The sequence below is a fragment of the Mycobacterium sp. NGS24 genome (genome assembly GCF_059813065.1).
This window is the reverse complement of the sequence record NZ_JCALDW010000005.1, coordinates 1-115343: the sequence shown is the minus strand read 5'-3', so window position 1 is coordinate 115343 and position 115343 is coordinate 1. Positions and strand designations below refer to the sequence as shown.

The window sequence follows — 115343 nt, the reverse complement described above, 5'->3', positions numbered from 1 at the left end:
AGGTCTCGACGGTGCCGACGCCGTCGGCGTTCTCGGTCACCGGCACGCGGGGCGCACCATCGATCTGCGCCTGTAGCTCGGAGCTGCGATCCGCACGCCAGGGTCCCGGCGCGGTGGAATAGATCCCGACCGAATACTTGCTCTGAATGCCACCGTTGGCGCCGACGAACCCGAATTGTCCTGGCGCGCTTCGCATCCGCGCGACCGTCTCGGCCACGCCGTGCATCGAGTAGTTGTTGCCGGCGCCGCCGAAGAACGGCAGTCCACCGGTCAGCGTCAGGCCACGCGGGTCGTCGGGGGCGATGCCCAGTCCGTCGCAGATGTTGAAGACCGGCACCGCAAAGCAGCTGTACAGGTCGAAGGTCGCGACCTCGTCGACGCCGATGCCGGCCACGTCCAGCGCCTCGCGGGCGGCCAGCACCGCCGACGGCGCGTGCCCGAGGTCCGGACGGTCGAGAAACGGCGGCGCTTCCAGGTCCGCGTGACCACGCAGGTACACCCACTTGTCTTCCGGCACACCCAGCCTGCGTGCCGCCCCGACCGACATGAGCAGCGCCGCCGCGCCCTGGTTCACCTGATCGCGGGCCACCAGCAACCGCCGATACGGCTCGGTGATCATCCGGTTGCTGTCGGTGACGGTGATCAATTCGTCGACGGTCCGCTCCACCGGCGATGCTGAAAACGGGTTCGCGGCAGCAACTTTGGTGAAGGGGGCGAACAACTCGCCCATGCGGCGCAGGTAATCGGCGGGATTCAGGCCGGTGGCGGCGCGGCGGGCGTTTTCCATCAGGGCGTACTGGGTCGGCGCATCGACCAGACCGTGGATCACCATGTAGCGGTTGATCAGCTTCTCGATGCCCGACCCGCGGTCCTCCAGGTCCCCGTCGATGGTCTCGCTGAAGTCCGGCTTGTCCTCGCGGTCCGCGAAATACCGCAGGGTCGACGTCGCGTCCGACCCGAAGATGAGCGCGACCTCCGAGCGGCCGCCGGCGATGTCACCGGCCAGCTCGGTGATCAGGTGCTGAGGCCCCTGCCCGCCGATGATCTCCAGGATCGCCCGCCGCGGTTCGGCGCCGACCCGCTTGGCCACCGACCGGGGGTAGTTGTTCGATCGGCCCAGCGGGGCGGTGGCCACCGGTCCGGAGATCTCGAATTGCCGGATGGCCGCGATCGTGTCGATCTCGGCGGCGACAGCCTTCGCGTCGCAGTCGTCCAGCGCAGCCTGCGCCGCGGCGGCGGCCAATTCCACCGGCGACATCGCCCGGTAATCCGGATCGTCGATACGCTCGGCAGCCTGCCCGACGCCGACGACGACGGGCGTCCGCGGATCAAGATTCATAGATCTACTATCTACCGCAGTGCCGAGCAGACGCAAAATCGCCCCGGAGCACATGTTCCAGGGCGACTTTGCGTCTGCTCGCCGGCAGTTCTCGCGCCAGCACGGGCGCCAGCGGGTGCTACAGGCTCTGCAGGATCTCCCGGGCCAGCGCCGCCGTCTCCGACGGTGTCTTACCGACCTTGACCCCGGCCGCTTCCAGCGCTTCCTTCTTCGCCGACGCGGTACCCGAGGAGCCGGAAACGATCGCTCCCGCGTGACCCATCGTCTTGCCCTCCGGGGCGGTGAATCCCGCGACATAGCCGACGACCGGCTTGGTCACGTTGGCCTTGATGAAGTCGGCTGCCCGCTCCTCGGCGTCGCCGCCGATCTCACCGATCATCACGATGAGCTTGGTGTCGGGATCTTTCTCGAACGCCTCGATGGCGTCGATGTGGGTGGTGCCGATCACCGGGTCACCGCCGATGCCGATCGAGGTGGTGAAGCCGAAATCGCGCAGCTCGTACATCATCTGGTAGGTCAGCGTGCCCGACTTGGACACCAGCCCGACCGGCCCCGGCCCGGTGATGTTGGCCGGGGTGATGCCGACCAGCGACTGTCCGGGGCTGATGATGCCCGGGCAGTTGGGGCCGATGATGCGGGTCTTCTGACCCTTCGCGACGTTGTACGCCCACGCATAGGCGCTGTCCTGCACCGGGATTCCCTCGGTGATGACCACCAGCAGCGGGATCTCGGCGTCGATGGCCTCGGTGATCGCGTCCTTGGCGAACTTCGGCGGCACGAAGATGATCGAGACGTCCGCGCCGGTCTTCTCGATGGCCTCGACGACGGTGCCGAACACCGGCAGTTCGACGTCGTTGTCGTCGGCGTCCTTGTGCGCGACGGTGGTGCCGGCTTTACGGGCGTTGACGCCGCCGACGATCTGGGTACCCGCCTTGAGCATCCGCGCAGTGTGTGTGGTGGCCTCGGCTCCGGTGATGCCCTGGACGATGACCTTGTTGTCCTTGTTCAGGAAAATAGCCATGGGTCGGTTCTCCTCTGCTCAGGCGTTCGCCAGCTGGGCGGCTTTGTCGGCACCGGCGTCCATCGTCTCGGCCTGGATCACCAACGGGTGATTGGCCTCGGCCAGGATGCGCCGACCCTCCTCGACGTTGTTGCCGTCCAACCGCACCACCAGCGGCTTGTTGGCCTCGTCGCCCAGGATCTCCAGCGCCTTGACGATGCCGGTGGCCACCGCGTCGCAGGCGGTGATGCCGCCGAAGACGTTGACGAAAACGCTCTTGACTTCGGGGTCGCCCAGGATCACGTCCAGTCCGGCTGCCATCACCTCGGCCGAGGCGCCACCACCGATGTCCAGGAAGTTGGCCGGCTTGACGCCACCGTGCTTCTCTCCGGCGTAGGCAACGACATCCAGCGTCGACATCACCAGGCCGGCACCGTTACCGATGATCCCGACCTCGCCGCTGAGCTTGACGTAGTTGAGGTCGTGCTGCTTGGCCTTGAGCTCCAGCGGGTCGGTGGCCTCGCGGTCCTCGAACTCGGCGTGACCGGGTTGGCGGAAGTCGGCGTTGGCGTCCAGCGTCACCTTGCCGTCCAGCGCCAGGATCTTGTCGTCGGGAGTGCGTACCAGCGGGTTCACCTCTACCAGCGTCGCGTCCTCGCCCACGAACACGGCCCACAGCTTCTCGATCGTGACGGCCGCGGCGTCGAGCACCTCAGCGGGCAGGTGCCCCTGCTCGGCAATGGACCGCGCGAAGTCCCGGTCGACGCCCTTGACTGCGTCGACCGCCACCTTGGCGAGTCGGTCGGGCTTGGTCGCGGCGACCTCTTCGATCTCCATACCACCTTCCACCGAGCACATGGCCAGGTAGCTGCGGTTGGCCCGGTCGAGCAGGAAGGACAGGTAGTACTCCTCGGCGATGTCGCTGGCCTCGGCGACCAGCAACTTCTTCACGATGTGGCCTTTGATGTCCAGGCCGAGGATGTTCTTGGCGTGCTCGTAGGCCTCGTCCGGGGTGGCTGCGTACTTCACACCCCCGGCCTTGCCGCGGCCGCCGGTCTTGACCTGCGCTTTGACCATGACGGGCTTGCCGACTTCCTCGGCGATGGCGCGCGCGCCCTCGGCGGTGTCGGTCACCCGGCCTTGCGTACCGGGCACCCCGTGCTTGAGGAACAATTCCTTGGCTTGATACTCGAACAGATCCATGGGCGTCACTGCCTTTGCTCGGCTAACTTGCTAGTCCACTAGGGCGGCGGTGGCCCCAAATCGGCACCGCGCCCGGAGGAACTGTATCGACACCCGAAATGGTCTCCGCCGCCGCATCCACCGCTGTGGCGCAGGTCACCGAATGTATCCTCGCCCGAAACCGTGATCCAAGTCACAATTTCGACGGGATTCCATACCGAGGTTGCTAGTTTTACCCCTCAGCCGTTACCGTCTCATGGTCCAGATAACGTTATGGTCACGATCCGAGGACATCCCAGCTTTGTCCCAGCACCGAATTTCCCGCGCTGCCAGCGCAGTAGCGGCTCGCCCGTCCCGGGACCGCTGGCTGCGTCACCACCCCAACGAAGTCACCGAGATCATCCCGTTAGATGGCTTTGATGAACTCGACGACATGGAACTCGCCGATCTCGACGAGCTCGACTTCGGGGAATCCGAGTTCGACGTGTCAGAGCAGCTGCTGCACGCGCCCGAGCTCGACGATCTGGATGACACCGACGATCTGACGCCGCTGTGGCTGGCCGCTCCCGTCACCGAGGTGCTCGCCCGGGTCATCATCCCCGCGCCGGAGCCGGTCTCGGTCCGGTCGCTCACGACGGACGTCACGTCGGTTCCGCGCCGGGGCGGCAGTCACCGCAAGCAGCCGACCAGCGCGGCCAAGGGTCGGCTACTGATCGGCGCGATGGCCGCCGGTGCGGCCGCTGCTGCCACGCACACCGCACTCACCCAATCCGAGACGCCCAACATCGAGACGGTGCTGACCGCGAATGCGTCGTCGATGTCCGGCGGGTCCGGGGCGACCGCGCCGCGGGGCGCCCAGGTGATCGCCGCTCAGCCCGGCAACGTCAGCGTGCACAACGAGGAATTCGCCCGCGGCGTGGCCTTCGCACAGGAACGCGCCCAGCGTGAGGCACGGCTGCAGCAGCCGCTCTACGTCATGCCGACCAAGGGAATCTTCACCTCCAATTTCGGCTACCGCTGGGGTGTGTTGCACGCCGGCATCGACCTGGCCAATTCGATCGGCACCCCGATCTACGCGGTGTCCGACGGTGTCGTCATCGACGCCGGACCGACCGCGGGCTACGGCATGTGGGTCAAGCTGCTGCACGCCGACGGCACCGTCACCCTGTACGGCCACGTCAACACCACGTTGGTCAGCGTCGGGCAGCGGGTGATGGCGGGTGACCAGATCGCAACGATGGGCAACCGGGGGTTCTCCACCGGTCCGCACCTGCACTTCGAGGTTCACCTGAACGGCTCTGAGCGCATCGACCCGGTACCGTGGCTGGCCAAGCGCGGGCTGTCGGTCGGTAATTACGCCGGCTGACCGGTGAGCGCGCCGACCGACCCTGCCGGACGCGAACCTCCCGAACAGCCACGAACCCGGATCATTCGCCGCGCGCCCACCGAGCCGCTGCCGGTGGTGCCCGACTCAGCGCAGCCCACGCAGATCATCCGGCGTGCGCCATCCTCCGGTGCCGCCGCGGCCCCGGTGGACCCCATTGCCGCGCTGCCCGGTCTCCCGCAGCCCAGCCCCCGTACTGCGGTCGCGGCCGGCGCCGTGAGCATCGTCAGCGGATGGGCCACCTCGGTGGTGGCCACCGACCTGATCGCCGGCTGGTGGCGCACCGACCGGCTGTTCTGCATCGCGGTCGGGTTCCTTGCCCTGGTCTTTGCGATCACCACCGTCTCCGGGGTGATCGCGCTGCTGTTGCGCCGGCCGGTCGGGCGTCACCTGATCACGGCCGGAGCGGTGGTCGCGCTGCTCACTTACCTCGGCGTGTTCATCGCGGGCGCCCGGGTGGCGTGGTTGGTGCACGCGCTGCCGCTGCTGCCGGTCGCCAGCGCGGTCCTGGCGGCACTGCCGGAGACCAAACGGTGGACCGACTGAGCTTCAGCAGCGACGAACGTCTGGCCCGCCGGTGGCCACCGGCGGCAGCCGTCACCTGAATCCGGTCTGTTCCCCGGGGTGGGTCAGAGCTTAGCGATCGGGGCGTGGTTATGCATCAGCTTGACCCGCCCGGCACTGCCGAAATCGATCAACGACATCGCCGATTCGCCGGTGCCGGTCACCTCTTCGACCCGGCCCAGGCCGTACTTGTCGTGCGTCACCCGGTCGCCGGGCTCGAGCACGATGAGCGGGCGCTTGCTCGCACCCGAGCGGGTCGGCGCGGCACGCGGCGTGCCGAACCGGCCCGCACCGCTAACCGGCGCGCTGAACGACGGCTTAGGCGCGGTTCGTCGCCAGTCGATGAGCTGCTGGGGAATCTCGCGCAGGAAGCGCGATTCCGGATTGAGCATCGGCTGCCCCCAGGACGAGCGGACGATGGCCCTGCTCAGGTAGAGCCGCTGCCGGGCCCTGGTGATCCCGACGTAGGCCAGCCGGCGTTCCTCGGACAGCTCGCCCGGGTCATCCAGCGCCCGCATGTGCGGGAACATGCCGTCCTCCCAGCCCGTGACGAACACCACCGGGAACTCCAGCCCCTTGGCGGTGTGCAGCGTCATCAACGTGACCAGACCCGCGCCGTGCTCGGGAATCTCGTCAGTGTCGGCGACCAGGGAGACCCGTTCCAGAAAAGCCGCCAGGATTCCGGTGTCCGGCACGTCCTCGTCGTCGGTGTCGCCTTCGGCTGCCAGTGCCGCCGCGTTTGCCCGATCGATGCTGAATTCGTGTGCGACGCTGACGAGTTCGTTGAGGTTGTCCAACCTCGCGAGCTCCTGCGGATCGGTCGACGACTCCAGCTCGCGGCGGTACCCGGTGCGTTCGAGCACCGCCTCGACCAAGTCGCCGAGATCGTCGTCGAGGTGCCCCCGCAGCTCGTCGAGCAACTCCACGAAGCCGGCGATGCACTTCTCCGCGCGGCTGTTGAGCATCGGCACTTTGCCCGCGGCCGCCGCCTGCAGTGCGTCGGCGAAGCTCGCGCCGGTGTTCTCGGCGTACACCGCCACACACGCCTCGGCGCGGTCACCGATGCCGCGGCGCGGGGTGTTCAGGATGCGCCGCATGCTGACGGCATCGCCGGGATTGTCCAGTACCCGCAGGTAAGCGACGATGTCGCGAATCTCCTTGCGTTCGTAAAAACGAACTCCCCCAACGACTTTGTACGGAATCCCGGCGCGGATGAACACCTCTTCCAGGGATCGCGACGAGTTGTTGGTGCGGTAGAAGACCGCGACGTCGTTGTAGGTGATGTCGCCGCGGTCGGCCAATGCGTCGATTTCGTCGGCGACGAACCTGGCCTCGTCGTGCTCGTTGTCGGCGACGTAACCGACGATCAGTTCACCCTCGCCGGCGTCGGTCCACAGCCGCTTCTCGCGGCGCCCCGTGTTGCGGGCGATCACCGAGTTCGCCGCGGACAGGATGTTCTGCGTCGAGCGGTAATTCTGTTCCAGCAGAATCGTTCTCGCGTCCGGGTAGTCACGTTCGAAGTCTTCGATGTTGCGGATGGTGGCACCGCGGAACGCATAGATCGACTGGTCGGCATCCCCGACGACGCACAACTCCCCGGGTGGCACACCATCCTCGGTGTCGCGACCGACCAGTTCCCGCACCAACATGTACTGCGCGTGGTTGGTGTCCTGGTACTCGTCGACCAGAACGTGGCGGAACCGGCGTCGGTAGTACTGCGCGATGTCGGGGAATGTCTGCAGCACCGCGACGGTCTCGCCGATCAGGTCGTCGAAGTCCAATGCGTTGGCCGCCCGCAGCCGTCGCTGATACTCCCCGAAAACCGATGCCACGGTGCGGGACAGGTCGTCGGACTCGTCGGTGAGGTTGGACACCGCCTGGTGCGGATCGATCAGCTCGTTCTTGAGGTTGGAGATGGCGTTGGCCAGCAGCCGGGGCGAATACCGCTTGATGTCCAGGCCCATGTCGCGGCCGATCATCTGCAGCAGCCGGCGGGAATCATCGGCGTCGTAGATGGAGAAGTTGGAGTTGAGCCCGTCGATCAGCGATGCCTGGTTACGCAAGATCCGCACACACGACGAGTGGAACGTCGACACCCACATGTAGCGGGCCCGCGGACCGACCAGGTTGACCACACGTTCACGCATCTCGGCGGCCGCTTTGTTGGTGAACGTGATCGCCAGGATCTGACCGACGCTCACGCCGCGCTCAGCGACCAGGTAGGCGATGCGGCGGGTGAGCACCGCCGTCTTGCCCGAGCCGGCACCCGCGACGATCAGCAGCGGCGAGCCCTCATGGACCACCGCCTGGCGCTGTTGCTGATTGAGACCGTCGAGCAGTTGCTCGGCTTCGGATTTTGCGTCAGTCGCGTGCACACTCATGTCCGTCCAAACTTACCGCCGCTGCCCGACACCCACGCCCTTCCCGCCACTAATTACCGAGTTTTTGCGTGCGTGCGGCCATTGGTGGCACACTCGGTTGGTGCTCAACGTGCAGCCCCGATTTTTCTACGGGTACCCGTCAGCGGTGCCCGTGGCGTAGCTGCTTTCGCAGAGCCCCGTGGTCCGCTTCGGCGATCGGGGCTCGTCTTTCGTGTGAGGCCCGAACCGGATGAGACCAGACCCACCACCTCACGAAAATGCGGAGATAGCAGAAATGAACACCGAGACCATCGATACCGCAGAGCTCGATATCGACGAATTGCGCGAAGAGATCGACCGGCTCGACGCTGAGATCCTTGCCGCCGTCAAGAGACGCGCCGAGGTGTCCCAGGCGATCGGCAAAGCCCGGATGGCATCCGGCGGCACTCGGCTGGTGCACACCCGGGAGATGAAAGTCATCGAACGCTACAGCGAGTTGGGTCCGGAAGGAAAAGACCTCGCGATGCTGCTGCTGCGTCTGGGCCGGGGACGACTCGGCCACTAATCGGTTACTCCTGCCGTTACATTCGGCAGTTTGCTGATTTGCCCCGGTAAGCTCCGCCGGACATGGCTGCGTCGTCAAGAGCTGCACTTTCACCGTTACGTCGGCTGATGTCGCTATCAGCCGCAGCGTTGCTCGCCGTCACGGGTGGGTTCTCGGCCAGCACGGCGATCGGTTCCGCCTGGTCCCGCCAGGGTCAACCGATCGAGTACCTGATGGTCCCCTCGCCGTCGATGAATCGCCAAGTCAAGGTGGAGTACCAGGGCCGGGCAACCGGCGCGAGCTCGCACGCGGTGTATCTGCTCGACGGGATGCTGGCCCGCGACGACTTCAACGGGTGGGACATCCACCTGCCGGTATTCGAGTGGTTCGGCCAGTCCGGCCTGTCGTTGGTACTGCCCACCGGTGGCATGGCGAGTTTCTATTCCGACTGGTACCGGCCGGCGGTCGGCAACAAGGGCACGTGGACCTACAAATGGGAGACTTTCCTGACCCAGGAGTTGCCGGCCTGGTTAGCGACGAACAAGGGCACCAGCCCCACCGGAAACGCCGTGGTAGGAGCCTCGATGAGCGGCTCAGCGGCATTGATCCTGGCCGCTGATCACCCGCAGAACTTCGTCTATGCCGCGTCGATGTCCGGTTTCCTCAACCTGTCCGCCGGCAATTGGCCCACCTTGCTCACCGCCGCGCAGCTGGGTGCCGGCGGCTTTCGCTCCGACGCCATGTGGGGGCCCGCCGGTGACCCCGCGTGGGCCGATCACGACCCCACGGTCAACGCCGCCAAGCTGGCCGCCAACAACACCCGCATCTGGATCTACACCGGCAACGGTGGCGAGTCAGACCTGGGCACCAAGCTGGACGCCAGCCTGCTGGAAAGCGCTACCCGCATCAGCAACAAGGTCTTCGCGGCCCGCTACAAACTCAAGGGCGGCCACAACGGCGTATTCAATTTCCCCGCCAACGGCACGCACACCTGGCAGTACTGGGGAGAGCAGTTGCAGGCGATGCTGCCGGATCTGCAGCAGGTGCTAGGCAGCACGCCCGCACGCTGAGAGGTCTCTGGCTGCAGATCGCCGGATGAGTCTCGGGCCCTGACCGTCCCGGCACTAGGGTCGACTTATGACCTCCGCGCCATCAGACATCACCGCCACCCCGGCCTGGGACGCCCTGCGCAAGCACCATGATCAGATCGGAGAAACCCACTTACGGCAGTTCTTCGACGACGATCCGGACCGCGGTCGCGAGCTCACCCTGACGGTGGGAGACCTCTACATCGACTACAGCAAGCATCGGATCACCGGCGAGACGGTCGGACTGCTGATCGACCTCGCGCGCACAGCCAAGCTCGAGGAGCGCCGGGACGCCATGTTCGCCGGTGAGCGCATCAACACCTCGGAGGATCGGGCGGTGCTGCACACCGCGCTGCGGTTGCCGCGTAATGCCGACCTGATCGTCGGGGACCAGAACGTGGTCAGGGATGTCCGCGAAGTGCTGGACGCGATGGGCGACTTCACCGACCGGCTGCGTACCGGGGACTGGAAAGGTGCCACCGGCGAGCGGATCCGCACCGTGGTCAACATCGGCATCGGCGGTTCCGACCTGGGCCCGGTGATGGTGTACCAGGCACTGCGCCACTACGCCGACGCGGGCATCTCGGCCCGCTTCGTCTCCAACGTGGATCCCGCCGACCTGGTCGGTGTACTGGCCGACTTAGACCCTGCCACAACACTTTTCATCGTCGCGTCGAAGACCTTTTCCACTCTCGAAACGCTGACCAACGCGACGGCGGCCCGCCGCTGGCTCACCGACAAACTCGGGGATGCCGCGGTGGCAAAGCATTTCGTGGCCGTGTCCACCAACAAGCGTCTCGTCGACGAATTCGGGATCAACACCGACAACATGTTCGGTTTCTGGGACTGGGTGGGTGGCCGCTACTCGGTGGATTCCGCGATCGGGTTGTCGGTGATGGCGGTGATCGGCCGAGAAGCGTTCGCGGACTTCCTGTCCGGATTTCACATCGTCGACGAACATTTCCGGACGGCACCGCTGGACGCCAATGCGCCTGCGCTGCTTGGGCTTATCGGGCTGTGGTACAACAACTTCTTCGGCGCCCAGTCGCGGGTGGTACTGCCCTACGCCGACGATCTGGCGCGGTTCGCGGCCTATCTGCAGCAGCTGACCATGGAGTCGAACGGCAAGTCGACGCGCGCCGACGGCACTCCGGTCACCACCGACACCGGCGAAATCTATTGGGGCGAGCCGGGAACCAACGGCCAGCACGCGTTCTACCAGTTGCTGCACCAGGGCACCCGACTCATACCTGCCGACTTCATCGGCTTCAGTCAGCCCCTCGACGACCTGCCGACAGCAGAAGGCGACGGCAGCATGCACGATCTGTTGATGAGCAACTTCTTCGCCCAGACCCAGGTTCTGGCATTCGGCAAGACGGCTGAGGAGATCGCTCAGGAGGGCGCCCCGGCCGAGGTGGTGCCGCACAAGGTGATGCCCGGCAACCGGCCGTCGACCTCGATCCTGGGCACCCGGTTGACACCGTCGGTGCTGGGCCAGCTGATCGCGCTCTACGAGCACCAAGTCTTCACCGAGGGTGTCATCTGGGGCATCGATTCCTTCGACCAGTGGGGTGTGGAACTGGGTAAGACGCAGGCCAAGGCGCTGATCCCGGTACTCACCAGCAACGAATCCCCGGCCAAGCAGTCGGACAGCTCCACCGACGCGTTGGTGCGCCGCTACCGCGCCGAGCGGGGCCGCGCGGAATAGCGATTCGCCTGCTGTTGCGCCGAGTGTGCATCCCACGACGCGACACGCCGCTCAGGTGTCGTGGCTTGCACAGTGGGCCTCAGGAGGGTCAGGCGAAGCGCTTGGTCAGCGGTGGTGGCATCACCCGCAGCAGCTGGACCAGCGGTGCCCACGGCCAGCGCGGCACCACGGCGCGACCCGGCTCGCGTTCGATGGCGGCGACGAGTGCCTTGACGCCGGTTTCGTTGTCCACCATCAACATTGTGCTGTTGGATTTGGCCGTCATCTCCGACTCGATGTAGCCCGGCTCGATGGAGGTCACCCTGATGGGACCTTTGGCGTACTCGGCGCGCAGCGACTCGCCCAGCGACGTCAGCCCAGCCTTGCTGGCGCAGTAGGCGGCTTTGACGCCCGGCACACCGCGGTTGCCCAGCACCGAGGAGATGAGCACCAGGTGACCGGATCCGCTCTTGTTGAAGATCTCCAGCGCGGTCTCGATCTGCACCAGCGCAGCGATCAAATTGGTCTCCAGCGTCGCCTTGTTCGCCCACACCTTGCCCGAGCCCAGCTTGGCGCCCTTGCCGATACCGGCATTGACGATTACCCGGTCGATACCGCCCAGCGCGTCGCTGAGTTCGGCGAACACCTTCGGCACCTGTTCGTGGTCGTTGACATCCAGCGCCGCCAGCGCGATCTTGACCGACGGATACTGCTGCGACAGTTCGGCTTTCAATTCCTCGAGCCGGTCGGTGCGGCGGGCACACAAGGCCAGGTCGCGGCCTTTGGCGGCGAAGGCGCGGGCCATGCCGGCGCCCAGGCCGGAGCTGGCTCCGGTGATCAGGATTCTCTGGCGAGTCACCCGGGCAGCATATCGGGGCTATTTGAGCAGCCGGGACATGCGCCGGTCGGCCAGCACTTTGCCGCCGGTCTGACAGGTCGCACAGTATTGAAAAGACTTGTCCGCGAACGACACTTCGCGCACGGTGTCGCCGCAGACCGGGCAGGGCAGTCCGGTGCGGGCGTGTACCCGCAGCCCAGAGCGCTTCTCTCCTTTGAGCATGGCAGCGCCCTGCCCGACGGACCGGCTCACCGCGTCGGTGAGGACGGAAATCATCGCGTCGTGCAGGACGGTGAGCTGCTCGTCGGACAGTTTCGCCGCGGTCGCGAACGGTGAGATCCGCGCGACGTGCAGGATCTCGTCGCTGTAGGCGTTGCCGATGCCGGCGATCACCTTCTGGTCGGTGATGACGGTCTTGATCCGCCCGGTGTTGCCGGCCAGGATGCGGGCCAGGTCATCGGGGCCGAGTTCGAGCGCATCGGGTCCGAGTGCGGCGATCTGCGGCACCTGCCGGGGATCGTTGACCAGCCAGACCGCGAGCCGTTTCTGGGTGCCGGCTTCGGTGAGGTCGAAGCCTGGCGCCGTACCGGGGGTGCCCAGATGCACCCGCAGCGCGATCGGCCCCTTGCCCGGCCGTAACGGAGCCGCGGCCAGTTTGTCCGACCAGCGCAGCCAGCCGGCCCGCGACAAATGCGTGATCAGCCAGAGGTCGCCGGCCTGCAGGCCCAGGTACTTGCCCCACCGGCCGGCGGTGACGACGGCGCGGCCGTGCAGCGCGTTGACGGGCGGATCGAAGGTCTTGAGCACACTCAGCGCGGCGACGTCGACCCGGCCGACGGTCAAGCCGACGGCATGCCGGCGCAGATGATCAGCCAGCGCTTCGATCTCGGGGAGTTCGGGCACCGGTCCAGTGTGCCCCTACAGGGGCGCGCCCGGTGTTCCGGCGGTCCCCGAAATCAAACCCATATTGCCGCCGGCAGCCGGCGGGTTGCCGTGACCGCCACGGCCGCCGTTGCCGTACAAGCTGGCGTTGCCACCCTGGCCGCCGCTGCCGTTGGCGCCGGTGTTGCCGATATACGTCGTGCCATTCACCGTTCGCTGGCCCGGGACCCCTCCCTTGCCGCCATCGCCGCCATCGCCGCCGTTGCCGATCAACCCTGACGCCCCACCCGCGGCTCCGGAGCCGGCGAGGCCACCATTGCCGGGCACGGGAGTGATGGCGGCGCCGCCCGGGTTGCCCCCTTGTCCACCGCCTCCACCGAATCCGCCGGCACCGCCGTCGCCGAGGAAGTAGCCACCCCGGCCGCCAAGTCCGCCGTTGCCACCGGCACCGCCGTCGCCTCCGTCGTAAGACGTCGCACCGACACTGACACCGGCCGCACCGAGGCCCCCATTACCGCCGGCACCTCCCCTGCCAAACAACCCGGCGTTGCCTCCGGCTCCGGCCCTCAGACCGGCCGATCCACCATTGGCACCGTCAACTGCCGGAATCCCGCTGGTGTTGGCGCCGCCACCAGCACCGCTGTCCCCGCCTCGACCGCCGTTGCCGGATAGCCATCCGCTTTGACCACCGTCGCCGCCCAGGCCGCCGGTCCCGCCGGTGCCCGCCACCGCGGAAGGACTGTGACTTGTCGCGCCGGTTGCCTGCCCGCCGGCACCGCCGGCCGCCCCGCGGCCACCGTCGCCGAAGAACAAGCCACCGCGACCACCGGCCCCGCCGTTGCCGCCGACTCCGCCGTTGGCTCCAGATCCCCCACTGCCGCTGCTGAATTCAGTCGCGTTTCCCCCGACGCCGCCGAGTCCGCCGCTGCCGCCGTTGCCCCACAGCCAACCGCCGGCACCTCCGACGCCACCGTTGCCACCGGCCAGGCCCGCCGAACCCGCAGTGGCACCGTTGGCACCCGCTCCACCGGCTCCGCCTGACCCGCCGCTGCCGAAGAAGCCAGCTGAGCCGCCGTTGCCACCGCTTTGGCCGGCCGCGCCGATCGCACCGTTCCCGCCGTTGCCCCAGAGGATGCCGCCGTCCTGACCGTTGGCTCCGGGGGTGGCGCCGTTGGCGCCATTGCCGATCAGCGGACGGTTCAGCAACGCCATCGTGGGCGCGTTGACAGCGCCGAGCACTTCCTGCTCCGCCGTCTGCAACACATTGGCCGCCTCAGCGGCCGCGTACTGCGCCGCACCACCGCTCATCAACTGGACAAACTGCTGGTGAAACTGCGCCGCCTGGGCACTCAGGGCCTGGTAAGCCTGGGCGTGGGCACCGAACATCGCGGCGATGGCCACCGACACCTCGTCCGCGCCGGCGGCGAGCACGCTCGACGTGGGGAACGCGGCAGCCAGATTCGCCTGGCTGATTGTCGATCCCGCACCGGCCAGATCGGACGCGGCTGCCGCGACCAGTTCCGTGGCAGCGTTCACAAACGACACAAGCGGACCTCCTCAACCGATCCGCATGCTACGGCGATCAAGGATGATGTGTGGGCCGATTCGCCTGAATTCGTTCGCGCTTAACAGAATTCGGCGCCACATCGTTCGCTTTGCGAACTAGGTCTGACCCGGCTGTCCGTTCTGGCCGAACAGCGCGCCACCAGTGCCAGCCCGGCCACCCGGCTGCCCATTGGCGCCGTCGCCGCCGTCACCGCCGTTGCCGATCAGCTGTGCATTACCGCCGCTGCCGCCGCGTCCGTCCGGACCGATGCCCACCGGGCCGGCGTTGCCCCCGGCACCCCCGTCGCCGTAGAACAGACCGCCGTCGCCACCGTTTCCGCCGTTACTGCTCGAAGCCAGGACGCTGCCGCTGCCCGTGGTACCGCCGGCGCCCCCCGCGCCGCCGCGACCGACCAACGCGGCGTCTCCACCGTCACCGCCGTTGCCGCCGGGCGCCGCGAAGCTGGGACCGGTACCGAAGAAGTTTCCGCCGTTGCCGCCGCCGCCGCCGTTCCCGGCGCTGCCGAACAGGCCGGCCGAGCCACCGTCACCGCCGAAGCCGCCGCGGGCACCGGAACCGGAAAGCGACGGATTCGTAGCCAGCCCGCCGGTACCGCCGGTCCCGCCGCGGCCGCCGTCGGCGCCGTTTCCGTAGAGCCAACCACCCCTGCCACCTTGACCACCGAGCGCGCCCTCGCCGCCGTCACCACCGGTGTTCGTGCCGAGTGCGCCGTTGCCGCCCAGCCCGCCGTTGCCGCCGGCACCACCGTTACCGAAGAAGCCGGCGTCGCCACCCCTGCCGCCCAGCACGCCGGTGTTCGAACCGCCATGCGCGCCAACAAGTACCGCGGGGCTGTTGTCCAGGCCGTTGCCGGCGTCGCCGCTGTTGCCACCCGCGCCCCCGTCACCGGAGAACAGGCCGGCCCGCGCGCCGTCGCCACCGGAACCACCGGCTCCGGCTTCGCCCCCGAATGAGCTGGACGTCAGAGCGCCGGTGCTGGCGCCGCCCTTGCCACCATCTCCTCCGGCGCCGCCATTGCCGACCAGCAGTCCCGCGCGACCGCCGACTCCACCGTCACCGCCCTGTCCCCCGTTGTTGCCTGCGCCGGACGGGCCGGCATCGCTGGCTTGGCCGCCGACACCACCGGCACCACCGGCTCCGCCGGCGCCGGTGAAGAACCCGCCGGCACCACCGGCGCCACCGTCACCTGCCGCACCACCGGCTTGACCAGGGGCGCCGATTCCGCCGTTGCCGCCGAAACCGCCACTACCGCCCGCGCCGTAGAGCCAGCCGCCGGTACCGCCGGTGCCGCCGGTGCCGCCAGCCACGCTGGCGACTCCGGTCATTCCGATCCCACCGGCTCCGCCGCGGCCGCCGTTACCCAACAAGCCCGCGTTTCCGCCATTGCCACCGCTCTGGCCGACGCCACCGGTTGCACCGTTGCCGCCATTCCCCCAAAGGATGCCGCCGTCCCTGCCATCGGCTCCGGCGGTCGCGCCGTCCGCGCCGTTACCCACCAGTGGACGGTTGAACAGCGCCATAGCCGGTGCGTTAACAGCACCGAGGACGTTTTCTTCGAGGGACTGCGTGCTCACGTTAAGGGCTTCAGCAGCGGCGTATTGCGTCGCTCCGCCGCTCATCAGTTGCACGAACTGCTCGTGAAAGAGCGCCGCCTGGGCACTGAGTTGCTGGTAGGCCTGGGCGTGCGCGCCGAAGAGCGCGGCGATCGCCGTGGACACGTCATCGGCGCCGGCAGCCAGCACCGACGCTGTGGGCGCGGCCGCGGCCGAGGTGGCGGCGTTGATCGACGAACCGATGCTCGCCAAGTCCGTTGCCGCAGCAGTGACCCACTCCGGCTGAGCGAACACGTAGGACATACGCCGACCCTTCTCAACCCTACGACGAGCCCGCGATTAGGCACGTGTTTAGCACACTAGAGGGGATCGTAACCCGTCACCCGGAATCCGGAGCACGTGTTCTTGCCGACACGTCAAATTCGCGGCAGGAAATCCGCGACGCACCAGCCGGCGCAGCTGTACAGAAGTGTCGACGGGGCCTTGCACGCCAACGGCTAAGCCGGTTGGCCGGGGGGCCGCAACAGATAGGTATCCATGATCCAGCCGTGCCGCGCTCGGGCCTGCGTGCGCTGCTCGAGGATGCGCGCGCCCACCTCGCCGACGGGTCCCGCCATCAGCATCTCGTCCGCGGTCCCCAGGTACGCGCCCCACCAGATCCAGGTGTCGGGCGCACAGGTCTGGAACGAGCAGTCCGCGTCGAGCATCACCACGGCCGCACCGGTCAGCCCGTGGGCACGCAACTGCCGACCGGTGGTGACGAGCACCGGTTCGCCGACGTCGTTGAGCGGAATGCGGTGACGCGCGGTGAGTGCCTGTATCGCGGTGATGCCGGGTATCACGTCGTAGCTGATCTGCACCTCGGCGGCGACGAGATCCAGGATGCGCAGTGTGCTGTCGTAGAGCGACGGATCACCCCAGGCCAGGAAGGCTCCGACGCCGTCGGGCTCCAGTTCTTCGGCGATGGCAGCCGCCCAGAGCCGGGCGCGCGCCGCGTGCCAGTCCGACACGGCGGCCCGGTAGTCGGTGGCGGTGGATCGCCGCGGATCCGGCAGCTGGACGAACCGATACCCGGGCTCGCGGATGAACCGCGCGCAGATCTGCTGGCGCAGCGCGACCAGGTCGCTCTTGGCCTCTCCCTTGTCCATCGCGAAGAACACCTGGGTGTCGTTGAGCGCCTCGATTGCCTGGACGGTCACGTAGTCGGGGTCGCCGGCACCGATCCCGATCACATGGATGTGCCGACTCATGCAGCTCAACCTAATTGAGACCGCGCGCCATCTACCGGGGACCGTCGGTACCCGGTACCGTGGGTATTGACTAGAGAATGTGATCTGCCTAACGTCTGAATCAGCCCCCGGCCACCGGGACACGAAGGGACGCCAACGATGACCACTGCGGTGCGACCAAGCGGACCGAGTCGCGAAGAATTCTCCGAGCGTCTGCTCAAAGGGTCGGTCAAGAAGTCTTACGAACCGGTCGTCGACATCGACTGGGACGCTCCCCTGGACCCGGACAAGTTCTTTCTGCCCGCCAAGCTGGTGTCGCTGTACGGCACACCGATGTGGGAGGAGATGTCCCGCCAGCAGCAGATCGAACTGTCCCGTCAGGAACTGGTCAACACGCTATCGGCCGGTATCTGGTTCGAGAACATGCTCAACCAGTCGCTGCTGCGCACCATCCTGCACGAGGACCCCACCAGCCGGTCCACGCATTACAAGCTGACCGAACTGGGCGACGAAACCCGCCACATGGTGATGTTCGGCAAGGCCATCGAGCGTATCGGCGCAAAACCGGTGCGGCCCACCCGGTTTCATCGCTACATCATCAATCTGCTGCCGCTGGCGTTTCAGCGCGGCTCGATGCTGTGGGTGGCCGCGCTGATCGGTGAGGAGATCTTCGACTCGCTGCAGCGGCAGATGATGGACGACCCCGAACTGCAACCGATCATCCAGCGGCTGATGCGGATTCACGTCACCGAAGAGGCCCGCCACATTCAGTTCGCGCGCGACGGTGCCCGCAAACGGGTTGCCGAGATGCCGCGGCGCAACCGGTGGTTCATGGCCAACATCAACGGTCTCGGCGGATATTTCTTCAACTACCTGTTCAGCAACCGCGTGCAGTACGCGCGCGCCGGCCTGGACGTCAAACGGGCACGACACCTCGCCCGCACCAGCGCACACCGCCGAGAGGTTCAACAGGCCGGATTCGCGCCGCTGGCAGCGTTTTTGACCGAGGTAGGCCTGATGGGCCCGATCGCGCGCCGCGGCTGGAAACGCAGCAGGTTTCTGTGACACTGGTCGTCGGAGCGGGCGCCGCCGACCTCGCCTCCACGCTGCACACCGCCGGTCTCACCGAGGTCGCGACGCTCGAGGCCGAGATCTCGCATTCTGAGTTTCACGACGACGCGTGGGTGCTGCACACCGCGGCCGGCGAGCACGTCCGAGCTGATGTGGTCATTGCCACGAACCCCCGTTTGTTCGTCCCGTGGGTGCCGGACATCAATGGCCGCAACGACTTTCAAGGCGAGTCTTTCCATGCGGCAGCCTGGGACCCCCGGTTCCGCCCGGCCGGCAAGTCCATTGCACTGGTGGGCACCGACTCCTGGGCCGCGCACCGCCTCAGCCAACTTGTCCGAGCCGCGGGAACGGTGACCGTGTTCGCGCACGCGCCCCGGCGCATGGTCTCCAGCGCCCGGCCCTGGACGCCGCCCTGGCGCCGCCGCCCACAGCCCGGACCACCAGTGGTGACGTCGGCGATCGACGCCATCACGGCGACAACCATCCGGACCCGCGACGGCGTCGAGCACCCGGTCGACGCGATCATCTACGGCACCGGATTCGCAATCGGTGACCAGGCGGCGGTCGGTGAGTCCGTCCGCGACAACTGGGTCGACGGGATGGAACCCTTCCACGGCGTGGCCGTGCGCGGTCTGCCCAACTACTTCTTCCTCACCGGGCCGGACACCGCGGCGCAGGCGCGCTACGTCGCTTCCTGCCTCGACGTCATGAAGCGCACCGGCAGCCGTCGTATCGAGGTGCGCCGTTCCAGCCAGCAGGTGTTCAACGAGCGGGTCCAACTCGCTCCGGCCCAGCCCCCCGCGGTGCTCGGAGCGTTCGACACATTCGACTTGTCGTCGAGCGCACCCGACTACGAGGACACCTACGACGGCGCCGCGACGCTGGAGATCGGCGGCGCCCGCTATCCGGTGCGCGTCCGCCTGGTCGGTCACCTCGACCCACTCGACGGCAACTACCACTGGCAAGGGACCGTGCTGGACGCGGTGCCCGACTCCCTCACACGGGCGCGGGCGGTCACGCTGAGCGTTGGCCAGCACAGCGTGCCCGCCCGCATCGTCGAACAGACACCCTGGGGCACCCACTCGGTCGCCGGCGTGGGCACACCCCCGTACGCACTGGCCTGAGACTCTGGGCGTCCTACCGGCGATTCGTGGGCCGGGGATTGACTGTCGGCGACGCTGGGTAATTAGCCATAGGTGTGCGCGCTGGGCAGCAACGATGAGTTCGGCGCAGCAGCGTTCGGGCGCCAGGCACGACATAGCGAGGCGGACCGGTTTCGCACCGGATACTGCTTCGCGGTCTTCGATGTCCGACCCGTTCCCCTTTCGCAATGGGGGATGTTTACCCGAAGATGGAGCTCTCAATGTCGCGGCAAGGCCGGTGACGTGGGGGACCAGTAGACGGCGGGGAAGGTGTTCAAGGAGCGGGACATGGAACCGGATGACATGGCGCAATCGGCACGCGACCTGAGGGTCCGCTGCCAGGGAGGGACCATATGAGTTCGGTGGCGAAATCGTCCAACTCCCTCGCGGTGGTATCTCGGGCCGAGGAATCAGTGGTGTTGTTGACCGCCGACGGCGTGCTCGACGCCAAGAACACCGCCGAGCTGCGTGACGCGGTCACCAGAGCCACCCTTGACGTGCCCACCGCGGTCATCGTCGACGTCAACGCCCTGCAAGTTCCCGACGAGGCAGGCTGGTCGGTGTTCACCAGCGCGCGCTGGAATATGGACGCCCGCCCCGACGTGCCGATCGTGCTGGTCGCCGCGAACCGCGCCACCCGCGAGGCGATCGAGCGCAGCGGAGCGGCCCGCTTCATGCCGGTCTATCCGACGGAGAAGGGAGCCACTAAGGCCGTCACCCGACTTGGGCGCCGCAAGCTGCACCACGCGCAGGCCAAGCTGCCGGCCAATCTGACCAGCCTTCGCGAGTCTCGCCAGCTGGTCCGCGAGTGGCTCACCAACTGGTCGAAACCGGGACTGATCCCCGTCGCACTCGTGGTGGTCAACGTGTTCATCGAAAACGTGCTGGAACACACCGGCAGCGAACCGATGATGAGGATCGAGTGCGACGGCCAGGCGGCGACCATCGCGGTGTCCGACACCAGCACCGCGCCCGCGCTTCGCCTGGCAGCCCCGCCCAAAGGTATCGATGTGTCCGGTCTGGCCATTGTCGACGCGTTGTCGCGTGCCTGGAGCAGCACGCCGACATCGACGGGCAAGACGGTCTGGGCGATCATCGGTCCCGAAAACCAGCTCTGAGATGCGGTTCAGTTACGCGGAGTCGTTGACCGACCCGCAGTTTTACATTCCCCTGGCCAAAGCAGCGGAAGCAGCCGGCTACCACAGCATGACCATTGCCGACAGCCTCGCCTACCCCTTCGAGTCGGACTCGAAGTATCCGTACACGCCCGACGGCAGCCGCGAGTTCCTGGACGGCAAGGAAATCGTCGAAACCTTCGTGTTGACAGCTGCTTTGAGTGCGGTGACGACGACGCTGCGGTTCAACTTCTTCGTCCTGAAGTTGCCGGTGCGGCACCCGGCGCTCACCGCCAAGCAGGCCGGTTCACTGGCGGTGTTGAACGGCAACCGGCTCGGTCTGGGCGTGGGCACCAGCCCGTGGCCCGAAGACTACGAGCTGATGGGTATTCCATTTGCCAAGCGCGGCAAACGAATCGATGAATGTATCGAGATCGTCCAAGGCCTGACCACCGGCGACTATTTCGAGTTCCACGGCGAGTTCTACGACATCCCCAAGACCAAGATGAGTCCCGCACCCACTCAACCGATCCCGATCCTGGTGGGCGGACATGCCGACGCCGCGCTGCGCCGGGCTGCCCGCCTGGACGGCTGGATGCACGGCGGCGGCAGCGATCCCGACGAACTGGACCGACTCATTGCCCGGGTCAAACAGTTTCGTGACGAAGCAGGACAGACTGGACCGTTCGAAATTCACGTCATCTCGGCGGACGCCTACACCGTCGACGGCATCAAACGACTGGAAGACAAGGGCGTCACCGATGTGATCGTCGGGTTCCGCTGGCCCTACGTTGAGGGACCCGACCCCGAACCGTTGCAGACCAAGATCAAGAACCTGGAGAAGTACGCCGAGAAAGTGATGTCGAAAGTCTAAGTTTCACAACGTATCCCAATTTGGCGCCCGCTTCTCGCGATGCGCCTTGGCCGCTTCGGCAGGGTTGTTGGTAAAGCCGGTCAGGATCTGGGTGCGGTTCTCGATCTCGATCGCATGCCGCAGGCTCGGTGCATCCAGTGCCGCGTTCAGGCCGATCTTGGTCTGCCACACACCGAATGCGTTGTTGCCGGCGATCTCGCGGGCTTTGTTCACAGCGGCGGCCATCAGATCCTCGGCGGGCACCACCTCGTGCACCAGCTTGATGCGGTACGCCTCGTCGGCGTCGATCATCCGCCCGGTCAGCATCAGTTCCCGCGCCACCCCGGCACCGACGATCTTCGGCAACAGGTAACTGGTGCCCATGTCCATCGAGGAAAAGCCGGCCTTGATGAAGGCGGAACCGAATTGCGCTGTCTCCGAAGCGATCCGGATGTCGGAGTGCAACGCGAACGCCAGCCCACCGCCCACCGCGACGCCGTTGACCGCGGCGATCACCGGGATCGGCAGCTCGTAGAGACGGGTGAACAGGTCCGCCAGTCGCACCTGCGCGTCGTAGCTGACCTTGAAACCCGGAGTCGACGGTTTGACCTCGGTCCACGCTTCGCCGGTACCGCTCAGGTCGGCGCCGGCGCAGAAACCGCGCCCGGCCCCGGTCAGGATCGCCACCCGGTGCTCACCGCTGCTCAGGACATCCAGGGCGTGGTCGGTGGCGTTGATCAACGACCCGTCGATCGCATTCAGCAGCCTGGGCCGGTTGAGGGTGACACAGGCGATGCCGTCGTCGATGGTTTCCAGCAGCACTGCGGGTTCGGATGCCATACCGGAACGGTAGGCGACTGCTGAGGAGTCCCGGAACCGGGCCTGTTTTCCTGGATGCCGCTAATTCTGCCGCTTGGCCAACCACTCCGCCTGCATCGCGAACAGCCCCAGCAACTCGGGCTGCGGGGTGTCGGGATCGAGTTCGCAGTACCGCCGGAACATGTTGACCACGATGCGTTCGGAGTCCAGCCACGACGCATACTCGCCGAGGTCGACGGTGTCGATCGCTTCGGCCAGCGACAGGCCTTTCCCGTGAGCCGCGTCGGCCTGCTCGATGAGGTGCACGAAATAGCCTCGCACGCCGCGGATTCCGTCCGGGTCCGTGATCGGACCGTGCCCCGGCACCACCACCGGCGCATCCAGCGCAATCATCGCGTCACATGCCGCGATCCAGTTGGCGATCGGCCCGGCCCACACGATCGGTGTGCAACCGATGAACAGCAGGTCCCCGCCGAACAGCACACCGGCGTCGGGCACGTGCACCACCGAGTCGGCGGCGGTATGCGCGGGCCCCAGGTTCAACAGATCGACCCGGCGGCCACCGACGTCGATGCTCATCGAACGGTCGAAGGTCTCGTCGGCGTTGCGCACAGCGATGCCACTGAAATCGAAGTGGCCGAATCGGTCTCGGGCAAACGACGTTGCGACCGGTCCGAGGTCTGCCAGCTGGATACCCCGGAGCCGGTCGGTGCCTGTTTCCTGCGCGATCTCCTCGGCGGTGCCGCGCGCCGCGATGATCCGGACCGCGGCGTCCAGCAGCTGATTGCCGTGCGTGTGGTCCCCGTTGGAATGTGTGATCAGCGCATCGGTGATCGGCGCACCGTCGGTGATGGGCCGCATCGCCGCGAGCATCTCCCGGGTCAGACTCAGGTCGAACAGTGTGTCCACCAACAGCGACGCGCCGTCGCCGGCCACCAAACCCGCGTTGCTCCAACCGTATCCGCCGTCGGGCAGGGTCCAGGCCCACACCCGGTCGCCCACCTGGTGCAACCCGCGCACGTAGGGCACCTTCGCCGGTGCCGGGTTGACCCGTTGCGGGCCGGGGGCCGTCGCCGGATTGAGCCGCGGCGCCAGCGGATACGGCGCCGGCGAAGCCCGCACCGTCTGCCGGGTCTCCCCCAGCGCCTGCACCTGCAGCCGCACCTCATCCCCGTCGCGCAGCCAGCCCGGGAAACTCGGCTTGGTCAAGTGCTCGACGAGTGTGCACGTCGGCACCGTGCCCGAGCCGATCACATCACCCGGGCGCAACGGCACACCGCGCGAGATGTAGGAGATGACCTCGCCGAAGGTCCAGTCCATGGTGCCGGTCGATCCGGACCCGACGACGGTGTCGTTGACCAGCGCCGTCACCTCCAGGTTCAGTCTGCCGTCCCGGCTGAAAGGGGCCAGCTCATCGGCGGTGACCAGGTACGGCCCCAACGTGACACCGCTGTCCTTCCCCTTCGCCTGCCCGATCCGCAGTTGCCCCTCGAACGTCTGCAGGTCGCGTGCGGACCAGTCGTTGAAGATCAGGTAGCCGACGATGGCCTGTTCGGCCTGCTCGACGGTTAGGTCCTTACCGGCGGTCCCGATCACCGCGGCAATCTCCAACTCGAAGTCCTGCCACACGCTCCCGGGAGCCATCGGTGCGTCGTCATATGGGCCCAGTACCGTTGCCGGACAGGCGAAGTAGAACGCCGGGATGCGATACCAGGTGTCCATCAACACCCGGCCGCCGCCGGTGGCCTCCTGGCAGTTGCGCATGTGGTCCAGAAAGCACAGCGTGTCGCGGATCGACGGTGGGCGCGGGATCGGGGCTGCCAGCGACACATCGGCCAGAGCCACGACATCCGTCGGCGAACGCAGCGCCGTCTCACCGGCCGCATGCAGACTACCGCTCTCGAGCAATGCCAAAAGCGTTGCCCCCGAGGGCAGTGCGTGAATATCTGTCCCGGAGAGCACCCCGACGCGTTCGTCATCTCCGTCCCGGTAGGTCACCCACTTCATTCGCGCACCACCTCACTTGGTTTCTTGTCCGGTCGCAACCCACGCCAGCTCGATTGCCGCAACCGGTTGTCCGGAGTCCACTCGCTGTAGCGCACTTCGCCCACCAGCACGGGTTCGACATAGGTCACCCCGCGTGCCTCCCGGGCCGGAAGCTTCGGGTGGAACGGTGATTCGTCGGTCTGCAGGGGCGCCAGCGTCTTCTTCAAACTTGCCAGCTCGAGATCGGTGAATCCGGTGCCCACCCGTCCGGCGAACTGCAGTCCGTCCGGACCGGGAATTCCCAGCACCAGCGCCCCGATCCCGCTGCTGCGTCCCCCCTCCCCGACCCGCCAGCCACCGATCACCACTTCCTGGGTGTTCCAATGCTTGTCCTTGATCCAGGACGCCGAACGGCGGCCCGGCTGATAGCTCGAGTCGCGCCTCTTGGCGACCACACCTTCCCACCCGTGCCGGCGGGAATAGTCCAGCGCCTCGGCGCCGTCACCGGGCAACAACGCCGGAACGATGAGATCCCCTGCACTGCCCAGGGTTTCCAGCAGCTTGCGCCGGTCGGCGTACTTGGCGCGCAGCAATGAACGCCCGTCCAGGTAGAGCAGATCGAAGGCCCAGAATTCGATTCTGGTGGCGCGCACCCGGTTCTGCATCTCGTTGAAGCTGGGCACTCCCGCATCGTTGAGTGCCACCACTTCGCCGTCCAGCACCACGTGGTGGTCAGCGAGATCTGCTGCCAGTGCGTGTAATTGGGGGTACTCGTGCGTCATGTCCCGACCGCTGCGCGAGCGTAGCCGCAGCGCACCGTGCTCGGCGTCGACCAATAACCGGTAGCCGTCCCACTTACCTTCGAATGCCCACTGGCTCGGTTTGAGACCTGCCACCGACCCGTGGGTGGCGAACATCGGTGCCAGCCCGTCGAAATCGAAGACTTTCTGGTCCTTCATCCGGTGCGCCAGCCACTGGTCACCGTTGGTCTGGATCAGTGCGTACCGGCCGGAGATCTTGCTGCCATGCAGGTTGACGATGACTTCGTCGTCCAGGAACTTCTCCGCCTCATAGGTGCCGGAGTCCCAGATGACCACCTTGCCCGCGCCGTATTCCCCTTTCGGGATGGAGCCCTCGAAGCTGCCGTACTCCAGCGGATGGTCTTCGGTGTGCACCGCCAGATGGTTCACCGACGTGGTCTCGGGCAGGTTCTTCGGCACCGCCCACGACACCAGGACGCCGTCTCGTTCCAGCCGGAAGTCGTAGTGCAGCCGCCGGGCATGGTGCTCCTGGATGACGAACGTATTGTCCTGTCCGATAGCCGGTTTGGCGCGCGGCACCGGCTCCGGGGTCTTTGTGGCGTCGCGCATGCTGCGGTACTTGCTCAACCGGTCCGGCAACGGGACATCGGCATCCAACTCGGCGAGCAGGTCGCCGTCGCGGGCGACGCGTTCCAACACCTCGTCGTACCGCAGCTGCCGCAGTTCGGGGTCGTCCAGTTCGTCCCAACTGCGGGGCGCGGCGACGGTGGGCTGTTCGCGGCCACGCAGTGAGTAGGGCGCGATGGTGGTTTTCGAGCCGCTGTTCTGACTCCAGTCCAGAAAGACCTTGCCCGCCCGCACGTTCTTGGCCATCACCGAGGTGACCAGCTTCGGCATCGACTTTTCCAATTGCTGCGCAACACGTTTGGCCAGAACCGTGGCCCCACGACTGCTCACCGGCTCGGCCAGCGGCGCGTACAGGTGCAGGCCTTTGCTGCCGCTGGTCAGCGGGTGGACGGTGAGCCCGATGTCAGTCATCAGCTCCCGCACCGCGCGAGCCACCTCGGACAGTTGGGTCATCGTCACCCCCGGGCCGGGGTCCAGATCGAACACCAGGCGGGTGGCCGGCCCGGGTTTGAATTCTTCAGCGCCCTTCCGCGTCCATTCGGCGACGAACCGCCACTGCGGCACGTGCACTTCCAGCGCCGCCTGCTGCGCGATCCAGGCCAGCCCGTCCGCGCTGTCGATGATCGGGTATGTCGTGGTACCGGACCGGTGGGTGACACTGGCGCGCGGCAGCCACGCGGGCGCCGACGACGCCAGTTGCTTTTCGAAGAACGCCGGCTCGTCGACGCCGTTGGGCCAGCGCTTGCGGGTCGCCGCTCGCCCGGCGATGTGCGGCACCATCACCTCGGCGATGCTGGTGTAGTACTCGAAGATGTCCTGCTTGGTGGTCCCCGTTGCCGGATAGAGGACCTTGTCGGCATTGGTCAGCTTCACCTGCTGCGCCGGTGCCGAACCCATAGAGTCAACGTAACCTGTCCGACATGGGGCACGGCACGTGAAGGGCCTCGTGATCGGCGAAGCACTCATCGACATCGTCGCGGGGGCGAATCGCACCGAGCACGTCGGCGGCAGTCCACTCAATGTCGCCGTCGGATTGGCCAGGCTGGGACGCGGTGTCGACTTCCTGACCCACATCGGCGATGACCCGCCCGGCCGTCGAATCGCGGACTACGTCAAAGCTGCTGGGGTGCAGCTGGTTTCGGGCAGCGTCGACGCGGCCAGGACGTCCACCGCGGTGGCCACGATCGGCGCGGACGGGTCGGCGACGTATTCGTTCGACCTGGATTGGCAACTGTCGGGCACCCCACCGGTCCCGCCGCCGCTGTTCGTGCACACCGGCTCCATTGCCGCCGTGCGCGAGCCGGGCTGCCTGGCGGTGGCCGCGCTGCTGGATGCCTACCGGGTCTCGGCCACCATCACCTTCGACCCGAATGTTCGGCCGTCGTTGATCGTCGACCGCGAGCAGGCCAGAGACCGCGTCGCCAAGTTCGTGCAGCGCAGTGACCTCGTCAAGGTCAGCGACGAGGACCTGCATTGGCTCGCACCCGACCGTTTACCGCGGGACACCGCGCGCGGCTGGCTGGCCTCCGGACCCGCGGTGGTGGTGGTGACCATGGGCGCGCAGGGCGCGCTGGCGCTGTGTGCCGCCGGCGAGGTCGCGGTGCCGGCGCGTCCGGTGCAGGTGGTGGACACCGTCGGCGCCGGCGACGCGTTCATGGTCGGCCTGCTCGACTCACTCTGGGAGCACGGGTTGCTGGGCGGGGACCGGCGAAATGCCCTACACCAGATCGGACTCGACGCGCTGACATCGGCTCTCGATGCGGCGGCCCTGAGGTCGGCGCTGGCCATCGGGCACGCAGGCGCGCACTGAGCAGGCATGCCCACCTGACGCGGGTGGCCGTCAAGTAGCGGCATACTGGCCAAATGCGCTCCATTTGGAAGGGCTCGATCGCGTTCGGGCTCGTCAACGTCCCGGTCAAGGTGTACAGCGCCACCCAGGACCACGACATCAAGTTCCACCAGGTGCACGCCAAGGACAACGGCCGCATCCGCTACAAGCGGGTCTGCGAGGTGTGTGGCGAGGTCGTCGAATACGGCGACATCGCGCGTGCCTTCGAATCCGACGACGGTCGGTCGGTGGTGATCACCGACGATGACATCGCCACCCTGCCCGAGGAGCGCAGCCGCGAGATCGAGGTACTGGAATTCGTGCCGGCCAGCGAAGTCGACCCGATGTTGTTCGACCGCAGCTATTTTCTGGAGCCGGACTCCAAGTCATCCAAATCGTATGTGCTGCTGGCGAAAACGCTCGCCGACAGCGACCGGATGGCGATCGTGCACTTCTCGCTGCGCAACAAGACCCGACTGGCCGCGTTGCGCGTCAAAGACTTCGGTAAGCGCAACGTCATGGTGATCCACACCCTGCTGTGGCCCGACGAGATCCGCGACCCCGACTTTCCGGTGCTGGACAAGGAAGTGGAGGTCAAGCCGGCCGAGCTGAAGATGGCCGGTCAGGTGGTGGAGTCCATGGCCGACGAGTTCGACCCCGATCGCTACCACGACGATTACCAACAGCAGTTGCAAGAATTGGTCGACGCCAAACTCGAAGGGGGGGAAGCGTTTACCGTCGACGAAAAGCCCACCGAGCTGGACGAGACCGAGGACGTCTCCGATCTGCTCGCCAAGCTGGAAGCCAGCGTCAAGGCGCGCTCGGGTGACAGCACGGCTACGACCAAGAAGTCGGCAGCCAAGAAGACGCCCGCGAAAAAGACGGCGGCCAAGAAAACACCGGCCAAGAAAGCCCCCGCCAAGAAGGCGGGTTCCAAAGCGGCTTCGAAATCCTGATAGACCTTGACCGGCACGGGGTCACCAGTGACATCCTGAGTTCACCTTCAGAGGGTCGGCTGTTCACATAAGCCCGTCGCGTGCTGCCGGCCCTGAGTCTGCAGAGGAGTTGCCGTGAAGTTCACCCGATCTGGCGTCGCACTCAGCTTGCTGGTGGTCAGCGCACTGCTGCTCGCCGGTTGTGGCGGCAGTTCCAACAAGGCGACGTCGTCGGGTTCGGCAACTCCCGTCGTACCGGTGGACTGCGGCGGCAAGAAGAAGATTCTGGCAGCAGGATCCACGGCACAGAAGAACGCGATGGAACAGTTCGTCTATGCGTTCATTCACGCGTGTCCGGGTCACACCCTGGACTACAACGCCAACGGGTCGGGCGCCGGGATGGCATCGTTCATCGGCGGCCAGACCGATTTGGCCGGTTCCGACTCCCCGATGAACGCCGACAAAGGTGAGCCCGACCGCGCGCGGGAACGCTGCGGTTCGCCGGCCTGGGACATTCCCGTCGTGTTCGGCCCGATCGCGGTCACCTACAACATCAACGGCGTCAGTTCGCTCAGCCTGGACGGTCCGACCATCGCCAAGATCTTCAACGGCGCCATCACCAAGTGGGACGACCCCGCGATCAAGGCGCTGAACACCAACACCGCCCTACCCGCGACGCCCATCCACGTCGTCTTCCGTGCCGACAAGTCCGGCACCACGGACAATTTCCAGAAGTACCTGGACGCGGCGTCCAACGGCGCCTGGGGCAAAGGCGCCGGTCAGGTGTTCAACGGCGGCGTCGGCGAAGGCGCCAACGGTAACGACGGCACCTCGCAGGCCATGAAGCAGACCGACGGTTCGATCACGTACAACGAGTGGTCCTTCGCCGAGGGCCACCAGCTCAGGAAGGCCCAGATCATCACCTCGGCCGGCCCCCAGCCGGTGTCGATCAGCGCGGAGACGGTCGGCAAGACGATCAGTGGAGTCAAGTTCAAGCCCGGCAGCGACGAGCGCGACCTGATCGTGGATACCTCGTCGTTCTATCTGCCGACGACACCCGGTGCCTATCCGATCGTGTTGGTCACCTACGAGGTCGTGTGCTCGAAGTACCCCGACACCCCCACCGGGCAAGCGGTAAAGGCGTTCATGCAGGCCACAATTGGCGACGGCCAAGTCGGTCTGGACGAATACGGCTACATCCCGCTGCCGGAATCGTTCCGCTCGAAACTGGTGCCGGTCGTCAACGCGATCGCGTGATCGGCCACCGCGGCGACGGGCCCCGGCTTACGACGTTGCATCCGAACGGCTTTGGCCATCTGCCGCGTATGTCGGCCACGGTCGGCGCCATGCCCCGCCGCCGGCATTGTCCGGGTCCGTTACGCACTCGTGATTGGAAATTCACGTCGAGTCCCGAGATTGTGTTGTGTGCCTGCTCTCCTAGGATTTACCGTGTGTTAACCATCAGTTTGGGTGCGACCTGCGCTGACCGCGTCCGAATGTCGTAGCTGCCGTAGCGGTCACGCCGCCGGGTGGCCGGGGAAGGGAGCAGCGAACGGTGACCAGTACCGGGTCGGAATCGCGGGTGGGGTCGCAGTTTGGGCCCTACCAGTTGGTGCGTCTCATCGGTCGCGGCGGCATGGGCGAGGTGTACGAGGCCGAGGACACCCGCAAACACCGCGTCGTCGCGCTCAAGTTGATCTCGACGGCTTACTCCGACAACCCGGTCTTCACCGCCCGGATGCAGCGCGAGGCCGACACCGCCGGCCGGCTGACCGAGCCGCACATCGTGCCGATCCACGACTACGGCGAGATCAACGGTCAGTTCTATGTGGAGATGCGCCTGATCGACGGGGTGTCGCTGCGCTCAATGCTGACCCAGTACGGCCCGCTGACCCCGGCGCGGGCGGTGGCCATCGTCAAGCAGATTGCCGCCGCGCTGGACGCCGCCCACACCAGCGGCATCACCCACCGCGATGTCAAACCCGAGAACATCCTGATCGCCAACAACGACTTCGCCTACCTGGTGGACTTCGGCATCGCCCGCGCCGCCCACGACCCGGGCCTGACGCAGAGCGGGATGGCGGTGGGGACCTACAACTACATGGCCCCGGAACGGTTCACCAGCGACGAGGTCACCTACCGGGCTGACATTTATGCGCTGGCCTGTGTGCTGGGCGAGTGTCTGACGGGTGCACCCCCCTACCGGGCGGACAGCGTCGAACGACTGATCGCCTCGCATCTCATGGAGCCGGTGCCACGGCCCAGCGTGCTGCGGCCGGGTCGCGTGCCGGAGGCGTTGGACCAGGTGATCGCCAAGGGCATGGCCAAGAACCCCAACGAGCGCTACTTGACCGCCGGGGATCTGGCCAGCGCCGCCCACGACGCGCTCACCACGCCCGAGCAGCGCCAGGAAGCCACCATCCTGCGGCAGGGCGACAACCAGACGCTGATCGCGCCGGTCGTGGACCCGAGTTTGAACGGCGGCTGGAACAGCCAGAGCGGCGCAGGTCCGCAGTCGTCGGGTGCGCAGACCATGCACTCACCTGCCCCCGGCTACCACACCGGAGGAGAAACCCAGCGCACCCCGGTTCCGCCGTTCCCCACCGGCGATCAGACACTGCGGACCCCGGTTCCGCCGTTCCAAAGCGGCGATCACACCCAGCGGTTGCCGGCCGCCCAGTATCACAGCGGGGACCAGACCATGGCCCAGCCGTTGCCGTCGAATGCCGGCGGCTGGCCTCCCGCCCCGGCCGGCAACTCCGAGCAGTTCACGCAGGCCGCCCCGGTGGGAGCGGGCTGGGCAAGCCAGCCCGGAGCCGCCGCCGGACGCGGCGAGAGCGGCCCGCCGGCGTACCACCAACCGTCCGGCCCCCATGCCACCACGACGCCACCCCCGGCCGGCAAGTCGCGCAAGCCGCTGATCATCGGCGCGGCGGCGGCCGCGGTCCTGTTGGTGGTGGCGGCCGTCACCGGGTTCCTGCTGTTCGGAAAGGACGACGGCGGGGCGGGCGGCGACTCGGGGCAGGCCAAAGGCCAGGTCGTGATGCCGTTCAACGGCCTGAATTTCCGGTTCGCGCCGGGCGGGGTTGCCGTCGACCCGAGCGGCGCCGTCTACGTCACCAACCAGACCATGTACGGCAAGGTGGTGACGTTGCCCGAAGGCTCGTCCTCACCGACGGTCAAACCGTTCAACGGGCTCTACGAACCCCAGGGCATCGCGGTGGATGCCTCCGGGAAGGTCTACGTCAGCGACTTCAACAACCGGGTGGTGTCGTTGTCGGCCGGCTCCAACAACCAGGTGGTGGTGCCGTTCAAGGGCCTGAGCTACCCCGAAGGTGTGGCGATCGATGCTCAGGGCAACGTCTACGTCGCCGACCGCGGCAGCAGCAAGGTGTGGAAGATGCCGGCCGGTGCCACTGAGCAGGTCGAGGTGCCGTTCAACGGGTTGAAGAGCCCCGACGGGGTGGCGGTGGACAGCGACGGCAACATCTACGTCACCGACACCGACAACCATCGAGTGCTGAGGTTGGATGCGGGGACCACCAACCAGGTGGAGTTGCCCTTCACCGGGTTGACCGCGCCGTGGGGGATCGCGGTCGACGGTGCCGCCAACGTCTACGTCACCGACCACGACAACAACACGGTGCTGAAACTCCCCGCCGGCGCCACCACATCGGTGGAGTTGCCGTTCACCGGTTTGAACACGCCGTTGTCGGTCGCGGTGGACAAGAAGGGCAACGTCTACGTCGCCGACCGCGGCAACGGCAGGGTGCTGCGCATCGCGCAGTGACCGATCAGGCTCGCCTGGTGGAAAGGAACCGCACCACCGCGGCTACCACGTTGATCACCGCAACGATGATGATCAGGGTGAGCGCGGCTCCCCAGACCCGCAGAAATCCGGCGCGCTGGGGATTGGTGAGCTCGGTATAGATCAGCAGCGGCAGCGAGGCCATGTTGCCGCTGAAGATGTCGGTGTTGATCGATCGGGCGTACCCGACCAGCACCAGCACCGGCGCGGTCTCCCCGATCACCCGGGCGACCGCCAGCAGCACGCCCGACACGATGCCGGGCATGGCGATGGGAGTCACGATCCGCACGATCGTCTTCCACTTCGGAACGCCCAGCGCGTAGCTGGCTTCGCGCAGTTCGTCGGGGACCAGCCGCAGCATCTCCTCGGTGGAGCGCACCACCACCGGCAACATCAGCAGCACCAGCGCCAACGACACGGCGAATGCGCTCTGCTGAAATCCCAGGGTCGCGATCCAGAGGCTGAAGATGAACAGGGCCGCCACGATCGAGGGCACCCCGGCGAGCACGTCGACCATGAAGGTGGTTACCCGCGCCAGCCGGCTGGTGCCGTACTCCACCAGGTAGACGGCCGTCATCAGCCCGAGCGGCACCGCGATGACGGCGGCCATCCCGGCCTGCACCAAGGTGCCGTACAGGGCGTGGTAGACGCCCCCGGTGAACTCCTCGGGCAGCACACCGCGCAGCGAATGGGTCCACCATTGCGGACGGATGACTGCGTAGTAGCCGCGGATGACCACTACCCCGAGCAACCAGATCAACGGCACCAGGGCGATCAGGAAGGAGGCAAAGAAGAAGACCGTCGCCGCAGAGTTCTTGACCCGACGCGCGGTGCTCAACGGGCGGAAGACGACGGCCTTGACCGGCCGCTCGAGCGCGTCGGCGCTGAGCTGGCTCATCCGTTGACCTTTCCGCCGGCGATGGCGCGAGCGGCGGCGTTGACCAGGAAGGTCAGCACGAACAGCGCAAAACCCGCGGAGATGTAAGCACCGGTAGGCAGCGGCCGGCTGAATTCGGCTGCCGCCGAGGCGATCTTGGAGGCAAACGTGTGGCCGCCGTCGAACAGCGACCAGTTGCCCGGGCGGGCGCCGGCACGCAGGATGACCAACACCGCGACGGTTTCTCCCAAGGCGCGGCCCAGCCCCAGCATCGAGGCCGCCACCACGCCGCTTCGACCGAACGGCAGCACGGTCATCCGCACCACCTCCCACTTCGTGGCACCGAGCGCCTGCGCGGCTTCGATCTGCATCAGCGGTGTCTGCCGGAACACCTCGCGCGACACCGACGTCACGATCGGCAGGATCATCACGGCAAGCACGATGCTCGCGGTGAAGATCGTGCCACCGCCGGCCAGCGACACATTGCCCTGCTTGAACAGGAAGAGCCACCCCAGATTCCGGTTCAGGAACCTCGCGATCGGCTCCAAATAGGGCGCCAGTACGGCGATGCCCCACAACCCGAAGATGATCGACGGAACCGCCGCCAGCAGATCCACGATGGCGCTGAACGGGCGGGAGAGCCGGTTCGGCGCGTACTGGGTGACGAACACCGCGATGCCGACGGCGATCGGCACCGCCAACGCCAGCGCGGTGACCGAACTGAGCACGGTGACCATGAACAGGTCCCGGATACCGAACGCCAGTTTGCGGTCGCTGGCGGTGTCGAACTGCGCGCTGGTGAAGAAGTTCACCGTGTTCACCCGCAGCGACGGAATCGCCTTGATCAACAGAAATACCGCGATCAGCACGATCGCCACCACGATGGTGGACCCGGCGGCCGCGGCGGCCGACTTGAACAGACGGTCGGCCCGCCGCGCCGCGCGAGCGTTCACCTCCGCTAGCGCTTCTTTTGCCAGCGGGGCTGTGGTCATGTCAACTCAGCTCAGGAGATGGCGTTGACGGCGGTCGACAACCTCGGCTTGAACGAGTCCGGGATCGGGACATACCCGTTGTCCGCCAAGCCATTCTGGCCGGCACCGATGGTCGATTGCAGGAAGGCCTTCACCGCCATCCCGACCTGAGCATCGGGGTACTTCGAGCAGACGATCTCGTAGGTGGCCAGCACGATCGGGTACGAACCCGGCTGGGTCGGCCGGTAGAACGAGATCGTGTCCAGCACCAAGTCGTTACCCTGGCCCGCGATCGTGGCTCCGGCGATCGTCTTGCCGACCGATTCGGTGCCGATGGTGACCGGATCCGGACCCGCCGACGTGATGATCTTGGCGATGCTCAGCTGCTGGGCCTGAGCAAACGACCACTCGACGTAGGAGATCGAACCGTTGGTGGTCTTGACCGCCTGTGCGGTGCCGTCGTTCTTGGCCGCACCCTCACCGACGCCACCCTTGAATGCCTTGCCGGCGCCCTTGCCCCAGGCACCGTTGGAAGCAGCGTCCAGGTAACGCTGGAAGTTGTCCGTCGTTCCCGACTCGTCACTGCGGAAGACGACGTGGATCTCGGTGGCCGGCAGGTTGGTCCCCGAGTTGAGCGCAGCGATCGCGGGGTCGTTCCAGGTCTTGACCTCGCCGCTGAAGATCTTGGCCAGGGTGGGCCCGTCCACGTTCAGCGAACTCACGCCGTCGAGGTGGTACGTGACTGCGATGGGCCCGAAAACCACCGGCAGGTTCCACGCCGGGGATCCGCACCGCTGCTGCGCCGCGGCCGCTTCATCCTTACTCAGCGGCGAGTCCGAACCGCCGAAATCGGTTTGGTTGCCGTTGAATTCACTGATGCCGGCGCCCGAGCCGTTGGATGTGTAATTCAGGGTCTGGCCGGGACATGCCGTTTCGAAGGCTTTACCGAAGCGGGTCATCGCGTTGTTCTGCGCGGAGGAACCGCTGGCCTTCAGCGCCTTTTTCCCGCCGCAACTGACGTTGCCCGAGGACGAGCTCTGGCCTCCCCCGCCTGCGTTGTTATTGTCGCTGCCGCACGCCGACAACACGAGTGAGCCTGCGGCCAGGACACTCAGCGCGGCACCAAATCGGTTGAGTTTCAATCCAGTTCCTAACGGTAGTGATGAAACATATCAGATGCCGCCCACCCGTCGCGGCTCGCAATAACCCCTTTCATTGCAGCCTTTCAGCTACATTAACAACAGGTTACGCAGGGTGAAAGAGTCGATGATTCCCGATCCTCGGTATCCGGCCACGTCATCTTCACCTGTGACGCCGGTTGTTCTGGGCCGCAACGGTATTGGCAGCCCGAACGCCCGATACCGCGCCACCGGCCGCCGGTCCGAGCCGCTGTGCGAAACTAGAACCTGTTACAGAACTCCGCCGACGTGGTGGCGAGCCCGCCGTGGCGGCCGACAGTGAAACGAGACCGCAGTGATCCTCGACAGCTTCCGCCTCGACGACAAGGTCGCCGTCATCACCGGCGCCGGACGCGGTCTGGGTGCGGCCATCGCACTGGCGTTCGCCGAAGCCGGAGCCGATGTCGTCATCGCCTCACGGACTCAGTCCCAACTCGACGAGGTCGCCGAGCAGGTCCGCGCCGTGGGTCGCCGCGCGCATGTCGTCGCCGCCGACCTCGCCCACCCCGAGGACACCGCGCAGTTGGCGGCACAGGCGATCGACGCGTTCGGGAAACTGGACATCGTCGTCAACAACGTCGGCGGCAGCATGCCCAACACGCTGCTGACCACCTCGACAAAGGACCTCCGGGACGCCTTCACGTTCAACGTAGCCACCGCGCATGCGCTCACCGTTGCCGCGGCGCCATTGATGCTCGAGCACTCCGGTGGCGGCAGCATCATCAACATCACCTCAGCCATCGGCAGGCTGGCCGGCCGCGGTTTCGCGGCCTACGGCACCGCCAAGGCCGCGCTGTCGCACTACACCCGGTTGTCGGCATTGGACCTGTGCCCGCGCATCCGGGTCAACGCGATCGCGCCCGGGTCGATCCTGACTTCAGCGCTCGACGTGGTGGCCGGAAACGACGAGCTACGTACGCCGATGGAGCAGGCCACACCGTTGCGCCGGCTCGGCGATCCTCTCGACATCGCCGCTGCCGCAGTCTATTTGGCCGCACCAGCCGGCAGCTTCCTGACCGGCAAGACGCTGGAGGTGGACGGCGGTCTGACCTTCCCCAACCTGGAGATCCCAGTCCCGGACCTGTGACGGGTAACCCGGGGCAGCCCGGCCGCTGGCTACGCCCGGCTGGTTTCGGATACCCTCACTTTTTTATTCGGTCATGTGGATCAAGAAGGGGTGGTGAGTTGGCGCAGGTAACAACCACCCCGGGCAAGGCGAGCTGGTACCTGCTGGGTCCGGCGTTCGTTGCCGCGATCGCCTACGTCGACCCGGGTAACGTCGCCGCCAATGTCAGTTCGGGCAGCCAGTTCGGCTACCTGCTGCTGTGGGTCATCGTCGCGGCCAACGTGATGGCCGGGCTGGTCCAGTACCTTTCGGCCAAACTCGGCCTGGTGACCGGGCACTCGCTGCCCGAGGCGATCGGCCAGCGGATGGGGCGGCCGGCCCGACTGGTGTTCTGGGCACAGGCTGAGATCGTGGCCATGTCCACCGATGTCGCCGAGGTGATCGGCGGGGCCATCGCGTTGCGCATTCTGTTCGGTCTGCCGTTGCCGCTCGGTGGGCTAATCACCGGCGTGATCTCCCTGCTGTTGCTGATGATCAAAGACCGACGGGGCCAGCGCCTTTTCGAGGTGGTCATCACCGGGTTGTTGCTGGTGATCGCGCTGGGCTTCACCGCCAGTTTCTTCGTCGCCACCCCGCCGGCCGCCGACGTGCTGTCCGGGTTGGTGCCGCGCTTCCAGGGCACCGAAAGCGTGTTGCTGGCCGCAGCCATCCTGGGCGCCACCGTGATGCCGCACGCGGTGTACCTGCACTCCGGACTGGCGCGCGACCGGCACGGCCAACCCGACCCCGGCCCGCCCCGGCGCCGGATTCTGCGCATCACCCGCTGGGACGTGGGTGTGGCGATGGTGATCGCCGGCGGGGTGAATGCCGCAATGCTGCTGGTGGCCGCGTTGAACATGCGCGGCCACGGTGACGTCGGGTCTATCGACGCCGCCTACGCCGCGGTCCGCGACACCTTGGGCCCGAGCATCGCCGTGCTGTTCGCCCTCGGGCTGCTGGCCTCCGGTCTGGCTTCCTCGTCGGTGGGCGCCTACGCCGGGGCGATGATCATGCAGGGTTTGCTGAACTGGTCGGTCCCGATGCTGGTGCGCCGCCTCGTCACGGTGACTCCCGCGGTCGCACTGCTCGCGCTGCACGTCGACCCCACCCGCACCCTGGTGCTTTCCCAGGTGGTGCTGTCCTTCGGCATCCCGTTCGCGGTGCTGCCCCTGGTCAGGCTCACCGCCGACCGTGGGCTGATGGGTGTCGACGTCAACCACCGGGTCACCACCGTCATTGGCTGGGTGGTCGCAACGATGATTAGTCTGCTCAACGTGGTGCTGATCTATCTGACGGTGACCGGCTGAATGCCGGTCCGCCGGCACCCCTACTTCGCATACGGATCCAACCTGTGCGTACAGCAGATGGCGGCACGCTGTCCCGACGCAGGCCGCGCACAGCCGGCAGTGCTGTGCGACCACAACTGGTTGATCAACGAACGCGGAGTGGCCACCGTCGAGCCGCGGGCCGGCGGCGAAGTACACGGCGTGCTGTGGTGGCTGTCCGACTACGACCTGGCGCGCCTGGACAGCGCCGAAGGAGTGCCGGTGCGCTACCGGCGGGACCAGCTGACCGTGCAGACCCGCGGCGGACCGGCACCGGCCTGGGTGTACATCGACCCGCGGGTGACGACCGGCCCGCCGCGGCAGGGCTACCTGCCGCGCATCCTCGACGGCGCCGTCCACCACGGCCTGCCGCAACATTGGATCGACTTCCTGCGCCAGGTTTCTTCGGACTAGATGGAGGTTATTGGTGGCCAAGGATTTTCGCTTCGGGTTGAGCATGCGTTTCTTCAAGTCCCGCGATGCGCTGGTGGACACCGCCCGGCGTGCCGAAGATAACGGATTCGACATCCTCTGTGTGCCAGACCACCTCGGCGCCGCAGCACCCTTCCCGACGTTGACCGCGGTCGCCATGGTCACCGCCAGGCTGCGGCTGAGTATGTACGTGCTCAATGCCGCCTTCTACAAGCCGGCCCTGTTGTCGCGCGACCTGGGTGGGCTCGATCTGATCAGCGGGGGGCGGCTCGAGGTGGGCCTCGGAACCGGTTATGTGCGAGAGGAATTCGAGGCCGCCGAGTTGCCGTATCCCAGTGCCGGGGCACGGGTCGATTACCTCGGGCACATGACGAGGTATCTGAGCGAGCACCACCCGCAGATGCCTATCCTGATCGCCGGCAACGGAGACCGGGTGTTGACGTTGGCCGCGCGGCACGCGCACATCATCGGGCTGACCGGAGCCCGGGTGCGCGATGTCGAGGACCCGTTGGCCGAACGGGTCGAGTTCGTCCGTGCCGCAGCCGGCGACCGCTTCGACTCGCTGGAATTGAATCTGGCGGTCACGTCGATGCCTCGGGACGGCGAAACTCAACCCGACTTGGCGATGACGCGCCGGTACACACCGGGCCTGTCCGACGAAGAACTGCTGGCGTTGCCCTCAGTGCTCAGCGGGTCGCCACGCGAGATCGCCGACACGTTGCGGCAATACCGCGATATCTACGGAATCACGTCTATTACCGTGCAGGACAACAACATTGAGAACTTCTCCAAGGTGATCGCCGAATTGCGCTGAACGCTGCACGGCCATGACCGCCGTCCCCGACCGTGGATATCGCGGCACGACACGCCGAGTCGGCGGCGCGCCGTTCACGCTGGGCGCCGCCGCGGCACGAAGTTGCCGTGGAATCCCTGCGGGATGTGCTGGGTGAGTTGGGCGCTGGCGATCGGGCCACGGCCGGGGTCCCTGGCGTCGAAGATGACCAGCCGGGACACGTGTTGGCCGGCCTGGTACTCCACGGTCAACAACCAGCCGTCGTCCTCGCTGTCCGCCTGCGGACGGGGCACGAAAACCGGTTCGCAGAAACTGTTTCCGGGCCCGGCGGCGGTGAACGTCGTCTCAGTACCGTCGTCGAGGTCGAGTTTGGTGACGGAGTCGTACAGCGACGACAGCTCCCGGCGGGTGTTGAGATATGCGTAGCGGTACGGGCGGCCCTCGCGGTCCGGATGGTGACGCGGAAACTCACAGACGCTGTTGCTCAACCTATCTCGGATGACGCGGCCCGACCTGGTGAGACGGAACCGGGTGAATTCCGACGGCGACCCACGCAGCGGCGTGGTCTGGAACCGCGCGATGCTACGCAATAGGCGCGGGTTCTCGTAGGTGATGACGTCGACGACGACGTCGTCGCCGTCGTCGTAGGCGTTGCTGAGGTGAAATTGCAGCACCGCCGGTGTGTCGATGTGACGGATCCGGCCGCCGTCGCGCGGCACCAGGATGAAGGCGCTTCCCCGTTCCGGCCGGTAACACAACGCATCGCCGATCGGCTTGCGGCCCAGCCCGATGTCCAGCAGATTGGCGACTATCGGCGAAACCAGGAAGACCAGGTAGCGCTGCGTGATGGCGAAATCGTGCACCATCGCCAGATAGGGCAACCGGGCCGATCGCTCATGTCGCAGGGCGCCTCGCGGATCGGCGCGGTAGATGCGCAGGTGCGGCCGCGGCAGGAATTCGACACCGAAGTTGAACATGTCACCGCTGTCCGGACAGACGCTGGGATGCGCCGAAAACGTCGCCATCGGGCGTAGTTGCCCGTCGAATCGGCATACCCCGACCGTCTCCAACGATTCGGGATCGATCTCGTAGGGAGCGCCGCCTTCCCAGAGCGCATAGATGTGCCCGGCATGCTCGATCACGTTGGTATTGGCCAGGTTTGGTGGCGTCTTCGCAATATTCGCTCGCCAACCGCCCGGCGCTGCGGTGCCGAGATGGGTGGTTCCGGACCTGCCCCGGTAGTGGCGGGTACGCACGTAGCGGTTTCGATAGTGGACACCGCCGTCGCCAATGGTGAAGGCGGAGAGCATGCCGTCGCCGTCGAAGAGGTGGTGAAGTGGTCGGCCGGCGTGGTCCTCCCAGCGTCCGGGACCGTTGCGGTACAGGGTGCCACGTAGGTCCGGAGGGATGGTCCCCTCGACGTCCTCCACCTGGTAGTCGTATTCGGTGTACTGCGGTTCGCTGACGCCGAGACTGAGCAGGTCTGCGCTGGACAGCGCTGCGAGTCGGTCGGTGGCCTGCGCCTTTTCACCTGGTGACAGCGACGCCAGGTAGCGGCGCAGCGCCGGCAAGTCCGTCAGGTCGAGGTCGGGCGTCTGCGTCGAGTTGACCACCAGGCAGACTCCTCGCTGCTAGTTACTGAGACTGATGTCGACGCTAGTCTCAGCAGGAGTGGCCGTCAACAGTCCGCCACCGGTGTCCTGCGGTACAAATACCGGTGATGGCCTCAACCCGTTCGTCCGAATCCCTGCGACAGGCGACGCTGGTATTGATCGCCGAAAGCGGCATCGATTCCCTGACCCTGAGCCAGGTGGCTGCGCGCGCGGGCGTCTCCCGCGCCACCGCTTATCGCGAATTCGGCGACAAAGACGGATTGATCTCCGCGGTGGCCCAGCACGAAATTCAGCACATGGCCGTCGATGTGATGACCAGGGTCGGTACGGACGCGGATCCGATGACGATAGTCTCGTCGACCGTCCTTGCGGCGCTGCGGTACCTGCGAGACCACGCCGCCTTCAGCTATGTGCGCGACCACGAACCGCACTGGTTGCTGCAGGCAGTGCTTCGGATCGGCGACGCGAGGCTGAACGTCGTCCAGACCGTAGCTGCCACCGTGGCCCCGGCGATTGCCGCCACCGAATACCCGCGTCCCTTATTGCCGGCCATGCAGGCGGCCGAAATCATCGTTCGCACAGTGCTTTCACACACGCTGATCGAACGCAGCACGCTGACCGACGACGAGGTCGCCGCCGCGGTGACACGCGCGATCACCGTCGGTTGAACCGGCCCGGTTCGTCGCCGGCGGTGTCTGAGGTGCGGACGGGCTGCGCCGACCCGGCAGCGCTACGACGCCCGCTGGCGGTACGCTGAGGCCGCACGCCGCGATGCGAACGTCGCGGAGTGCCGCAACGCAAATCGATCAGTCGGGCGTTTGCCGCCAGTCCGACGGTCGCCCCGCCCTCGTAGCTCAGGGGATAGAGCACGGCTCTCCTAAAGCCGGTGTCGCAGGTTCGAATCCTGCCGGGGGCACCAAATGTCGGTATCGCGTTGCGCGACAGGCGCTAACGTGTCGAGGTCCGCGCCTCACCGGGCTTGTTGCGGACGCACCGCCCGACGCCGCCGAGCGCCCTGACGGCTGACCGCCTCGGTACTCACCGTCCCCTGGACACGATGCGGCGACCTGCGCTGCTGCGGAGTCGCGGACCGCCGCCTGCGGGACCCACCACTCTTGGGAGCCTGCACTGCCACCGGTGCCGCCGGAACGAACGGCCGTAACGGGGCAACCTCACCCACCAGGGCATGCACCGGCGCGGAATCAACGGTGACTTGTTGCGGCCGTACGTCGATACCCGCCTTACGCATCAACAACTGGTGTTCTCTGCGCTGTTCAGGAAGCACCACGGTGACCACGTCGCCGGCGTTGCCGGCGCGCGCGGTACGACCGGAGCGGTGCAGATAGGCCTTGTGGTCGGCGGGCGGATCCACATGCACGACGAGTTCCACCGCGTCCACGTGCACGCCCCGCGCTGCGATGTCGGTGGCCACCAGGACGCGCGCCGCGCCGGTGGTGAAAGCTGCCAGGTTGCGGTCCCGCGCAGGCTGAGACAGGTTGCCGTGCAGGTCAACTGAAGGCACGCCGGCCTCCGTGAGCTGCTTGGCCAGTTTCCGGGCCTGATGCTTGGTCCGCATGAACAACACCCTGCGGCCGTTGCCGGAGGCAAGTCGATGCACGAGCTCTCTTTTGGCTGTCACGCCATCGACGTGGAACACGTGATGGGTCATGGCTGGTACCGGCGAGTCGGCAGCATCGACACTGTGTGTCACCGGGTTGCGGAGGAATCGCCGGACGAGTTTGTCGACGTCGTTGTCCAGCGTCGCCGAGAACAACATCCGGTGGCCGTCCGCCGGCGTCGCGGCCAGAATGCGCGTGACGGCCGGCAGGAAACCCAGGTCGGCCATGTGGTCGGCCTCGTCGAGCACCGTGACCGCGACCGCATCGAGACTGACCAGCCGTTGCTTCATCAGGTCTTCGAGTCGGCCCGGGCACGCGACGACGATGTCGATGCCGCCCCGTAGGGCTGCCACCTGCCGGCCTTGGGGCACCCCACCGAAGATCGTGGTGACCTTCAGTCGGTGTGCGGCTGCCAACGGTTCGAGGACCGCGGCGATCTGGGAGGCCAATTCCCGGGTGGGCGCGAGCACCAGTCCTCGTGGTCCGCGGGACGGGCGCTGCTGGGCCACTCGCTCCACCAGCGGAATGGAGAAGGCCAGTGTCTTACCGCTTCCGGTCTTGCCGCGACCGAGCGCGTCCCGACCGGCCAGCGTATCGGGAAGCGTCGCAACCTGAATGGGAAACGCAGTGGTGATGCCGCCGGCCGCGAGCGCGCGGACAATCGGCTCGCCGACACCGAGGTCGGCGAAGGATGGAGTTGTCGTCATAGGAGAGTGCTTTCAGAGTCTTCGGTTCGGACCGAGGTGGCGAGATTGCCGGTGGGCAAAATCGATCGCCGCAATAGCGCCGAAGCGGTTGCCCGGCAACTACGTTCAAAGCTTCGAGGGCTGGATGATTGGATAAACCCAGTTTCGCCAGCGAGAGAACGGTCTACGACGCGCAGGCGATTGGCACGTCAGACGGTTAACTGCACGCTATCACGATGCCCACGCCCGGCCTGCGGTAGGTAAGCATTGTCACAGCCGGTCCGCTCAGTTGGCCGGGACCGATTCGACGGCGTCGTCGCGCTGGTCATCGCGATAACTGCGGCTGTACAGCACGCTGGCGACCGCTACCGCGACGCAGGAGGCCGCCGGTATCAGCAGGGCGTGCACGCCTATCCGGGCGCCGAACAGCAGCCCGATCACGCCACCGGCGAGAAACAGCAACAGCGTGGTGGACAGGATCGCCGCCTTCCACTTGTCGATTCCGTGCTCGCGACTGCGGCCGAGCAGCAGCCCGAGGTCGGTCACGGTTCCGGTGAAATGGGTGGTGCGCACCGACATTCCGCGGATGCTCGATGTCAAACCGTTCTGCAGGCCGAGTGCCGCGGCCGCCAGCATCGCCTGCACGGACGCGGGCTCGATGGGGGTCGCGGCAATGAAATCTTTGATCGGGCGCAACTCCACCCCCACCACGGCGAGCACCAGCAGCACCGCCTCGAGAATGAGCAACACGGCATGCCGTCGACCGGTGAGAGCCTGGGTGGGCGCCAGCAGCACCCCCGCGAGCGTGGCGCCGCCCAGGAATCCGACCAGAATGGCGACCAGGATGTAGCCCTCATAGAGCCACGGGTTGGCGGTTTTCATGCCCAGCTGGGTCGTTACTGCTGTGAGATTGCCCACCGGGAAGGCCAGGATCAGCAACGCCACCGCGTTGACGAAGCCAGCGATCAGCGCCAGAACCGCGGTGTAGCCCAGCGTCAGCCCACGCGGCGGCGACCCGGACTCCCGGGTTTTGGACTGCGGCATTACTGATGCATACCCGGTGGTGCCGTCCGGTGAAACACCGCCGCCTGGCGAACTCGCTAGCCCAGGGACGAAACCATAAGCCACCCTTGTGTTTTCGTCGCAGGTATTTCCTCGAGCTCAGGGTCGACCTAGGCGGCCCGACCGACCGGACGCGGACTGCCGACATTCAACTCGCCGGCGATGGTCCGCACTGCTCGGCGCGGGAAATCGTTGGGCAACGAGAGCTTGAAGACCTTCTTCCACGCCGACGCCACCTGACGCGGCAGGCTACCGGTGGTGTAGGTGAGCCCGTAACGCTCGAACAACTCCTGCACCTTCGGTGCGATCTCCTGGTAGCGATTGCTGGGCAGGTCGGGGTACAGGTGGTGCTCGATCTGAAAGGACAGGTTGCCGGTCATGAAGTGCAGGAAGGCATTCCCGCTGATGTTCGCCGAACCCAGCATCTGGCGCAGGTACCACTGACCGTGGGTTTCGCCGTCGATGGACGACTTTTCGTAGGTCTGCACGCCGTCCGGGAAGTGCCCGCACATGATCACCGAATGGGTCCACCAGTTGCGGATCAGGTTGGCGGTCAGGTTTGCGGTCAACGTCGTCACCGCTGCGGGTCCGGACAACAGCGGGTGCAATACATAGTCGCGGGTCAGGTGCTTGCGCACTTTGGCCAGCACCTGCCTGCCCTGGCGGCGGAACTCGTCCTTGTCGCTGCGGCCTTGCAGATACTTGCCGATCTCCAGATCGTAAGCGGCGATCCCGTATTGGAACAGGCAGGCGTTGATGAAGTTCCACAACGGCTGGGCCAAGTAGAACGGCTTCCACCGCTGATTCTCGTCGACCCGCATGATGCCGTAACCGAGGTCGTGGTCCTTGCCCAGCACGTTGGTGTAGGTGTGGTGCACCTCGTTGTGCGAGTGCTTCCACATGGACGCCGGCGATGCGTTGTCCCATTCCCAGGTGGTGGAATGAATCTTGGGATCACGCATCCAATCCCACTGTCCGTGCATCACGTTGTGTCCGATTTCCATGTTCTCCACGATCTTGGAAATCGCCAGGCCGGCCGTGCCGATCACCCAGGCCGGCGTAAACAGCGAGAACAACAGTATTGCGCGACTGGCGAGTTCGAGTCTGCGCTGACCGGTGATGACCCGGCGGATATAGGCGGCGTCCCGTTCGCCGCGGCTGGCCAGGATGTGTTCGCGGATCGCGTCGAGTTCGCGGCCCAGCTCCTCGATGTCGCGGTCGGACAGGTGAGCGGTCGGGTCGGTCTGGGACACAGTCATATTGGCTCCTCTAAAGTTCGAGCTCGCAAGCGCCGGCGGCAGCTGACACGCAGGTCTGGACCTGCACCCGGGATCCGGGGTCGCCGCCGTCGTCGGTGGCCATGGTGATCGCGCCGTTACGCAGATCGCGTACGGCACCCTTGTTGAGGGGGACGACGCAGCCGAAGCAGATGCCCATCCGGCACCCGGAAGGCATCAGCTCTCCGGCCCGCTCCCCGGCGTCGAGCAACGTCTGGGAACCGTCGGCCTGCACGACCCTGCCGCTCTTGGCGAATGTGACGGTGCCACCTTCTCCGGTGGCGACGACGGCCGGGCGGAATCGTTCGATGTGCAGCCGGTCGGGGATCCCGTCAGCGGCCCAACGCTGCTGGATCGCGTCGAGCAACCCGGCTGGACCGCACGCCCAGGTGTGGCGCTCGGATAAGTCCGGGACCACCTCGGCCAAGCGCGCCACGTCCAGCTTTCCGTCGGTGTCGGTGTGCCTCTCCACCAAGCGAATTCGGCCCTGCCGCGCCAGCATCCGCAGATCCCAGCCGAAGATGACGTCGTCGGCCGTGGGTACCGAATGCACCACCACGATGTCGGGGCTGCCGTCACCGACGTCGGCCATGTTGCGCAACATCCCCATCACCGGTGTGATGCCGCTGCCCGCGGTCAGGAACAGAATCTTGGCGGGCGGCCGATCGCCGAGGGTGAAATCACCGGCAGCCCGGTCGAGGTGGATGACGGTGCCGACGGTGGTGCGCCGCACCAGATGGTTGCTGACGACGCCACCCGGGATGGCCTTCACGGTGATCGCGAAGCAGCCGTCCCGCCGGTGAATCGTGGAGGTCAGCGAGTAGGCCCGCCACTGTCGCACGCCGTCGACATCGACCCCGACCCGCACGTACTGACCGGGCAGGTGCGAGCGCCAGCCCCGACCGGGCTTGATCACCAGGCTGGCGGCGTCGCGCGTTTCTGGGTTGATCGCGACGATCCGACCCCGCAGCGTCGTAGCCGAGCGGAGCGGGTCGATGACGTCGAGGTAATCGGCCGGGACCAGCGGCGTGGCGAGCGGCATCGCGATCCGCTCGGCAAACTTCATCACCCGCGAACGCAATGCACCGCCGACGTTGGGTCGAAGCGCCGTGATTGTCATGACTCCATCGTCGTTGTGCCTAGATGTAAAGTCTTGACTCACCTGAGTGAATATTCAGGACATATTTGTTCGAAAGGAACAATCTTGCCGGATCTGTCCCCCCGCCTGACCGGGCTGCACCTGGACGAGCCCGTGGTCAGAGCGTTGGAAGCGACGTTGCCGGCCATGGCCGAGCGAACAGTGACAGCGATCACCATTGAAGTGCCCAGTTATGCCCGCGCGTTCAGCGGGCGGATGGGCCAGAACATCGAGGACGCGGTGCAGACCTCGCTGGGCGTCTTCCTGCGCCTGGTGACCCGGGCAGACGACGCCGATCCCGGTCCGCCGCTGTCGCCCGCGCTCGATGGTGCCTATGAGCTCGGTCGCGGGGAGGCGCGCCAAGGCCGCTCGATCGATGCCCTGCTGTCAGCTTTCCGGGTGGGTGCGCGGGTGGCCTGGCGCGAGTTGTCCACGACCGCAGTGGCAGCCGGTGTGCCCGCAGACACTATCGCCAGATTCGCCGAATTGGTGTTCGCCTACATCGACGAACTGTCCGCGTCCAGCGTGTCCGGCCACGCCGACGAATTGGCGACATCGGGACGCGTTCGACAGCGCTACCTCGAACGGCTGGCCCAGGATCTGCTGGTCGGCCAACCCGAGTCGACTCTGCTCGCCGATGCAGAGATGGCGGGCTGGCAGCCGGCCGACACGCTGACAGCCGTGCTGCTGCCGCAGACCCAGACGCGCGGTCTGGCCGCGCAGTTCGGCCAGTCGACGCTGCAATTGTCCGAGGACCTGCCCGGGGTGGACAGGTCAGAAGCCCTGGCAGTGTTGCTGGTGCCAGACATGGCGGGAATCCAGCGACGTCACCTGCTGTCGGCAGTGACGAACCGCAGGGCCGTGGTGGGGCCGGCGCGACCGTGGCATCGCGTCCAGGTGTCCTACCAGCGCACGCTGCAGGCCCGCACGCTGGTGAGCACCCACACCGCGGTCGACACCGACGACCACCTGGTGGAAATCGTGCTCGGCGCCGACCCGGAAGCTGCTGACGATCTCAGCGTCCGCGTCCTGGCACCGCTGTCCGGGCTGTCGCCGAACACCGCCGCACGGCTCACCGAGACGCTCCGTTCTTGGGTGCTGAACCAGGGTCGGCGCGAGGCGATGGCCGCCGATCTGTTCGTCCACGCCCAGACCGTTCGCTATCGGATGACCCAACTTCGCGAACTGTACGGCGACCGGCTCAGCGACCCCCGCACCGTGCTGGAGCTGACCGTCGCCCTCGGCGGACACGCGTAATCCCTTGCCATAGCAGCAGATACCAGCGTTCCGCCTTGAAGGTCGGCAGACCAACTGCACCGGCACCCCGATGCGAGTTCGTTAGCCAGAGAAATCACCCAACATGTTTGTCAATCGACATTGCTGGCAATGACCCAAAAGAGGTGGGCATATCGGCCGGCCAATATGCCCACCGAGGTCCCGTCGGTTCAGCCCGAGAGCCGACGGGACCGCTTTAATTTTCGGCCCCTTCGTCGGGTCGGGCGAAGCCCCGATCAGGTTCTGCACGCGGGAGTACCGTGCCGGTATGGACGGTGTCACCGGCGTGTGGGTTCTGGGCGGCTACCAGAGCGACTTCGCTCGCAACCTCACCCGGGAGCGGCGTGACTTCGCCGCCCTGACCGCCGAGGTGGTGCGCGCCACGCTGGCTGCGGCGCGGTTGACGGCGGCCGACATTGGCGTCGTGCACGTCGGGAACGCATTCGGCGAGATGTTCGCCGCCCAGGGCCACCTGGGTGCCATGCCGGCCACGGTGTGCGACGGGCTGTGGGACACACCCGCCTCCCGGCACGAGGCCGCGTGCGCCTCAGGCAGCATCGCCGCCCTAGCGGCGATCGCCGACCTGCGATCCGGGGCCTACGACACCGCGCTCGTGGTCGGGCTGGAATTGGAAAAGACCGTTCCGGGCGATACCGCCGCGCAGTACCTCGGCGCGGCAGCCTGGACCGGGCATGAAGGGGCCGAGGCGCGCTACCTGTGGCCCTCGATGTTCGCGCAGGTCGCCGATGAATACGACCGGCGGTACGGGTTGGACGACACGCATCTGCGGGCACTCGCCCAACTCAACTTCGCCAATGCGCGTCGCAATCCGAACGCCCAGACCCGCGACTGGGCCGTCCCGAACCCGATCACCGACGACGACGAATCCAACCCGGTGACCGAGGGCCGGTTACGCAGGTTCGACTGCAGCCAGTTGACCGACGGTGGCGCGGGTGTGGTGCTGGTCAACGATGCCTACCTGCGCAAGCACCCGGCGGCCCGGCCGATCGGGCGAATCGACGGCTGGGGGCATCGCACCGTCGGCCTGGGACTGCGGCAGAAACTGGACCGTGCGGCCGAGGATCCCTACGTGCTGCCGCACGTGCGGTCGGCGGTGCTCGACGCGCTGCGCCGCGCACAGGTGAGCCTCGACGAGGTCGACGGGTTCGAGGTGCACGACTGCTTCACACCTAGCGAATACCTGGCCATCGACCACATCGGGCTGACGGGGCCGGGTGAATCGTGGAAGGCGATCGAGAACGGCGACATCGAGATCGGTGGCCGGCTGCCGATCAACCCCAGTGGCGGCTTGATCGGTGGGGGGCACCCGGTCGGGGCGTCCGGGGTGCGGATGTTGCTGGACGCCGCCAAACAGGTCAGCGACGCAGCCGGCGACTACCAGGTGGAAGGCGCGCGGAGATTCGGCACCCTCAACTTCGGGGGCAGCACCGCTACCACGGTCAGTTTCGTTGTCAGCAAAGGCGTTTGACGATGGATGTGGACATCGTCGGGAAATATCTGTCGACGCTGCCCGAGGACGATGACCACCCGTACCGCACGGGTCCGTGGCGACCGCAGACCACCGAATGGGATGCCGACGACCTGACTGTGGTCGAAGGTGCGATTCCCCGCGACTTGGACGGCATCTATCTGCGTAACACCGAGAATCCGTTGCACCCGACGTTCAAGACCTATCACCCGTTCGACGGCGACGGCATGCTGCACGTCGTGGGGTTCCGCGACGGCACCGCCTTCTACCGCAACCGGTTCATCAAGACAACCGGATTCCTCGCAGAAAATGAAGCGGGTGAACCGCTTTGGCCCGGACTGGCAGAGCCGGTGCAGTTCGCCAAGCGGGAAACGGGTTGGGGTGCACGGGGGTTGATGAAAGACGCGTCCAGCACCGATGTGATCGTGCACCGCGGCGTCGCGTTGACCAGCTTCTACCAGTGCGGTGACCTGTACCGGGTGGACCCCCGCTCGGGAAACACGCTGGGCAAAGAGAACTGGAACGGCGCCTTTCCGTCCGACTGGGGGGTGTCGGCACATCCCAAGGTGGACAGCACCACCGGCGAACTGCTGTTCTTCAACTACAGCAAGCAGGATCCGTATCTGCGATACGGCGTGGTCGACGCGAACAACGATCTGGCTCACTACGTCGACATCCCGCTGCCCGGCCCGCGGCTCCCGCACGACATGGCGTTCACCGAAAACTACGCCATCCTCAACGATTTCCCGCTGTTCTGGGATCCCCGGTTGCTCGAGCATCAGGTCCACCTGCCGCGCTTCTACCCGGACATGCCGTCGCGGTTCGCCGTGATACCACGCCGCGGCGACACTGCCGACATCCGCTGGTTCGAGGCCGACCCGACGTTCGTGTTGCATTTCACCAATGCCTACGAGGACGGCGACGAGATCGTGCTGGACGGCTTCTTCGAAGGGGCTCCGCAACCGCTGGAGAGCGGTGCCGGGCCAAGCGGCAAGTGGGAGAAACTGTTTCGCTTCCTCGCTCTGGATCGCATGGAGGCCCGCCTACACCGGTGGCGGTTGAATCTGGTCACCGGCCAGGTGCGGGAAGGTCCGCTGTCCGAGTCGATCACCGAGTTCGGGATGATCAACGCCGACTACCTGACCCGCGACTACCGCTACGTGTATGCGGCCAGCGGCAAACCCGGTTGGTTCCTGTTCGACGGGCTGGTCAAACACGATCTGCGTACCGGCAATGAGGAGCGGTTCGACTTCGGCGACGGTGTGTACGGCAGCGAAACCGCCATGGCACCACGGGTGGGCGGTGCCGGTGAGGACGACGGGTACCTGGTGACGTTGACAACCGACATGAACGCCGACGCATCGTATTGCCTGGTGTTCGACGCGGCCCGGGTCAGCGCCGGACCCGTCTGCAAACTCGCACTGCCCGAACGTGTTTCCAGCGGCACGCATTCGACGTGGGTGGCCGGTGCGGAGCTCCGCCGGTGGGACGATGTGGAGTCGGCAGCATCAGCGATCGGGCTGTGAGCCTCGTCGGGTTCTCCTGCGAATCGGTGATGTCACCGCCGGACTACCGTTCGGACCGACCCCCCAACGTCGCCGCGACCACCGCCCACAGTGCGCACACCACCGCGCCGGCAGCAGCGCCCGCTGCGACGTAGAGCCCGTACTCGGCCGATACCTGCGCGCTGACATTGCGCTGGTAGTAAAGCACCAGCGAGCCACTGATGAGCAATGAAATCACAAGTGCTGCAACCGAAGCCGCCCGCGCCGACAAATCCCGGCCAACCATCGCACCGGCCACCAACAGCGCCGAGGCCAGCAACACGATGAGCTGGCCGGCGCCGAATCCGCGCGGCAGCTCCAGGCTGCCGTGGGTGCCGCCGATCGCGTTCGCCCAGCCGCCGCCGTTGACCTTCGTCGTCAACCACGGCATCCAGGTGCTGGCCGAGAGCACCACGGCACACAAGGCCACCATCCAGCCGGGGCGCGGGCGGCGACTCATGGGTGCGAGGTTATCCGACGCGATCCGCGCCGCCGGGTGTCAGCCCTGCAGCGACGACAAGTTGAACCCTGCACCGGTGTGGTCGGTGACAGCGGCGAGTCGCCCGTAGGGGGTGTCCTCGGCCGGCCGCACCACCGCCCCACCCTGGTCGACGACCATCTGCAGGGTTTTGTCGACATCCTCCGCGCCGAAGAAAATGCTCCACTGCGACGGCGTGCCCGCGGGCAGGACCGCAGCGCCGTCCATCACACCGAGCAGCTGTTGATCACCGAACCACGCGGTGGTGTAACGGAATTCGTCGGTGTCGCTTTCCTGCTGAGTGTGCCAGCCGAAGACCTCGCGGTAGAAGTCGACGGCGGCGCGATAGTCGCGGGTGGTCAACTGATGCCAGACCGGAGCGCCGGCCTCGCCGATCACCTCGAAACCGCGGTGCTCGAGGGGTTGCCACAAACCCAGGGTCGCCCCCGACGGGTCAGTGCCCACGGCCATGAAGCCCTGGTCGGGCACCTCCATCGGTTCCAGGCATCCCTGGCCACCGGCGGCCTTCAGCGCCGCGACGCCGGCCTGGATATCGGCGGTGTGGAAGTACGTGGCCCAGGTGTCGGGCATCTGCCATTCCGGGTTGTTGGCCATCATGCCCGCGACCGGGCGACCGTCCTTGGCGGCGTTGATGTAACCGCCGTAGTCGGGTCCGGCGGACTCGAAGGTCCAGCCGAACACGGTGCCGTAGAAGTCCTGGGCGCGGTCGACGTCCGATGTCGTCAGGTCGATCCAGCAGGGGGCGCCCAGCGGGGCGTCGGTACGGGTTGGCACGAGTTTCCTCCTCGGTCGGTTGGGGGTCGCAAGTAGTGACTCGGCCCGACCCGGAAACTCATCGACAGCTCAGCGCTGCGCGACTCGATCGCCGTTCATACCTGGGTCGGGACGGGTGAACACCCGGACGAAATTCTGCAACGAGTCCCGGATGTCGCTGCGCAGTGCCGCAGCCACCACCATGCCGATCGGTCCGAACAGAGCCGGGCCGCCGAGGTGCACGTCGAAGCTGACCACGGAGGTCCCGTCGTCTTTGGGTGCGACCTTGGCGATCAGCTTGACCTTCACACCGCCCACGCCGTCACCGTTGAGCGTCATGCCTTCCGGCGGCTTGTAGCGCACGATCGTCCATTTGATCCGGTTGGTCATCCCCTTGACCTCGACGTATGACTCGAGGACCGTGCCCTTCTCGATCACCTCGGGCAGCTTGCTGCGCCAGACCTTGTGGATGGTCAGCCAGTCCTTGTACCGCGTCAGGTCCGAGGCGTGCCGCCACGCCTCGTCGGGCGAAAGCGGGACGTCGATGGCCCCGGAAAGTTTCGCCATCTGCCGCTAGCCCTGCCGGCCGCCGGGGCCGGCCGCCTTCTTGGCCCCCTCCTGCACCTTGTGGATGGTGTCGGAGTATTTGTGCTGCGTCTTTTCGTTCACGAAATCGCCGGCCTTGTCGATCACGGTCTCGACCTTGTCGGCGTTCTGCGACAGCAGGTCCTTGGCTTTGTCGATGAATCCCATGCCATTTCCCTTTCCCAGGGTCTCCTCCCCGGGGAAACCCTGATTCGCCGGTCCACCCTACTTGCCGCCGCTATCGATGCCACACCTGCGGTTTGACGCCGAGGATCCGGGCCCGCAGCCACCAGATCGCCTCGATTGCCGCCGCCCCCAGCGCACCGATGCCCAGCGCTCTGGTCGTCGCCCACAGATTCGAGGGATCGAGGAAGAACTTCTGCTGCGCCCACGGCAGGCTGAAGATCAGCACGTAGGCCAACGCCGAAACGATCACCAGCGCCAACCGCCACCATTTATAGGGTCGCGCCGCCACCGCGAGCACCCACACCGCGGTGACCAGCAAGGTGATCAACGCCGTGGTCGACGCTTGGTCCTGCTGTACCCCGGTCGCGTGGCGGCCGTGATAGGCGGTCAGATACGAGGTGAAGGTCGCGATTCCGACCACCAGGCCGGACGGCAACGCCGACGTCACCACCCGCCGAACGAAACCCGGGTAGGCACGCTCGTCGTTGGGCGCCAGCGACAAGATGAACGACGGAATGCCGATGGTGAACCAGGCCGCGATCGTGACGTGAATCGGTTGGAACGGAAACAGCAGCGGATCGGCCCCCAGCGGCTTGGCGAGCAGGCACTCGATCCCCACGAGCAAGGCCAGCAGCGCCGAGTACACCGTTTTGGTCAGGAACAGACTGGCCACCCGCTCGATGTTGCCGATCACCCGGCGGCCTTCGGCCACCACATACGGCAACGTCGCGAACCTGTTGTCCAGCAACACCAATTGGGCCACCGCGCGTGCCGCGGGACTGCCCGCTCCCATCGCTACGCCGATGTCGGCGTCCTTGAGGGCGAGCACGTCGTTGACCCCGTCGCCGGTCATTGCCACGGTGTGCCCGCGTGTCTGCAGGGCGTGCACCATGGTGCGCTTCTGGTCGGGCCGGACCCGGCCGAAGGTGGTGTGGGAATCCAGCGCGTCGGCCAGTTCGGCGGGTTCGGAGGGCAGGCGACGGGCATCCATCGTCTCGCCGTGCAAGCCGAGTGCGCCGGCCACCGCGCCCACCGACACGGCATTGTCGCCGGACATCACTTTGACCGTGACACCCTGGGCGGCAAAGTATTCCAAGGTCTCGCAGGCATCCGGACGTACCTTCTGTTCCAGCACCACCAGCGCAGCCGGGGTGACGGCGCCCGGCGCGTCAGGATCGTTCACTGCGGTGGCGCTCGCCCCCAGCAGCAGCACCCGCAAGCCCTGCCCGCCGATCTCCTCGGCCCGCGCGGCGGCAGCCGAATCCGGTTCGAGCAACACATCGGGCGCACCGATCACCCAGTCACCGTGGTCGCGGTAGGACACCCCGCTCCATTTCGTCGCGGACTTGAAAGGCGCTGTGGCCGTGGCGGTCCAATTCGGTGCGGTGGGATACGCCTCGGCGATCGCCTGCATGCTGGCGTTGGGGCGGGGGTCGGCCGCGGCCAGGGCGGCCAACACCTCGTCGAGGCTCTCCCCGGCGGGGTCCAGCTCTTCGACGTCGGCGACCCGCATGCCGTTTTCGGTCAGCGTTCCGGTCTTGTCGGCGCAGACGACGTCGACCCGGGCCAGCCCCTCGATGGCGGGCAATTCCTGGACCAGGCACTGCCGCCGGCCGAGTCGGACGACGCCGACCGCGAACGCGATCGAGGTCATCAGCACCAGACCTTCCGGCACCATCGGCACCAGCGCTCCCACGGTCGCCAGCACGGACTGGCGCCAACCCACGTTCGTGGTGAACATCTGCGTGTAAATGGTGAGCAGGCCTGCCGGTATCAGCAGGTAGGTGATGAACTGCAGAATTCGGTTGATGCCATTGCGCAGTTCGGATTTGACCAGGGTGAACTTGCTGGCCTCGGCGGCCAGGCGGGCAGCGTAGGCATCGCGGCCGACCTTGGTGGCGCGGTAGGCTCCGGTGCCGGCGACGACGAAACTGCCCGACATCGCCAGGTCTGCGGGTTCCTTGACGATCGGGTCCGCCTCGCCGGTCAACAGCGATTCGTCGACCTCCAGGTTGTCGGCTTCGAGGATTTCGCCGTCGACCACGATCTGGTCGCCCGGGCCGACCTCGATGACGTCGTCGAGCACCACCTGGTCGGGAGGGATCTCGCCAGTCCCAGACTGCCTGCGCACCAACGGCTTTGCCAGACCCACGATGGCCAGCTTGTCCAACGTCTGCTTGGCGCGGATCTCCTGGAACATCCCGATGACGCTGTTGGCGACGATGAGCAGCCCGAACAGCCCGTTGATCACCGAGCCGGTCACCAGCACGATGGCGAACAGCACACCCAGGATGGCGTTGATCCGGGTGAAGACGTTGGCCCGCACGATGTGCGCGATGCTGCGGGTGGCGCGTTCCGGGATGTCGTTGCTGCGGCCGTCGTTAATCCGTTGTGCCACTTCGGCATCGGTGAGTCCGGCGACGGACGGCGGGGCGGTCATCTGTGGAAGGTTCCGAGTTTGTCGGAGTCGTAATACTCCAGGTTCAGTTCGCCGCCGGTAAAGGTGGCCTTGGAAATCGTTCCGGGCAATGCGTTTTCGTTCGAGAGCCCGAAGGTGAAGATGTCGCCGTCCCAGTGCGACAGGTCGTATGTCTGGTTCTTCGGCCCCAGCATCAGCTGCAATCGGCCGTCGTGATCGGTCACGGTGGCGGGCCCCCAATAGTCGCTCGCGTACACCCCAACGTACTCGCTCAGCGGCCGGGCCGGGGCAGGGCTGACCGGTGGTTGCTTACCGACCAGGGAACCGTCCGGATTGTTCATCGGGGCGAGTTGCTGACGGTACAACGTGGCCCAATCCTCCCGTACCTGGCCATACTGCACGAGATCCATGAACTCGGCGGTGAGCGCCTCCGGCACGCCGTACGGGGCCGCGTTGGTCAGGGCGACGATGGCGATGTCCTCGGCCGGCAGCGCTACGAAATTCGTTGCGGCGCCGAGTCCGAAAGCGCCGGAATGGCTGTACTCGGTGCGCCCCGACGAGGTCACCGACACGTTGAATCCGTATCCGTAGGTGCCGGACCGTGCCTTCGGGTTCCGCGCCTTGGTCGAGATCACCTGAGGGGTGTACGCGGAGAGCAACGCTTCGGGCGAGGCGATCCGTTGCCCGTTGTAGGTGCCGCCGGCCAGCAGCATGGTCAGCCAGCGCGCCATGTCGTTGACCGAGGAACTCACCCCGCCCGCCGGGGTCTGGGCATCGGGGTCGCGCTGGAAGCGGGCCTCCCATTTGTCACCGACCTTGAGGTGGCCGACCGCCCGGTTGGGGCGGGCCAGGAAATCGGCGAACCGCGAACTGGTCGACTCCATGCCCAGGGGCCGGTAGAGCACCTCGCGGGACAGGTCTTCCCAGGACTCACCGGCCGCAGCGGCTACCGCGCTGGCGGCGGCGGTGACACCGAAATTGGTGTAGGCGTAGCTGTTTCGAAACGACGCCAGGGGCAGGTACTTCAGTCGTTCCAGCACCTGCCGACGGTCGTAACCCAAGTCCTCCAACGCATCGCCGGCGTGATCGGGCAGCCCGGAGCGATGCGAGTACAGGTCAGCGACGCTCACGTGCTCGGTGACGTAGGGGTCGCTGAGCGCGAACCACGGCAGCTTCGAAACCACCGGGGTGTCCCAGGTGATCGAACCGGTGGTGACTTCGTGCGCCACCACCGTCGCACCGACCGACTTCGAGATCGAGGCCAGCTGGAACACCGTGTCGGCGTCCACCCTGTTCTCCGGGCTGTCCGGTCTGCCGGCATCTCTGATACCGAAGCCCCTGGCGTACAACGTCTTTCCGCCGTGCACGATGGCCACCGCCAACCCCGGGATACCGCTGTTCTTCATCAGCTCGGCCACCAGGCCGTCCACCCGGGCGACGGCTTCGTCGATGCGGCTGGCCGGGATCTGCAGGCCCGAGAATTCGTTGGGGGGCACCTGGGGCAGCGGAGACGAGGGGTTGGCTGCCGGCTGCCCGGGCCCGCATCCGACGAGAGCCGCCATCAGCAGTACGACTGCGGCTGCCGCCGCGCGATTCGTCATGGCCGCACACTAGCCCGACGACGATGCGCGCCGGCCACGGCGCACATCACTTACCGACTCAGAGCCGCCACCACGGGTTGAACCGCACCGGCGAGACCGTGTCGATCCGCTGTCCCGGGTTGGGTACCGCAACCTGAACCCCATCGGGCTCGGCCGCTTTGAGTACCCGCTCGACCGGCTCGGACCACGGATGCGGCGCCAACCGGAACGTCCCCCAGTGAATCGGCACCAGCAGGCCCGACCCGGAGTCGGTGACATCCAGATGGGCCCGCACTGCCTCTTCGGGGTTCATGTGGATGTCCGGCCACGCGGTGTTGTAGGCACCGATCGGCATCAGAGTCAGGTCGAACGGTCCATGCTCGGCGCCTATTTCGGCGAAGCTCTTGGTGTAGCCGGTGTCGCCACCGAAGTAGGCACGACGTGATGGCCCGACGAACGCCCACGACGCCCACAGGGTGTTGTTGCGGCTGAGGAAACGCCCGGAGAAGTGCCGCGCCGGCACGCAGACGATGGTGAGCTCGTCGACCTGGGCACTCTGATTCCAGTCGAGTTCGACGATGCGCTGCTCGGGGATGCCCCAGGAGCGCAGGTGTGCGCCGACACCGAGCGGTACGAAGAACGGCGCCCGCTGCATGCGGGCCAGCGCGAGCACGGTGTCGATGTCGAGGTGGTCGTAGTGGTCGTGGCTGATCACCACGGCGTCGACCGCGGGCAGGCCTTCCACCTGCACCGGCGGCGGATGCAGCCGTTGCGGGCCCACCAGATCCGACGGTGAACACCGGTCGCTCCACACCGGGTCGGTGAGCACGCGGTAACCGTCGATTTCCAGCAGCGCCGTCGAGTGACCGAACCAGCTGACCGCCAGCTGCGCCGGCTCACCCTGATAGATGGCGGGCGAGGCCAGCGGGATGGGACGCGCGGGGCGGCTGTGCACGCGCGCTCCCACCAGCTCCCAGGCGATCTGACGCAGCTGTTCACGGTTCATGACGTACAGCGAGCCGGGGTCGATGTTGACGAAGGCCCCGTCGCGGTAGTTCGGTGACCCCGCTGCGGCGGCTTCGAGGGCCGCGGGGTCGGCGCCCAACGCCGAGGGTGCACCGTGCAGGGCCCGCATCAACCAGCCACCTGCCGCCAGCGAGGCGGTGCCGGCGGCCAGTCGCAGCGCCCGGTTCGTCATGTCCGTCAAGCTCCCTGGAATTTCGGTGGCCGCTTCTCGATCCTGGCCACCTGCGCCTCGATCACATCCTGGCTGGCCCAGGCCTTGTCGAAGAGTTCCTTGTGCTCCGGTGAGGGTTGCTCGATGGAGCCGTCGTCGTTGAGTACCCGCTTGGCATGCTGGATAGCCAGCGGTGCCAGTCCGGCGATTTCGGCGCCCCACGCCTGCGCGTCGGCCACCGTGCCGATCCGGTTGGCCATTCCGGTCTGCAACGCGGTGTCGGCGGTCAGCTTCTCCGCGGTCAGCAGCATCGACCGGGCCCGTCCGTGGCCGACCAGCGACGACAGCCGTCGGATGCTCCAGTTGTCCAGCGCCAGACCGTATTTCGAGGTCGGAAATTGAAAGAAGGCATCCGGCGCGACCACTCGCAGGTCGCATTGCATGGCCAGCTGCAGCCCGGCGCCGATCGCGGGGCCGTTGATGGCGCCGATCACCGGGATCAATGTGGCGTCCATGACCCTGTGCAGCTCGACGAGCCGGTCGGGATAGTCGGCGGCGAAAGCGTCGCCGGACAGGTCGGCGCCCGCGCAGAAGGCGGACCCCTGGCCGGTCAGCACGATCGCCCGTACCGACCCGTCGCCCGCCTTGAGCAGCGCCTCGCGCAGCTCCTCGACGAGCTGGGAGTTCAGCGCGTTACGCCGGTCCGGCCGCTGCAGCTCAATGGTCAGGACGGCTTCGGTCCGGGTGATACCGATCATGGGCACCACGATATATAGCCTCATCTGTGTGAGCCGTATCACGACCGATCAACTGCGTGATGCGGTCCTTGACCAGGGTTCGTTCCTGAGCTGGGACAGCGCTCCGCCTGCATTGCCGATTCCGCCGGCCTATGCGCGTGAACTGGCCGAAGCCCGGTCGAAGTCCGGCCGCGACGAGTCGGTGTCCACCGGCGAGGGACGGGTGTTCGGACGCCGGGTGGCGGTGGTGGTCTGTGACTTCGACTTTCTGGCCGGCTCGATCGGGGTGGCCGCGGCCGAACGGATCACCTCGGCGGTAGAGCGGGCGACCGCTGAGGGGCTGCCGTTGCTGGCGTCGCCGTGCTCTGGTGGCACGCGCATGCAGGAGGGCACGGTCGCGTTCCTGCAGATGGTGAAGATTGCCGCCGCCGTCCGCCTGCACCGGCAGGCGCGGTTGCCGTATCTGGTCTATCTGCGCAATCCGACGACGGGTGGGGTCTTCGCGTCGTGGGGCTCGCTGGGCCATGTCACGTTCGCCGAACCGGGTGCCCTGATCGGGTTTCTCGGCCCGCGGGTGTACGAGTTGCTGTACGGCGAACCGTTCCCGCCGGGCGTCCAGACCGCGGAGAACTTGCAGCGCCACGGCGTGATCGACGACGTCGTTGCGATCGAGGACTTGCGCGCCACCCTGGACAGGGCGCTGACGGTGATCGCCGATCCAGCCCAGCCGCCGCCGGCGCGCGAACCCTGCGAACCGTTGCCCGATGTGCCCGCCTGGGATTCGGTGCTGGCCTCCCGCCGCCCGGACCGCCCCGACGTGCGGGATTTGCTGCGACACGGCGCCACCGATGTGGTGCCGCTGTCCGGAACCGGCCGGGGTGTGGCGACACTGTTGGCATTGGCGCGGTTCGCCGGCCAACCGGTGGTGGTGCTTGGTCAGCAACGAACTCAGGGCGGCAGTGGCAACGCCGTCGGACCGGCATCGCTGCGGGAGGCCCGGCGCGGTATGGCGGTAGCCGCCGAACTGCGTCTGCCGCTGGTGCTGGTGATCGACACTGCCGGGCCCGCGTTGTCCGCCGCGGCCGAGCAAGGTGGACTGGCTGGCCAAATTGCGCAATGTTTGGCCGAGCTGGTGACGCTGGACACCCCGACGGTGTCGGTGTTGATGGGCCAGGGCAGCGGCGGGCCGGCGCTGGCGATGGTGCCCGCCGACCGGGTGCTGGCCGCGCTGCACGGCTGGCTGGCACCGCTGCCGCCGGAGGGTGGCAGTGCGATCGTCTTCCGCGACGTCTGCCATGCGCCGGAACTCGCGGCAGCGCAGGGAATCCGGTCAACTGACCTGCTAGCGGCCGGGATCGTCGATGCCGTCGTACCCGAGCACCCCGATGCCGCCGACGAGCCGGTGGAGTTCGCGAAGCGGCTCTCGCGCGCCATCGCCGTCGAAGTGCACGCGCTGCGCGCGGTTCCCGACGCCGAGCGGCTGCGCGGGCGGTTGCGGCGTTACCGGCGCATCGGTCTGCCCGAAACGCGCTGACGCCAGCGGGTTGGCGGTCCGCTCATCACCGCGAGTGGCACAGGGATAATACAGATCACGTGTGGCACCGTATTCGTCAAGTAAGCAGATCGAGGAGAGGTTGAGTTGCCGACGTCAACCACCGCCGCCAAGACGCCGCGGGTAACCAAACGGCGTGCCGAGACCCGTGCCCGGCTGATGGACGCGGCATTCCGGGTGTTCGCCGATAAGGGCTACGGCCACGTGACCATCGAGGACGTGTGCGAAGCGGCCGGTTACACCAGGGGTGCCTTCTACTCGCAGTTCGACAGCCTCGAGGAATTGTTCTTCCTGCTCTATGACCAGTGGGCGGTCCGCACCGCCGACCAGGTCAGCGCCGCCATGGAAGGTACCGATCCCGTCAACGACCTGCCCGGAGCCGTCGAACGCATCGTGGACACCCTGCTCTTCGAACGTGACTGGCTGCTCATCAAGTTCGATTTCCTGCTGTATGCGGCCCGCAAGCCTGAGCTCGCGCACCGCTGGGAGAAGCATCGGGCGCAGTTGCGCCACGTCATCGAGGAGCGGATGGTCGCCAATGGCATCCCATTCCACACATCGATCGACAGCGTTGCCGACGCCGCACGCGCCATCGTCGCCGCCTACGACGGTGTCACTGTCCAGCTGCTGCTCGACAGCGACCCGTCGGCCGCACGCGCCTGGCTCACCCAGCTGATGAACGTCGTCCTGACGCGGTAGCCGACAGCGCGATGACCGGTCCGACCAACGACAGCGTCATCATGAGAAACGCGACCAGGGTGCCCATGGTGATCAGGCCGTGGCGCACCGCGTACGCCCCATGCCCCAGCAGCACCACCCCGGCAAGGTTGGGGATGACCTCCAGCACGGCCCGCCACGGCGCCGCCAGCGATTCGCTGCGGCGAATGGATTCATGTAGGTAGTACAGCATTATCGTGGCCGAGACCACCAACCCCAACGGCCAATACAGTGCCAACAGGCACCCCGTCACCACGGCGGTTTGCAGAACGTCGGCGGTGACCCGCGCGTGCCCGTCGAGCCGACGACGAACGGCGAACATCACCGTTTCGGACACCGCCAATGCGGTCGCCGCCGTGCCCAGAACCCACAGCCCACGGTGGTCGAGGTATCGCACCGGTCCGTCGACCGAGGATTGCGCTATCAACGGAATCCCCACCGCCGCAACCAGAATGGTGATCACACCGGGCAGGGTCGGCCGCCACGGTGCGCGGTTCCGAAGGTGGCCGGCGATCCGGCGCCACCCGTCGGACACGGTGCGCTGGCCGACCGGCGACGGAGGCGGTGAGGCATTCAGCACGTCAGTCACGACGAATTCGTCTCCAGATCCCGTTTGCGCAGCGTTGACCGAAAAGCCAAGCGGATAATCGAGTTTCGGTCGCAACGCTGGATGTCGAGACCTGCCAACAGGATTCGATGATGGCATGTCGGTTGACGAACGGCGGTCGCTGCGCGGCGTCGAATCCGTAACAGTTGCCTGCCGAGTAGCTGCAACACCGGCGCGTGATGCGGGCTGTTGCGCCCGATCCCGCGATAAACTCGCGCCTCCCACCGCGGTCACCGACAATCAGGCAAGATAAACCCATGGACACTGGTGTCAACTCACCGCGGGTCTTGGTCGTCGACGACGATTCCGATGTGCTCGCCTCCCTGGAGCGCGGTCTGCGGCTGTCCGGGTTCGAGGTGTCGACGGCGGTCGACGGCGCCGAGGCCCTGCGCAGCGCCACCGAAACCCGGCCGGATGCGATCGTGCTCGACATCAACATGCCGGTGCTCGACGGCGTCAGCGTCGTCACGGCCCTGCGCGCCATGGACAACGACGTGCCGGTCTGCGTGCTGAGCGCGCGCAGTTCGGTCGACGACCGCGTCGCCGGCCTGGAAGCCGGCGCGGACGACTACCTGGTCAAGCCGTTCGTGCTGGCCGAGCTGGTGGCACGGGTGCGCGCGCTGTTGCGTCGCCGCGGCGCCACCGCGACGTCCTCGTCGGAAACCATCACCGTGGGCCCGCTGGAGGTGGACATCCCCGGCCGGCGGGCCCGGGTCAACGGGGTCGACGTCGATCTGACCAAGCGGGAGTTCGACCTGTTGGCGGTGCTGGCCGAACACAAGACCGCGGTGTTGTCCCGCGCGCAGCTGCTGGAGCTGGTGTGGGGTTACGACTTCGCTGCCGACACCAATGTCGTCGACGTCTTCATCGGTTACCTGCGGCGCAAGTTAGAGGCCAATGGCGGCCCGCGTCTCCTGCACACCGTCCGGGGAGTCGGGTTCGTCCTCCGGATGCAGTAGGGCCCTGCCGTTGTTGATGAACATCCTGTCGCGGATTTTCGCCCGCACACCGTCGCTTCGGACCCGGGTGGTGGTTGCGACAGTGATCGGCGCCGCGATCCCGGTGCTCATCGTCGGCGCCGTGGTGTGGGTGGGCATCACCAAGGACCGCAAGGAACGGCTGGACCGCCGGCTGGACGAGGCCGCCGGTTTCGCAATCCCCTTCGTGCCGCGCGGACTCAACGAAATTCCGCCCTCCCCCGACGACCGGGATGCCCTGATCACGCTGCGTCGCGGCGACGTGGTCAAGTCGAACTCCGACATCGAACTGCCCAAGCTGCAGTCCGACTACGCCGACACCTACATCCACGGGGTGCGTTACCGGGTACGCACCGTCGAGATCCCCGGTCCGGAACCGACGTCGATGGCCGTCGGCGCCACCTACGACACCACCTACGCCGAGACCAACAACCTGCACCGCAGAGTGCTGCTGATCTGCAGTTTCGCGATCGGTGCGGCGGCGGTGTTCGCCTGGCTGCTGGCGGCCTTCGCGGTGCGACCGTTCAAGCAACTCGCCGAACAGACCCGCTCGATCGACGCGGGCGACGAAGCGCCGCGGGTCGAAGTGCACGGCGCCAGCGAGGCCGTCGAGATCGCCGAGGCCATGCGCGGCATGCTGCAACGGATCTGGAACGAACAAAACCGGACGCAGGAAGCACTGGCGTCGGCCCGTGACTTCGCCGCGGTCTCCTCACATGAACTGCGCACCCCCCTGACGGCGATGCGGACCAACCTCGAAGTGCTGGCCACCCTGGACATGCCCGACGACCAGCGCAAGGAGGTACTGGGCGATGTCATCCGTACCCAGTCGCGGATCGAAGCCACCTTGAGCGCACTGGAGCGGCTGGCTCAGGGCGAATTGTCCACCTCCGATGACCACGTGCCGGTGGACATCACCGATCTGCTCGACCGCGCCGCGCACGACGCCACCCGCAGCTATCCCGACCTCGAGGTGTCCCTGGTGCCGTCGCCCACCTGCATCATCGTCGGCATGCCGGCCGGACTGCGGCTGGCGGTGGACAACGCGATTGCCAACGCCGTCAAGCACGGGGGCGCTACCCACGTGCGGGTGTCGGCGGTCAGCTCGCGGGCCGGTGTGGAGATCGCCATCGACGACGACGGCAGCGGCGTGCCGGAAGAGGAGCGCCAAGTGGTGTTCGAACGCTTCTCCCGCGGCTCGACAGCATCGCATTCGGGCTCCGGGCTGGGCCTGGCCCTGGTGGCGCAGCAGGCCCATCTGCACGGCGGGACAGCGTCTTTGGAGAGCAGCGCGATGGGCGGTGCCCGCCTGGTGCTGCGACTGCCCGGGCCGAGCTAGTCTTTTCGCGCGCTGTTGCGACCCGGCAGGAAAAACGCGCGCTTGGCGAAATCTTCGTTCTCGAACCAGACTTGGGCGACGAGTTCGTCGTAACCCGGATCATCGGGTCCGTAGAACAATCGAGAATCGGTGCGGCCCTTCACCAACCAACCCTGCGGCCCGGACCCGTCGGGTTCGGCGCGCATCGATCCGGGACCGTAGGGCGCGTAGGGCACCAACGGCGTCTCTACCGTCGCCGCATCACTGACCGGAATCTTCTCCGTCGCAACATCTTTCGCGACTGAGACCCGTCGCGTCGGATCTTTGGGCCTGACCTTCTTCGGCGGCAGCTTCTTGCCCGGGACCTTCGCGCCGGGAACCTTTTTCGCCGCAGCCTTTTTGGCGGGCAGTTTCTTCGCCGGCCTGTTCGCGGCGATCGGTATCCGTTCGGTCACCGCATCGGCGGAAACCGGCCTGCGCTTCTTCGGCGGCGCTTTGGCGGCAGCCTTTCTCACCGGCCGCGGCCCGGCGACCGGAATGCGCTGTGTCGGGGCATCACTGGCCGAGACCTTGGCCGCCGGCTTGCGCCCTGGCCCCGACGTCGGGTCGGCGAACACCCACGCCGGCATCTGAATCCTGGCCGGTCGCAACAACAACGCCAGGGTCAGCATCATGCCGAGCCCGAATGAGGCGGCGGCCGGCCACCAGTGCAGCTGGCCGCTCACCTTTTCGCCCCGATCTCCGACGACTCGGGCTCGGCGCGCTGCGCGGACTCGGCCGGCCGGACCGGCTCCGGTTGGATGGCCGGCTCAGCAACGGTCTCGTCCGGCCCTTCGGACTTGAACAGCAACGCGATCCCATAGGCAACGGCCGAACCGGCCACAAAGGCGACCAGGCAGACCAACCACTGGATCACGAAACCCATGCCCGATGCCCCCTAGCCGACCACGATCTCGGCGCGGCGGTTCTTGGCCCGCCCCTCGGGAGTGTCATTGCCCGCGATCGGATTGGCCGAACCCAGGCCCTTGACGGTGACGCGGGCGCGGGCGACGCCGTTGGCGATGATGTATTCAGCGACGGCGGTGGCGCGCTGCGTGCTGAGCGGGATATTGATGGCCTCGCTGCCGGCGTTGTCGGTGTAACCGTTGACGGTCACCTTGGCGTCCGGACACGCTTTGAGCTTGTCGGCCACCCGGATCAGGATGTCGTTGTCCTCCGGTGTCAGACTCACGCCGTCGTTACCGAAGGCCAGCGGGCCCCCGGTGATGGCGTTGATGGCCGCCTGCACGTCATTGCAGGACGCGGCCGGAGGGGGCGCGGGAGCAGGTGTGGCGGCACCCGGGGCGGTCGGCGTGATCTGTCCCCTGGTCACAATCCTGTTGGCGACGTTGACATCCGGCCAGGTACCGGCCGCCGCGCGCGCGACCGCCTCCTTCTGCGCGGGCGATGCGGCCGTACCGGTCAGCGTGACGGTGTCCCTTTCCACCTTGAAGGTGAGATCGGGGATGGGCGCCCCCGCGGTGAAAACCGGCTCTGCGCCGCCGAAGTCGAGTGCGTGCGTCAGCGGGTCGATGCGGATCTGATCGACCACGTTGACTCCCGGTGTCAACAATGCCTTGAGTGCCCTCATCAGGGCAGCTTTGGACGCGTCGTCGGGGCAATCGCCGATCAGCGTGATGCTGTTGCCGCTGCGACTGATCGTGAGCAGCGACAACTGCAGGCTCGGGGCCATCGTGATGCTCCCCGACGGCTTGGTGATCGTGGGCAGATCGCCGGCGGGGCCGTTGACGGCCATCGGTCGCTCGTATGCCCCGTAGCTGATCAGGGCGAGCAGAAACGGCAGCAGCGCCAGCGCGATCAGCCAGGGCCGCAGCAGTTGTTGTCGGCTGAACGGCCGGGTCGGCTGGGCCTGCTGCTCGGGCTCGACGGCCGTGGGCGATTCGTCGACCCCCACCTCTGAACCGGCCATCGCTCCTCACTCGTTCGCGCTCTTCCAGGCGATATGCAGCCTACCGAGTCCGAGGCCGTTCCCGAGGCAACGTCGGGCAGACTGTAGCAATGGCCACCGGAAGCACACCGCCGAACGCGCACATCGGTGACCGGGGTTGCGCCAACCGGTAGCCCGATGGCTGAGGCAACCGAACACGATGTCGTCATCGTCGGCGGCGGGCACAACGGCCTGGTCGCCGCCGGATACCTGGCCCGGGCAGGCTTACGGGTGCAGGTCCTGGAAAAGCGTGCACACGTCGGTGGCGCCGCCATATCGGCCCGGCCCTTCGACGGTGTCGACGTCCACCTGTCGCGCTACTCGTATCTGGTCAGCCTGCTGCCGCCGCGCATCCTCGAAGATTTGGGCGCACGGGTACGGCTGACTCGACGCGCGTACTCCTCCTATACCCCCGACCCCGCCAGCGGCGGTCGAACCGGCCTGCTCGTCGGGGCACCCGGCGGCTTCGACGCGATCGGCGCCGGGCGCGACGAGCAGGGGTTCGACGCGTTCTATCGGCAGTGCCGACTGCTGACCCAGCGGCTCTGGCCGTCGTTGCTCGAACCGCTGCGCACCCGCGCCGAGGCGCGCCGGCTGGTGCTGGACGGGGGTGATCGGGACGCCGCGACCGCGTGGCGGGCCATGGTCGACGAGCCCATCGGGCGGGCGATCGCCGACGCCGTCGACCACGACGTCGTCCGCGGAGTGGTAGCCACCGACGCTTTGATCGGCACTTTCGCCCGCCTGGACGAGTCCTCACTGCAACAGAACGTCTGCTTGCTGTATCACGTGCTGGGCGGCGGCACCGGAGACTGGGATGTCCCGGTCGGCGGCATGGGCGCGGTGTCCTCGGCGCTGGCTGCTGCCGCCACCAGTCACGGAGCTGAAATACTCACCGGCGCAGATGTTTTCGCTGTCGACCCGGACGGCGAGGTGCGCTACCGGAGCCGCGGGGACCAGTGCGTGGCTCGGGGCCGGTTCGTGCTCAGCGGGGTGGGTCCGGCGGTGCTGGCCGACCTGCTGGGTGAACCGCGACCGATGCTGGCGCCCGGTTCCCAGGTCAAGGTCAACATGGTGCTGCGCCGGATGCCGCGGTTGCGCGACGAGCGCGTCACCCCGCAGCAGGCTTTCGCCGGCACGTTCCACGTCAACGAAACCTGGTCCCAACTCGACGCCGCCTACCTGCGGGCGTCGAGCGGCGAGTTACCCGACCCGCTGCCGTGCGAGGCCTACTGCCATTCGCTGGCCGATCCGAGCATCGTGTCGCCGGCACTCCCGGGGGTGCAGACCATGACGGTATTCGGTGTGCACACCCCGCATTCACTGACCGCCGATGTCGGCGCGCTCACCGAAGCCGTGCTGGCGTCACTGAATTCCGTTCTGGCCGAACCGATTCAGGATGTTCTGCTGCCGGATGCGCAGGGCCGACCGTGCCTGGAGACCACGACCACCGGCGACTTGGAGCGGACACTGGGAATGACGGCGGGCAACATCTTCCACGGCGGATTGTCCTGGCCGTTCGCCGACGACGATGATCCGCTGGACACCCCGGCGCGCCGGTGGGGGGTCGCCACCGGGCACGCGCGGATCATGCGGTGCGGGTCCAGCGCGCGCCGCGGCGGGGCGGTCTCGGGCATCGGCGGGCACAACGCCGCGATGGCGGTGCTCACCGAGTGGGCGGGCGGCTAGCGGCCGTCGATGGCGGTGTAGTCGCGCTCGGTGTAACCGGTGTAGATCTGGCGCGGACGGCCGATCTTGCTGTCGCCCTCGTCGTGCATCTCGCGCCAGTGCGCGATCCAGCCGGGCAGCCGGCCCAGGGCGAACAACACGGTGAACATGCGGACCGGGAAGCCCAGTGCCCGGTAGATCAGGCCGGTGTAGAAGTCCACGTTCGGGTACAGCTTGCGCTCGATGAAGTAGTCGTCGGTCAGCGCCGCCTCTTCCAGCTGGATGGCGATGTCGAGCAACGGGTCCCCGCCGAGCTTGGCCAGGATCTTGTCGGCCTGGTCCTTGACGATGCGGGCGCGCGGGTCGTAGTTCTTGTACACGCGGTGGCCGAAGCCCATCAGCTTGACGCCCGCCTCGCGGTTCTTGACCTTGCGGACGAACTCGCCGACGTCGTCGCCGCTCTCCTTGATCTGTTCGAGCATCTCCAGGACGGCCTGGTTGGCGCCGCCGTGCAGCGGGCCCCACAGGGCGTTGATGCCGCCCGAGATCGACGTGAACAGGTTGGCCTGCGACGACCCCACCAGGCGCACCGTCGACGTCGAGCAATTCTGCTCGTGATCGGCGTGCAGGATCAGCAGCATGTCCAGCGCCCGCACCACTTCGGGGTCTGCTTCGTAGGGTTCGGCGGGCAGCCCGAACGTCATCCGCAGGAAGTTCTCCACCAGCGTGAGCGAGTTGTCCGGATAGAGGAAAGGCTGCCCCACCGACTTCTTGTACGCGTAGGCGGCGATGGTGGGCAGCTTGGCCAGCAACCGGATCGTCGACAGTTCGACCTGGGTGTTGTCCGTGGGGTCCAGCGAGTCCGGGTAGTACGCGGAGAGCGCGTTGACCGTGCTGGACAACACCGGCATGGGGTGCGCGTTGCGCGGGAAGCCATCGAAGAACCGCTTGAGGTCCTCGTGCAGCATCGTGTGCAGCTGGATCTTCCGGGTGAACTCGGCAAGCTGGTCGCTGGTGGGCAGCTCACCGTAGATCAGCAGGTAGGAGACCTCGATAAAGGTCGACTTCTCCGCCAGCTGGTCGATCGGGTAACCGCGGTAGCGCAGGATCCCGGCGTCCCCGTCGATATAGGTGATGGAACTCTTGCAGGCGGCGGTGTTGACAAAGCCGTTGTCGAAGGTGGTGTGACCGGTCTTGGAGAGCAGTGAACCGAGCGCAATGCCGTCGGCACCTTCAGTGGCGTGGACGACCTTCAGGTCGATATCGCCACCCGGGTACTTCAGAGTTGCGGTGTCGTCGGTGTCGCCCACGAGAACCCCTTTGCGCTCAGGCTGATATGGCTGCCCGCCCTAGGTGCGTGCAGGTGCACTAGGTGCGTATAGGTGAAGGTAGTCGTTCTCGCGATGGCGTGCCTGCCCGGGGTCGGGTCTGCAGGTCTGGCGGCGGGCCGCGCCCGGATGCCGCCGTCGCCGTCCCCGCCTTTGACGCCGAACGTCACGCCAGCGTGGCACTCGGCGTCGAGCGTCACCCCAGCGTGGCGCCCGGTTGGCCTCCCGGCGTCCGGTACCTGATGAACGCCGGCGCGATCAGGGCTGCGATGACGACCCCCACCACCACCAGTGCCCCACCCCCGGCTGCGGCCGCGGTGGTGCCGACGGCCGCCGCAGCGGCGCCGTGCAGCGTGTCGGCCAACCGGGGCCCACCGCCGACCACCACGGCGAACACCCCCTGCAGCCGGCCCACCACATCGTCGGAGGCCGCCTGTTGCAGCATCGTCGAGCGGAACGCGGCCGATACCATGTCAGCCGCACCGCCAAAGGCCAGGAACGCCAACGCGATCCACAGCATCGGGCCGGCCCGCCCGTGCGCCATGCCACTGGTGAGGCCGAAACCCACCATGGCAAGACCCCAGGCGACGATCGCGACGACGATGGTCAGGCCCTGGCGCCGGACCCGGGGGAACCAGCCGGAGAACACCCCACCGGCCACCGCGCCGACGGCGATGGCCGCCGACAGCAGCGCCATCGCCGAGCCCCCCTCGATGGGACCGCCGAAGCTCTCGTGGGCCAGCTGCGGGAACAGTGCCCGTGGCATGCCGAAGATCATCGCGATCAGGTCCACGACGAAGGACATCAGCACCACGGTGTTGCCGGCCAGGTAGCGAAAACCGTCCAGCACCGCACCGAGACCCCAGCGTCGGGTCTCGTCGACCGCCACCGCGGGCATGGGCGCCAACCGGACGGTCGCCCAGATCGGCAACAGACAGGTGATCGCATCGATCAGATACAGCGCGGACAGGTCCACCCAGTTCAGCAGCACCCCGGCCAGCATCGGACCGGCGATCGCGCCGAACTGGCTCACCGTCATGTTCAGTGCATTGGCGGCAGGCAGCTGCTCCCCCGCCACCATCCGCGGAATCGCCGCCGAGCGTGCCGGCGAGTTCACCGCGAAGAACGCCTGCTGCACCGCCAGCAGGCACAACACCACCCAGACGTCGTTGACTGCCAGCGCGGCCTGCAGCCACAGCAGCAGCGACGCCACCGCCAGCCCGCAGGAGGCGACGATCAACAACACCCGGCGATCCATGGCATCGGCCCAGGCACCCCCCAGCAGCCCGAACACCACCAGCGGTACCAACGAGAACAGCCCGGCCAGTCCCACGTACGCGGAGTTCTGCGTCAGCGCGTAGATCTGAACCGGGACCGCGAAGATCGTCAGGTTGGCCCCGATGACGGTGGGGATGCCCGCCACCCAGAGCCGGCGGAAATCGCGGGTGCGCAGCGGCGCGGTGTCCGCGAAGAGGGGCATCGCCGACGAGGGTATCCCGCCCCAAATTGAGGTAGTCGACTACCTAAGCAGTCCCCGCTGTGCCGAGCCAGTCTGGGACTACGCGATATCCACTCACTTCGACGCAGGGGTACCGACATGTCGTTTGTAATCACGTCAACCGAGCTAATGTCATCGGCTGCAACGGATTTGGCCAGGATCAATGACGTGCTGCGCATCGCCAGCACGGGTGCGACGGCCCAGACGACGGCGCTGCTGTCCGCGGGCGCCGATGAGGTGTCAGCGGCCGTCGCCGCGCTGTTTTCCACCCACGGCCGGCAATACCAGGCGATCAGCGCTCGCGCAGCAGCCTTTCACGACCAGTTCGTGCAACTGATGAACGTGGGGGCGGGGCAGTACGCGGCGGCCGAAGCCGCGGCCGCCCAACAGCTACCGGCGGCGAGCGTGCAGGAGACCCTGCAACAGTTGCTGGCCAATCTAGGCCTGGGCAACAAGGGCACCGGCAACCTCGGCAACGGAAACAGCGGCGACGGCAACTTCGGGATCGGGAACAAGGGCAGCCAGAACATCGGCAGCGGAAACAACGGCAACACCAACTTCGGCAGCGGCAACCTCGGCAGCCGAAACGTCGGCATGGGAAATCTCGGTGACGACAATTTCGGTTTCGGCAATATAGGGTCCTCGAGCTATGGGCCGGGCAGTCACAACGTCGGGATGGGCAACACCGGCCACGAGAACGTCGGCATCGGCAACACCGGCACCGGAAACCGGGGCGGCGGCAATACCGGGAATTTCAATATCGGCGGTGGGAACACGGGAAACAACAATCTCGGCTTCGGCAACTCCGGCAACAACAACATCGGCATCGGGCTGCGGGGCGACAACCAGGTCGGAATCAACCTCGCCGGACTGCTGAACTCGGGCAGCGGCAATATAGGTTTCGGAAACTCCGGGACCAACAACATCGGATTCTTCAATTCGGGTAGCGGCAACGTCGGCATCTTCAACTCCGGTACCAACATGGGGGAACTTCCGGGTCCGCACAGCAATTTCGGCATCGGGAACTCCGGCGGGGGCAATTTCGGCATCGGCAACTCGGGTGCCCTCAACACAGGCATTGGCCAATCGGGACTCATCAACACCGGGATCGGAAACTCCGGCGGCTACAACACCGGTGCCGGTAACTCGGGTTACGCCGACACCGGTTTCTGGAATGCGGGCAGCTACAACACCGGTAACGGGAATTCGGGTGACACTAATACCGGCTTCTGGAATTCGGGAAACGTCAACACCGGCGTCGGATCCGCGATCAATACCGGTCTGATCAATTCGGGCTTCAACAACACGGGCACGAATGTCTCGGGCATCGGTAACACCGGCGACCAGATGTCGGGCCTGCTCAACACCGCTAGGGGCAGCGCCACCGCGAACAACGGCGTGTCGGGCATCTCCAACCTGGCCACCGGCGGGTCGGACGTCGACGGCCGGATGTCCGGATTCTTCAACACCGCCTTCACTGCCGCAATTTCCGGCAAGCCCGCCGGCTACTACAGCGGCTTCACCTCGGGCCTGTTGAACTTCGGCACCGGGCTGGCGGGACTGTTCAACCTGGCCCGCCTCTAGATTGGCGATCCTTTACCCGACCTTGACCGCGCGTTGAATCGTCTTACCGACGATGGTCAACATGACTACCCTTCAAGGCGTGGAACTGGGGGTTCTGGGGCCTCTGCAGGTCCGGCAGGGCGGTACTCCCGTCATGATCCCGGGCGCCAAGCCGCGCGCCCTGCTCACCATGCTGGGCCTGCGCAACGGCTCGGTCGTTCCTGCGGACACGCTGATCGAGTTGCTCTGGGGCACCGCTCCGCCCCGCACCGCCGCCAAGGCTCTGCAGACCCACATCTCTGCCCTGCGCCGCGCCTTGGGCGACGGTTTCGTGCTCACCGAAGGGGCTGGCTGGAAGCTCGCCGAAGCGGCGGTCGACGCCGCGACTTACACATCGGCTGCCCGACGAGGTCGCGACGCCGCGGCCGCCGGCGACAGCCGCCAAGCGGTGGTCCTGTTCGAAGAAGCGCTGGGCCTGTGGCGCGGTGTCCCCGAGCTGCCCGACGGCCGGCGCGGCTTGTCGGAAAAGACGCGGTGGCTGGAGGGTCACTCCGCGTTGGTCGAGGATCGGGCGGACGCGCTGCTCGCGACCGGTCGCGCCGCGGAGGTGGTCGGCGACCTGGAGGCGGCAGTCGCCGAGGCACCGCTGCGGGAAAAGCGATGGTGCCAGCTGATGCTCGCCCTCTACCGTGCCGGCCGTCAGGGAGAGGCCCTAGGCGCGTATCAACGCGCCCGGTCGTTGCTGGCCGACGAACTGGGCGTCGACCCCGGCCCGGAGCTGCGCCGACTCGAAGCGGCCATCGTCGCTCAGGACTCATCGCTGGATATTCCAGCCGCCCAACAGGTTTCGTCGGTGATGCGAGCTGTGACCTTTCTGCTCACCGACATCGAGGGATCGACCGCAGCCTGGGAAGCAGATGCCGCCGCCATGGCGACAGCGCTGGCCCGCCACGACGAGTTGATCGAACAGGTCGTCACATCACGCGGTGGACGGCTGATCAAGACCCGTGGCGAGGGTGACGCAACCTTTTCGGTCTTCGACCGGCCGTCAGCAGCCGCCGCCGCTGCCATCGAGATGCAAGAGGCGATCGCGCGGGAGCCCTGGGCGCTGGCTGAGCCGATGCGCATCCGGATCGCGCTGCACACCGGCGAGGTCGAGCTTCGCGACGGCGACTACTTCGGCAGGGCGGTCAACCGAGCAGCGCGACTGCGGTCGTTGGCCGCGGGCGGGCAGATCCTGTGTTCGGGTGCGGTCGCCGAGCTCGTCATAGACACACTGGCCGACGACGTGTCGCTCGCCGACCTGGGCATGCGGCAACTGAAGAACCTGGCGCGTCCCGAGCATGTTTTCGAGTTGCGGTTCGACGCCGATACCAGCACTCCCGAACCTGCGGTGACGCCGCTCCAGCGTCCCGCTCTGCCTGCAGTGTTGATCGGGCCCGGACCGTTCGTGGGCCGTGGCCCGGAATTCGAGCAACTCGTCTCCGCGTGGCCGACCCACGCCACGCATGCGGTGTTGATCGCCGGTGAACCGGGTGTCGGCAAGACCCGCCTGGCCGGCGAATGGTCCCAACGCGCATATGCCGAAGGTGCGGTCGTGCTCTACGGGCGGTGCGACGAGGACCTCGGCGCGCCCTACCAGCCGTTCGCCGAAGCACTACGCGCACTGGTGCCGTGCGTCGGCGCGCAGCGGCTGCGCGGTTTGCGCGGTGTTGAGGCACTGCTGCCGTTGGTACCCGGACTGCCCGACGTGATGGCCGATCTGGCTGCCCCGCCCCGGGCGGACCCGGACACCGAACGCTACGCACTGTTCGACGCCGTTGTCGCGCTACTCGAAATCGCTTCCGCCGCGGCGCCGGTCGTCCTGATTCTCGACGATCTGCATTGGGCGGCCAAACCGACATTGCTGCTGCTGCGGCACCTGCTGCGCTTCGGCGACCACGCCCGCGTCCAGATCGTGGGAACCTACCGCAGCACCGACCTGGACCGCTCGCATCCGTTGGCGGCCATGCTGGCCGATCTGCACCGCGATGGCACCGCCAGCCGGCTGAATCTCGCCGGGCTCGACGAGAACGACGTGACCGCCTACGTCGCGGAAGCCGGCTACGACGACGAGGAACTCGCCCATGCGCTGGCCTCCGTCACCGGCGGCAACCCGTTCTTTCTGATCGAGGCGCTGCGGCACGTCGACGAGAGCGGTGGCCTGTGGGATCAGAGCACGCTGCCTCAGGGAGTGCGAGAAGCTGTGAGCCGCAGGCTTTCCCGGCTCTCGATGGAAACGAATAAGGCGCTGTCGGCGGCGGCGGTCGTCGGCAGCCGGTTCGCGTTGGATCTGGTGGAACACGTGGTCGGCGACGATCTCATCGACGCGTTCGACGAAGCATCTAAGGCCGGCATCGTCATCGAGGAAACCGGCGGCCACTACCGGTTCAACCATGCCCTGGTCCGGCAGTCGTTGCTGGCCGAGCTGGCGTCGGTACGACGCATGCGGCTGCACCAGCGCATCGCGGTGACCTTGGAAAGCCAGGCCGGGGGTGACGATGAACTGCTGGCGGAGTTGGCGCACCACTACTTCGAATGCGCCTGGGCGGGAAACGCAGCCAAGGCGGTCGAGTACTGCCGGCGGGCCGCGGACCAGGCGATGACCCGGCTGGCCTACGAAGGTGCGGCCGACCTGTACGACCATGCGCTACACGCGCTCGAGGAGATTGACGACGAACTTCCCGACCGAGACGACCAGGTTGCCACGCTGCTGGTGGCGCGGTGTGAGGCCCTGCTGGCTGCCGGCGATGTCACATCGGCGGCGGGTGCGGTATCTCAATTGCAATCGGCGACAACAGATTCAGCTCGACTAGCGGCCTGGGCGACGTGTTTCGACGGCCAATTGTCGATGCTGATACACCCTGAGCGGCTGGATGAGGTCGAAGCCGCGCTGGGTGCTGCTGCCGAGAGGCTGGCCGGCCTGGACGACGCCGCCGGTGAGGCCAACGCCCACACCGTGCGGGCCGGGTGTCTGGCCCGGCTCGGGCGCATCGCGGACTGCGAAGTCGCCTTGGACAACGCGCTGAACGCCGCGCGGCGCGCCCGTGAGCACCGACGGGTGAATGCCGTGTTAGCGGGAGCGCCGCTGGCCGCGTTGTGGGGCCCCAACCCGGTTCCACGGGCGGGCGGACGGTGCCTCGATGTGGTGCGGCTGCTGCGCATCACCACCGACTCGCCTGCGGTCGAGGCCACCTCGACACAGTGTCAGGCCGTGTTGGAGGCGTTCCGCGGCCGCGCTGCCGCCGCGCGGCGAATGATCGACTCGGCCCGACGCACGGTCACCGAGCTCGGCTTGCGTCACGCCCTGTGTGAAGTCGAACAGTTCGCCGGCATCATCGAACTCGTTGCCGACGAACCCGGCGCGGCTGAGCCACTCTTTCGTAAGGCTTACAATGGTTTTCGCCGTATGCGTTTGGAAGCTGACACCGCCGAAACCGCCGCACTGCTCGGTCGCACCTGCCTGGCACTCGGCCGAGACGCTGAAGCAGACGAGTTGTGCCGCGAGAGTGAGCGGTTGGCCGGTCACGCGCTGAAGGCGTCGATCGCGTGGCGGACGTTGCGAGCACAGCTGTTGTCGAGCGTAAGTGAACACAACGCAGCCCGGCGGATGGCTGAGAGCGCGGTGACGCTGGCCGAACGCACCGACGCGCTGGTCGACCACGGCGATGCATGCCTGACGTTGGCGAGGGTTCTGAGCGTCGCCGGTGATGTCGCAGGAGCGCGATCTGCCGCCGAACGAGCGGTCGGCCTGTACGAACGGAAAGGCGCTGTAGCACTTGTCGAGACGGCTCGGCAACCGCTCGGGATTCGTGACCCCTCGTCGGCCTTACGAGCACCCGAAGCATCGGGCAGCGAGCCTGACAACGAATGCGTACGCGTCGCACGCCGAGTCGCGGACGCTGTCGATCGTGAAGCTTGGGACGACGCGGACCAACTGTTTGCGCCCCAGGTAGTCGTCGAGAGCCGTCCCGCCCACATTGAACTCGTAGAACCGCAGCCAGGGCCGGAAACCGCTGCTGCTCGCGTATGTCGTTGTATCAACTCATATCTGCTAGCCGGTGACCTGCCATCGGTTGCAGATTCGTTGGCTGATGACATCACCCAGGACGATCGCCGGAAGGTCATCGGCTCCGGACTCCGTCAAGGCCGCAACGCCGTGATGGCCGAGATTGTGATAACCGCTCCGGCAGTCAAGAGAATGACGACCGACACCATCGCCACCCGGGGTGAGCGCCTGGTACTCAATCGCGTCCGATCCGCGTTCCGCGACGACGAACCGGACGCGTTCGGCATCGACGTCCTCGCCGTCGTCGAGATCGACGCCGACGAGCGGGTGTCGGCACGCACCGTGTTTGACCTCGACGACTTCCGCAGCGCCATCGCCGAGCTCGACGCGCGGTATCTCGTCGGGGCAGCGGCACCGTACGCGCACACCTGGTCGGTAATCGCGGCGGCATGCAACGCACTCAACTGCCACCAGGCACCACCGACGACAGCAGATTGGATCAACGTCGACCACCGAGTGGAGGCGGCGTTCGGACCCGGTGACCTGATCGACTACTTCGGCGCCGGGAAGGACTTCGAGCAGGACATCAATACCTATGTCCAGGAGGTGCATTCGCTGAGCAACGACGGTGCAGTAATCACCTACGCGGCGCAGGAGACCTCGCGAGAGGGTCTCGATGCCGAATGGCGAGGCATTGCACTGCTACTCGTGGATGGCGAGATGATCAGGCGTTGCGAGGTCTTCGACGAGATCGACCTTGTCGCCGCAGACGAAAGATTCAAACAGTTAGACCGACCAGTTCGGCTATCCGAAAACGCGGCCAGCGCAATGCATGAGCGCATCGAGGTGCTCTTCGCCGCCCGCGACTGGGACGCGCTGTCCGATCTCATGGCCGACGATTGTTCTTCCGACGATCGGAGACGGGCGTTGAACTCCGGCACCCGATCCGGCCGCGATGCCCTGGTCACCGAGATTGTCAGTCTCACCGAAATCGGTGTGAGAGCGATGACTTCGGATGTCATTGCTACGCGTGGAAATCGCCTGGCGCTCAGCCGGGCGCAGACGTGGGGACGCGTCCGGTCACCGGCGGCATTCCACACCGACGTCCTCGACGTGCTGGAGGTCAATGCCGAGGGCAAGTTCTCGGCACGGGTCGTGTTCGACCTCGACCACTTCGATTCCGCACTCGCTGAACTCGATAAGCGCTACCTGGCGGGTGAAGCGGCCCGCCACTCCCAAGTCTGGTCGGCGGTCAGGCGAGGTTTCGCCGCACTCAACCGACGCGAACTGTTTGCGACGACTGAAGATTGGGTCAACATCGACCACCGGAGCGGAACATCGATCGCGCCCGGTGACATGACCGCCCTTCTCGAAGTCACCAGGAACCTCGCCTCGGACATTAGCTATTTCGTCGCGACGGTAGATCGGTTGACCGACGCCGGTGCGGTCGTGACGCACATTTCGCGTGAGACCACCCCAGGGGGATTCCAGGCCGAATGGCGGGTTGTCAGCGTCATTACCTTCGACGGTGACCTGGTCAACCGCTGCGAGGTCTTCGACGCGGACGACATGGACGCCGCACTGGCACGCTTCGATCAACTGGTCCATCGGCCGCTCCGACGCCTGGAAAATGCCGCGAGCCGAATGGGTGAGCGCTTCCTGACGCTCTTCGCCGCGGGTGATTGGGACGCAATAGAGCGGATGCTGGCTGGCGATTTCGCCAACGATGATCGACGCCGAGTTGTGGGCAACGCAGTTCAGGTCGGCCGAGAGGCGCAGCTAGCGAGCATGCGGGTGGTCGCCGAGCTGTGGTCGTCGAATGTCACACCAACCGTCATTGCCACTCGCGGTGAGCATCTCGTCCTCGATCGCCTTTGCTTCTCGCGCCGCGACGATGAGGCACCGGGGTTTCTCACCGAGGTGCTCGGCATTCTGGAGATCGACGGCGACGACCGGATCATCGCCGCCGTGTTCTTCGACCTCGACGACATCGACGCCGCCGTCGCCGAACTCGACGCACGATATCTGGCCGGCGAAGCGGCCACCCACGCAAATACGTGGTCAGTGATCGCCCGCAACTTCGCCGCGTTCAATAGACACGAGCTCCCCTCGGTGACACCGAACTGGGTGAATATCGACCACCGCCGAGCACGAGCATTCTCTCCCGGTGAGCTCTTCCCCTACGTCCGCGCCACCTGGGAACTCACGCCACAAGCCAAGATCTACGCCCATGCGGTGCATCGCCTGGGTGACTTCGGCGCGGTCATCACCCAGGCAACGTATGGGACGTCGCAGGCCGGCTTCGACGTCGAGTGGCGAGAGGTCACCCTATTCACCGTCGACGGTGACTTGATCAGCCGCTGTGAGATTTTCGACGAGGTGGACCTTGACGCCGCGCTGGCCGAATTAGATGAGCTATGCCGTCCCGCACCGCAACTGGAGAACGCAGCCAGCCGCGCGCTTAGGCGCTATTTGGCAGCATTCGCAGCCCGTGCGTGGCAGGTCCTGCCGCAATCCCTTACGGAGGACTTTTACATCGACGATCGTCGGCGTGTGGTGAACGCCGGGATCCGCCATGGTCAAGAGGCCGAGATCCAGGATATGCGGGCGGCTGCGGACGTCGGTATGGCATTCACGATCCGCGGTGTGGTTGCGACTCGCGGCAATGACCTCGCCCTACTACGCGTTGAAATCACCGGACGTGATGCTGAGACTGTGAAATACGATGTGCTACAGCTTATTCAGATGCACAAAGGCCGGGCGAAGGCAGCGGTCGTATTCGATGCCAACGACTTCGATGCGGCGGTGGCCGAACTCGACTCGCGATACCTCGCTGGGGACGCAGCTTCTTACGCACTTGTGTGGCAGACCATCTCCGGTACCTATGCATCCGTCAGACGCGGTGAGCTGCCCACGCTGACCGCCGACTGCGCAAGTGTCGACCACCGCCGGGGGGCCGCGTTCGCTGCCGGCGAGTTGAGTGAATACACCAGCAAGGGTTGGGATCTCGACCGACCAATCCGGCCTCATATCGTGGCTGTACATCAGCTCAACGAACTGGGTGCGGTCGTGACTTATGTGGCACACGGAAACTCACCTGCGGGCTTTGAAGCAGAATGGCGAGAAGTTGCCCTGTCGACGGTCGAGGGCGACAAGGTGAATCGCTGTGAGCTTTTCGACGAAACAGACCTCAAGGCGGCGCTGGCTCGGTTCGCGGAATTGCACCGCCCCGCACGGCGCCTCGAAAACTCGGCCAGCCGGGTGAACGGACGGCTCTGGGCGTACTGTGCCGCTCGCAACTGGGATGCGATGGCCGCGACACTATCCGTTGACTATGCCCACGACGATCGACGTCGAATGGTGGGCGCCGGGACCATGCGCGGTCGGGATGCCGGAATGCGCGATATGAAGACGATCGCTGAGATCGCGGTCCACTGGGACGCCACGGCGAACATGTTCGCTGACGACGATTGCAACGAAGACCGCCGCACGGTCGTCAATGCCGGTGTTCGACACGGTCAGGACGCCGCAATCGAAGATCTTCGAGTCGGCGTCGAGGTCGGATTACTGACTGACATCGCGGCTCCGATCATCGCGACCCGCGGAGACCGTCTTGTCCTCACCCGCATTCGTGCCTCAGGGACCGAGCGCGCTGAGATCCAGCTCGACGCACTGCAGGTCGTCGAGCTGAACGCGGACGACCAAGTTGCCGCCGTCGTCATCATCGATGGTGACGATATGGCCGCTGCAACAGCGGAACTCGAAGCGCGATTCATCGCCGGCGAAGCTGCTGCCCACGCGCACACTTGGTCGGTGATCGCCACAGGTTATGCCGCGCTCAACAAACACAAGATCTCTCCGGGGCTGTCGCGTTGCGTGACCATCGATCACCGGGTCCACAGCACGTTCGAAGGGGATGATCTGAATGCGTATATCCGTAGCGGGTGGGACCTCACGCCCAACATGGAGATATACGTCGAGTCGGTGCATCGACTCGGCAGCCTCGGAGCCGTTGTCACCCACACCGCCTGCGGGACATCGCCGGACGGCTTCAGTGCTGAGTGGCGAATGATTCAGCTTCTGCAGGTCAGCGGCGACCGTGTGCACCGTTGTGAGCTGTTCGATGAGGCTGACCTCGACGTCGCTCTCGCGAAGTTCGACGAATTGCACGCACGGGCGCAAGAACCGCATAACGCCGCACACCGAGTGGCTGAGCGCTTCGTCGCGAGTCACGCAGCTGGCGACCGGAACGCCATGGCGGACATGCTTGCCGACAACTTCGTGAGCGACGATCGCCGTCGGTTGGTGGGTTCGGGAATACGGCAGGGCCGGGATGCCCAGAGGGCAGACGTGCAAGCCGTCGCCGACCTGTCCCTCACAAACGTGACGTCAACAGCGATAGCGACGCGTGGCGAACGTCTGCTCCTCGTACGCAACAGATTCACCGACCGCGAACCAGGACCCGAGGCTGACCTCACCGAGGCACTCAGCGTCATCGAGATCACCATCGACGAGCGGGTTTCCGCGTTGATCACCTTCGACGTCGACGACCTCGAGGCCGCCGTCGCCGAACTGGATGCCCGCTACCTGGCAGGCGAAGCCGCCGCACACGCTCACGCGTGGTCAGTCCTCACTCGGGCGTACGAATCACTCAATCGGCGCGAAATTCCGGCGACAGCAGACGATTTCGTGGATATTGACCACCGCAACCTGGCGCCGGTCGGGCCTGGTGACCTCAAGGCTTACCTTCGCGCTGCGTTGAATGAAACGGCGCACAACCGCATCTATGTCGAGACGGTTCATCGGTTGACTGAGAACGGCGCGGTCGTCACTCACGTCGCGAGCGGGACTTCGGCTGCGGGCTTCGAGGCCGAGTGGCGCATTAGCGACATCTTCATGGTTGAAGGCGACCTACTCTGCCGCTGTGAGATGTTCGACGAGGCAGACCTGGACCGAGCGCTGGCGAAGTTCGATGAACTCTCGCGGGGCACACCACTCGGCGAAAATCCGCCGCGCGAATGACACCGATCCGGTTCGCAGTTCACCGGGTCAGGGCTGCAACCGCTCCACGACGCCGCCGGAGATCCGAATCCTGTTGTGCACCCGGTCTTCTCGACCTTGCCAGAACTCCACCACCTGGGGCGCGATCAGGTAGCCGCCCCAGTTCGGCGGCACCGGGATGTGCTCGGTGTCGGCAAATCGCGCTGTCACCTCCGCTAATTGGTCGAGCAGTGCGGCGCGCGAGGCGATGGGCCTCGACTGGTGCGACGCCCAGGCGCCCAGCTGCGACCCGCGCGGCCGCTTGGACCAGTAATCGGCGGTGGTCTGCGGCGCGACCTTGCTGACCGGCCCGCGGATATGAACCTGCCGTCCCAGCAGATACCACGGGAAGGTCGCCGACGCGTAGGGCGTCGCCGCCAGCTCGGTCCCTTTCGCCGAGTCGTAGTTGGTGTAGAAACTGATCCCGCTCTCGTCGGCGTTCTTGCACAGCACCGTCCGGGTCACCGGGCGGCCCTCGGCGACGGTGGCCACCACCATGGCATTGGCCTCGGCAACCCCGGCCTGCCACGCGTCGTCCATCCACCTGCGGAACAAGGCAAGCCAGCCCTCGGCAAGCCAGTCCGCATCCAGGTCAGGGCTGCCGTCCTTCTCGGCGGACCCGTACTCCACCCGCATCCCGGCCAGCGACTGCCGGTCTGATTCTGTCACCGTCCCAACGCTACTCGGACGTTGTTACCGGCCGGTAGGAACCGCCCAGGCCAGTAGTGCAAGAATCTGCCCATGACTGTGGTTCCAGAAGATTTCGTCCCAGGTCTGGAAGGCGTCGTGGCCTTCACGACCAAGATCGCCGAGCCGGACAAAGACGGAGGATCGCTGCGCTACCGCGGCGTCGACATCGAGGATCTGGTGGGCCAGGGGGTCCACTTCGGCGACGTCTGGGCGTTGCTGGTCGACGGTGAATTCGGCCACGGACTGCCCCCGGCCGAGCCGTTCCCGTTGCCGATCCACACCGGTGACGTGCGGGTCGACGTGCAGGCCGGCCTGGCCATGCTGGCGCCCATCTGGGGGTACAAGCCGCTGCTGGACACCAACGAGCCGACCGCTCGCGACCAGTTGGCCCGCGCATCGGTGATGGCGCTGTCCTACGTCGCGCAGTCCGGTCGCGGCATTTACGTGCCGGCGGTCCCGCAGCGCCTCATCGACGAGTGTTCAACCGTCACAGCACGTTTCATGACCCGGTGGCGCGGCGAGCCGGATCCCCGACACATCGAGGCCATCGACGCTTATTGGGTGTCTGCTGCCGAACACGGCATGAACGCCTCGACATTCACCGCGCGGGTGATCGCATCCACCGGCGCCGACGTGGCAGCGGCGTTGTCCGGTGCGATCGGCGCTATGAGCGGCCCCCTGCACGGCGGTGCGCCGGCCCGGGTGCTGCCGATGATCGAAGAGGTCGAGCGCACCGATGATGCCCGCGGTCTGGTCAAGGGCATCCTGGACCGCGGCGAGAAGCTGATGGGTTTCGGACACCGGGTCTACCGCGCCGAGGACCCGCGCGCCAGAGTGTTGCGGGCGACCGCCAAGCGGCTGAACGCACCCCGCTACGACGTCGCGGTGGCGCTGGAGCAGGCGGCCCTGGCCGAGTTGCGGGAGCGTCGGCCGGACCGCCCGATCGAGACCAACGTCGAGTTCTGGGCGGCGGTCATCCTGGACTTCGCCGACGTGCCGGCCAGCATGATGCCGGCGATGTTCACCTGTGGTCGCACCGCAGGATGGTGCGCCCACATCCTCGAGCAGAAGCGACTCGGCAAGCTGGTCCGCCCGTCGGCCATCTATGTAGGGCCGGCGCCGCGCCGAGCCGACTCCGTGAACGGCTGGGACAAGGTCCTCACCACCGTATAAGCGCTGCCCGCGGTTGGTAAGTCCGACGAGTTGTCGGTGCCCGGCATTAGCGTCGCGGATGCGCGATGAGTTCTGCCGGCCCGCCCGGTCAGTACATGTGAGCCCGAGCGGGCAGTACCCACCACCAGAGGAGTGACCACATGGCCATCACTGTCGAACCTGCAGTGTCCCCCCATCTCGTCGTCGACGACGCCGCGGCCGCGATCGACTTCTACGTCAAGGCTTTCGACGCCGTCGAGCTCGGCCGGGTGCCCGGCCCGGACGGCCGGCTCGTGCATGCCGCAGTGCAGATCAACGGCGCCACGGTGATGCTCAACGACGACTTCCCGGAGATGTGCAGCGGCACGTCGGTGACCCCGAAGTCGCTGGGCGGTACGCCGGTCACCATCCACCTCACGGTCAACGACGTCGACGCGAGGTTCCAGCAGGCATTGGACGCCGGGGCCACGATCGTGATGCCGCTCAGCGACCAGTTCTGGGGTGACCGCTATGGCGTGGTCGCCGATCCCTTCGGGCACAACTGGTCGTTGGGTCAGCCGGTGCGGGAGGTCAGCTACGACGAAATCCAGCAGGCGATGACCGCGGAGGCCGGCTAGCCGCGTTCGCGCAGTCGCCGCAGCAGGCCGGACACCCGTGACCGCCGCGCCCGCGGTGCGGTGGCAGCCACAGCGAGCATCTCGGCGATATCGGTGAACTTGGCGCGCGGACGTCCATCCTCGCCGCCGCGGGCGACCTCGGCGGCGTCGATGGCGCGCCAGCCCGCGGAGTCGACGACGTCGGGTTGGCGGTCAGCGACCAGCCGGTCCAGTGCCGACGGTCCAGCGACGGGGTCGGTCAGCTTGCCGGCATTGAAATCGGCCACCAGTGCCTGCACGGTCTGGAATGAGCACGATTTGTTGGTACCGATGAACCCGGTCGGTCCGCGCTTGATCCAGCCCGCGACGTAGGCGCCCGGAACGGGCCGGCCGGTGCCGGGATCGATGACGCGGCCGCCGTCGCTGGGCACCACGGCGGCATCCTGGTCGAACGGCAGATCGCGAATGAGCTTGCCGCGGTAGCCGATCGACGTCAGCACCAAGCCGGCGTCGAGCCGACGGAGCTCGTCGGTGCCGGTCACCCGGAACTCCATCCCGGTGGCGCGCTGCTCGCCGAGCACACGCTGCGGCGTCAGCCCATAGGCCAGCCGCACCCGCGGTCGCGACGCCGGCGCTGAGCCGTCACCCCGTGTGCGGAGGATCTCCAGCTTGGCCTTGGTCAACGGGTCAGACACCGTGGCCAGGTCCGCGAGCACCCGTCGATGATCGTCGGGATCGAGGACCACATCGCAGGACTCGGTGAGCCCGACCAGCTCCGGCAGCGTGAACGCCGATTCGGCGGGTCCGCGGCGCGCCGCGATCACCACCTCGCGGACCGCGGACTTGCGGAACCGCTTCAGCGCGTGATCGGCGATATCGGTGTGGGCCAGATCGTCCGGATCGGCGGTCAGCACCCGTGCGACATCCAGAGCGACGTTGCCGTTGCCGACGATCAACACCCGCTCATGGCTGAGATCGACTGGCAGATCGGTGTATTCGGGGTGCCCATTGATCCACGCGACCAACTCGGTCGCGGTGCCGGTGCCCGGCAGACCCATCCCGTCTACATCGAGCCGCCGGTCGTCGGGCGCACCGACCGCATACAACACGGCGTGATGGTGCGCCAACAGCTCGACGTGACTCACGTGCGTGCCGACCTCGACGTTGAGGAAGAACCGGAAGCGGCGATCGCCGGCCACCCGGTCGAACAGCCTGGTGACCTTCTTGGTGTGCTGGTGGTCGGGCGCGACCCCGGCACGCACCAAACCATAAGGCGTGGGCAGCTTTTCGAACACATTGACCCGGACGTCCGGCTGGATCAGCAACTCGTCGGCAGCGTACATCGCCGCCGGCCCGGACCCGACAATGGCCACCGTCAACGGCTTGCCCTGCGCGCGCACCTCAGCGGCCGGGATCACCGGTGCCAGCTTCGAGGTCGGCGGCAACTTCTCATGCGCAGGGCGTTCCGGATAGAACGACGCGTTGATCGCCACGAACGGCAGTTGCCGCACATCGAGCTTGCTGTCCGGGACGATCGCGCCGACCGGGCAGGCACTGACGCAGGCGCCACAGTCGACGCACGCCACCGGGTCGATGTAGAGCATCTCCGACGTCGCGTAGCCCGGTTCGTCCGGGGACGGGTGAATGCAATTGACCGGACACGCGAACACGCAGGACCCGTCATTGCAGCACGACTGGGTAATCACGTGCGGCATAAGCAAACTCGCAGACAGTTAGGCAGCGGGCACAGCGGCCAGGTGCTGACGCTGCGGCTCACTGCGATAGCGCGACGGCTTGCCGTTGATCTTGCAGATCCGCCACATCAGCCGGGCCGAACGGTTCTCCATCAACCCGGTGTCGTATGCCAGCATGCGGACGTCGGAGAACATGTCGCGCAGCCACTTCCGCGATTCCGGCGACCGGAAGAACAGTTCCTTCTTCACCGAACGCGGAATGTCGAACTCCTGCCAGAAGGCTTTGGGCGGGATAAGAATGGCGTTGCACAGAATCCGCATGGTCAGCGGGAAGTACAGCGACACCCAGAACTTCTGCCAGCGGGTCAGGTGCGGCAGCCGTCGGCGCAGGAACTCGTGTGCGAACGAGATGTGTCGCGCTTCCTCGGCGACGTGAATGGCCATCACCCGCTCCATGATCGGGTGCAACGCCTTGCCTTCGCGCAGCACCTGCTTCTGGGTGTGGTCGATGGGCTCCTCACCGGCGAGCACCCCGATGAAGAAGGCAACCGGCAGTGGGCCGGCCACCAGCGGGACGAACGGCGAGAGCCACTTCAGCCGGCGCGGCATGCCGGGGACATCGGCGCCGACCCGGTTCACCATCTCCTGGAACATCATGGTGTGGTTGCACTCTTCGACCGATTCGTGCAGGCAGTACCGGTACTCCGGGGACCCGTTGGGCACCCAGAAGGTGTAGGTCATCAGACCGCGGATCAGGATGGACTCGAAGTGCAGGCCCACCTTGGCCACGTTGGCCTGACGCCACATGCCGATCTTGATCTTGGTCTCGTCGGACTGGGCCCGGTACCACGGGTGGCGGCCCAGCGGGTCCGTCGCCGGGAGGATCCACCGGGGATCGTTGTTGGTGACCGCGAACTCCGGTGACTCCCAATCGATGTCGGTGTACGGGTTGAAGTTCCGCCGCACCGACCCCTCGGACAGTGTGGCGAGCATGTCCACGTACTCCGTGTCGTCGCGCACCTCCATATTGCGGCGCCAACGTCGAACCATGCGCGTCCTAGCCTTCAAAGCCATGAAAAGCCTCCCCAACGAGGTTGCATTCGGACGTGTAATTAATACGGTACCGCCGGTACTGGGAATTATCCAGACTTCATCCGCCTGCTGTGGCCCAGCCCGCTTGCACCCACCGACTGTGTGCTAGCTCACATCAGCGCCGTCACCAGGCGTTATGTCCCCCGCGTCGTCGGGAGCCAGACCCTGCTCACTACCCTGATCTCCATGGCCGACCAGACTTCTCTCGAGATTCCCGACGACCTCAAGCCACGCGACGGACGGTTCGGCTGCGGGCCCTCCAAGGTGCGGCCCGAGCAACTTCAAGCGCTCACCGGCAGCGCAGCAGCCCTATTCGGCACCTCGCACCGCCAGGCGCCGGTCAAGAACCTGGTGGGCCGGGTCCGCAGCGGGCTGGCCGAACTGTTCACCACGCCCGACGGGTACGAGGTCATCCTGGGCAACGGCGGCGCCACCGCATTCTGGGACGCCGCGGCGTTCGGATTGATCGACAAACGCTCGCTGCACCTCACCTTCGGCGAGTTCAGCGCGAAGTTCGCCGCTGGCGTCGCCAAGAACCCGTTCGTCGGCGATCCGATCATCGTCAAAGCGGACCCGGGCAGCGCGCCTGAACCTCAGTCCGACCCGTCGGTCGACGTGATCGCCTGGGCGCACAACGAGACGTCGACGGGCGTCGCGGTACCGGTGCGCCGACCCGCCGACTCCGGAGATGCGCTGGTGGTCATCGACGCCACCTCGGGCGCGGGCGGACTGCCGGTCGACATCACCGACGTCGACGCCTACTACTTCGCGCCGCAGAAGAACTTCGCCAGCGACGGCGGCCTGTGGCTGGCCGTCATGAGCCCGGCTGCGCTGGCCCGCGTCGAAGCCATCGCCTCTTCGGGTCGCTGGGTGCCCGACTTCCTGTCGCTGCCGATCGCGGTCGAGAACAGCGTGAAGAACCAGACCTACAACACCCCGGCGATCGCCACGCTCGCCCTGATGGCTGAGCAACTCGACTGGTTGCTCGGCAACGGCGGCCTGGACTGGGCGGTCAAGCGCACCGCTGACTCCTCGCAACGGTTGTACTCCTGGGCCGAGGAGCGATCGTTCACCACTCCGTTCGTCGCCGACCCGGCGTTGCGGTCGCAAGTGGTGGGCACGATCGACTTCGTCGACGACATCGACGCGACCACAGTGGCCAAGACGCTGCGGGCGAACGGGATCGTCGACACCGAGCCGTACCGCAAGCTCGGCCGCAACCAGTTGCGCATTGCGATGTTTCCGGCGGTCGACCCCGACGACATCAGTGCGCTGATCGCCTGCATCGACTGGGTTGTGGAGCGGCTCTGACCCGCGCCCGCGTGTCAACGAGGTTAACGACGTCTGGCGCACTAGAGTGCGCAGCTGACGGGTCCGTCGCTGACCTGCACGGAGCCTGCGAGGAGAAGCCATGCGGGAACTCAAAGTGGTTGGGCTCGATCCCGACGGCAAATACGTCCTCTGCGAGGGGGCCAGCTCCGCCGAGAAGTTCAGACTTCCGGCCGACGACCGCCTACGGGCCGCATTGAACGGGGAAGAGCTGCCGGTCGAGCAGCCCGCGCTCGACATCGACGTGACGAACATGTTGAGCCCCAAGGAGATTCAGGCCCGAATCCGCGCCGGCGCCTCAGTCGAACAGGTCGCTGCCGCATCGGGATCCGACATCGCGCGGATCCAGCGATTCGCCAACCCGGTGTTGCTGGAACGTTTCCGCGCTGCCGAACTGGCAACTGCCGCCCACCCGATCCTGGCCGACGGACCCGCCGTGCTGACGCTGCTGGAGACCGTGACCGCCGCGCTGGTGGCGCGCGGCCTCAACGCCGACCGGCTCAGCTGGGACGCCTGGCGCAACGAGGACAGCCGCTGGACGGTGCAGCTGGGCTGGCACGCCGGACGGTCGGACAACCGTGCCCATTTCCGCTTCACCCCCGGGGCGCACGGCGGTGTGGTCAGCGCGATCGACGACGCGGCCAGCGAGCTCATCGACCCCGACTTCAAGCCGCGGCAGCTGGCGCCGGTGGCGCATCTGGCCTTCGAGCCCACCCCCGAGGCCGCGCAACCGGAACCGGCCGCACCCAGTGCACCGGTCGCACCGGAGACACCCGCCGACCAACCGACCGGTAGCCGCCGGGGCAAGCCGGCCATCCCGGCCTGGGAGGATGTGCTGCTCGGGGTGCGATCAAGCGGGCACCGCTAGCCCAGGCCGCCCAGCAGCGTCACCGCGATCAGGGCCAACCAGGCGCCGACCACACCGGTTCCCGCGCCCAGCACGAACCATCTCAGCACCAGAGTCCGCCGCCATCCCCAGAACGTGGGCGCCAGCCCGCCGACCGCCACGATGTTCAGCCCCACCGCCAGCAGCGGATGCACCCGCAGCAACCCGAGGCTGAGCACCACGATCGCGGCGCCGGTGACCGCGGCGACAAATGCGGCCACCCCTAAACCCGTGCCCCACGGGACGGATTCGTCGGTCATGCAGGCAGCCTAACCCCCGCTCGGCGCCAACCGGATCCGCTCGTAGAACGCCAGTGCTGCCGCGGTCGCGACGTTCAAGGAGTCGGTGCCGCGCGACATCGGGATGCGCACCCGCGCGTCGGCGATGAGCAGCGCCGCCGACGTCAGCCCCGGCCCCTCGGCACCGACCAGCAGCGCGACCGGCTGGTTGGCGACCGCAGCCATGGCCTCGGCCAGCGGACGAGCATCGCGGTGCGGCGTCAGCGCCAACACCCGGAAGCCGCGTTCCTGCAGCCCGACGAGGTCGGCGGGCCACTGCGCGGTGCGGGCATAGGGCACCAGCAGCGCGTGCCCCATGGAGACCCGGACCGCGCGGCGATAGAGCGGATCGGCACAGCCGCTGCCGAAGATCACCGCGTCGACGTCCAGGCCCGCCGCATTGCGGAAGATCGAACCCAGATTCTCGTGATCGTTGACACCTTCGAGCACGGCGACCGTGCGGGCGCCCTCGACGACGTCACCGACGCTGGCCTCCGCGACGCGACCCGCAGCGGCAAGGACGCCGCGGTTGAGGTGGAATCCGACGACCTGGGCCATGACGTCCGGGGTAACCCGGTAGTAGGGCGCCGCGGTGCCGGCCAGATCGTTTTCCAGTTCGACCAGCCGGCGATCGGTGCCCAGCAACCCGCGCGGAGTGAATCGCGAGGCCAGCATCCGTTGCACCACCAGCACGCCTTCGGCGATCACCAGGCCTTTACCGGTCGGCAGGTCGGGACGACGATCAACGCTGTTCAGGTCGCGGAAATCGTCGAGGCGTGGGTCGTCGGGATCGGTGATGTCGCGGACGTCGACGTCCGGGGCCGTCACGGACTTTCGTCGACCAGCGCCGACATCAGGTCGGCGGCATTGCGCAGGACGTCCTTCTGGCCATCGTTGAGGGTGCTGAGCCGATCGGCCAGCCACTCCTGACGGGCCCGCCGCGCCGCTTTGACCAGCTCGGCACCCGACTCGGACACCGAAACCAGCACCTGGCGACCGTCGACCGGGTGCGGGGCCCGATCCACCAGCCCCTCGTCGGCCAGCGAAGCGATAACCCGGGTCATCGACGGGGGCCGCACGCGTTCGCGAATCGCCAGCGCACCGGGGGTCATCGCACCCTCGTTGGCCAGCGTCGTCAGCGCCGACAACTGGGACAGCGACACCGGCGACGACGGATTCCGGAAACGAAGTTGGCGTGACAACCGCATGACTGCCAACGACAAGTCGGCAGCCAACCGCGCATCCCTGTCAGGCACAGCGCGAGGTTACAACGGAACCCGGGAAACGTGAACGAGAAACGACGAACCCGGCGCTGACGGACCCCACACCCTCGACAGGGTCCGGATTGCCCGACGCGTTATGTTGAGACGCGATGAGCACCGAGACCGATCCGCAGCCGCCGCCGTTGCCACCGGCACTGCTCGAGGTCTGGCCGGTCATCCTGGCCGGTGCTCTGGCCTGGGCCATTGCCGCGGGTGTGGCTTTCGCGGTGCCCGGCGTAGCGAGTTGGCGACCGATCACCGTGGCCGGCCTGGCAGTGGGAGTACTGGGCACCAGCATCTTCGTGTGGCAGGTGGCAGCTGCCCGACGCGGCGCTCGCGGCGCCCAGACCGGGCTCGAGAAGTATCTCGAGCCGAAATAAGACACACCCTCGGAGGACAAATGGCCAGCCCGCTCTTGCAGGCACAGATCGACATCGACGCGCCGCCGGCGAAGGTATGGGAGCTGATCTCAGATTTCCGGCGGATGCCGGAGTGGAGCCCCCAGTGCCGGTGGATGCGGCCGTTCGGACCGCTGCGCGTCGGCACCCGCACCCTGAACATCAATCGCCGCAACCGGTTGTTCTGGCCCACCACCAGCACGGTCGTCGACGTCGTCCCGGAGCAGCGGCTGGCATTCCGGGTCGATGCCAACCGGACCATCTGGAGCTACGAACTCGAGCCGCAGGGCCAGGGCACCCGCCTCACCGAGAGTCGGCACGCCGAGAACGGCGTATCTGCGTTCTCGAGCATGACCGTCAAAGCCCTGCTCGGCGGCAACACCAGCTTCGAACGGGAATTGGTCGAGGGTATGAACACCTCGCTGGCCAAGATCAAGGCCGCCGCCGAGAAAAGTTAGTCGGATTGGTCGCCGGTAGCGGCAGGCGGGTCAGCACCGGGCTCAGCAGCGCCGGCAGGCTCCTCCGGTACGACCGGCTCGTCCGGCACTGACTCCTGCGGCACGACGGGCTCCTCGGCGTCGGCGGGCTCTTCGGCGACGACCGGCTCGGCCGCAACGCTGGCGGGCTCGGTCACCGGCTGCTCCGATACCTCGAGGACGCCGTCGTCGAACGGCTCGTACAGCGGCGAACCGGTGCCCGCCGGGGTCGGCGTGTCCGAGTGGGCGCCACACCCGTAGAGCTTGTCCACGACGTGCCCGTCAGCGGACAGTTCGTTGCCGCACACGCCGAACATCGAGCCCAGCGACCCGGCCAACGGCAGGAAGAAACCGCAGTCACGGCACACCCGCTTGGTGGACCGCGACATCGCCGAGTCGGGTCCGTAGTCACCCTCATGCCAGCGTTCAGCGGCATCCGCGCGACCCCACGGGCTCATCAACCAGCGTCTGCCCAGCCCGAGCTCGACGGCAACCTCGTCCAACTGCGGGTCACCGGTGGCGGTGTAGCCGGGCACCAGTCGCGGGTCGTCGTTGACCGGCGCAAGCAGGTCACCCGGACCCAGATCGCCGGGTCGCACCCGTTGTTCCCACGGCACCCACTCCGGCGCCAGCAGCGCCGACGGTCCCGGGATCAGCACCACCTCGCTGATCGTGGCATGGTCGGCTCCGGGATAGCTGGCGACGACGACAGCCCACTGCCAGCCCTGGTAGCCGGGCAGATGGGCCAGGAAGCTGTGCGTTGCGGTGTTCGGATCCTCGTAGCTGACACCCAGGTACTCGCCGACAGCCGTTGACCCACTGAACTCGGCAACGGCGGCGCGCGCCTGATCGACGGCACCCGTGAGCACCCCGGCAAGGTCCTCCGGCCATGCCGCCACGGTCACGGCACCGGCACCTTGCCCGGTCTCCTCAATGGGTCCGGTCACACTCTCCCCTCTCTGCGACACAGCCCTAATACTGCCGGAAGACACGTCCGGCCAGCCACACCGGTTGGCTACACCAGCAGTCCGCATAGGACAGAATTGAACCGTGTCTGGACGGCGGCGTGATCATCCGGGCCGGGTGGCCCCACCTCCGGGCCGCCGGACCCACAGCGACCCGGGCGGCGCTGGGCAACATCCCGGCATGGCGAACTACCCGGCGGGCGATGTCGACCCCCGCCGCCCCCGCCGCCCACCACCGATGCCCAGCTCCAACCGTTATCTGCCGCCGCTGGGCGCCGAACCACCACCCGGACGCGACATCCCGCCCGAACCGTCGCGCGGTTTCACCAACGGTGAGCGCATCACCGTCACCCGTGCCGCGGCGATGCGCAGCCGCGAAATGGGGTCCCGGATGTACTGGATGGTGCAGCGGGCGGCCACCGCGGACGGCGCCGACAAATCCGGTCTGACCGCGCTCACCTGGCCGGTGATGGCGAACTTCGCCGTCGACTCCGCCATGGCGGTAGCGCTGGCCAACACCTTGTTCTTCGCGGCAGCCACCGGCGAAAGCAAGTCGAAAGTCGCGCTGTACCTGTTGATCACCATCGCGCCGTTCGCCGTCATCGCACCACTGATCGGACCGGCGTTGGACAAGCTGCAGCACGGCCGGCGCGTCGCGCTGGCGATGTCGTTCGCGCTGCGGACCGCTCTGGCGCTGGTGCTGATCATGAACTACGACGGCGCCACCGGCAGCTTCCCGTCCTGGGTGCTCTACCCCTGCGCACTGGCCATGATGGTGTTCTCCAAATCATTCAGCGTGCTGCGCAGTGCAGTGACACCCCGGGTGATGCCGCCGACGATCGACCTGGTGCGGGTCAATTCCCGCCTGACCGTATTCGGCCTGCTGGGCGGCACCATTGCCGGCGGTGCCATCGCCGCCGGCGTCGAGTTCGCGGGTACGCACCTGTTGAAGCTGCCCGGCGCGCTGTTCGTGGTCGTCGGGATCACGATCGCCGGCGCGCTGCTCTCGATGCGGATCCCCAGCTGGGTCGAGGTGACCGCCGGTGAGGTCCCCGCCACGCTGAGTTATCACCGCGACAGCGACACCGCGCGGCGCAGCTGGCCCGAAGCCGCGAAGAAGCCCGGCGGAAAACTCCGACAACCGTTGGGCCGCAACATCATCACTTCGCTGTGGGGCAATTGCACCATCAAGGTGATGGTCGGTTTCCTGTTCCTGTATCCAGCGTTCGTCGCCAAGGCGCACGACGCCGACGGATGGGTGCAGCTGGGAATGCTGGGGCTGATCGGCGCTGCGGCCGCCCTGGGCAACTTCGCCGGCAACTTCGCCAGCGCACGATTGGAACTGGGCCGCCCGGCCGTGCTGGTGGTCCGCTGCACTGTGGTGGTCACCGCGTTCGCGCTGGTGGCCGCGGTGGCCGGGAACCTGGTCCTGGCCGCCGTCGCCACCCTGGTCACCTCCGGGTCGAGCGCCATCGCGAAGGCATCGTTGGACGCGTCGCTGCAGCACGATCTACCCGAGGAGTCGCGCGCATCGGGATTCGGGCGCTCGGAGTCCACCCTGCAGCTGGCCTGGGTGCTGGGCGGGGCGGTCGGGGTGCTGGTGTACACCGAGCTCTGGGTAGGGTTCACCGCGGTCAGCGCCCTGCTGATTCCGGGGCTGGCGCAAACCATCGTCAGTTTCCGGGGACGTTCGCTGATCCCCGGCCTCGGGGGTAACCGGCCGGTGATGGTGATGCAGGAAGGGACGCGTCACGGCGCGGCAGGGATGCCGCAGTGAAGCCCCGGGTCGTCGCAGTGCTGGCAATCGTGGCCATGCTGGCCGCCGGGGCAGGTGTCGGAACGTTTCTGCTGATGCGCCGTCAGGGCCCCCACTTCCCCACCGTCAGCGCCTATTCGAACGGACACCTGACTCGGGTCGGGCCGTATATGTATTGCAATGTGCTCAACCTGGACGACTGCCAGTCGCCGCAGACCCAGGGCGAACTGCGGGTGAGCGAGCGACTTCCGGTGCAGCTGTCGGTGCCCGAAGCCATTTCCCGCGCACCCTGGCGCCTGCTGCGCATCTATGAGGACCCCACGAACACCACCACCACACTGTTCCGCCCCGACACCCGACTGGCGCTGACCATCCCCACCGTCGACCCGCAGCGCGGCAAACTGACCGGGGTGGTCGTGCAGCTGCTGACGCTGGTAGTGGACAACGGGGAACTGCGGGAGGCCCCGCATGCGGAATGGTCCATCCGCCTGGTCTCCTGAGGCAGTTTGGGATCGATGTCTCCAACACGTTGCGCTGCATGCCTTTTGCGCCGTCGCGCGCGCATGTTCGAGCACAGTTGCGTCGGTACGACGGTGCGGTCGCCGTGCGGCAGATGAGCGGGTTGCTGCTCCAGTGGTGGCGCGAGGGTGATCATTTCGACCAGCTGAGTTCGCACCTCGAGGCGCGCGGAATGACCCGCGCGATTCGCGCCCGCGTCTCGTTCATAGCGGGATCGCTGAGCCTGGTGGCGATCGGATCGATTTGGAGTCCGGTCGGGCCGCACGGGACCGTGCCGATCGCGCTGGCGCTGATCGCCGGCGTCTGCGCCGCTGCCAACGCCCTGTTGTGGGCACTTCGGTGGCCGACCCGCCGCCAGGCGACCGGGTTCGCCATCGCATCGAGCACCGGGATCGCGCTGGTGGTGCTGGCGCAGAGCAATCCCGCCGCGGCCATGTTGGGCTGCACGACGTTCACGGGCCTGGCCATCCATCAGTCGCTGTTCCACTCCGCTCGCGTCATTGCGTACAACTTCTGCTGCGCCCTGGTCGTGGCGTCGGTGAAGACGGTTGGGCTGGTCGCCCAATTCGGCCTGGCCGGTGCTCTTGTCGCGTTCTGGTTGGTGGTGTTGCTCAATATCTCCGCGCCACTCGCGCTCTATGTTGCGGGTCAGATCCTCGGGCCGGACGCGTATCGGGCCGATCGTGATTCGCTGACCGGTCTGTTCAACCGGCGAGCTTTCTATCTGCATTCGCAACGCATTTTGCAAGAGTGTGCCGGCCGTGCCACCGATCTGGTGATCGCGGTCATCGACCTCGACCGGTTCAAGCAACTCAACGACAGGTACGGCCACGCAACCGGGGACGCGGCACTGGTGTCCGTGGCGCAGACGTTGCGGGACGGTACCGGCGAGAAGGCGGTGATCGGTCGACTCGGCGGCGAGGAGTTCGCCTTCGCCGACGAGTGGCCGCCCGGCGAAGTAGCCGAACGGGCGCAGCGATTGTGCACCGCGATAGCCGAATTGCCGTTCGGGATCACCGCCAGCATCGGCACGACCACCTTCCGGGTGGAAGGCGCTACGCCCCAGGCCGATATCGATACTGTGTTGGCCGATCTGGTGTCGCTGGCCGACGCGGCGATGTACAGCGCAAAGGGCAAGGGCGGCAACCAAGCCGGACATCACCGCCGAACCGGTGACCAAGACCCGGCACCGGTCGATCAGGACGGCTCAGCCTGATCCGCACCGTGGCCGGTCGGTACCCGCTCGCCGTCGGCCACCGGGCCGGGCGGGGTACCGTCCCCGAATGGCCTGCCGCCCAACGCTTCACGTCCGTGTGGGGAAAGCCAGTTGGTGAGGTCGGGACCCTTGGGCACGATGCCGGTGGGGTTGATGTCTGAGTGCACGATGTAGTAGTGCTGCTTGATCTGGACGAAATCGGTGGTGTCACCGAAACCCGGCGTCTGGAACAGATCTCGGGCATAGGCCCACAGCACCGGCATCTCGGACAATTTGCCGCGGTTGCACTTGAAGTGACCGTGGTAGACCGGGTCGAAGCGGGCCAGCGTGGTGAAGAGTCGCACGTCGGCTTCGGTGATGGTGTCTCCCACCAGATATCGCTGATTCTCGAGCCGATCGCTCACCCAGTCCAGGGCGGTGAACAACCGGTCGTAGGCGGCTTCGTAGGCGTCCTGCGACCCGGCGAACCCGCATCGGTACACGCCGTTGTTGATCTCGGTGTAGATCCGCGTGCTCACCTCGTCGATCTCATCGCGCAACCGTTCAGGGTAGAGCTGGGGCGCCCCCTCACGGTGGTATGCCGTCCATTCCGTGGAGAAGTCGAGCGTGATCTGCGCGAAGTCATTGGTGACCACCGCGCCGGTGGGGATATCGACGATGGCGGGGACGGTGATCCCTTTGGCGTAGTCCGGGTCGCGCTTGAAGTAGGCATCCTGCAGCCGCGGGATCTTCAGCACCGGGTCCACCCCGCCCGGATCGAGATCGAAGGTCCAGCTGCGCTCGTCATGGGTGGGACCGCAAAATCCAATGGACAGAACCGGTTCCAGGCCGAGCAGTCGCCGAACGATGATCGTGCGGTTGGCCCAGGGACAGGCCCGGGCGACCACTAACCGGTATCTGCCCGGCTCGACCGAATAGCCATCGCGTCCGTCCGCGGTGATGCGCGTGGTGAGGTACGTGGTGTCCCGGTTGAATTCGCCTGTTCCGGCGACATACTCGGCCATCGTCGCACCCTAGACCTTTGCTTCGGTCGGGTGGGGCACGACTTTGCGAGCCAGATTCTCGGCACTGGACGGGCCTGGCTCCCAGGGCGCAATCCACGGGCCGGTGCCTTCGGACTGGTCCAGAATGCCGTTCTCCAGCCAGGTGTAACGCCCGTCCAACACATCGTTGGTCACCCGCACGTCGCTGCTGTCGGTGTTGGTCCACAGTGCGTCGAACAGTGCCTCCACCCGCAAAGTTGCTTGCTGACAGAATATTTCGGCAAGTTCATGAGCTTGCTTCCCGAGTGCCGGGTCGGACCCGCGCTGGGCTTCGGCTCGCACGCACACCGCAGCCATCGCGAAAAGCTCCGCGCCGATGTCCACGATCCGGCCCAGGAATCCTTGCTTCTGCTCCAGTTTCGCCTGCCAGCGCGCCATCCCGTAGAAGGTGTTGCGGGCCAGCTTGCGGCTGGACCGTTCGACGAAGCGTAGGTGAGCGGCCAGCTGACCGAATTCGTGGTAGGCGGTCGGTCGTTGTCCCTCGCCAAAGACCAGTTTGGGCAACCACTTTGCGTAGAAGCCGCTCGCCCCGACCGCGGCCGCCGCCTTCTGTCGCAGGTCGGCATCGGCCTTGGCGAGATCACCGGCAGCACTGAGGTGCGCGTCGACGGCTTCCCGCGCGATGAGCAGCCGCATGATCTCGCTGGATCCCTCGAAGATGCGGTTGATCCGCAGATCCCGCAACGACTGCTCCACCGGCGCGGCCCGCTCCCCGCGCGCGGCCAGCGACTCGGCCGTCTCGTAACCCCGGCCGCCCCGGATCTGCATCAGATCGTCGGCGATGACGCACGCCATCTCACTGCACCACAGCTTGGCCAGCGCGGCTTCGATCCGGATGTCGTTGCGGTCTTCGTCTGCCATCTGACCCGACAACTCGACCACTGCATCGAGGGCGTACACGGTCGCGGCCATGAACGAGATCTGACGGGCGACTGCTTCGTGTTTGCCGATCGGCTTGCCCCACTGCACCCGCTCGCGCGACCATTCCCGCGCGATCTTCAACGACCATTTCGCCGAGCCGGTCACCATCGCGGGCAGCGCCAGGCGCCCGACGTTGAGGGTGGTCAGCGCGATCCGCAGACCGTCGCCTTCCCGGCCGATCAAGTTCTCCGCGGGTACTCGCACGCGGTGCATCCGGGTCAGGCCGTTCTCGATGCCGCGCAGCCCCATGAACTGGTTGCGCCGCTCCACGGTGATTCCGGGCGAATCCGCCTCCACCACGAAGGCACTGATGCCGCCGCGGTGCCCCTCACTCTTGGGCACGCGGGCCATTACCACCAGCAGCTCGGCGATCACCCCGTTGGTGGTCCACAGCTTCACGCCTTCGAGTTCGTAGGCCGCGCCGTCGTCGACCGGTGTTGCCGTGGCACCCAACCGTGCCGGATCGGACCCGACGTCGGGCTCGGTGAGCAGGAAGGCCGAGATGGCGCCCGCGGCACACCTCGGCAGGAACTTCTGTTTCTGCTCCGCGGAGCCGGCGAGCTTGAGTGGCTCGGGCACCCCGATCGACTGGTGTGCGGACAGCAACGCGCCGAGGCTGGGGTGCACGGTGGTGACCAGCATCAGCGCGCGGTTGTACGCCACTTGGGACATACCCAGACCGCCGTACTCCGTCGGAATCTTCATCCCGAAGCAGCCCAATTCGGCTAGACCGGTGATGTATTCGTCGGGAATCCGGGCGTCTCGCTCGATGACGCTGCCGTCCACGTCGACCAGGAATCCGCGTAGCTTCGCCAGGAACTCCTCGGCGCGCGCCTCGTCCGCCTCCGCCGGCTTGGGGAAAGGGTGGATGAGCTCCAGCGGAAACCGGCCCAGGAACAGCTCCTTGGCGAAAGACGGCTTTTCCCATCCGCTTTCGCGGGATTCTTCGGCGACAGCCCGGGCTTGTTCTTCGCTGACCTGCGCTTGCTGTGCCATCGCCGCCTCCTCGTTGACGCCATCACGACGAGAGGTGGATACCCGCTTCGGGCGTGGCTACGCCGGGTCGAGAGCCCCCTAGGCCTCGAACTCGCGCGCCACCGCCTTGACCACCTCGGAGATCTGACGTGCCGTCTTGCGGTCCGGGTAGCGGCCTTTACGCAGTTCCGGTTGCACGGTGCTTTCCAGCAGCGTGATCATGTCCTCGACCATGCCGTGCAACTCGTCGGGGCTGTGCTTGTGCTCGGCCGGCGCATCCCGGCGCGAGGCTTCCCGGCGCGTCCTGGACAGGCTGGGCGGCGGATCGAGCAGCTTCAGACTGAGCGCCTGCGGACCGCGCCGCCCCGAAGCGATGCCGAACTCCACCTTCTGGCCCGCTTTGAGCCCCTCGACACCCGCGGGCAACGCCGACGAGCGGACGTAGACGTCCTCGCCGTCCTCCTGCGACAGGAAGCCGAACCCCTTCTCGGAGTCGTACCACTTCACTTTGCCGGTCGGCACTGCATTCACCTGCTTGTCTGATGGATCCTGCTTGTCTGATGGATCATTGGCTACACAACATAAAGACGCGTCCCGCATGCGCAGGACGCGCTGACGATCACAGATCCTACTCGGCTGATCATCCGCTCAGCATCCGGTTTACCCGGCACTCGGTAGGCTGGCGATACCGCTGGAGGAGATATGCGCCTGATCCTGAATGTCATCTGGCTGGTTTTCGGTGGGCTCGTGCTCGCACTGGGATACCTGCTGGCCGCGTTGGTCTGTTTCCTGCTGATCGTCACCATCCCGTTCGGTTTTGCTGCGCTGCGCATCGCGTCCTATGCGCTGTGGCCGTTCGGCCGGACCATCGTGGAGAAGCCGGGGGCCGGGGCCGGCTCCGTGGTCGGCAATGTCATCTGGGTGCTGCTGTTCGGGCTGTGGCTGGCGCTCGGCCACCTGACCACCGCCATCGCGATGGCGGCCACCATCGTCGGGATCCCGCTGGCGCTGGCAAACCTGAAGCTGATCCCGGTCTCGCTGGTTCCGTTGGGCAAGGAGATCGTCCCCGTCGACCGGCCCGCGCGCATGCCGGCATGACGCTGACCACCCTGGGAGTGCCGACGGTCCCCGGCGCCAGCAAACAAGGCCAGGCACCGCGCACCGGCCCGCTACTCGACACCTATGGCCGCGCCGCCACCGATCTGCGGATCTCGCTCACCGATCGCTGCAATCTGCGATGCACCTACTGCATGCCGGCCGCAGGTCTCAACTGGCTGCCGGGCGAGACGCTGTTGCGTTCCGACGAGCTGGCCAGGCTGATGCGCATCGCGGTCACCCGCCTGGGCGTCACCGGGGTGCGGTTCACCGGGGGCGAGCCGCTGCTGGCGCGCCACCTCGAAGAGGTTGTCGCCGCTGCTGCCGGGCTCACGCCGCGCCCGGAGATATCTCTGACGACCAATGGCGTCGGTCTCGCGCGGCGGGTCGACGCGCTGGCCGACGCCGGGCTGGACCGCGTCAACGTGTCCCTGGACAGTGTGGATCCCGCGCACTTCGCCGCGATCACCCGGCGGGATCGCCTCAAGGACGTGCTGGCCGGCCTGTCCGCCGCACGGCGCGCCGGGCTCGACCCGATCAAGGTGAACGCCGTGCTCGACCCCGAGACCGGCGCGCGCGACGTCGTGGATCTGCTGCGGTATTGCCTGGAGCGCGGGTACCAGCTGCGAGTCATCGAGCAGATGCCGCTGGACGCGGGCCATCAGTGGCGTCGGCACGCCGCGCTCAGCGCCGATGACGTGCTGGCGGCGCTGCGGCCGCACTTCCGCCTGGAACCCGACCCGGCGCCCCGCGGTTCGGCGCCGGCTCAACTCTGGCTCGTCGACTCCGGCTCCGATACGCCGACCGGAAAATTCGGGATCATCGCGTCGGTGTCGCAGGCCTTCTGCGCCACGTGTGACCGCACCCGGCTGACCGCCGACGGCCAGATCCGCAGCTGCCTGTTCTCCACCACGGAAACCGATCTGCGTGCACTGCTGCGCGGGGGTGCCGACGACCACGCCGTCGAGGCCGCTTGGCGCGCTGCGATGTGGAGCAAACCCGCCGGCCACGGCATCAACGACCCGGGCTTCACTCAGCCAGCACGGCCGATGAGCGCCATCGGTGGCTGACACCGCGCCTTATCGTGCCGACATTCAGGTCACGGTCCGCTACTTCGCCGCCGCCCGGGCAGCTTCCGGCGCGGAGTCCGAGACCGTCGCGTTGCCGGCCGGAGCGACGGTGGCCCGCTTGGTTGAGCTGCTCGCCGATCGGGGTACCCACCTGGCGACAATATTGAGCCGATGCTCTTACCTGCGGGACGGAATTGCCGTCCGAGATGAGGCCACGGCGTTATCCACCGGCGACACGGTTGACGTACTTCCGCCCTTCGCCGGCGGTTGAAACTGTGAAATACATCACGTAACGGAACGATAACGGCCCGGCCACGCTCCGATTTCGGCCACTCTGACCTGCACAAACGCGAACCGTTCCTGGCGTTTTGCGGCCCGCGTGTGACCAAAACGCCGACATTTCCTTAACGTGACGGGAACGCCGCGAACCGCTACCGTTCCGGGTGGTTCGTCACCCAACCCGAGCGACGAACCCTCCTTCACCTAGATCGCGCCCAGCTCCATCCGTTAGGTGAGGGATTCCGACCCGCGGATGGAGGCGGGGGACCCACCAGGTCCGCCGAGTTTCGGACCGGGGCCAATCGCGGCTCCTTGGGGTGAAGCCGACGTCGTATCAACGGTGAACGACGACGGCCGGGTGACCTCTTCCACCCGAACCCGACAGCTGACCTCGCAGGCGTGTATACGAGAGGAATTTCTGAGCGTATGAGTGGACGGCATCGTAAGCCCACTAACTCGAGCGTGAGCGTCGCCAAGATCGCCTTCACCGGCACGGTCCTCGGTGGCGGCGCCATCGCCATGGCCGGCCAGGCGGCTGCGGCCACTGACGCCGAGTGGGACCAGGTAGCCCGCTGCGAATCCGGCGGCAACTGGGCGATCAACACCGGCAACGGCTTCTACGGTGGCGTGCAGTTCGCCGCCGGCACCTGGTCGTCGCACGGTGGCGGCGAGTTCGCGCCGTCCGCCCAAATGGCCAGCAAGGACCAGCAGATCGCCGTCGCCGAGCGCGTGTTGGCGACGCAGGGCCGGGGCGCCTGGCCGGTGTGTGGCACCGCGTTGTCCGGACCGTCGCCACGCAATGTCGTGCCCCAGCCGGCCGCTTTCCCGTGGGACCAGCCCGCCGAGGCACCCGCGCCTAATACCGAACTTCCCCCACCAGCAGAGCTGCCGGCTCCGGTCGAGGAGGCCCCGGCCCAGCTCGTCGGAAACGAGCTCGCGCCGGCTCCGGCCGAGCTTGCTCCGGCTCCCGCCGACCTGCCCCCGGCACCGGCCGACCTGCCCCCGGCACCGGCCGACCTGCCCCCGGCTCCCGCCGACCTGGCTCCCGCCCCGGGCGACCTGCCGCCGGCTCCCGCCGACCTGCCTCCCGCGCCGGCGGACCTGCCCCCGGCTCCGCCGACCATCGACGCCGGCTTCCAGCCCGGTGAGGCGGCGCCTCCGGTCGACGCCGGCACCCCCGCGGGGGTCCACCAGGTGTCCACGGTGGGCTACACCCAGCAGCTGTGGCAGTCGATTGTCGGCCACGACATCGCCGGCAACGACGCGCTCGACGCGCTCGCGGCGGGCCCGGTCAGCTGACCGGGCTCAGGCCGAACCCACCCATTCTTCGGAACCGTCGTCGAAGAACTGGTGCTTCCACACTGGTAGCCGCGCCTTGATGGCGTCTACCAACTGAGCACAGGTAGCAAAGGCCGCTTGACGGTGGTCGGCCGCTACGGCGGCCACCAGAGCGGCCTCACCGATGTGCAATACGCCGATGCGGTGACTGGCTGCGACGGCCCGTACCCCGGCGGCCTGCCCGGCCACCTCTGCCACCACGTCAGCAAAGACCTGCGAAGCCGACGGGTGCGCGGAGTATTCCAGGCGCACCACTCGGCGTCCGTTGTCGTGGTCGCGGATCATCCCGACGAACCCGACGACGGCACCGGCCGACTGATGGCTCACCAACGCCTCGTGCTCGGCGAGACAGATCGACTGGTCGGTCACTACAGCGCGTACGACCAACGTCATCGTTGGTGATCTTCGCCGGCGAGTTGCGCCAGCGCGTGGTCGAGCACCCCGGCCAGCACCCCGAGGCCGTCTCGTACCCCGCCCGGTGAGCCGGGCAGGTTGACGATCAGCGTCTTGCCGGCCACCCCGCACACGCCGCGCGAGAGCACCGACGTCGGCACCTTCGGCAAGCCGGCCTGCCGGATCGCGTCGGCCAACCCGGGGATGATGAAGTCCAGCACCGCGACCGTTTGCTCGGGCGTGCTGTCGGTAGGCGAGATCCCGGTGCCGCCGGATGTGATGATGACGTCGACCTCGTCGTCGAGCGCATCGTTGAGCGCCTCGCCCACCGGATTTCCATCGGCGACCACTCGCACCTCAGCAGGCGAAAAACCCTGCTGCTCAAGCCATTCAGAGATAATCGGCCCACACTCGTCGGCATAGGAACCGGAGGCTGCCCGGGTGGATGCGACGACCACGCGCGCGGATCGATTCACTGCCTCACCCAACTTCCGCTACGGCCGCCCTCTTTGCTGAGCACCCGGATAGCGTCGATGCGCGCGGCCGGGTCGACCGCCTTGATCATGTCGTACAGGGTCAGCGCCGCCACACTGACGGCGGTCAACGCCTCCATCTCCACCCCCGTTCGGTCGGTGCTGCGCACCGTCGCATGGATCTCGATCTCGGACTCGCCGACAATGAAGTCGACATCGACACCGGTGAGCGCCAGCTGATGGCACAACGGGATCAGGTCGCTGGTGCGTTTGGCGGCCAGGATGCCGGCCACCCGCGCGGTCGCCAGCGCGTCACCCTTGGGCAGCCCGCCGCGGGAGACCAACCCCACCACGTCCGCGGAGGTGCGCAGGACACCGGCGGCGACGGCAGTGCGTCGCGTGGCCCCCTTCTCGGTGACGTCGACCATGTGCGCGGCGCCCCGCTCGTCCAGATGCGACAGGGCGGGCACCTCGGCGGCCCGTGCAGCGGCCCTCGGTGCGGCCCCGGCCCCGGTCATGGTGGCGATTACCAGGTGGCGACTGTCACCGGGTGGACGTAGGGCAACTCGTCGGCAGGCACCGGGAACACCACTTCGCCGAAAGGCGAGAGTGCGCCGGTGCGGTCGGTCACGAGTTCGCTCACCGCGTGGTCATCCGGGTCCGTAGTGGGCCAGCCGTTGTCCACGTACTTTGCCTTGCGTGCATCAGCCACGCGCTCCATTCTGACAGGTCCGTAAGCAGTCCGCGACGGTAGCCCGCAGGTCGGGCCTAGGCTTGATCTTCGATGACCGAACACACCCCGGATATCCCGCTGGGGTCCTGGCTGGCCGACCTACCCGACGAGCGGTTGATCCTGCTGTTGGCGTTGCGACCCGACCTTGCCCAGCCCCCGCCCGGCAGCATCGCCGCGCTGGCCGCCCGCGCCCAGGCGCGCCAGTCGGTCAAGGCCGCCACCGACGACCTGGACTTTCTGCGGCTCGCGGTGCTCGACGCGCTGCTGGTGCTGCACGCCGACATCGAACCGGTGCCGGTCGCCGAATTGACGGCTCTGATCGGGGACGGCGCCCCCCGGGACGAGGTGCTGACGGCCTTGGACGACCTGCGGCAGCGCGCCCTGGCGTGGGGTGACACGGCGGTGCGGGTGGCCGCCGACGCCGCCTCCGCGTTGCCGTGGCTACCGGGTCAGGTCACCCTGGAGGACCGCTCCCTTTCCGGGGATCAGATCGCCGCCCTGATCGACGGGCTCGACGCGCCGCAGCGCGACGTCCTGGACAGGTTGCTCGACGGGTCCCCGATGGGGCGCACCCGCGATGCGGCGCCCGGCGCTGCGCTGGACCGGCCGGTGCCGCAGCTGCTCGCCGTGGGTCTACTGCGCCGCGTCGATGCCGAGACCGTGATCCTGCCCCGGCACGTGGGTCAGGTGTTGCGCGGGGAGAACCCCGGCCCGACCCAGCTGGCCGCGCCCGACCCGGTGGTCTCGACCGTCGATCCCGCCGCGGCCGACGCCGCGGCCGCCGGGGCCGTCATCGACCTGCTGCGTCACGTGGATGTCTTGCTGGAAAACCTCAGCGCCGCTCCGGTCGCCGAGCTGCGCAGCGGGGGGCTGGGGATTCGCGACATCAAACGACTGGCCAAGACCACCGGGATCGAGGAGCCGCGCCTGGGTTTGATACTCGAGCTGTCGGCGGCGGCCGGGCTGATCGGCAACGGCACCCCCGACCCCGAACCGGCCTACGGCGAGGCACCCTATTGGGCACCCACCACCGCGGCCGACCGGTACGGCACGCTCAGTGCCGCCGACCGGTGGTTCCTGCTGGCCGACACCTGGCTGCACCTGCCGGCCCGACCGGCGCTGATCGGAAATCGCGGCCCGGACGGCAAAACCTATGGCGCCCTGTCTGACTCGCTGTTCTCGACGGCTGCCCCACTGGATCGACGGCTGCTGCTGGACATGCTTGCCGAGTTGCCGCCCGGCGCCGGGGTCGACGCGAAGACCGGGTCGGCCGCGTTGATCTGGCGCCGGCCGCGCTGGGCCCGCCGGCTGCAACCGGGACCGGTCGCCGATCTGCTCTCCGAGGGTCACGCGCTGGGCCTGGTGGGTCGCGGTGCCATCAGCACGCCCGGCCGGATCCTGCTGGAGCAGGACGACGACCCGGGTGCGGTGCTCGGTGCGATGTCACGCGCGCTGCCCAAACCAATCGACCACTTCCTGGTTCAGGCAGACCTGACGGTCGTGGTGCCGGGTCCGTTGGAGCGCGACCTGGCGGACGAGCTCGCTACGGTCGCCACCGTCGAATCCGCCGGTGCGGCAATGGTTTACCGGGTCAGCGAGCAGTCCATCCGGCATGCCTTGGATATCGGCAAGACCCGCGACTGGATGCACTCCTTTTTCGCCGGGCATTCGAAAACGACGGTGCCGCAAGGGCTCACGTATCTCATCGATGACGTCGCGCGCCGGCACGGGCAACTTCGCATCGGCATGGCGGCGTCATTCGTGCGCTGCGAAGATCCCGCGCTGCTGGCTCAGGCCATCGCCGCGCCGGCCGCCGAAGACCTGCAGCTGCGGGCGCTGGCGCCGACGGTCGCGGTGTCATCAGCTTCGATCGCCGACGTGCTGGCTGCGCTGCGTGCGGCAGGGTTTGCCCCGGCAGCCGAGGACTCCACCGGTGCCATCGTCGATGTGCGTGCCCGCGGTGCCCGGGTGCCCAGCCCGCAGCAGCGCCGACCGTACCGGCCGCCCCCCCGGCCCAGCGGCGACACCCTGCACGCGATCGTCGCGGTGCTGCGCACGGTGACAGCCGCGCCGTTCGGCAACCTGCGCGTCGACCCTGCCGTCGCGATGTCACTGCTGCAACGAGCCGCCCAGGACCAGGAGAAGGTACTGATCGGCTACCTCGACGCGGCGGGGGTCGCCACCCAACGGGTGGTGGCGCCGATCGTGGTCAAGGGTGGGCAACTGGTGGCGTTCGATTCCGCGTCCGGACGGCTGCGCGACTTCGCCATCCACCGCATCACCTCGGTGCTGTCGTCCGATGAACGATAGCTGTCGGTGCGCCGACGATAATGGACTGATGCGCGCCGACGACGATGCAGCACGGAGTGAAGGAGGAGTGGCGCTAAATGACTGACGGACCCCTGATCGTCCAGTCCGACAAGACGGTGCTGCTCGAAGTGGACCACGAGCTGGCCGGGGCCGCGCGCGCCGCCATCGCGCCCTTCGCCGAGCTGGAACGCGCTCCCGAGCACGTGCACACCTATCGCGTCACCCCGCTGGCGCTGTGGAACGCGCGCGCCGCCGGCCACGATGCCGAACAGGTGGTCGACGCGCTGGTCAGCTTCTCCCGTTACGCGGTGCCGCAGCCCCTGTTGGTCGACATCGTCGACACCATGGCCCGTTACGGCCGGCTGCAACTGGTCAAACACCCCGCACACGGCCTGACCCTGGTGAGCCTGGATCGTGCGGTGCTCGAGGAGGTGCTGCGCAACAAGAAGATCGCCCCGATGCTGGGTGCGCGCATTGATGACGACACCGTGATCGTGCATCCCAGCGAGCGTGGCCGGGTCAAGCAGATGCTGCTCAAAATCGGTTGGCCCGCCGAAGATTTCGCCGGTTACGTGGACGGCGAGGCGCATCCGATCAGCCTGGAGCCGCACGGGTGGGAGTTGCGCGATTATCAGCAGCTGGCCACCGATTCGTTCTGGGCGGGCGGGTCCGGCGTGGTGGTGTTGCCGTGCGGCGCCGGCAAGACATTGGTCGGCGCGGCGGCCATGGCCAAAGCCCAGGCCACCACGCTGATCCTGGTCACCAACATCGTCGCGGCCCGGCAGTGGAAGCGTGAGCTGGTCGCACGCACTTCGCTCACCGAGGAGGAGATCGGCGAATACTCCGGCGAGCGCAAGGAAATTCGGCCCGTCACCATCTCCACGTATCAGATGGTCACCCGCCGCAGCAAAGGCGAATACCGGCATCTGGAGCTCTTCGACAGCCGTGACTGGGGCCTGATCATCTACGACGAAGTGCACCTGCTGCCGGCGCCGGTGTTCCGGATGACCGCCGATCTGCAGTCCCGGCGCCGGCTGGGCCTGACCGCCACGCTGATTCGCGAGGACGGCCGCGAGGGGGATGTGTTCTCGCTGATCGGCCCGAAACGCTACGACGCGCCGTGGAAGGACATCGAGGCCCAGGGCTGGATCGCGCCGGCGGAATGCGTGGAAGTGCGGGTCACGATGACCGACAACGAACGGATGATGTACGCCACCGCCGAACCCGAGGAACGTTACAAGCTGTGCTCGACGGTGCACACCAAGATCGCTGTGGTCAAGTCGATTCTGAAGAATCACCCCGGTGAGCAGACCCTGGTGATCGGCGCCTACCTCGACCAGCTCGACGAACTCGGTGCGGAGCTGGACGCCCCGGTGATCCAGGGATCGACGAAAACACGCGAACGCGAGGAATTGTTCGACAAGTTCCGCACCGGTGAGATCGCCACGCTGGTGGTCTCCAAGGTCGCGAACTTCTCCATCGACCTGCCCGAAGCCTCAGTGGCCGTTCAGGTTTCGGGGACGTTCGGGTCGCGCCAGGAAGAGGCCCAGCGGCTGGGCCGGCTGCTGCGACCCAAGTCCGGCGGCGGTGGGGCCGTCTTCTATTCGGTGGTGGCGCGCGACAGTCTCGACGCCGAGTACGCCGCACACCGGCAGCGTTTCCTGGCCGAACAGGGCTACGGCTACATCATCCGCGACGCCGACGACCTGCTCGGCCCGGCCATCTGACTCCGCGAGCAGACGCAGACTCGCATGCATCGCGTGTGCTGGACGCGATTCTGTGTCTGTTCGCAGTAACTAGAGCGACAGGATCGTCGCCGACGCGGTGCCCGGCGCGCCGTACACCTGCGCCAGCCCCACCCGCGGATTCCCTGGCACCTGCCGTTCGCCGGCCTCGCCGCGCAGCTGCCGAACCAGTTCGTGCATTTGGCGCAGCCCCGAGGCTCCGATCGGCTCGCCGTTGGCGATCAGCCCGCCGTCGGTGTTGACCGGCATCGACCCGTGGATCTCGGTAGCGCCGTCGGCCAGCAACTTCTCCTGCTCGCCGTCCGCGCACAGACCCGTCTCGGCCATATGGATGACTTCGTTGCCGGCGTCGGTGTCCTGCAGTTGGGCCACATCGACGTCCTCCGGCCCGATCCCGGCAGCCTCGTAGGCCGCTCGGGACGCGTACACCGTCGGCGAGACGTCCTCGTCGAGCGGCGCGAAGGTGGCATGCACCTCATAGGCGCCGTACGTGCGGGTGCGAATCTCGCAAGCGCGCACATATACCGGCTTGTCCGTGTACTTGTGCGCGATGTCGGCGCGGCACATCACCACCGCGGCGGCGCCCTCGTCGGGCGCACAGAACATGTATTGCGTGAGGGGATAGTTCAGGACCGCGGAGTTGAGGATCTCCTCCTCCGAGATCGGCTTGCGACGGAACGCGTTCGGGTTCAGCGCCCCGTTGCGGAAGTTCTTGTTGGCCACCTTGGCCAGGGTGGCCTGAGAGATGTTGTGGTCGTGCAGATACTTGTTGGCCTTCATCCCGAAGAACTTGGTCGTTACGAACTGCCCGTTCTGCGCGTACCACTGGGGTAGCGCCAGCTTGGCGGGGTCGTCGGTGAAAGCACCGCGCGGATGCTTGTCCAGGCCGATGGCGATGCCGATGTCGTACTTGCCCAGCCGGATGGTGTCGGCGGTCTGCTGAATGGCGCTGGCGGCGGTCGCGCACGCGTTGAACACGTTGGTGAACGTGATGCCGGTCAGCCCGACCAGCCGGGTCACCGCGTCGGGATTGGACACCTCGTGGCTGCCGCCGAACCCGAACTGGATGTCTTTCCAGCTCACACCGGCGTCGGACAGCGCTGACTGAATGGCCTCGGCACCCATCTGCATCGCGGTCTTGTCGAACCTGCCGAACGGGTGCAGACCCACGCCGATGATCGCGACGTCGTTAGTCATTGCGGCCTCCCGACACCGGCTCGAACGCGAAGGTGAGAACCTCGTCGCCGTCGTCGTCGGTGGTCAACGGCACAAACGTCAGCTCGACCTGTTGGCCGAACTGCAGCTTGGCCGGATCGTTCTCGGTCAGCCGTCCTTCGACGCGGATCACGTCACCGAGTTGCACCAGACCCACCCCGAACGGCACGAATTCCTTGCCGGTCGGGCCGGCATACGGCGCGCCGGGCGGGAAGCCCTGGGTGGTCCAGGCGATCAGGCTGCCGCGGCGCGGCAACAACACCTCGTTCATCTGTCCGAGACTGCAGCGGGGGCAGCGTTCCTGGACGGGGAAGGTGGTGGCACCACAATCTCCGCAGCGACTGCCGATCAGCTGGGGGTTCTCGTCGGGCCAGGTCGAGATTTCAGGGGCTAATGCCTTCTGCATCGTCAGTCCTCCGTGGACACGAAAAAAACGCGACTAACCCAGACCGTACAACAGCGTTCCGCGAAAATGGAAATCTGGTTCTCGCAATTGAAAAGGTTGCGGAGCCACCGTTCCCCCGCAGCGGCGATCAGCTCAGCGCGGGGATGACTTCCCGTTCGAACAGCTCGATGCCGGACCGGTCGTAGGCCGCCTCGGGGAAGTAGCAGATGGCGTATTCGCATCCCAGGTCGCGAACCCTCGTCAATCGCTCAATGACCTGTTCCGGCGTGCCGGTGGCCGAGTCCGGAATCCCGGAGGACATCGAATCCGCCAGAGCGTCCGGCACATACGCGGCCAGCCGGTCGCGAATCCGCTGCTGCCGCTCGTTGACCTCGGACTCGGACGAGCCGAGCACCGCGGTGAAATTGGCCGAGCGGACGATGGCGTCGAAATCGGTACCCAGGTTCCGGCAGTGCTCGGCCAGCACCTCCGATTTGTGCGCAAACGCTTCCAGTTCCGGGGTGAAATTGGTGTACTGCGCGTACTGCGCGGCGATCCGCAGCGTCTTCTTCTCACCACCGCCGGCGATCCACAGCGGAATACCATTGTCCTGCAACGGCTTCGGGGCAACGATCGCACCGTCGACCTGATAGTGCCTGCCGTCGAAGCTGACTTTTCCGTCCCGCCAGGCATCCCGCATGATCTGCACGCCCTCGTCCAGCCTGGCCAACCGAACCCCCGCGGACGGAAAACCGTAACCGTAAGCGCGCCATTCGTGTTCGTACCAGCCACCGCCGATACCCATCTGGACGCGTCCACCGGAGATGATGTCGGTGGTGGCCGCCACCTTCGCCAGGTAGACGGGATTACGGTAACTCATCGCGGTGCACATCTGACCCAGCTTGATCCGCGAAGTGACCGCGGCATAAGCCGCCATCAGCGACCAGGCCTCGTGGGTGGCCTCGTCGGTCGGCAACGGGACGGTGTGGAAGTGGTCGTACACCCACAGCGAGTCCCAGGCACCACCGTCGGCGTAGGTGGCCAGATCACGCATCACCGCCCAGTGCCGCTCCGGTTCGATGCCGACGAGGTCCATCCGCCAGCCTTGCGGGATGAAGAGACCGAAGCGCATAACCGGACTCTAGCCCCGGCACCACGGGGCTCGACACCCAGCGCGTCGGGTGCGACCTTTCGACGCCCCGCACCACCCGGATGGCCCGTTTGGCAACATGGAAGCCAGGACGCGGACGAGAGGAATGAGCGGAATGGACCTGGCCGGGGTAGGAGTATGGAGCAGTCAACTGCGCTACGGTGACGAATCCGAAGCCGCCGACGCTGCAGCGGAATTGGACGAGCTCGGGTTCACCGCATTGTGGATTCCCGACGTCGGCGGACCGGTGCTCGACGCGGTCGCTCGTCTGCTGGCGGCGACCGCGCGGACGGTGATAGCCACCGGCATCCTCAATCTGTGGATGCACTCCCCCGCCGACGTCGCCGAGTCCTACGCCGCGTTGAGCAGCAAGCATCCCGACCGTTTCCTGCTCGGGATCGGAGTCAGCCACGCGCCGCTGATCGACGCGGGAAACCCCGGCCGGTACCGCAAACCGCTCGCAGCGACGGCATCGTTCCTGGACGGTCTGGATGCGGCGTCGCCGCCGGTGCCCGTCGACGGGCGGGTGCTGGCCGCGCTCGGCCCCAGGATGCTGGAGCTGTCGGCGACCCGCGCCCGCGGCGCCCACCCCTACCTCGTCACCCCCGAGCACACCGCTTCGGCCCGTGCGACGCTGGGGCAGGGCCCGTGGCTGCTGCCCGAGCAGTCCGCGATCCTGACCGACGATGCGGACGAGGCGCGCAGGATTGGAACCGATTGGCTGCGTGGCTATTTGGCGATGCCGAACTACGCCAACAACATGCTGCGCAGCGGGTTCTCCGAAGACGATGTCACGCAGATCAGCGATCGCCTCTTCGATGCACTCATCGTGTGGGGCGACGAGGAAGCAATCCTGCGCCGAGTCGCCGACCATCAGTCGGCCGGTGCCGACCACGTCTGCGTCCAGATACTCACCGCCGACCCGCGGGCATTCCCCCGCGAGCAATGGCGCCGCCTGGCCGCGGCTGTTGCCGCTACGTAGCTGTGGCACTCGGCCATCGGCTCAAACGTCTGCAGTACCGGACGCTCTACCGGCTGGGTTTCGTTCCGTGGGACGGCCACCCGATCGGGGTCAAGCTACGAGAGTTGGTCGAAGACAGTGCAATTGCGCCCGGTGCGGCACTCGACATCGGCTGCGGCACCGGCGACAACTGTAGCTATCTGGCTGAGCACGGCTGGCGGGTGACCGGAGTGGACTACGTCGCCCGGGCGCTGCAGAAGGCACGGGCCAAGGTCCGCACCGAAAGCGTCGAGTTCCGGATTGCTGACGTCACCCGGCTCAGTTCGGCGAACGTGGGCCGGGATTTCTCGTTGATCGTCGACAACGGGTGCCTACACGGCATGAACGACGACGACCGCGACGCCTACGTTCGTGAGGTCACGCGCGTTGCGGCGACCGACGGGCGCCTGCTCATCATGGCGATGATCCCCGGTGGTTCACCCGGGGTGCGCGGCATCGACCTGCCCGAGATCCAGCGGCGATTCACCCCGGCCTGGACGCTGGTGGACTCGGGCGACGAGCCGTCGCTGGACCACAACGGCAAGAACCCGGGCCGCTACTACGTTCTGCAGCGCGCCGCTTAGCCGCGACGACGCAAGAGCCCCCGAAACAACGCTGTTTCGGGGGCTTTTGCGGCTGGTCGTCAGGTCAGCGAGTCCGGCGGCAAGAAGCGGTCGCCGTACTTCTCGGCCAGTTCGCGGGCCCGCGCCACGAAGGCCTCCTTGCCCCGGCCGTGCGGACCTTCGTAGCCGACGATGTACTGCGCGCTACCACCGGTCCACGGCGGGAATCCGATGCCCATGATCGACCCGATGTTGGCGTCGGCCGTGGAGGTCAGCACGTTCTCGTCGAGGCACTTCTGGGTTTCCAGCGCCTCGGCGAACAGCATCCGGTCGATCATGTCCTGCAGCGGCGGCGTCGAAGCCCCCGACTTGAAGGTCTCCCGCAGGCCCGGCCACAATCCGGAGCGCTTGCCGTCGGGGTATTCGTAGAAGCCGGCGCCTTTGAGTCGGCCGGAGCGGCCCAGCTCGATCATCTTCTCCACCACAGCTTCTGCGGGGTGCGGTTCGTACTGGCCGCCACTGTCCTCGACACCCTTGCGGGTAGCCGCGGCGATCTTGTGCATCAGCTCCAGGTTGAGCTCGTCGGACAGTTGCAGCGGCGGCGCGGGGTAACCCGCCTGCGAACCCGCCTGCTCGATGCTGGCCGGCTCCACGCCTTCGCCGAGCATTGCCAGCGCCTCGTTGACGAAGGTGCCGATCACCCGGGAGGTGAAGAAGCCGCGGCTGTCGTTGACCACGATCGGGGTCTTGCCGATGGCCAGGGTGTAGTCGAAGACCCGGGCCAGCGCTTCGTCAGAAGTCTTCTCGCCCTTGATGATTTCCACCAACGGCATCTTGTCGACCGGTGAGAAGAAGTGGATCCCGACGAAGTCCTCCTGCCGCTTCACCCCCGTCGCCAGACCGGTGATCGGCAGCGTCGAGGTGTTCGACCCGAGCAGCGCGTTCGGCTCGACGATGTCTTCGATCTCCTGGAACACCTGGTGCTTGAGGTCCTGGTTCTCGAAGACGGCTTCGATGACGAAGTCCACGCCCTTGAGGTCGGCTGGGTCGGCGGTCGGGGTGATGCGCCCGAGGAGCGCACTGGACTTCTCCTCCGTTGTCCTGCCCCGCTCGAGCGCCTTGGCTTCGAGTTTCTCCGAGTAACCCTTGCCCTTCTGGGCGGCCTCGATGCTGACGTCCTTGAGCACCACGTCGTAACCGGCCTTGGCCGAGACGTAAGCGATGCCCGCGCCCATCATGCCGGCGCCGAGCACGCCGATCTTGTTGATCTTGACCGGCTCGATGCCGTCTGGCCGCGACCCGCCGTTGTTGATCGTCTGCAGGTCGAAGAAGAACGCCTGGATCATGTTCTTGGCGACCTGGCCGGTGACCAGCGAGGTGAAATAGCGGCTCTCGATGCGGCTGGCGGTGTCGAAGTCGACCTGCGTGCCCTCCACGGCTGCTGCCAGGATCGCCCGCGGCGCAGGCATATTCGCACCCTTGAGCTGCGAGCGCAGCAGGGAAGGGAAGGACGGCAGGATGGCGGCCAGCGACGGCGATGACGGGGTACCGCCGGGGATCTTGTAACCCTTGACGTCCCACGGCTGGGTGTGCGATTCGGGGTTGGCCTTGATCCAGGCCTTGGCGGCCGGCACCACCTCGTCGACCGAACCGACCAGCTCGTCGACCAGTCCGATTTCCTTGGCCTTGGCCGGCTTGAACCGGGTGCCCTGCGACAGGATGTTCATGAAAGCGTTCTGGATCCCGAACATCCGTACCGAGCGGGTGACGCCGCCGGCACCGGGCAGCAGGCCCAGCGTCGCCTCGGGGAAGCCGAACTGCGACCCCTTGACGTCGGCCGCGATGCGGTGGTGGCACGCCAAGGCGATCTCCAGCCCGCCGCCGAGCGCCGCGCCGTTGAGGGCGGCGACGACGGGCTTGCCCAGCGTCTCGAGGGTGCGCAGCTGCTTCTTCACGTTCTCGACGAGATCGAATGCCTCGCCGGCGTTTTCCGGGCCGATCTGGATCATGCTCTTGACGTCACCACCGGCGAAGAAGGTCTTCTTCGCGCTGGTGATCACCACGCCGGTGATCGAGTCTTTCTCGGCGACAAGACGATCCACCGTCTTGCCCATCGACTCGATGTAGTTCTCGTTCATCACGTTGGCCGAACCCGACGGGTCGTCCAGCGTCAGTGTGACGATGCCGTCGGCGTCCTTGTCCCACTGAATTGCGTTGTCGGCCATGTACTTAAACCCTCTCGATGATCGTCGCGACACCCATGCCGCCGCCAATACACAGCGTTATCAACGCGCGTCGGGCGTTGCGCCGCTCCAGTTCGTCGACCATGGTGCCGGTGATCATCGCGCCGGTTGCTCCCAGCGGGTGTCCCATGGCGATGGCGCCACCGTTGACGTTGAGCTTCTCGTCCGGGATGTTCAGGTCCTTCTGGAACTTCAGCACCACGGAGGCGAACGCCTCGTTCAGCTCGAACAGGTCGATGTCGTCGACGGTCAGCCCGGCCCGGTCCAGCACCTTCTGGGTGGCCGGGGTGGGTCCGGTGAGCATGATCGTCGCGTCCGCACCGGTGGTGGCGGTAGCGACGATGCGCGCCCGCGGGGTCAGGCCCTGCGACTTGCCGGCCGCCTCGGAACCGACCATCACCAGCGCGGCGCCGTCGACGATTCCGGACGAGTTACCGCCGGTGTGCACGTGGTTGATCTTCTCGACCCAGTGGTAACGCTGACGCGCCACGTCGTCGAATCCGGCCATTGCGGCCAGGCCCTCGAAGGCGGGCTTCAGCTTGCCCAGGCCCTCGGCGGTGGTGTCGGGGCGCATGTGCTCGTCATGATCGAGGATGAGCAGGCCGTTCATGTCGACGACCGGCACGATCGACTTGGCGAAGTACCCACCCGACCACGCCTCGGCGGCCAGCTTCTGGCTGCGCAACGCGTAGGCGTCGACGTCGTCACGCGAGAAACCCTCGATGGTGGCGATCAGGTCGGCACCGATGCCCTGGGGGACGATGTAGGCGTCGTAGCTGGTGGCCGGGTCGGCCATCATCGCGCCGCCGTCCGACCCCATCGGAACGCGGCTCATCGATTCGACGCCGCCGGCGAGCACCAGATCGTCCCAGCCGGAACGGACCTTCTGCGCCGCGGTGTTGACGGCCTCCAGGCCGGACGCGCAGAACCGGTTCAGCTGGAAGCCACCGACTGTGTCGGGCATGCCGGCGGCCAGCACGGCGGTGCGGGCGATGTCGCCACCCTGGTCGCCGACCGGGGAGACGCAGCCCAGGATGACGTCGCTGATCAGGTTTTCGTCGAGGTCGGGGTGGCGCTTGCGCAGCTCCTCGATCAGGCCGACGACCAGGCTCAATGGCTTGACTTCGTTCAGCGAACCGTTGCGTTGCTTGCCGCGCGGTGTACGGATGGCCTCGTAGATGAAGGCTTCTTCGGACATGTGAACTTCCTGTTCGGAGAGGGTGTGGATCCGTCTTAAGAGTAGGTCCAGCACAGGAACCCTAACAGTTGCCCCGGCCAACCTGTTGGTTGGGCCGGTCCGCCGCTGGCTGGGACACGG

Annotated in this window: 96 protein-coding genes, 1 tRNA gene, 3 pseudogenes and 1 riboswitch (1 of these 101 running past the window's edge); of the genes and pseudogenes, 46 read left to right on the top strand and 54 right to left on the bottom strand. The window is 66.7% G+C overall.

Annotated features, from left to right (window positions below):
* From AC5Y6Y_RS09560 to sucC, 3 genes are all read right to left on the bottom strand, one after another.
* Positions 1 to 1339, bottom strand: partial view of an acetyl-CoA acetyltransferase gene (locus AC5Y6Y_RS09560; protein ID WP_499929755.1) — the 5' portion only. The gene continues 188 nt to the left of window position 1, outside the view; only the first 1339 of its 1527 coding nucleotides appear in the window; the start codon lies at positions 1337 to 1339; its stop codon lies beyond the left edge, outside the window.
* Between the two features lie 118 nt (positions 1340 to 1457).
* Positions 1458 to 2360, bottom strand: coding sequence for a succinate--CoA ligase subunit alpha (gene sucD / locus AC5Y6Y_RS09555; RefSeq protein ID WP_463827390.1), 903 nt, complete (start codon positions 2358 to 2360; stop codon positions 1458 to 1460).
* Positions 2361 to 2378: 18 nt separating this feature from the next.
* Positions 2379 to 3542: an ADP-forming succinate--CoA ligase subunit beta gene (gene sucC, locus AC5Y6Y_RS09550; RefSeq protein ID WP_463827389.1), complete on the bottom strand. Its 1164-nt coding sequence runs from the start codon at positions 3540 to 3542 to the stop codon at positions 2379 to 2381.
* Positions 3543 to 3837: 295 nt separating this feature from the next.
* On the opposite strand from sucC, the gene AC5Y6Y_RS09545 reads away from it, so the two are divergent.
* On the top strand, positions 3838 to 4887 hold the full coding sequence (locus tag AC5Y6Y_RS09545; protein WP_499929899.1) for a M23 family metallopeptidase: 1050 nt from the start codon (positions 3838 to 3840) through the stop codon (positions 4885 to 4887).
* A 3-nt stretch (positions 4888 to 4890) separates the two neighbouring features.
* The gene (locus AC5Y6Y_RS09540; RefSeq protein WP_463827388.1) at positions 4891 to 5451 is read left to right on the top strand and encodes a hypothetical protein; all 561 of its coding nucleotides are present in this window, start codon (positions 4891 to 4893) and stop codon (positions 5449 to 5451) included.
* 83 nt (positions 5452 to 5534) lie between these two features.
* On the opposite strand, the gene pcrA is transcribed toward AC5Y6Y_RS09540, so the two are convergent.
* The gene (gene pcrA / locus AC5Y6Y_RS09535; protein ID WP_499929752.1) at positions 5535 to 7850 is read right to left on the bottom strand and encodes a DNA helicase PcrA; all 2316 of its coding nucleotides are present in this window, start codon (positions 7848 to 7850) and stop codon (positions 5535 to 5537) included.
* A gap of 229 nt (positions 7851 to 8079) precedes the next feature.
* On the opposite strand from pcrA, the gene AC5Y6Y_RS09530 reads away from it, so the two are divergent.
* The 3 genes from AC5Y6Y_RS09530 to pgi all read left to right on the top strand — a co-directional run bounded on the left by AC5Y6Y_RS09530 (position 8080) and on the right by pgi (position 11169).
* Positions 8080 to 8394: a chorismate mutase gene (locus tag AC5Y6Y_RS09530; protein ID WP_463827386.1), complete on the top strand. Its 315-nt coding sequence runs from the start codon at positions 8080 to 8082 to the stop codon at positions 8392 to 8394.
* Between the two features lie 107 nt (positions 8395 to 8501).
* Positions 8502 to 9443, top strand: a complete 942-nt coding sequence (locus AC5Y6Y_RS09525; protein ID WP_499929750.1) for an esterase family protein — start codon at positions 8502 to 8504, stop codon at positions 9441 to 9443.
* Positions 9444 to 9510: 67 nt separating this feature from the next.
* Positions 9511 to 11169: a glucose-6-phosphate isomerase gene (pgi, locus tag AC5Y6Y_RS09520; RefSeq protein WP_499929748.1), complete on the top strand. Its 1659-nt coding sequence runs from the start codon at positions 9511 to 9513 to the stop codon at positions 11167 to 11169.
* A gap of 88 nt (positions 11170 to 11257) precedes the next feature.
* On the opposite strand, the gene AC5Y6Y_RS09515 is transcribed toward pgi, so the two are convergent.
* The 6 genes and pseudogenes from AC5Y6Y_RS09515 to cobF all read right to left on the bottom strand — a co-directional run bounded on the left by AC5Y6Y_RS09515 (position 11258) and on the right by cobF (position 17238).
* On the bottom strand, positions 11258 to 12007 hold the full coding sequence (locus tag AC5Y6Y_RS09515) for an SDR family oxidoreductase (RefSeq protein WP_463827383.1): 750 nt from the start codon (positions 12005 to 12007) through the stop codon (positions 11258 to 11260).
* Positions 12008 to 12025: 18 nt separating this feature from the next.
* Complete coding sequence (locus AC5Y6Y_RS09510; protein ID WP_463827510.1) at positions 12026 to 12493, bottom strand: zinc finger domain-containing protein; 468 nt, start codon at positions 12491 to 12493, stop codon at positions 12026 to 12028.
* Between the two features lie 153 nt (positions 12494 to 12646).
* A pseudogene (locus AC5Y6Y_RS09505) lies at positions 12647 to 12889 on the bottom strand (DNA-formamidopyrimidine glycosylase family protein); the annotation flags it as partial.
* Positions 12890 to 12904: 15 nt separating this feature from the next.
* Positions 12905 to 14413 (bottom strand): PE family protein, encoded by a 1509-nt coding sequence (locus tag AC5Y6Y_RS09500; RefSeq protein ID WP_499929746.1) that lies wholly within the window; start codon positions 14411 to 14413, stop codon positions 12905 to 12907.
* A 117-nt stretch (positions 14414 to 14530) separates the two neighbouring features.
* A complete protein-coding gene (locus AC5Y6Y_RS09495; protein ID WP_499924744.1) occupies positions 14531 to 16291 on the bottom strand; it encodes a PE family protein in 1761 nt (586 codons plus the stop codon).
* A 194-nt stretch (positions 16292 to 16485) separates the two neighbouring features.
* Entirely contained in the window at positions 16486 to 17238 is a 753-nt protein-coding gene (gene cobF / locus AC5Y6Y_RS09490) for a precorrin-6A synthase (deacetylating) (RefSeq protein ID WP_499929744.1), read from the bottom strand.
* A gap of 138 nt (positions 17239 to 17376) precedes the next feature.
* Between cobF and AC5Y6Y_RS09485 the strand changes: the two genes are divergently transcribed.
* The 4 genes from AC5Y6Y_RS09485 (at position 17377) to AC5Y6Y_RS09470 (ending at position 21419) form a co-directional block, all read left to right on the top strand.
* Positions 17377 to 18282 (top strand): AurF N-oxygenase family protein, encoded by a 906-nt coding sequence (locus AC5Y6Y_RS09485; protein ID WP_499929742.1) that lies wholly within the window; start codon positions 17377 to 17379, stop codon positions 18280 to 18282.
* Positions 18283 to 18479: 197 nt separating this feature from the next.
* Entirely contained in the window at positions 18480 to 19412 is a 933-nt protein-coding gene (locus AC5Y6Y_RS09480; protein ID WP_499929897.1) for a DUF4873 domain-containing protein, read from the top strand.
* Positions 19413 to 19783: 371 nt separating this feature from the next.
* Entirely contained in the window at positions 19784 to 20548 is a 765-nt protein-coding gene (locus AC5Y6Y_RS09475; protein WP_463827378.1) for an STAS domain-containing protein, read from the top strand.
* Position 20549: 1 nt separating this feature from the next.
* Positions 20550 to 21419, top strand: coding sequence for a TIGR03619 family F420-dependent LLM class oxidoreductase (locus AC5Y6Y_RS09470; RefSeq protein ID WP_499924748.1), 870 nt, complete (start codon positions 20550 to 20552; stop codon positions 21417 to 21419).
* A 3-nt stretch (positions 21420 to 21422) separates the two neighbouring features.
* Here AC5Y6Y_RS09470 and AC5Y6Y_RS09465 read toward each other — a convergent pair whose 3' ends face one another.
* Genes AC5Y6Y_RS09465 through AC5Y6Y_RS09455 form a run of 3 tightly spaced genes read right to left on the bottom strand, consistent with a single transcriptional unit; the run spans position 21423 to position 26488 of the window.
* On the bottom strand, positions 21423 to 22238 hold the full coding sequence (locus AC5Y6Y_RS09465; protein WP_499929740.1) for an enoyl-CoA hydratase/isomerase family protein: 816 nt from the start codon (positions 22236 to 22238) through the stop codon (positions 21423 to 21425).
* 60 nt (positions 22239 to 22298) lie between these two features.
* The gene (locus AC5Y6Y_RS09460; protein ID WP_499929738.1) at positions 22299 to 24224 is read right to left on the bottom strand and encodes a fumarylacetoacetate hydrolase family protein; all 1926 of its coding nucleotides are present in this window, start codon (positions 24222 to 24224) and stop codon (positions 22299 to 22301) included.
* Positions 24221 to 26488 carry an ATP-dependent DNA ligase gene (locus tag AC5Y6Y_RS09455; RefSeq protein WP_499929736.1) on the bottom strand — a complete coding sequence of 756 codons (2268 nt, stop codon included), beginning with the start codon at positions 26486 to 26488 and terminating at the stop codon, positions 24221 to 24223. Before AC5Y6Y_RS09455 ends, AC5Y6Y_RS09460 begins: the two co-directional genes overlap by 4 nt.
* Positions 26489 to 26525: 37 nt before the next feature.
* Here AC5Y6Y_RS09455 and AC5Y6Y_RS09450 point away from each other — a divergent pair, with 37 nt between their 5' ends.
* The 4 genes from AC5Y6Y_RS09450 (at position 26526) to AC5Y6Y_RS09435 (ending at position 32144) form a co-directional block, all read left to right on the top strand.
* On the top strand, positions 26526 to 27401 hold the full coding sequence (locus AC5Y6Y_RS09450) for a carbohydrate kinase family protein (RefSeq protein WP_499929734.1): 876 nt from the start codon (positions 26526 to 26528) through the stop codon (positions 27399 to 27401).
* 53 nt (positions 27402 to 27454) lie between these two features.
* Complete coding sequence (gene ku, locus AC5Y6Y_RS09445) at positions 27455 to 28375, top strand: non-homologous end joining protein Ku (protein ID WP_499929732.1); 921 nt, start codon at positions 27455 to 27457, stop codon at positions 28373 to 28375.
* A 114-nt stretch (positions 28376 to 28489) separates the two neighbouring features.
* On the top strand, positions 28490 to 29611 hold the full coding sequence (gene pstS, locus AC5Y6Y_RS09440; RefSeq protein WP_463827371.1) for a phosphate ABC transporter substrate-binding protein PstS: 1122 nt from the start codon (positions 28490 to 28492) through the stop codon (positions 29609 to 29611).
* A 298-nt stretch (positions 29612 to 29909) separates the two neighbouring features.
* Positions 29910 to 32144 (top strand): serine/threonine-protein kinase PknD, encoded by a 2235-nt coding sequence (locus tag AC5Y6Y_RS09435; RefSeq protein ID WP_463827370.1) that lies wholly within the window; start codon positions 29910 to 29912, stop codon positions 32142 to 32144.
* Between the two features lie 4 nt (positions 32145 to 32148).
* On the opposite strand, the gene pstA is transcribed toward AC5Y6Y_RS09435, so the two are convergent.
* From pstA to pstS (AC5Y6Y_RS09420), 3 genes are read right to left on the bottom strand one after another with little or no spacing between them, the layout of a single operon-like run.
* Complete coding sequence (pstA, locus tag AC5Y6Y_RS09430; RefSeq protein ID WP_463827369.1) at positions 32149 to 33060, bottom strand: phosphate ABC transporter permease PstA; 912 nt, start codon at positions 33058 to 33060, stop codon at positions 32149 to 32151.
* Entirely contained in the window at positions 33057 to 34031 is a 975-nt protein-coding gene (gene pstC, locus AC5Y6Y_RS09425; RefSeq protein WP_463827368.1) for a phosphate ABC transporter permease subunit PstC, read from the bottom strand. Before pstC ends, pstA begins: the two co-directional genes overlap by 4 nt.
* An 11-nt stretch (positions 34032 to 34042) precedes the next feature.
* A complete protein-coding gene (gene pstS, locus AC5Y6Y_RS09420; protein WP_463827367.1) occupies positions 34043 to 35152 on the bottom strand; it encodes a phosphate ABC transporter substrate-binding protein PstS in 1110 nt (369 codons plus the stop codon).
* 331 nt (positions 35153 to 35483) lie between these two features.
* On the opposite strand from pstS (AC5Y6Y_RS09420), the gene AC5Y6Y_RS09415 reads away from it, so the two are divergent.
* The 4 genes and pseudogenes from AC5Y6Y_RS09415 (at position 35484) to AC5Y6Y_RS09400 (ending at position 38864) form a co-directional block, all read left to right on the top strand.
* Positions 35484 to 36275, top strand: coding sequence for an SDR family oxidoreductase (locus AC5Y6Y_RS09415; RefSeq protein ID WP_463827366.1), 792 nt, complete (start codon positions 35484 to 35486; stop codon positions 36273 to 36275).
* Between the two features lie 65 nt (positions 36276 to 36340).
* Positions 36341 to 37600: an Nramp family divalent metal transporter gene (locus AC5Y6Y_RS09410; protein ID WP_499924958.1), complete on the top strand. Its 1260-nt coding sequence runs from the start codon at positions 36341 to 36343 to the stop codon at positions 37598 to 37600.
* Positions 37601 to 38017: pseudogene (locus tag AC5Y6Y_RS09405) on the top strand (gamma-glutamylcyclotransferase family protein); the annotation flags it as partial.
* Positions 38018 to 38045: 28 nt separating this feature from the next.
* A complete protein-coding gene (locus AC5Y6Y_RS09400; protein WP_499929730.1) occupies positions 38046 to 38864 on the top strand; it encodes an LLM class F420-dependent oxidoreductase in 819 nt (272 codons plus the stop codon).
* Between the two features lie 74 nt (positions 38865 to 38938).
* Here the strand turns inward: AC5Y6Y_RS09400 and AC5Y6Y_RS09395 are convergent, their stop codons facing one another.
* Complete coding sequence (locus tag AC5Y6Y_RS09395; RefSeq protein ID WP_463827364.1) at positions 38939 to 40456, bottom strand: carotenoid oxygenase family protein; 1518 nt, start codon at positions 40454 to 40456, stop codon at positions 38939 to 38941.
* A 107-nt stretch (positions 40457 to 40563) separates the two neighbouring features.
* On the opposite strand from AC5Y6Y_RS09395, the gene AC5Y6Y_RS09390 reads away from it, so the two are divergent.
* Both AC5Y6Y_RS09390 and AC5Y6Y_RS09385 read left to right on the top strand, forming a co-directional pair.
* Positions 40564 to 41124: a TetR/AcrR family transcriptional regulator gene (locus tag AC5Y6Y_RS09390; protein ID WP_499924762.1), complete on the top strand. Its 561-nt coding sequence runs from the start codon at positions 40564 to 40566 to the stop codon at positions 41122 to 41124.
* Positions 41125 to 41299: 175 nt separating this feature from the next.
* Positions 41300 to 41375: transfer RNA gene (locus AC5Y6Y_RS09385), tRNA-Arg, on the top strand.
* Between the two features lie 51 nt (positions 41376 to 41426).
* Here the strand turns inward: AC5Y6Y_RS09385 and AC5Y6Y_RS09380 are convergent.
* The 4 genes from AC5Y6Y_RS09380 to AC5Y6Y_RS09365 all read right to left on the bottom strand — a co-directional run bounded on the left by AC5Y6Y_RS09380 (position 41427) and on the right by AC5Y6Y_RS09365 (position 46220).
* Complete coding sequence (locus AC5Y6Y_RS09380) at positions 41427 to 42782, bottom strand: DEAD/DEAH box helicase (RefSeq protein WP_499929727.1); 1356 nt, start codon at positions 42780 to 42782, stop codon at positions 41427 to 41429.
* A 264-nt stretch (positions 42783 to 43046) separates the two neighbouring features.
* Positions 43047 to 43805 carry a YoaK family protein gene (locus AC5Y6Y_RS09375; protein WP_499929725.1) on the bottom strand — a complete coding sequence of 253 codons (759 nt, stop codon included), beginning with the start codon at positions 43803 to 43805 and terminating at the stop codon, positions 43047 to 43049.
* Positions 43806 to 43933: 128 nt separating this feature from the next.
* Entirely contained in the window at positions 43934 to 45082 is a 1149-nt protein-coding gene (locus AC5Y6Y_RS09370; RefSeq protein ID WP_499929723.1) for a fatty acid desaturase family protein, read from the bottom strand.
* Positions 45083 to 45092: 10 nt separating this feature from the next.
* The gene (locus AC5Y6Y_RS09365; protein WP_499929721.1) at positions 45093 to 46220 is read right to left on the bottom strand and encodes a ferredoxin reductase; all 1128 of its coding nucleotides are present in this window, start codon (positions 46218 to 46220) and stop codon (positions 45093 to 45095) included.
* Positions 46221 to 46304: 84 nt separating this feature from the next.
* On the opposite strand from AC5Y6Y_RS09365, the gene AC5Y6Y_RS09360 reads away from it, so the two are divergent.
* The 3 genes from AC5Y6Y_RS09360 (at position 46305) to AC5Y6Y_RS09350 (ending at position 50528) form a co-directional block, all read left to right on the top strand.
* The gene (locus AC5Y6Y_RS09360; protein ID WP_499929719.1) at positions 46305 to 47495 is read left to right on the top strand and encodes a PucR family transcriptional regulator; all 1191 of its coding nucleotides are present in this window, start codon (positions 46305 to 46307) and stop codon (positions 47493 to 47495) included.
* 286 nt (positions 47496 to 47781) lie between these two features.
* A complete protein-coding gene (locus tag AC5Y6Y_RS09355; RefSeq protein ID WP_499929717.1) occupies positions 47782 to 49002 on the top strand; it encodes an acetyl-CoA acetyltransferase in 1221 nt (406 codons plus the stop codon).
* A gap of 2 nt (positions 49003 to 49004) precedes the next feature.
* Positions 49005 to 50528 carry a carotenoid oxygenase family protein gene (locus AC5Y6Y_RS09350; RefSeq protein WP_499929715.1) on the top strand — a complete coding sequence of 508 codons (1524 nt, stop codon included), beginning with the start codon at positions 49005 to 49007 and terminating at the stop codon, positions 50526 to 50528.
* A gap of 43 nt (positions 50529 to 50571) precedes the next feature.
* Here the strand turns inward: AC5Y6Y_RS09350 and AC5Y6Y_RS09345 are convergent, their stop codons facing one another.
* The 8 genes from AC5Y6Y_RS09345 to AC5Y6Y_RS09310 form a co-directional block, all read right to left on the bottom strand.
* Entirely contained in the window at positions 50572 to 51006 is a 435-nt protein-coding gene (locus AC5Y6Y_RS09345) for a hypothetical protein (RefSeq protein WP_499924777.1), read from the bottom strand.
* 39 nt (positions 51007 to 51045) lie between these two features.
* Positions 51046 to 51819, bottom strand: a complete 774-nt coding sequence (locus AC5Y6Y_RS09340; protein WP_499929713.1) for a VOC family protein — start codon at positions 51817 to 51819, stop codon at positions 51046 to 51048.
* Between the two features lie 69 nt (positions 51820 to 51888).
* The gene (locus AC5Y6Y_RS09335) at positions 51889 to 52365 is read right to left on the bottom strand and encodes a type II toxin-antitoxin system Rv0910 family toxin (protein WP_463827353.1); all 477 of its coding nucleotides are present in this window, start codon (positions 52363 to 52365) and stop codon (positions 51889 to 51891) included.
* Between the two features lie 6 nt (positions 52366 to 52371).
* Positions 52372 to 52551: an antitoxin gene (locus tag AC5Y6Y_RS09330; protein ID WP_463827352.1), complete on the bottom strand. Its 180-nt coding sequence runs from the start codon at positions 52549 to 52551 to the stop codon at positions 52372 to 52374.
* Positions 52552 to 52621: 70 nt separating this feature from the next.
* On the bottom strand, positions 52622 to 55009 hold the full coding sequence (locus AC5Y6Y_RS09325; protein WP_499929711.1) for a cation-translocating P-type ATPase: 2388 nt from the start codon (positions 55007 to 55009) through the stop codon (positions 52622 to 52624).
* The gene (locus AC5Y6Y_RS09320; RefSeq protein ID WP_499929709.1) at positions 55006 to 56589 is read right to left on the bottom strand and encodes a serine hydrolase; all 1584 of its coding nucleotides are present in this window, start codon (positions 56587 to 56589) and stop codon (positions 55006 to 55008) included. The genes AC5Y6Y_RS09325 and AC5Y6Y_RS09320 overlap by 4 nt, the downstream gene beginning before the upstream one ends.
* Before the next feature lie 58 nt (positions 56590 to 56647).
* Positions 56648 to 57766 carry an MBL fold metallo-hydrolase gene (locus AC5Y6Y_RS09315; protein ID WP_463827349.1) on the bottom strand — a complete coding sequence of 373 codons (1119 nt, stop codon included), beginning with the start codon at positions 57764 to 57766 and terminating at the stop codon, positions 56648 to 56650.
* 5 nt (positions 57767 to 57771) lie between these two features.
* A complete protein-coding gene (locus AC5Y6Y_RS09310; RefSeq protein ID WP_463827348.1) occupies positions 57772 to 58503 on the bottom strand; it encodes an enoyl-CoA hydratase in 732 nt (243 codons plus the stop codon).
* Between the two features lie 28 nt (positions 58504 to 58531).
* On the opposite strand from AC5Y6Y_RS09310, the gene AC5Y6Y_RS09305 reads away from it, so the two are divergent.
* The gene (locus AC5Y6Y_RS09305) at positions 58532 to 60016 is read left to right on the top strand and encodes a carboxyl transferase domain-containing protein (protein WP_499929707.1); all 1485 of its coding nucleotides are present in this window, start codon (positions 58532 to 58534) and stop codon (positions 60014 to 60016) included.
* Positions 60017 to 60121: 105 nt separating this feature from the next.
* Entirely contained in the window at positions 60122 to 60733 is a 612-nt protein-coding gene (locus AC5Y6Y_RS09300) for a TetR/AcrR family transcriptional regulator (RefSeq protein WP_463827346.1), read from the top strand.
* Here the strand turns inward: AC5Y6Y_RS09300 and AC5Y6Y_RS09295 are convergent.
* On the bottom strand, positions 60699 to 61340 hold the full coding sequence (locus AC5Y6Y_RS09295) for a 6TM ABC transporter family protein (RefSeq protein ID WP_499929705.1): 642 nt from the start codon (positions 61338 to 61340) through the stop codon (positions 60699 to 60701). The genes AC5Y6Y_RS09300 and AC5Y6Y_RS09295 overlap by 35 nt on opposite strands.
* Positions 61341 to 61615: 275 nt before the next feature.
* On the opposite strand from AC5Y6Y_RS09295, the gene prrA reads away from it, so the two are divergent.
* Positions 61616 to 62317: a two-component system response regulator PrrA gene (gene prrA / locus AC5Y6Y_RS09290; RefSeq protein ID WP_036364553.1), complete on the top strand. Its 702-nt coding sequence runs from the start codon at positions 61616 to 61618 to the stop codon at positions 62315 to 62317.
* Positions 62318 to 62333: 16 nt separating this feature from the next.
* A complete protein-coding gene (locus AC5Y6Y_RS09285; RefSeq protein WP_463827507.1) occupies positions 62334 to 63674 on the top strand; it encodes a HAMP domain-containing sensor histidine kinase in 1341 nt (446 codons plus the stop codon).
* Here AC5Y6Y_RS09285 and arfC read toward each other — a convergent pair.
* From arfC to arfA, 3 genes are read right to left on the bottom strand one after another with little or no spacing between them, the layout of a single operon-like run.
* Positions 63671 to 64327, bottom strand: coding sequence for a channel accessory protein ArfC, sunset domain variant (gene arfC, locus AC5Y6Y_RS09280; protein ID WP_499929894.1), 657 nt, complete (start codon positions 64325 to 64327; stop codon positions 63671 to 63673). The genes AC5Y6Y_RS09285 and arfC overlap by 4 nt on opposite strands.
* A gap of 47 nt (positions 64328 to 64374) precedes the next feature.
* Positions 64375 to 64578: a channel accessory protein ArfB gene (arfB, locus tag AC5Y6Y_RS09275; protein WP_463827344.1), complete on the bottom strand. Its 204-nt coding sequence runs from the start codon at positions 64576 to 64578 to the stop codon at positions 64375 to 64377.
* A 12-nt stretch (positions 64579 to 64590) separates the two neighbouring features.
* A complete protein-coding gene (arfA, locus tag AC5Y6Y_RS09270; RefSeq protein ID WP_463827343.1) occupies positions 64591 to 65622 on the bottom strand; it encodes a channel-forming protein ArfA/OmpATb in 1032 nt (343 codons plus the stop codon).
* A 156-nt stretch (positions 65623 to 65778) separates the two neighbouring features.
* On the opposite strand from arfA, the gene AC5Y6Y_RS09265 reads away from it, so the two are divergent.
* Positions 65779 to 67329, top strand: coding sequence for a phytoene desaturase family protein (locus tag AC5Y6Y_RS09265; protein WP_499929702.1), 1551 nt, complete (start codon positions 65779 to 65781; stop codon positions 67327 to 67329).
* Here AC5Y6Y_RS09265 and AC5Y6Y_RS09260 read toward each other — a convergent pair.
* Positions 67326 to 68618 (bottom strand): citrate synthase, encoded by a 1293-nt coding sequence (locus AC5Y6Y_RS09260; RefSeq protein WP_499929700.1) that lies wholly within the window; start codon positions 68616 to 68618, stop codon positions 67326 to 67328. The two genes, AC5Y6Y_RS09265 and AC5Y6Y_RS09260, sit on opposite strands and share 4 nt — an antisense overlap.
* Before the next feature lie 214 nt (positions 68619 to 68832).
* On the bottom strand, positions 68833 to 70116 hold the full coding sequence (locus AC5Y6Y_RS09255; RefSeq protein WP_463827340.1) for an MFS transporter: 1284 nt from the start codon (positions 70114 to 70116) through the stop codon (positions 68833 to 68835).
* Between the two features lie 117 nt (positions 70117 to 70233).
* Here AC5Y6Y_RS09255 and AC5Y6Y_RS09250 point away from each other — a divergent pair, with 117 nt between their 5' ends.
* The gene (locus AC5Y6Y_RS09250) at positions 70234 to 71718 is read left to right on the top strand and encodes a PE family protein (protein WP_499929697.1); all 1485 of its coding nucleotides are present in this window, start codon (positions 70234 to 70236) and stop codon (positions 71716 to 71718) included.
* Positions 71719 to 71779: 61 nt separating this feature from the next.
* On the top strand, positions 71780 to 80767 hold the full coding sequence (locus tag AC5Y6Y_RS09245; protein ID WP_499929695.1) for an ATP-binding protein: 8988 nt from the start codon (positions 71780 to 71782) through the stop codon (positions 80765 to 80767).
* A 27-nt stretch (positions 80768 to 80794) separates the two neighbouring features.
* Here the strand turns inward: AC5Y6Y_RS09245 and pdxH are convergent, their stop codons facing one another.
* The gene (gene pdxH / locus AC5Y6Y_RS09240; RefSeq protein ID WP_499929892.1) at positions 80795 to 81421 is read right to left on the bottom strand and encodes a pyridoxamine 5'-phosphate oxidase; all 627 of its coding nucleotides are present in this window, start codon (positions 81419 to 81421) and stop codon (positions 80795 to 80797) included.
* Between the two features lie 105 nt (positions 81422 to 81526).
* Between pdxH and AC5Y6Y_RS09235 the strand changes: the two genes are divergently transcribed.
* Positions 81527 to 82648 (top strand): citrate synthase 2, encoded by a 1122-nt coding sequence (locus tag AC5Y6Y_RS09235; RefSeq protein WP_499929693.1) that lies wholly within the window; start codon positions 81527 to 81529, stop codon positions 82646 to 82648.
* Positions 82649 to 82788: 140 nt separating this feature from the next.
* The gene (locus AC5Y6Y_RS09230) at positions 82789 to 83244 is read left to right on the top strand and encodes a VOC family protein (RefSeq protein WP_463827337.1); all 456 of its coding nucleotides are present in this window, start codon (positions 82789 to 82791) and stop codon (positions 83242 to 83244) included.
* Here AC5Y6Y_RS09230 and AC5Y6Y_RS09225 read toward each other — a convergent pair.
* Positions 83241 to 84938 carry a 4Fe-4S binding protein gene (locus AC5Y6Y_RS09225; protein ID WP_499929691.1) on the bottom strand — a complete coding sequence of 566 codons (1698 nt, stop codon included), beginning with the start codon at positions 84936 to 84938 and terminating at the stop codon, positions 83241 to 83243. The genes AC5Y6Y_RS09230 and AC5Y6Y_RS09225 overlap by 4 nt on opposite strands.
* Before the next feature lie 18 nt (positions 84939 to 84956).
* Positions 84957 to 85991, bottom strand: a complete 1035-nt coding sequence (locus AC5Y6Y_RS09220) for an AurF N-oxygenase family protein (RefSeq protein WP_499929689.1) — start codon at positions 85989 to 85991, stop codon at positions 84957 to 84959.
* A 204-nt stretch (positions 85992 to 86195) separates the two neighbouring features.
* On the opposite strand from AC5Y6Y_RS09220, the gene serC reads away from it, so the two are divergent.
* Positions 86196 to 87320 (top strand): phosphoserine transaminase, encoded by a 1125-nt coding sequence (gene serC, locus AC5Y6Y_RS09215; RefSeq protein ID WP_463827334.1) that lies wholly within the window; start codon positions 86196 to 86198, stop codon positions 87318 to 87320.
* 100 nt (positions 87321 to 87420) lie between these two features.
* The gene (gene sepH / locus AC5Y6Y_RS09210; RefSeq protein WP_499924795.1) at positions 87421 to 88206 is read left to right on the top strand and encodes a septation protein SepH; all 786 of its coding nucleotides are present in this window, start codon (positions 87421 to 87423) and stop codon (positions 88204 to 88206) included.
* Here sepH and AC5Y6Y_RS09205 read toward each other — a convergent pair.
* From AC5Y6Y_RS09205 to AC5Y6Y_RS09195, 3 genes are read right to left on the bottom strand one after another with little or no spacing between them, the layout of a single operon-like run.
* The gene (locus AC5Y6Y_RS09205) at positions 88203 to 88484 is read right to left on the bottom strand and encodes a DUF2537 domain-containing protein (RefSeq protein WP_463827332.1); all 282 of its coding nucleotides are present in this window, start codon (positions 88482 to 88484) and stop codon (positions 88203 to 88205) included. The genes sepH and AC5Y6Y_RS09205 overlap by 4 nt on opposite strands.
* Positions 88485 to 88493: 9 nt before the next feature.
* Positions 88494 to 89330, bottom strand: coding sequence for a TrmH family RNA methyltransferase (locus AC5Y6Y_RS09200; RefSeq protein WP_499929687.1), 837 nt, complete (start codon positions 89328 to 89330; stop codon positions 88494 to 88496).
* Entirely contained in the window at positions 89327 to 89758 is a 432-nt protein-coding gene (locus tag AC5Y6Y_RS09195; RefSeq protein ID WP_463827330.1) for an Rv0880 family HTH-type transcriptional regulator, read from the bottom strand. Before AC5Y6Y_RS09195 ends, AC5Y6Y_RS09200 begins: the two co-directional genes overlap by 4 nt.
* A 116-nt stretch (positions 89759 to 89874) precedes the next feature.
* Here AC5Y6Y_RS09195 and AC5Y6Y_RS09190 point away from each other — a divergent pair, with 116 nt between their 5' ends.
* Positions 89875 to 90144, top strand: coding sequence for a DUF2530 domain-containing protein (locus AC5Y6Y_RS09190; RefSeq protein WP_499929685.1), 270 nt, complete (start codon positions 89875 to 89877; stop codon positions 90142 to 90144).
* Between the two features lie 20 nt (positions 90145 to 90164).
* Positions 90165 to 90620 carry an SRPBCC family protein gene (locus AC5Y6Y_RS09185; RefSeq protein ID WP_463827328.1) on the top strand — a complete coding sequence of 152 codons (456 nt, stop codon included), beginning with the start codon at positions 90165 to 90167 and terminating at the stop codon, positions 90618 to 90620.
* 176 nt (positions 90621 to 90796) lie between these two features.
* Here AC5Y6Y_RS09185 and AC5Y6Y_RS09180 read toward each other — a convergent pair.
* Positions 90797 to 91585 (bottom strand): annotated as a pseudogene (locus AC5Y6Y_RS09180) (DUF3027 domain-containing protein); the annotation flags it as partial.
* Positions 91586 to 91721: 136 nt separating this feature from the next.
* Between AC5Y6Y_RS09180 and AC5Y6Y_RS09175 the strand changes: the two are divergent.
* From AC5Y6Y_RS09175 to AC5Y6Y_RS09165, 3 genes are read left to right on the top strand one after another with little or no spacing between them, the layout of a single operon-like run.
* Positions 91722 to 93380: an MFS transporter gene (locus AC5Y6Y_RS09175; RefSeq protein WP_499929890.1), complete on the top strand. Its 1659-nt coding sequence runs from the start codon at positions 91722 to 91724 to the stop codon at positions 93378 to 93380.
* Positions 93381 to 93415: 35 nt separating this feature from the next.
* Positions 93416 to 93859: a DUF2771 domain-containing protein gene (locus AC5Y6Y_RS09170; RefSeq protein ID WP_463827502.1), complete on the top strand. Its 444-nt coding sequence runs from the start codon at positions 93416 to 93418 to the stop codon at positions 93857 to 93859.
* Between the two features lie 38 nt (positions 93860 to 93897).
* Positions 93898 to 95094 carry a GGDEF domain-containing protein gene (locus tag AC5Y6Y_RS09165; protein ID WP_463827327.1) on the top strand — a complete coding sequence of 399 codons (1197 nt, stop codon included), beginning with the start codon at positions 93898 to 93900 and terminating at the stop codon, positions 95092 to 95094.
* On the opposite strand, the gene AC5Y6Y_RS09160 is transcribed toward AC5Y6Y_RS09165, so the two are convergent.
* The 3 genes from AC5Y6Y_RS09160 to AC5Y6Y_RS09150 all read right to left on the bottom strand — a co-directional run bounded on the left by AC5Y6Y_RS09160 (position 95076) and on the right by AC5Y6Y_RS09150 (position 98555).
* On the bottom strand, positions 95076 to 96098 hold the full coding sequence (locus AC5Y6Y_RS09160; protein WP_499929682.1) for a glutathione S-transferase family protein: 1023 nt from the start codon (positions 96096 to 96098) through the stop codon (positions 95076 to 95078). The two genes, AC5Y6Y_RS09165 and AC5Y6Y_RS09160, sit on opposite strands and share 19 nt — an antisense overlap.
* Before the next feature lie 9 nt (positions 96099 to 96107).
* Positions 96108 to 98054: an acyl-CoA dehydrogenase family protein gene (locus AC5Y6Y_RS09155; RefSeq protein ID WP_499929680.1), complete on the bottom strand. Its 1947-nt coding sequence runs from the start codon at positions 98052 to 98054 to the stop codon at positions 96108 to 96110.
* A gap of 78 nt (positions 98055 to 98132) precedes the next feature.
* Complete coding sequence (locus tag AC5Y6Y_RS09150; RefSeq protein WP_463827324.1) at positions 98133 to 98555, bottom strand: cold-shock protein; 423 nt, start codon at positions 98553 to 98555, stop codon at positions 98133 to 98135.
* Between the two features lie 180 nt (positions 98556 to 98735).
* On the opposite strand from AC5Y6Y_RS09150, the gene AC5Y6Y_RS09145 reads away from it, so the two are divergent.
* The 4 genes from AC5Y6Y_RS09145 (at position 98736) to AC5Y6Y_RS09130 (ending at position 101776) form a co-directional block, all read left to right on the top strand.
* A complete protein-coding gene (locus AC5Y6Y_RS09145; RefSeq protein ID WP_463827323.1) occupies positions 98736 to 99131 on the top strand; it encodes a YccF domain-containing protein in 396 nt (131 codons plus the stop codon).
* A complete protein-coding gene (moaA, locus tag AC5Y6Y_RS09140) occupies positions 99128 to 100198 on the top strand; it encodes a GTP 3',8-cyclase MoaA (RefSeq protein WP_499929678.1) in 1071 nt (356 codons plus the stop codon). The genes AC5Y6Y_RS09145 and moaA overlap by 4 nt, the downstream gene beginning before the upstream one ends.
* On the top strand, positions 100191 to 100469 hold the full coding sequence (locus AC5Y6Y_RS09135; RefSeq protein WP_499929676.1) for a MoaD/ThiS family protein: 279 nt from the start codon (positions 100191 to 100193) through the stop codon (positions 100467 to 100469). The genes moaA and AC5Y6Y_RS09135 overlap by 8 nt, the downstream gene beginning before the upstream one ends.
* A gap of 238 nt (positions 100470 to 100707) precedes the next feature.
* Positions 100708 to 100894: riboswitch (cyclic di-AMP (ydaO/yuaA leader) on the top strand.
* Between the two features lie 9 nt (positions 100895 to 100903).
* The gene (locus tag AC5Y6Y_RS09130) at positions 100904 to 101776 is read left to right on the top strand and encodes a transglycosylase family protein (protein ID WP_499929674.1); all 873 of its coding nucleotides are present in this window, start codon (positions 100904 to 100906) and stop codon (positions 101774 to 101776) included.
* 6 nt (positions 101777 to 101782) lie between these two features.
* On the opposite strand, the gene AC5Y6Y_RS09125 is transcribed toward AC5Y6Y_RS09130, so the two are convergent.
* Genes AC5Y6Y_RS09125 through AC5Y6Y_RS09110 form a run of 4 tightly spaced genes read right to left on the bottom strand, consistent with a single transcriptional unit; the run spans position 101783 to position 103402 of the window.
* Positions 101783 to 102208 (bottom strand): molybdenum cofactor biosynthesis protein MoaE, encoded by a 426-nt coding sequence (locus tag AC5Y6Y_RS09125; protein WP_499924806.1) that lies wholly within the window; start codon positions 102206 to 102208, stop codon positions 101783 to 101785.
* Positions 102205 to 102684, bottom strand: coding sequence for a MogA/MoaB family molybdenum cofactor biosynthesis protein (locus tag AC5Y6Y_RS09120; protein ID WP_463827318.1), 480 nt, complete (start codon positions 102682 to 102684; stop codon positions 102205 to 102207). The genes AC5Y6Y_RS09125 and AC5Y6Y_RS09120 overlap by 4 nt, the downstream gene beginning before the upstream one ends.
* A complete protein-coding gene (gene moaC, locus AC5Y6Y_RS09115) occupies positions 102681 to 103199 on the bottom strand; it encodes a cyclic pyranopterin monophosphate synthase MoaC (protein WP_499929672.1) in 519 nt (172 codons plus the stop codon). Before moaC ends, AC5Y6Y_RS09120 begins: the two co-directional genes overlap by 4 nt.
* Positions 103200 to 103207: 8 nt before the next feature.
* On the bottom strand, positions 103208 to 103402 hold the full coding sequence (locus AC5Y6Y_RS09110; RefSeq protein WP_463827316.1) for a hypothetical protein: 195 nt from the start codon (positions 103400 to 103402) through the stop codon (positions 103208 to 103210).
* Positions 103403 to 103465: 63 nt separating this feature from the next.
* Between AC5Y6Y_RS09110 and AC5Y6Y_RS09105 the strand changes: the two genes are divergently transcribed.
* Positions 103466 to 105724 carry a helicase-associated domain-containing protein gene (locus AC5Y6Y_RS09105; RefSeq protein WP_499929670.1) on the top strand — a complete coding sequence of 753 codons (2259 nt, stop codon included), beginning with the start codon at positions 103466 to 103468 and terminating at the stop codon, positions 105722 to 105724.
* A gap of 77 nt (positions 105725 to 105801) precedes the next feature.
* Positions 105802 to 107451, top strand: a complete 1650-nt coding sequence (locus tag AC5Y6Y_RS09100) for a DNA repair helicase XPB (RefSeq protein WP_463827314.1) — start codon at positions 105802 to 105804, stop codon at positions 107449 to 107451.
* Between the two features lie 69 nt (positions 107452 to 107520).
* Here the strand turns inward: AC5Y6Y_RS09100 and AC5Y6Y_RS09095 are convergent, their stop codons facing one another.
* The 3 genes from AC5Y6Y_RS09095 to AC5Y6Y_RS09085 all read right to left on the bottom strand — a co-directional run bounded on the left by AC5Y6Y_RS09095 (position 107521) and on the right by AC5Y6Y_RS09085 (position 110201).
* Positions 107521 to 108666, bottom strand: a complete 1146-nt coding sequence (locus AC5Y6Y_RS09095) for a thiolase family protein (RefSeq protein WP_463827313.1) — start codon at positions 108664 to 108666, stop codon at positions 107521 to 107523.
* A complete protein-coding gene (locus AC5Y6Y_RS09090; RefSeq protein ID WP_463827312.1) occupies positions 108659 to 109090 on the bottom strand; it encodes a Zn-ribbon domain-containing OB-fold protein in 432 nt (143 codons plus the stop codon). The genes AC5Y6Y_RS09095 and AC5Y6Y_RS09090 overlap by 8 nt, the downstream gene beginning before the upstream one ends.
* A 127-nt stretch (positions 109091 to 109217) precedes the next feature.
* Complete coding sequence (locus AC5Y6Y_RS09085; protein WP_499929668.1) at positions 109218 to 110201, bottom strand: LLM class F420-dependent oxidoreductase; 984 nt, start codon at positions 110199 to 110201, stop codon at positions 109218 to 109220.
* Between the two features lie 133 nt (positions 110202 to 110334).
* Here AC5Y6Y_RS09085 and AC5Y6Y_RS09080 point away from each other — a divergent pair, with 133 nt between their 5' ends.
* Entirely contained in the window at positions 110335 to 111201 is an 867-nt protein-coding gene (locus AC5Y6Y_RS09080) for an LLM class F420-dependent oxidoreductase (RefSeq protein ID WP_499929888.1), read from the top strand.
* Positions 111165 to 111803, top strand: coding sequence for a class I SAM-dependent methyltransferase (locus AC5Y6Y_RS09075; protein ID WP_463827310.1), 639 nt, complete (start codon positions 111165 to 111167; stop codon positions 111801 to 111803). Before AC5Y6Y_RS09080 ends, AC5Y6Y_RS09075 begins: the two co-directional genes overlap by 37 nt.
* A 59-nt stretch (positions 111804 to 111862) precedes the next feature.
* Here the strand turns inward: AC5Y6Y_RS09075 and AC5Y6Y_RS09070 are convergent, their stop codons facing one another.
* Entirely contained in the window at positions 111863 to 114007 is a 2145-nt protein-coding gene (locus tag AC5Y6Y_RS09070) for a 3-hydroxyacyl-CoA dehydrogenase NAD-binding domain-containing protein (RefSeq protein WP_463827309.1), read from the bottom strand.
* 4 nt (positions 114008 to 114011) lie between these two features.
* A complete protein-coding gene (locus AC5Y6Y_RS09065) occupies positions 114012 to 115223 on the bottom strand; it encodes an acetyl-CoA C-acetyltransferase (RefSeq protein WP_463827308.1) in 1212 nt (403 codons plus the stop codon).
* Positions 115224 to 115343: the final 120 nt, after the last annotated feature.

Coding starts and splice junctions, on each gene's coding strand:
- AC5Y6Y_RS09205 (WP_463827332.1), bottom strand. CDS start 88,484: ATGACCGACGAATCCGTCCCGTGGGGCACGGGTTTAGGGGTGGCCGCA.
- AC5Y6Y_RS09525 (WP_499929750.1), top strand. CDS start 8,502: ATGTCGCTATCAGCCGCAGCGTTGCTCGCCGTCACGGGTGGGTTCTCG.
- AC5Y6Y_RS09365 (WP_499929721.1), bottom strand. CDS start 46,220: ATGACAATCACGGCGCTTCGACCCAACGTCGGCGGTGCATTGCGTTCG.
- pcrA (WP_499929752.1), bottom strand. CDS start 7,850: ATGAGTGTGCACGCGACTGACGCAAAATCCGAAGCCGAGCAACTGCTC.
- AC5Y6Y_RS09105 (WP_499929670.1), top strand. CDS start 103,466: ATGACCGAACACACCCCGGATATCCCGCTGGGGTCCTGGCTGGCCGAC.
- AC5Y6Y_RS09090 (WP_463827312.1), bottom strand. CDS start 109,090: ATGCAGAAGGCATTAGCCCCTGAAATCTCGACCTGGCCCGACGAGAAC.
- AC5Y6Y_RS09265 (WP_499929702.1), top strand. CDS start 65,779: ATGGCTGAGGCAACCGAACACGATGTCGTCATCGTCGGCGGCGGGCAC.
- AC5Y6Y_RS09155 (WP_499929680.1), bottom strand. CDS start 98,054: ATGGCACAGCAAGCGCAGGTCAGCGAAGAACAAGCCCGGGCTGTCGCC.
- AC5Y6Y_RS09485 (WP_499929742.1), top strand. CDS start 17,377: ATGACCACTGCGGTGCGACCAAGCGGACCGAGTCGCGAAGAATTCTCC.
- moaA (WP_499929678.1), top strand. CDS start 99,128: ATGACGCTGACCACCCTGGGAGTGCCGACGGTCCCCGGCGCCAGCAAA.
- pstA (WP_463827369.1), bottom strand. CDS start 33,060: ATGAGCCAGCTCAGCGCCGACGCGCTCGAGCGGCCGGTCAAGGCCGTC.
- AC5Y6Y_RS09065 (WP_463827308.1), bottom strand. CDS start 115,223: ATGTCCGAAGAAGCCTTCATCTACGAGGCCATCCGTACACCGCGCGGC.
- AC5Y6Y_RS09095 (WP_463827313.1), bottom strand. CDS start 108,666: ATGACTAACGACGTCGCGATCATCGGCGTGGGTCTGCACCCGTTCGGC.
- AC5Y6Y_RS09225 (WP_499929691.1), bottom strand. CDS start 84,938: ATGCCGCACGTGATTACCCAGTCGTGCTGCAATGACGGGTCCTGCGTG.
- AC5Y6Y_RS09325 (WP_499929711.1), bottom strand. CDS start 55,009: ATGACCGCCCCGCCGTCCGTCGCCGGACTCACCGATGCCGAAGTGGCA.
- prrA (WP_036364553.1), top strand. CDS start 61,616: ATGGACACTGGTGTCAACTCACCGCGGGTCTTGGTCGTCGACGACGAT.
- AC5Y6Y_RS09110 (WP_463827316.1), bottom strand. CDS start 103,402: ATGGAGCGCGTGGCTGATGCACGCAAGGCAAAGTACGTGGACAACGGC.
- AC5Y6Y_RS09220 (WP_499929689.1), bottom strand. CDS start 85,991: ATGGCTTTGAAGGCTAGGACGCGCATGGTTCGACGTTGGCGCCGCAAT.
- AC5Y6Y_RS09375 (WP_499929725.1), bottom strand. CDS start 43,805: ATGCCGCAGTCCAAAACCCGGGAGTCCGGGTCGCCGCCGCGTGGGCTG.
- AC5Y6Y_RS09085 (WP_499929668.1), bottom strand. CDS start 110,201: ATGCGCTTCGGTCTCTTCATCCCGCAAGGCTGGCGGATGGACCTCGTC.
- AC5Y6Y_RS09495 (WP_499924744.1), bottom strand. CDS start 16,291: ATGTCCTACGTGTTCGCTCAGCCGGAGTGGGTCACTGCTGCGGCAACG.
- ku (WP_499929732.1), top strand. CDS start 27,455: ATGCGCTCCATTTGGAAGGGCTCGATCGCGTTCGGGCTCGTCAACGTC.
- AC5Y6Y_RS09080 (WP_499929888.1), top strand. CDS start 110,335: ATGGACCTGGCCGGGGTAGGAGTATGGAGCAGTCAACTGCGCTACGGT.
- AC5Y6Y_RS09315 (WP_463827349.1), bottom strand. CDS start 57,766: ATGACGAACCGGGCGCTGCGACTGGCCGCCGGCACCGCCTCGCTGGCG.
- arfB (WP_463827344.1), bottom strand. CDS start 64,578: ATGGGTTTCGTGATCCAGTGGTTGGTCTGCCTGGTCGCCTTTGTGGCC.
- AC5Y6Y_RS09070 (WP_463827309.1), bottom strand. CDS start 114,007: ATGGCCGACAACGCAATTCAGTGGGACAAGGACGCCGACGGCATCGTC.
- AC5Y6Y_RS09245 (WP_499929695.1), top strand. CDS start 71,780: ATGACTACCCTTCAAGGCGTGGAACTGGGGGTTCTGGGGCCTCTGCAG.
- AC5Y6Y_RS09470 (WP_499924748.1), top strand. CDS start 20,550: ATGCGGTTCAGTTACGCGGAGTCGTTGACCGACCCGCAGTTTTACATT.
- AC5Y6Y_RS09165 (WP_463827327.1), top strand. CDS start 93,898: ATGCCTTTTGCGCCGTCGCGCGCGCATGTTCGAGCACAGTTGCGTCGG.
- AC5Y6Y_RS09125 (WP_499924806.1), bottom strand. CDS start 102,208: ATGACGTTGGTCGTACGCGCTGTAGTGACCGACCAGTCGATCTGTCTC.
- AC5Y6Y_RS09185 (WP_463827328.1), top strand. CDS start 90,165: ATGGCCAGCCCGCTCTTGCAGGCACAGATCGACATCGACGCGCCGCCG.
- AC5Y6Y_RS09330 (WP_463827352.1), bottom strand. CDS start 52,551: ATGGGATTCATCGACAAAGCCAAGGACCTGCTGTCGCAGAACGCCGAC.
- sucD (WP_463827390.1), bottom strand. CDS start 2,360: ATGGCTATTTTCCTGAACAAGGACAACAAGGTCATCGTCCAGGGCATC.
- AC5Y6Y_RS09250 (WP_499929697.1), top strand. CDS start 70,234: ATGTCGTTTGTAATCACGTCAACCGAGCTAATGTCATCGGCTGCAACG.
- AC5Y6Y_RS09455 (WP_499929736.1), bottom strand. CDS start 26,488: ATGGGTTCGGCACCGGCGCAGCAGGTGAAGCTGACCAATGCCGACAAG.
- AC5Y6Y_RS09345 (WP_499924777.1), bottom strand. CDS start 51,006: ATGAGTCGCCGCCCGCGCCCCGGCTGGATGGTGGCCTTGTGTGCCGTG.
- AC5Y6Y_RS09390 (WP_499924762.1), top strand. CDS start 40,564: ATGGCCTCAACCCGTTCGTCCGAATCCCTGCGACAGGCGACGCTGGTA.
- arfA (WP_463827343.1), bottom strand. CDS start 65,622: ATGGCCGGTTCAGAGGTGGGGGTCGACGAATCGCCCACGGCCGTCGAG.
- AC5Y6Y_RS09235 (WP_499929693.1), top strand. CDS start 81,527: ATGACTGTGGTTCCAGAAGATTTCGTCCCAGGTCTGGAAGGCGTCGTG.
- AC5Y6Y_RS09100 (WP_463827314.1), top strand. CDS start 105,802: ATGACTGACGGACCCCTGATCGTCCAGTCCGACAAGACGGTGCTGCTC.
- AC5Y6Y_RS09230 (WP_463827337.1), top strand. CDS start 82,789: ATGGCCATCACTGTCGAACCTGCAGTGTCCCCCCATCTCGTCGTCGAC.
- AC5Y6Y_RS09285 (WP_463827507.1), top strand. CDS start 62,334: ATGAACATCCTGTCGCGGATTTTCGCCCGCACACCGTCGCTTCGGACC.
- AC5Y6Y_RS09255 (WP_463827340.1), bottom strand. CDS start 70,116: ATGCCCCTCTTCGCGGACACCGCGCCGCTGCGCACCCGCGATTTCCGC.
- serC (WP_463827334.1), top strand. CDS start 86,196: ATGGCCGACCAGACTTCTCTCGAGATTCCCGACGACCTCAAGCCACGC.
- AC5Y6Y_RS09335 (WP_463827353.1), bottom strand. CDS start 52,365: ATGGCGAAACTTTCCGGGGCCATCGACGTCCCGCTTTCGCCCGACGAG.
- pstC (WP_463827368.1), bottom strand. CDS start 34,031: ATGACCACAGCCCCGCTGGCAAAAGAAGCGCTAGCGGAGGTGAACGCT.
- AC5Y6Y_RS09160 (WP_499929682.1), bottom strand. CDS start 96,098: ATGGCCGAGTATGTCGCCGGAACAGGCGAATTCAACCGGGACACCACG.
- AC5Y6Y_RS09130 (WP_499929674.1), top strand. CDS start 100,904: ATGAGTGGACGGCATCGTAAGCCCACTAACTCGAGCGTGAGCGTCGCC.
- AC5Y6Y_RS09310 (WP_463827348.1), bottom strand. CDS start 58,503: ATGATCGGTATCACCCGGACCGAAGCCGTCCTGACCATTGAGCTGCAG.
- AC5Y6Y_RS09320 (WP_499929709.1), bottom strand. CDS start 56,589: ATGACGAATCGCGCGGCGGCAGCCGCAGTCGTACTGCTGATGGCGGCT.
- AC5Y6Y_RS09170 (WP_463827502.1), top strand. CDS start 93,416: ATGCTGGCCGCCGGGGCAGGTGTCGGAACGTTTCTGCTGATGCGCCGT.
- AC5Y6Y_RS09380 (WP_499929727.1), bottom strand. CDS start 42,782: ATGACGACAACTCCATCCTTCGCCGACCTCGGTGTCGGCGAGCCGATT.
- AC5Y6Y_RS09075 (WP_463827310.1), top strand. CDS start 111,165: ATGGCGCCGCCTGGCCGCGGCTGTTGCCGCTACGTAGCTGTGGCACTC.
- cobF (WP_499929744.1), bottom strand. CDS start 17,238: ATGAGTCGGCACATCCATGTGATCGGGATCGGTGCCGGCGACCCCGAC.
- AC5Y6Y_RS09145 (WP_463827323.1), top strand. CDS start 98,736: ATGCGCCTGATCCTGAATGTCATCTGGCTGGTTTTCGGTGGGCTCGTG.
- AC5Y6Y_RS09370 (WP_499929723.1), bottom strand. CDS start 45,082: ATGACTGTGTCCCAGACCGACCCGACCGCTCACCTGTCCGACCGCGAC.
- AC5Y6Y_RS09350 (WP_499929715.1), top strand. CDS start 49,005: ATGGATGTGGACATCGTCGGGAAATATCTGTCGACGCTGCCCGAGGAC.
- AC5Y6Y_RS09190 (WP_499929685.1), top strand. CDS start 89,875: ATGAGCACCGAGACCGATCCGCAGCCGCCGCCGTTGCCACCGGCACTG.
- sepH (WP_499924795.1), top strand. CDS start 87,421: ATGCGGGAACTCAAAGTGGTTGGGCTCGATCCCGACGGCAAATACGTC.
- pdxH (WP_499929892.1), bottom strand. CDS start 81,421: ATGCGGGTGGAGTACGGGTCCGCCGAGAAGGACGGCAGCCCTGACCTG.
- moaC (WP_499929672.1), bottom strand. CDS start 103,199: ATGACCGGGGCCGGGGCCGCACCGAGGGCCGCTGCACGGGCCGCCGAG.
- AC5Y6Y_RS09460 (WP_499929738.1), bottom strand. CDS start 24,224: ATGAAGTGGGTGACCTACCGGGACGGAGATGACGAACGCGTCGGGGTG.
- AC5Y6Y_RS09355 (WP_499929717.1), top strand. CDS start 47,782: ATGGACGGTGTCACCGGCGTGTGGGTTCTGGGCGGCTACCAGAGCGAC.
- arfC (WP_499929894.1), bottom strand. CDS start 64,327: ATGATGCTGACCCTGGCGTTGTTGTTGCGACCGGCCAGGATTCAGATG.
- AC5Y6Y_RS09465 (WP_499929740.1), bottom strand. CDS start 22,238: ATGGCATCCGAACCCGCAGTGCTGCTGGAAACCATCGACGACGGCATC.
- AC5Y6Y_RS09530 (WP_463827386.1), top strand. CDS start 8,080: ATGAGACCAGACCCACCACCTCACGAAAATGCGGAGATAGCAGAAATG.
- sucC (WP_463827389.1), bottom strand. CDS start 3,542: ATGGATCTGTTCGAGTATCAAGCCAAGGAATTGTTCCTCAAGCACGGG.
- AC5Y6Y_RS09475 (WP_463827378.1), top strand. CDS start 19,784: ATGAGTTCGGTGGCGAAATCGTCCAACTCCCTCGCGGTGGTATCTCGG.
- pgi (WP_499929748.1), top strand. CDS start 9,511: ATGACCTCCGCGCCATCAGACATCACCGCCACCCCGGCCTGGGACGCC.